Source organism: Paraburkholderia jirisanensis, from assembly GCF_054782355.1.
The window spans coordinates 1-115343 of the sequence record NZ_BAAGSQ010000026.1 but is presented as its reverse complement, the minus strand read 5'-3'; the positions used below and the strand labels follow the sequence as shown (position 1 = coordinate 115343).

The 115343-nt window shown below is 62.3% G+C and carries 100 protein-coding genes and 1 pseudogene (1 of these 101 running past the window's edge); 55 read left to right on the top strand and 46 right to left on the bottom strand.

Going from position 1 to position 115343, the window contains the following annotated elements; genetic code table 11:
• Positions 1–252, bottom strand: the 5' portion of a protein-coding gene (locus ACYVNQ_RS16985) for a zinc-binding alcohol dehydrogenase family protein (protein ID WP_460903713.1). It extends 723 nt beyond the left edge of the window; only the first 252 of its 975 coding nucleotides appear in the window; its start codon is at positions 250–252; the stop codon falls past the left edge of the window.
• A gap of 102 nt (positions 253–354) precedes the next feature.
• A complete protein-coding gene (locus ACYVNQ_RS16980) occupies positions 355–1056 on the bottom strand; it encodes an alpha/beta fold hydrolase (RefSeq protein WP_460903712.1) in 702 nt (233 codons plus the stop codon).
• A 145-nt stretch (positions 1057–1201) separates the two neighbouring features.
• Here ACYVNQ_RS16980 and ACYVNQ_RS16975 point away from each other — a divergent pair, with 145 nt between their 5' ends.
• From ACYVNQ_RS16975 to ACYVNQ_RS16945, 7 genes are all read left to right on the top strand, one after another.
• Positions 1202–1840: a CGNR zinc finger domain-containing protein gene (locus tag ACYVNQ_RS16975; protein ID WP_460903711.1), complete on the top strand. Its 639-nt coding sequence runs from the start codon at positions 1202–1204 to the stop codon at positions 1838–1840.
• 351 nt (positions 1841–2191) lie between these two features.
• Positions 2192–3742 (top strand): EAL domain-containing protein, encoded by a 1551-nt coding sequence (locus tag ACYVNQ_RS16970; protein WP_460903710.1) that lies wholly within the window; start codon positions 2192–2194, stop codon positions 3740–3742.
• A 176-nt stretch (positions 3743–3918) separates the two neighbouring features.
• Positions 3919–4479 carry a DUF1007 family protein gene (locus ACYVNQ_RS16965; protein WP_460903709.1) on the top strand — a complete coding sequence of 187 codons (561 nt, stop codon included), beginning with the start codon at positions 3919–3921 and terminating at the stop codon, positions 4477–4479.
• Positions 4473–5630 (top strand): nickel/cobalt transporter, encoded by a 1158-nt coding sequence (locus ACYVNQ_RS16960; protein WP_460903708.1) that lies wholly within the window; start codon positions 4473–4475, stop codon positions 5628–5630. The genes ACYVNQ_RS16965 and ACYVNQ_RS16960 overlap by 7 nt, the downstream gene beginning before the upstream one ends.
• Positions 5631–5957: 327 nt before the next feature.
• Positions 5958–6554 carry a YfiR family protein gene (locus ACYVNQ_RS16955; protein WP_460903707.1) on the top strand — a complete coding sequence of 199 codons (597 nt, stop codon included), beginning with the start codon at positions 5958–5960 and terminating at the stop codon, positions 6552–6554.
• On the top strand, positions 6551–7879 hold the full coding sequence (locus ACYVNQ_RS16950) for a diguanylate cyclase domain-containing protein (protein WP_460903706.1): 1329 nt from the start codon (positions 6551–6553) through the stop codon (positions 7877–7879). Before ACYVNQ_RS16955 ends, ACYVNQ_RS16950 begins: the two co-directional genes overlap by 4 nt.
• Before the next feature lie 63 nt (positions 7880–7942).
• Positions 7943–8476 carry an OmpA family protein gene (locus tag ACYVNQ_RS16945; protein WP_460903705.1) on the top strand — a complete coding sequence of 178 codons (534 nt, stop codon included), beginning with the start codon at positions 7943–7945 and terminating at the stop codon, positions 8474–8476.
• Between the two features lie 124 nt (positions 8477–8600).
• On the opposite strand, the gene ACYVNQ_RS16940 is transcribed toward ACYVNQ_RS16945, so the two are convergent.
• Positions 8601–10127: an esterase-like activity of phytase family protein gene (locus ACYVNQ_RS16940; RefSeq protein ID WP_460903704.1), complete on the bottom strand. Its 1527-nt coding sequence runs from the start codon at positions 10125–10127 to the stop codon at positions 8601–8603.
• 179 nt (positions 10128–10306) lie between these two features.
• Here ACYVNQ_RS16940 and ACYVNQ_RS16935 point away from each other — a divergent pair, with 179 nt between their 5' ends.
• The gene (locus tag ACYVNQ_RS16935) at positions 10307–10702 is read left to right on the top strand and encodes a VOC family protein (protein ID WP_460903703.1); all 396 of its coding nucleotides are present in this window, start codon (positions 10307–10309) and stop codon (positions 10700–10702) included.
• A 70-nt stretch (positions 10703–10772) separates the two neighbouring features.
• Here ACYVNQ_RS16935 and ACYVNQ_RS16930 read toward each other — a convergent pair whose 3' ends face one another.
• Positions 10773–11381: a histidine phosphatase family protein gene (locus ACYVNQ_RS16930; protein WP_460903702.1), complete on the bottom strand. Its 609-nt coding sequence runs from the start codon at positions 11379–11381 to the stop codon at positions 10773–10775.
• A gap of 156 nt (positions 11382–11537) precedes the next feature.
• Positions 11538–12458, bottom strand: a complete 921-nt coding sequence (locus ACYVNQ_RS16925; RefSeq protein WP_460904942.1) for an AraC family transcriptional regulator — start codon at positions 12456–12458, stop codon at positions 11538–11540.
• Positions 12459–12677: 219 nt separating this feature from the next.
• Between ACYVNQ_RS16925 and ACYVNQ_RS16920 the strand changes: the two genes are divergently transcribed.
• Positions 12678–13523: an oxidoreductase gene (locus ACYVNQ_RS16920; protein WP_460903701.1), complete on the top strand. Its 846-nt coding sequence runs from the start codon at positions 12678–12680 to the stop codon at positions 13521–13523.
• Positions 13524–13594: 71 nt separating this feature from the next.
• Here ACYVNQ_RS16920 and ACYVNQ_RS16915 read toward each other — a convergent pair whose 3' ends face one another.
• The 6 genes from ACYVNQ_RS16915 to ACYVNQ_RS16890 form a co-directional block, all read right to left on the bottom strand.
• A complete protein-coding gene (locus ACYVNQ_RS16915; RefSeq protein ID WP_460903700.1) occupies positions 13595–14653 on the bottom strand; it encodes a GlxA family transcriptional regulator in 1059 nt (352 codons plus the stop codon).
• A gap of 178 nt (positions 14654–14831) precedes the next feature.
• Positions 14832–15041: a CbtB domain-containing protein gene (locus ACYVNQ_RS16910; protein ID WP_460903699.1), complete on the bottom strand. Its 210-nt coding sequence runs from the start codon at positions 15039–15041 to the stop codon at positions 14832–14834.
• Positions 15042–15064: 23 nt separating this feature from the next.
• Positions 15065–15424: a nitrile hydratase accessory protein gene (locus tag ACYVNQ_RS16905; protein WP_460903698.1), complete on the bottom strand. Its 360-nt coding sequence runs from the start codon at positions 15422–15424 to the stop codon at positions 15065–15067.
• 11 nt (positions 15425–15435) lie between these two features.
• On the bottom strand, positions 15436–16059 hold the full coding sequence (gene nthA, locus ACYVNQ_RS16900) for a nitrile hydratase subunit alpha (RefSeq protein WP_460903697.1): 624 nt from the start codon (positions 16057–16059) through the stop codon (positions 15436–15438).
• Positions 16056–16829 (bottom strand): nitrile hydratase subunit beta, encoded by a 774-nt coding sequence (gene nthB, locus ACYVNQ_RS16895; RefSeq protein WP_460903696.1) that lies wholly within the window; start codon positions 16827–16829, stop codon positions 16056–16058. Before nthB ends, nthA begins: the two co-directional genes overlap by 4 nt.
• Before the next feature lie 28 nt (positions 16830–16857).
• A complete protein-coding gene (locus ACYVNQ_RS16890; RefSeq protein ID WP_460903695.1) occupies positions 16858–17826 on the bottom strand; it encodes a CobW family GTP-binding protein in 969 nt (322 codons plus the stop codon).
• A 748-nt stretch (positions 17827–18574) separates the two neighbouring features.
• On the opposite strand from ACYVNQ_RS16890, the gene ACYVNQ_RS16885 reads away from it, so the two are divergent.
• Entirely contained in the window at positions 18575–20797 is a 2223-nt protein-coding gene (locus tag ACYVNQ_RS16885) for a TonB-dependent receptor (protein ID WP_460903694.1), read from the top strand.
• Between the two features lie 34 nt (positions 20798–20831).
• Here ACYVNQ_RS16885 and argE read toward each other — a convergent pair whose 3' ends face one another.
• Genes argE through ACYVNQ_RS16860 form a run of 5 tightly spaced genes read right to left on the bottom strand, consistent with a single transcriptional unit; the run spans position 20832 to position 25296 of the window.
• Entirely contained in the window at positions 20832–22022 is a 1191-nt protein-coding gene (gene argE, locus ACYVNQ_RS16880) for an acetylornithine deacetylase (protein ID WP_460903693.1), read from the bottom strand.
• 44 nt (positions 22023–22066) lie between these two features.
• The gene (locus ACYVNQ_RS16875) at positions 22067–22738 is read right to left on the bottom strand and encodes a DUF1028 domain-containing protein (protein ID WP_460903692.1); all 672 of its coding nucleotides are present in this window, start codon (positions 22736–22738) and stop codon (positions 22067–22069) included.
• Positions 22735–23169, bottom strand: a complete 435-nt coding sequence (locus ACYVNQ_RS16870; RefSeq protein ID WP_460903691.1) for a RidA family protein — start codon at positions 23167–23169, stop codon at positions 22735–22737. Before ACYVNQ_RS16870 ends, ACYVNQ_RS16875 begins: the two co-directional genes overlap by 4 nt.
• Positions 23170–23218: 49 nt before the next feature.
• Positions 23219–24703 carry a 4-hydroxyphenylacetate 3-hydroxylase family protein gene (locus tag ACYVNQ_RS16865; protein ID WP_460903690.1) on the bottom strand — a complete coding sequence of 495 codons (1485 nt, stop codon included), beginning with the start codon at positions 24701–24703 and terminating at the stop codon, positions 23219–23221.
• Positions 24704–24738: 35 nt separating this feature from the next.
• Positions 24739–25296, bottom strand: a complete 558-nt coding sequence (locus ACYVNQ_RS16860) for a flavin reductase family protein (RefSeq protein WP_460903689.1) — start codon at positions 25294–25296, stop codon at positions 24739–24741.
• Between the two features lie 177 nt (positions 25297–25473).
• Between ACYVNQ_RS16860 and ACYVNQ_RS16855 the strand changes: the two genes are divergently transcribed.
• The 6 genes from ACYVNQ_RS16855 to ACYVNQ_RS16830 all read left to right on the top strand — a co-directional run bounded on the left by ACYVNQ_RS16855 (position 25474) and on the right by ACYVNQ_RS16830 (position 32164).
• Complete coding sequence (locus ACYVNQ_RS16855; RefSeq protein ID WP_460903688.1) at positions 25474–26412, top strand: LysR family transcriptional regulator; 939 nt, start codon at positions 25474–25476, stop codon at positions 26410–26412.
• Positions 26413–26527: 115 nt separating this feature from the next.
• Positions 26528–27670 carry an aromatic ring-hydroxylating oxygenase subunit alpha gene (locus ACYVNQ_RS16850; protein WP_460903687.1) on the top strand — a complete coding sequence of 381 codons (1143 nt, stop codon included), beginning with the start codon at positions 26528–26530 and terminating at the stop codon, positions 27668–27670.
• Positions 27671–27748: 78 nt separating this feature from the next.
• Entirely contained in the window at positions 27749–28933 is a 1185-nt protein-coding gene (locus ACYVNQ_RS16845; RefSeq protein ID WP_460903686.1) for an ABC transporter ATP-binding protein, read from the top strand.
• A 2-nt stretch (positions 28934–28935) separates the two neighbouring features.
• Positions 28936–30033, top strand: a complete 1098-nt coding sequence (locus ACYVNQ_RS16840) for an ABC transporter substrate-binding protein (protein WP_460903685.1) — start codon at positions 28936–28938, stop codon at positions 30031–30033.
• A 52-nt stretch (positions 30034–30085) separates the two neighbouring features.
• Positions 30086–31318: an ABC transporter permease gene (locus ACYVNQ_RS16835; protein ID WP_460904941.1), complete on the top strand. Its 1233-nt coding sequence runs from the start codon at positions 30086–30088 to the stop codon at positions 31316–31318.
• 21 nt (positions 31319–31339) lie between these two features.
• A complete protein-coding gene (locus ACYVNQ_RS16830) occupies positions 31340–32164 on the top strand; it encodes an ABC transporter permease (RefSeq protein WP_460903684.1) in 825 nt (274 codons plus the stop codon).
• Positions 32165–32180: 16 nt separating this feature from the next.
• On the opposite strand, the gene ACYVNQ_RS16825 is transcribed toward ACYVNQ_RS16830, so the two are convergent.
• On the bottom strand, positions 32181–32909 hold the full coding sequence (locus ACYVNQ_RS16825; protein ID WP_460903683.1) for a site-2 protease family protein: 729 nt from the start codon (positions 32907–32909) through the stop codon (positions 32181–32183).
• A gap of 12 nt (positions 32910–32921) precedes the next feature.
• Positions 32922–33935 carry a DUF2167 domain-containing protein gene (locus ACYVNQ_RS16820; protein WP_460903682.1) on the bottom strand — a complete coding sequence of 338 codons (1014 nt, stop codon included), beginning with the start codon at positions 33933–33935 and terminating at the stop codon, positions 32922–32924.
• A 191-nt stretch (positions 33936–34126) separates the two neighbouring features.
• On the opposite strand from ACYVNQ_RS16820, the gene ACYVNQ_RS16815 reads away from it, so the two are divergent.
• A complete protein-coding gene (locus ACYVNQ_RS16815) occupies positions 34127–34951 on the top strand; it encodes an isocitrate lyase/PEP mutase family protein (protein WP_460903681.1) in 825 nt (274 codons plus the stop codon).
• A 30-nt stretch (positions 34952–34981) separates the two neighbouring features.
• Here the strand turns inward: ACYVNQ_RS16815 and ACYVNQ_RS16810 are convergent, their stop codons facing one another.
• The 3 genes from ACYVNQ_RS16810 to ACYVNQ_RS16800 form a co-directional block, all read right to left on the bottom strand.
• Positions 34982–36142 (bottom strand): porin, encoded by a 1161-nt coding sequence (locus tag ACYVNQ_RS16810; RefSeq protein WP_460903680.1) that lies wholly within the window; start codon positions 36140–36142, stop codon positions 34982–34984.
• A 126-nt stretch (positions 36143–36268) separates the two neighbouring features.
• Entirely contained in the window at positions 36269–37153 is an 885-nt protein-coding gene (locus tag ACYVNQ_RS16805) for an amidohydrolase family protein (RefSeq protein WP_460903679.1), read from the bottom strand.
• A gap of 26 nt (positions 37154–37179) precedes the next feature.
• Positions 37180–38160 carry a Bug family tripartite tricarboxylate transporter substrate binding protein gene (locus ACYVNQ_RS16800; protein ID WP_460903678.1) on the bottom strand — a complete coding sequence of 327 codons (981 nt, stop codon included), beginning with the start codon at positions 38158–38160 and terminating at the stop codon, positions 37180–37182.
• 272 nt (positions 38161–38432) lie between these two features.
• Here ACYVNQ_RS16800 and ACYVNQ_RS16795 point away from each other — a divergent pair, with 272 nt between their 5' ends.
• Genes ACYVNQ_RS16795 through ACYVNQ_RS16780 form a run of 4 tightly spaced genes read left to right on the top strand, consistent with a single transcriptional unit; the run spans position 38433 to position 42333 of the window.
• Positions 38433–39434: a Bug family tripartite tricarboxylate transporter substrate binding protein gene (locus ACYVNQ_RS16795; protein WP_460903677.1), complete on the top strand. Its 1002-nt coding sequence runs from the start codon at positions 38433–38435 to the stop codon at positions 39432–39434.
• Positions 39435–39477: 43 nt separating this feature from the next.
• Positions 39478–40260, top strand: a complete 783-nt coding sequence (locus tag ACYVNQ_RS16790; protein ID WP_460903676.1) for an amidohydrolase family protein — start codon at positions 39478–39480, stop codon at positions 40258–40260.
• Positions 40261–40299: 39 nt separating this feature from the next.
• A complete protein-coding gene (locus ACYVNQ_RS16785) occupies positions 40300–40776 on the top strand; it encodes a tripartite tricarboxylate transporter TctB family protein (RefSeq protein ID WP_460903675.1) in 477 nt (158 codons plus the stop codon).
• Positions 40777–40779: 3 nt separating this feature from the next.
• Entirely contained in the window at positions 40780–42333 is a 1554-nt protein-coding gene (locus tag ACYVNQ_RS16780; protein WP_460903674.1) for a tripartite tricarboxylate transporter permease, read from the top strand.
• Positions 42334–42399: 66 nt separating this feature from the next.
• On the opposite strand, the gene ACYVNQ_RS16775 is transcribed toward ACYVNQ_RS16780, so the two are convergent.
• The 4 genes from ACYVNQ_RS16775 to ACYVNQ_RS16760 all read right to left on the bottom strand — a co-directional run bounded on the left by ACYVNQ_RS16775 (position 42400) and on the right by ACYVNQ_RS16760 (position 48429).
• On the bottom strand, positions 42400–43326 hold the full coding sequence (locus tag ACYVNQ_RS16775; protein ID WP_460903673.1) for a LysR family transcriptional regulator: 927 nt from the start codon (positions 43324–43326) through the stop codon (positions 42400–42402).
• Between the two features lie 174 nt (positions 43327–43500).
• Complete coding sequence (locus ACYVNQ_RS16770; RefSeq protein WP_460903672.1) at positions 43501–45735, bottom strand: TonB-dependent receptor; 2235 nt, start codon at positions 45733–45735, stop codon at positions 43501–43503.
• Positions 45736–46174: 439 nt separating this feature from the next.
• On the bottom strand, positions 46175–47023 hold the full coding sequence (locus ACYVNQ_RS16765; protein WP_460903671.1) for a hypothetical protein: 849 nt from the start codon (positions 47021–47023) through the stop codon (positions 46175–46177).
• Positions 47024–47232: 209 nt separating this feature from the next.
• The gene (locus ACYVNQ_RS16760) at positions 47233–48429 is read right to left on the bottom strand and encodes an L-dopachrome tautomerase-related protein (RefSeq protein ID WP_460903670.1); all 1197 of its coding nucleotides are present in this window, start codon (positions 48427–48429) and stop codon (positions 47233–47235) included.
• A 268-nt stretch (positions 48430–48697) separates the two neighbouring features.
• Between ACYVNQ_RS16760 and ACYVNQ_RS16755 the strand changes: the two genes are divergently transcribed.
• Positions 48698–49168, top strand: a complete 471-nt coding sequence (locus ACYVNQ_RS16755) for a hypothetical protein (protein WP_460903669.1) — start codon at positions 48698–48700, stop codon at positions 49166–49168.
• A 130-nt stretch (positions 49169–49298) separates the two neighbouring features.
• On the opposite strand, the gene ahpF is transcribed toward ACYVNQ_RS16755, so the two are convergent.
• The 5 genes from ahpF to ACYVNQ_RS16730 all read right to left on the bottom strand — a co-directional run bounded on the left by ahpF (position 49299) and on the right by ACYVNQ_RS16730 (position 54297).
• A complete protein-coding gene (gene ahpF, locus ACYVNQ_RS16750) occupies positions 49299–50903 on the bottom strand; it encodes an alkyl hydroperoxide reductase subunit F (protein WP_460903668.1) in 1605 nt (534 codons plus the stop codon).
• A gap of 161 nt (positions 50904–51064) precedes the next feature.
• Entirely contained in the window at positions 51065–51628 is a 564-nt protein-coding gene (ahpC, locus tag ACYVNQ_RS16745; RefSeq protein WP_460903667.1) for an alkyl hydroperoxide reductase subunit C, read from the bottom strand.
• Between the two features lie 103 nt (positions 51629–51731).
• Positions 51732–53333, bottom strand: a complete 1602-nt coding sequence (locus tag ACYVNQ_RS16740) for a methyl-accepting chemotaxis protein (protein WP_460903666.1) — start codon at positions 53331–53333, stop codon at positions 51732–51734.
• A 331-nt stretch (positions 53334–53664) separates the two neighbouring features.
• Positions 53665–53865 (bottom strand): hypothetical protein, encoded by a 201-nt coding sequence (locus ACYVNQ_RS16735; protein WP_460903665.1) that lies wholly within the window; start codon positions 53863–53865, stop codon positions 53665–53667.
• Positions 53866–53904: 39 nt separating this feature from the next.
• On the bottom strand, positions 53905–54297 hold the full coding sequence (locus tag ACYVNQ_RS16730; RefSeq protein ID WP_460903664.1) for a DUF4148 domain-containing protein: 393 nt from the start codon (positions 54295–54297) through the stop codon (positions 53905–53907).
• A gap of 358 nt (positions 54298–54655) precedes the next feature.
• Here ACYVNQ_RS16730 and ACYVNQ_RS16725 point away from each other — a divergent pair, with 358 nt between their 5' ends.
• The 8 genes and pseudogenes from ACYVNQ_RS16725 to ACYVNQ_RS16690 all read left to right on the top strand — a co-directional run bounded on the left by ACYVNQ_RS16725 (position 54656) and on the right by ACYVNQ_RS16690 (position 65672).
• Positions 54656–55045, top strand: coding sequence for a P-II family nitrogen regulator (locus tag ACYVNQ_RS16725; protein WP_460903663.1), 390 nt, complete (start codon positions 54656–54658; stop codon positions 55043–55045).
• A gap of 101 nt (positions 55046–55146) precedes the next feature.
• A complete protein-coding gene (gene glsA, locus ACYVNQ_RS16720; RefSeq protein ID WP_460903662.1) occupies positions 55147–56745 on the top strand; it encodes a glutaminase A in 1599 nt (532 codons plus the stop codon).
• A gap of 10 nt (positions 56746–56755) precedes the next feature.
• Positions 56756–58174, top strand: a complete 1419-nt coding sequence (gene glnA / locus ACYVNQ_RS16715; protein WP_460903661.1) for a type I glutamate--ammonia ligase — start codon at positions 56756–56758, stop codon at positions 58172–58174.
• Positions 58175–58531: 357 nt separating this feature from the next.
• On the top strand, positions 58532–59470 hold the full coding sequence (locus ACYVNQ_RS16710) for an ABC transporter substrate-binding protein (protein ID WP_460903660.1): 939 nt from the start codon (positions 58532–58534) through the stop codon (positions 59468–59470).
• Positions 59470–61131 (top strand): amino acid ABC transporter permease/ATP-binding protein, encoded by a 1662-nt coding sequence (locus tag ACYVNQ_RS16705; RefSeq protein WP_460903659.1) that lies wholly within the window; start codon positions 59470–59472, stop codon positions 61129–61131. Before ACYVNQ_RS16710 ends, ACYVNQ_RS16705 begins: the two co-directional genes overlap by 1 nt.
• Positions 61132–61246: 115 nt before the next feature.
• Positions 61247–62485 (top strand): annotated as a pseudogene (locus ACYVNQ_RS16700) (acetamidase/formamidase family protein); the annotation flags it as partial.
• 312 nt (positions 62486–62797) lie between these two features.
• Complete coding sequence (locus ACYVNQ_RS16695) at positions 62798–65284, top strand: acetamidase/formamidase family protein (RefSeq protein WP_460903658.1); 2487 nt, start codon at positions 62798–62800, stop codon at positions 65282–65284.
• A gap of 109 nt (positions 65285–65393) precedes the next feature.
• On the top strand, positions 65394–65672 hold the full coding sequence (locus ACYVNQ_RS16690; RefSeq protein ID WP_460903657.1) for a DUF4148 domain-containing protein: 279 nt from the start codon (positions 65394–65396) through the stop codon (positions 65670–65672).
• Here ACYVNQ_RS16690 and ACYVNQ_RS16685 read toward each other — a convergent pair.
• Genes ACYVNQ_RS16685 through ACYVNQ_RS16665 form a run of 5 tightly spaced genes read right to left on the bottom strand, consistent with a single transcriptional unit; the run spans position 65669 to position 73921 of the window.
• Positions 65669–67168, bottom strand: coding sequence for a heavy metal sensor histidine kinase (locus ACYVNQ_RS16685; protein WP_460903656.1), 1500 nt, complete (start codon positions 67166–67168; stop codon positions 65669–65671). The two genes, ACYVNQ_RS16690 and ACYVNQ_RS16685, sit on opposite strands and share 4 nt — an antisense overlap.
• Positions 67165–67848 carry a heavy metal response regulator transcription factor IrlR gene (gene irlR, locus ACYVNQ_RS16680; protein WP_460903655.1) on the bottom strand — a complete coding sequence of 228 codons (684 nt, stop codon included), beginning with the start codon at positions 67846–67848 and terminating at the stop codon, positions 67165–67167. Before irlR ends, ACYVNQ_RS16685 begins: the two co-directional genes overlap by 4 nt.
• Positions 67836–71069: an efflux RND transporter permease subunit gene (locus ACYVNQ_RS16675; protein ID WP_460903654.1), complete on the bottom strand. Its 3234-nt coding sequence runs from the start codon at positions 71067–71069 to the stop codon at positions 67836–67838. The genes irlR and ACYVNQ_RS16675 overlap by 13 nt, the downstream gene beginning before the upstream one ends.
• A gap of 45 nt (positions 71070–71114) precedes the next feature.
• Positions 71115–72608: an efflux RND transporter periplasmic adaptor subunit gene (locus ACYVNQ_RS16670; protein ID WP_460903653.1), complete on the bottom strand. Its 1494-nt coding sequence runs from the start codon at positions 72606–72608 to the stop codon at positions 71115–71117.
• Positions 72605–73921 (bottom strand): TolC family protein, encoded by a 1317-nt coding sequence (locus ACYVNQ_RS16665; protein ID WP_460903652.1) that lies wholly within the window; start codon positions 73919–73921, stop codon positions 72605–72607. Before ACYVNQ_RS16665 ends, ACYVNQ_RS16670 begins: the two co-directional genes overlap by 4 nt.
• 169 nt (positions 73922–74090) lie before the next feature.
• On the opposite strand from ACYVNQ_RS16665, the gene ACYVNQ_RS16660 reads away from it, so the two are divergent.
• Positions 74091–74609 (top strand): hypothetical protein, encoded by a 519-nt coding sequence (locus ACYVNQ_RS16660; RefSeq protein WP_460903651.1) that lies wholly within the window; start codon positions 74091–74093, stop codon positions 74607–74609.
• Between the two features lie 23 nt (positions 74610–74632).
• The gene (locus ACYVNQ_RS16655) at positions 74633–75127 is read left to right on the top strand and encodes an MgtC/SapB family protein (RefSeq protein ID WP_460903650.1); all 495 of its coding nucleotides are present in this window, start codon (positions 74633–74635) and stop codon (positions 75125–75127) included.
• Between the two features lie 57 nt (positions 75128–75184).
• Here the strand turns inward: ACYVNQ_RS16655 and ACYVNQ_RS16650 are convergent, their stop codons facing one another.
• Positions 75185–76960, bottom strand: a complete 1776-nt coding sequence (locus tag ACYVNQ_RS16650; protein ID WP_460903649.1) for a phospholipase D-like domain-containing protein — start codon at positions 76958–76960, stop codon at positions 75185–75187.
• A gap of 267 nt (positions 76961–77227) precedes the next feature.
• Between ACYVNQ_RS16650 and ACYVNQ_RS16645 the strand changes: the two genes are divergently transcribed.
• Complete coding sequence (locus ACYVNQ_RS16645) at positions 77228–78412, top strand: amidohydrolase family protein (RefSeq protein WP_460903648.1); 1185 nt, start codon at positions 77228–77230, stop codon at positions 78410–78412.
• Positions 78413–78441: 29 nt separating this feature from the next.
• Here the strand turns inward: ACYVNQ_RS16645 and ACYVNQ_RS16640 are convergent, their stop codons facing one another.
• A complete protein-coding gene (locus ACYVNQ_RS16640; RefSeq protein ID WP_460903647.1) occupies positions 78442–79215 on the bottom strand; it encodes an alanyl-tRNA editing protein in 774 nt (257 codons plus the stop codon).
• Between the two features lie 149 nt (positions 79216–79364).
• On the opposite strand from ACYVNQ_RS16640, the gene ACYVNQ_RS16635 reads away from it, so the two are divergent.
• Positions 79365–80162, top strand: a complete 798-nt coding sequence (locus ACYVNQ_RS16635) for a helix-turn-helix domain-containing protein (protein ID WP_460903646.1) — start codon at positions 79365–79367, stop codon at positions 80160–80162.
• Positions 80163–80239: 77 nt separating this feature from the next.
• On the opposite strand, the gene ACYVNQ_RS16630 is transcribed toward ACYVNQ_RS16635, so the two are convergent.
• Positions 80240–81214: a GlxA family transcriptional regulator gene (locus tag ACYVNQ_RS16630; RefSeq protein ID WP_460903645.1), complete on the bottom strand. Its 975-nt coding sequence runs from the start codon at positions 81212–81214 to the stop codon at positions 80240–80242.
• A gap of 391 nt (positions 81215–81605) precedes the next feature.
• Here ACYVNQ_RS16630 and ACYVNQ_RS16625 point away from each other — a divergent pair, with 391 nt between their 5' ends.
• From ACYVNQ_RS16625 to ACYVNQ_RS16605, 5 genes are all read left to right on the top strand, one after another.
• Entirely contained in the window at positions 81606–82940 is a 1335-nt protein-coding gene (locus ACYVNQ_RS16625; protein WP_460903644.1) for an epoxide hydrolase family protein, read from the top strand.
• Positions 82941–83368: 428 nt separating this feature from the next.
• A complete protein-coding gene (locus tag ACYVNQ_RS16620) occupies positions 83369–84484 on the top strand; it encodes a SpoIIE family protein phosphatase (RefSeq protein ID WP_460903643.1) in 1116 nt (371 codons plus the stop codon).
• A 12-nt stretch (positions 84485–84496) separates the two neighbouring features.
• A complete protein-coding gene (locus tag ACYVNQ_RS16615; protein ID WP_460903642.1) occupies positions 84497–85060 on the top strand; it encodes a SiaB family protein kinase in 564 nt (187 codons plus the stop codon).
• A gap of 19 nt (positions 85061–85079) precedes the next feature.
• Positions 85080–85472, top strand: a complete 393-nt coding sequence (locus ACYVNQ_RS16610; RefSeq protein ID WP_460903641.1) for a DUF1987 domain-containing protein — start codon at positions 85080–85082, stop codon at positions 85470–85472.
• 34 nt (positions 85473–85506) lie between these two features.
• A complete protein-coding gene (locus tag ACYVNQ_RS16605; RefSeq protein WP_460903640.1) occupies positions 85507–86211 on the top strand; it encodes a GGDEF domain-containing protein in 705 nt (234 codons plus the stop codon).
• 105 nt (positions 86212–86316) lie between these two features.
• Here the strand turns inward: ACYVNQ_RS16605 and ACYVNQ_RS16600 are convergent, their stop codons facing one another.
• Complete coding sequence (locus ACYVNQ_RS16600; protein WP_460903639.1) at positions 86317–87138, bottom strand: DUF3331 domain-containing protein; 822 nt, start codon at positions 87136–87138, stop codon at positions 86317–86319.
• A gap of 2 nt (positions 87139–87140) precedes the next feature.
• Between ACYVNQ_RS16600 and ACYVNQ_RS16595 the strand changes: the two genes are divergently transcribed.
• The 11 genes from ACYVNQ_RS16595 to ACYVNQ_RS16545 all read left to right on the top strand — a co-directional run bounded on the left by ACYVNQ_RS16595 (position 87141) and on the right by ACYVNQ_RS16545 (position 99658).
• Positions 87141–88049, top strand: coding sequence for a LysR family transcriptional regulator (locus ACYVNQ_RS16595; protein WP_460903638.1), 909 nt, complete (start codon positions 87141–87143; stop codon positions 88047–88049).
• A gap of 413 nt (positions 88050–88462) precedes the next feature.
• The gene (locus ACYVNQ_RS16590) at positions 88463–91219 is read left to right on the top strand and encodes a winged helix-turn-helix domain-containing protein (protein ID WP_460903637.1); all 2757 of its coding nucleotides are present in this window, start codon (positions 88463–88465) and stop codon (positions 91217–91219) included.
• Positions 91220–91392: 173 nt separating this feature from the next.
• Positions 91393–92007 (top strand): HD domain-containing protein, encoded by a 615-nt coding sequence (locus tag ACYVNQ_RS16585; protein WP_460903636.1) that lies wholly within the window; start codon positions 91393–91395, stop codon positions 92005–92007.
• Between the two features lie 68 nt (positions 92008–92075).
• Positions 92076–92735 (top strand): response regulator transcription factor, encoded by a 660-nt coding sequence (locus ACYVNQ_RS16580; RefSeq protein ID WP_460903635.1) that lies wholly within the window; start codon positions 92076–92078, stop codon positions 92733–92735.
• 383 nt (positions 92736–93118) lie between these two features.
• Positions 93119–93772: a hydrolase gene (locus ACYVNQ_RS16575; protein WP_460903634.1), complete on the top strand. Its 654-nt coding sequence runs from the start codon at positions 93119–93121 to the stop codon at positions 93770–93772.
• A gap of 75 nt (positions 93773–93847) precedes the next feature.
• Positions 93848–94141 carry a XapX domain-containing protein gene (locus ACYVNQ_RS16570; RefSeq protein ID WP_460903633.1) on the top strand — a complete coding sequence of 98 codons (294 nt, stop codon included), beginning with the start codon at positions 93848–93850 and terminating at the stop codon, positions 94139–94141.
• On the top strand, positions 94138–96030 hold the full coding sequence (locus ACYVNQ_RS16565) for an amidohydrolase (protein ID WP_460903632.1): 1893 nt from the start codon (positions 94138–94140) through the stop codon (positions 96028–96030). The genes ACYVNQ_RS16570 and ACYVNQ_RS16565 overlap by 4 nt, the downstream gene beginning before the upstream one ends.
• 13 nt (positions 96031–96043) lie before the next feature.
• Positions 96044–96469: a DoxX family protein gene (locus ACYVNQ_RS16560; protein ID WP_460903631.1), complete on the top strand. Its 426-nt coding sequence runs from the start codon at positions 96044–96046 to the stop codon at positions 96467–96469.
• Positions 96462–97364, top strand: a complete 903-nt coding sequence (locus tag ACYVNQ_RS16555) for a glyoxalase (protein ID WP_460903630.1) — start codon at positions 96462–96464, stop codon at positions 97362–97364. Before ACYVNQ_RS16560 ends, ACYVNQ_RS16555 begins: the two co-directional genes overlap by 8 nt.
• A gap of 54 nt (positions 97365–97418) precedes the next feature.
• Positions 97419–98123, top strand: coding sequence for a YoaK family protein (locus tag ACYVNQ_RS16550; RefSeq protein WP_460903629.1), 705 nt, complete (start codon positions 97419–97421; stop codon positions 98121–98123).
• A 65-nt stretch (positions 98124–98188) separates the two neighbouring features.
• Complete coding sequence (locus ACYVNQ_RS16545; RefSeq protein ID WP_460903628.1) at positions 98189–99658, top strand: alginate export family protein; 1470 nt, start codon at positions 98189–98191, stop codon at positions 99656–99658.
• Positions 99659–99715: 57 nt separating this feature from the next.
• Here ACYVNQ_RS16545 and ACYVNQ_RS16540 read toward each other — a convergent pair whose 3' ends face one another.
• The 4 genes from ACYVNQ_RS16540 to ACYVNQ_RS16525 form a co-directional block, all read right to left on the bottom strand.
• On the bottom strand, positions 99716–100657 hold the full coding sequence (locus tag ACYVNQ_RS16540; RefSeq protein ID WP_460903627.1) for a substrate-binding domain-containing protein: 942 nt from the start codon (positions 100655–100657) through the stop codon (positions 99716–99718).
• Between the two features lie 86 nt (positions 100658–100743).
• Positions 100744–101769 carry an ABC transporter permease gene (locus tag ACYVNQ_RS16535; protein WP_460903626.1) on the bottom strand — a complete coding sequence of 342 codons (1026 nt, stop codon included), beginning with the start codon at positions 101767–101769 and terminating at the stop codon, positions 100744–100746.
• A gap of 52 nt (positions 101770–101821) precedes the next feature.
• Positions 101822–103333, bottom strand: coding sequence for a sugar ABC transporter ATP-binding protein (locus ACYVNQ_RS16530; RefSeq protein ID WP_460903625.1), 1512 nt, complete (start codon positions 103331–103333; stop codon positions 101822–101824).
• Positions 103334–103388: 55 nt separating this feature from the next.
• The gene (locus tag ACYVNQ_RS16525) at positions 103389–104117 is read right to left on the bottom strand and encodes a GntR family transcriptional regulator (protein WP_460903624.1); all 729 of its coding nucleotides are present in this window, start codon (positions 104115–104117) and stop codon (positions 103389–103391) included.
• A 177-nt stretch (positions 104118–104294) separates the two neighbouring features.
• Here ACYVNQ_RS16525 and ACYVNQ_RS16520 point away from each other — a divergent pair, with 177 nt between their 5' ends.
• Positions 104295–105593, top strand: coding sequence for an L-fuconate dehydratase (locus ACYVNQ_RS16520; protein WP_460903623.1), 1299 nt, complete (start codon positions 104295–104297; stop codon positions 105591–105593).
• Between the two features lie 48 nt (positions 105594–105641).
• Here ACYVNQ_RS16520 and ACYVNQ_RS16515 read toward each other — a convergent pair whose 3' ends face one another.
• Entirely contained in the window at positions 105642–106274 is a 633-nt protein-coding gene (locus ACYVNQ_RS16515) for a helix-turn-helix transcriptional regulator (protein WP_460903621.1), read from the bottom strand.
• 137 nt (positions 106275–106411) lie between these two features.
• On the opposite strand from ACYVNQ_RS16515, the gene ACYVNQ_RS16510 reads away from it, so the two are divergent.
• On the top strand, positions 106412–107386 hold the full coding sequence (locus ACYVNQ_RS16510) for an ornithine cyclodeaminase family protein (protein ID WP_460903620.1): 975 nt from the start codon (positions 106412–106414) through the stop codon (positions 107384–107386).
• A 64-nt stretch (positions 107387–107450) separates the two neighbouring features.
• Here ACYVNQ_RS16510 and ACYVNQ_RS16505 read toward each other — a convergent pair whose 3' ends face one another.
• Positions 107451–108281 carry a class I SAM-dependent methyltransferase gene (locus ACYVNQ_RS16505; RefSeq protein ID WP_460903619.1) on the bottom strand — a complete coding sequence of 277 codons (831 nt, stop codon included), beginning with the start codon at positions 108279–108281 and terminating at the stop codon, positions 107451–107453.
• Positions 108282–108903: 622 nt separating this feature from the next.
• On the opposite strand from ACYVNQ_RS16505, the gene ACYVNQ_RS16500 reads away from it, so the two are divergent.
• Genes ACYVNQ_RS16500 through ACYVNQ_RS16490 form a run of 3 tightly spaced genes read left to right on the top strand, consistent with a single transcriptional unit; the run spans position 108904 to position 114898 of the window.
• On the top strand, positions 108904–110139 hold the full coding sequence (locus tag ACYVNQ_RS16500) for an efflux RND transporter periplasmic adaptor subunit (RefSeq protein ID WP_460903618.1): 1236 nt from the start codon (positions 108904–108906) through the stop codon (positions 110137–110139).
• 14 nt (positions 110140–110153) lie between these two features.
• Positions 110154–113294, top strand: coding sequence for an efflux RND transporter permease subunit (locus ACYVNQ_RS16495; RefSeq protein ID WP_460903617.1), 3141 nt, complete (start codon positions 110154–110156; stop codon positions 113292–113294).
• A gap of 53 nt (positions 113295–113347) precedes the next feature.
• On the top strand, positions 113348–114898 hold the full coding sequence (locus tag ACYVNQ_RS16490; protein ID WP_460904940.1) for an efflux transporter outer membrane subunit: 1551 nt from the start codon (positions 113348–113350) through the stop codon (positions 114896–114898).
• Here ACYVNQ_RS16490 and ACYVNQ_RS16485 read toward each other — a convergent pair.
• On the bottom strand, positions 114854–115343 hold a 490-nt coding region (locus ACYVNQ_RS16485), incomplete at its 5' end, for a TetR/AcrR family transcriptional regulator (protein ID WP_460903616.1). The genes ACYVNQ_RS16490 and ACYVNQ_RS16485 overlap by 45 nt on opposite strands.

Genomic DNA, 115343 nt, shown 5'->3' with positions numbered 1-115343 from the left:
CAACGCCGCGACTTTCGCGCCCACCGGGAATTCACCACCCGGACACGACTTCACGATGCCGACGCATTCGATGCCGCTCACTTCCGCGGCTTCGGCCCAGGTGCCGTGACGCATGTGCATTTCCGCGTGGTTGATGCCGAACCCTTTGATCTCGATCACCACGAAACCCTCTTTCGGCTCAGGCTCCGGCAATTCCTTGTACACAAGGTTTTCCACTTCCGGACCGAACTTGGCGATGACGATGGCTTTCATGTGATGCTCCTGATGATTAGCGATGCTGCGAGATATCTTTCAAAGGGCACGGACGGGGCGTGCATTTTCGACAAGCCGTTACCGCCTTACGGCGGTGGTTCGTCAGCGGTTCGTTACCTGCGTGACCGCTTCGAGAATGATTTGCGCGACCAGCTCGGGCGCTGTGACGAGCGGCGTGTGATCCATCGCATGCGTACGGATCTCCGCATGCATACGCTGCGCCATGAAAACCTGCGTGTCGGCCACGATCATCCGGTCGTCTTGCGCCACCAGATACCAGCTCGGCACGTCTTGCCACAGTTGCCGCCCGACCGGAGCGCCGATACACGGCGCCGCAATCGGCCGTTGCGCGGCGGCCAGCACGGCCAGCTCTTCCGCGCTTGCGTTCTGCGCGAAAGCGGTGGCGAACGCACTATCCGGCAGCCAGATCAGGCCATGCGCATCCGGCGCCAGTTGCGGCGCTTGCGGATGCGGCGTATTGCGATAGAACACGTCCGCAACGGTCTCGCCTTCGGCCGGCGCCAACGCCGCGATATAGGCCAGCGCCCGCACTTTCGGGCTGTGCGTCGAGCCGATCACCGCGCCTGCATACGCATGGCCGGCCAGCACCACCGGGCCGTCGACCCGCTCGAGCGTGCGGTCCAGCGCGGCGACGTCGTCGGCCAGCGACGTGAGCGGCAACGGCGCCGCAACCACGTTCACACCTGCGGCTTTCAGCCGACCGACTACCTTGCTCCAGCTTGATCCATCGGCCCAGGCGCCATGTGCAAGCACTACGCTCGCGTCGACTTTTTGCGAAGACATCTGCGACTCCTTCGAAAACTGTGGGTTGAGTGTGTAACCGTTAAATCGATGTTAGAGAGGTTACATATGGCAGAGGTAACTTGTCAAGCTCGGTGGTGATGGTTACTATTCAAAACAATCAATCAGAAACGCGAGGTCGATTGAAATGAATTACCAACCGATGCCAGCGATCTTCATCGCGGACGCTCCCGGACTGGATTTCCTGAACTCGGTCGCGACGCCGGTGGACGTGCCGATCGACTGGATCAGCGACGGCGAAGGACTGTTGTCATGGCTTGCCCAGGCTGGGCTGGTGCCCGCGGCGGTACTGGATGAAATGCGGACCAGCGCGGCGCCCGCTGAACTGGACGCCGTTGCCGCGCAGGCGCGCGCGTTGCGCGAGTGGTTCCGCGGCTTCGTCAAACAGTATCGTGGGCAGCCATTGAGTGCTTCCGCGCTGCTGGAACTCGCGCCAGTGCAGGAACTGCTCGCGCGCGACGAGAGCTTCAACGAGGTCGTGACGCGCAACGACGGCGTCAGCCCGTTCTTCGAACTGCAGAAAAAGCGCCGCTGGCGCTCGGCGGAATCGCTGCTGCTACCGCTTGCCGAGATCCTTGCGAAGCTGGTGTGCGACGAAGACTTTACGCAAGTGAAAGCATGCGAAGGCCCGGCATGTACGTTGATGTTCGCTGACCATACGCGTGGTCATGCGCGCCGGTGGTGCAGCATGGCGATCTGTGGAAACCGCGCGAAGGTGGCTGCGCACCGTAAGCGTTTGAAAGAAGCGAAGTCGGGCAAAGCATGAACGCAGGCGTTAGCTTGCATTGCATGTCATAAAAGAATGATGGTGTGGTGTAGCGGCTTAGATCACGCTTTAACAGCCGCAAACGGTTGCGAGTCCAACCGGGCAGCAAAAAGGCTTTGAATTCAGGCCTTTTTGCGTTGCGCATCGCATCGACGCGAATGACGAAATCTTTATTGGCCAGTTCTCTACTGTCACGGAGATATATGATGATCGCGAGACTCGGCGCGATTAGAACGGCAAAAAACTTCCCGCACCGACACATAAGCAAAAACGGCAGTTTGGCCAACAGGTTGCGAGGGGAGTTTCATGGGTCGTTTAGCGACGATTTCGACGTCCATAGCGATCGCTTGCATGGCGACTTTGGCGCCGGTGCTCACGAGCGTTTATGTCGCAAATCGCGATGCGGTCCGACGCGAGCAGAACGATCTGAAGGCCTTCGCGGCGAAAGCGCTGATTCGCGCTGAGCTTGTCACGTATCAGGCGATCGGCGCGATCAGCGACATCGACCGTATTCCCGGCGAAGCTTGCACACCCGCCTACCTCGACGAACTGCGCCGCATCAGCTTCGATTACCGTTATATCCAGGATGCCGGCGTCTATGCCCAAGGCAAGTATGTGTGCTCCGCGTTGCTCGGCGACGCCCGCGTGCGACATCTCGCGTTGCCGCCAGCCGACTGGCGAAGCCAGGACGGCTATCAGTTCTGGTTTCACCAAAAGAATCCGCTCGATACGCCGCGCGACGACATCCTGATCGGTCGCGACGGCGAATACGTATCGGTCGATCCGCAGTCTTACGTCGACGTGATCGATCAGGAGGCGCGGCCAATCGCGGCGGTCAATACGGATACCGGCACGCTGCTGGCGATGTCGGCGGGTGCTGACGGCAATGAGCTGCTCGATGCGTGGAAGCACGCGGGCAAGGTCGACAACCGGCACTGGCTGTATTCGGTCGCGCATTCGACGACGCGGCCGCTAGGTGTGGTCGTGAGGGCGCCGCGGCGCAGCTTGCTGGCCGGCTGGAAGAAGCTGCTGGCGGGCTGGCTTTCGGTCGGCGTGCTGGCTGGCGGCGCAGCGGGGTGGTTTGCTTTCCGGCTGCTTTCGCGTCAGCTTTCACTGACTTCTCTGCTCGAGCGCGCGATTCGTCACGAGCAGCTCGAGGTGAACTACCAGCCGATCATCCGTCTTGAGGATGGCGAATGTATCGGCGTCGAGGCGCTGGTCAGGTGGAAGCTGGACGGCAAGAACATGTCGCCCGACGTGTTCGTGCCGATGGCCGAAGAGCAGGGCCTGATCCAGCCGTTGACCGATCTCGTGCTGCAGAAGGCGCTCGACGAACTGGGGCCGCTGTTGCGCGAGCGCCCAGGCTTCCATGTTTCGATCAATCTCGCGGCGGTGGATTTGCAAACGGACCGCTTTTTACAGGTGCTGACCGCACGCCTCGCGGATAGCGGCATTGCGGCGCGGCAGATTCACATCGAGGCAACCGAGCGCAGCTTCCTCGATGCGGATGCGACGCGGCAAACGATTGCGGCATTCAGAAGTGCGGGCCATCCGGTGTATATCGACGATTTCGGAACCGGGTACTCGAGCCTCGCGTATCTGCAGAATTCCAAGGTGGACGTATTGAAGATCGACAAGTCGTTCATCGATACGATCGACCAGCAGGCGGCTTCCAGTATCGTCGCGCCGCATATCATCGCGATGTCGCATGCATTGGGGCTCGAAATCGTCGCGGAGGGCGTCGAGCATGCAGGGCAGGCCGACTATCTGAAGCAGCGAGGCGTGCAATATGGCCAGGGGTGGCTGTTCGCGAAGGCGCTGCCGGCAGGCCCGCTTATCGAATATCTGCGTGGCAACGCAAAGCCGGTCAAGCCGGCCAAAGCGGTGGCAACGACGGTTTAAAGCGGTTTTAAAGGCATCGCAGGCGGTGTGCAATATCGTGCGCGCTGGCCAAATTTTCACCACTTTCATGCGCTGCGTGCAACGAGCCCGTGCGAGAATAGCGCGCCTTGTATTCAGTACGCTTTAACAGGCGCACCATGCAGATCGCCCGTTGGTCCCGCGTCATTCGATTGTCGATGCTGATTGCCGCCGTGCTTGTATCGGGCGCGGCAGCAGCGCATCCGCACGTGTGGATCAAATATTCGGCGCAACTGCACATGCGCGGCACGTCGGTGCTTGCCATCAAGCAAATGTGGCGTTTTACCGAGGGTTTCCCGGTACAGCTGGTAGGCATCGATGCGTTGCCCGATAACGGCACGCTGGATGCCAAACAAACCGCTATCTTTCGCGAGCAGGCGTTTGCATCGCTGGCGGGCGCGCAGTATTTCAGCCATCTGTTTGTCGATGGGCAGCCGCAGCCAGCGCTCGATCCGGACGATTTCCGCGTATCGGTCGAGCAGGGCAAGGTGGTCTACACGTTCACGTTGAAACTGGCGAAACCTGTCAACGTTACCGGCCATCAGGTTGCGCTCGGCATCTGGGACGACTCGTTTTTCGTCGACTACGAACCCGACGCGGCGCATGCGATCACCCTCGACGGCGCTGCCTCCACGTGCACGGCCAAGCCCTTTGCGGATCGTGCGCATCCGATTTTCAACGGCATCGTCGTGCCGCAAGCGACGGCAATCTCATGTTGAAGCGCATCCGTTTTTTCCTGTGTTTGTGCTGTCTGCCGGGGCTGGCAGCGCTGTGGTTCGCGTTTGCGATACCGGCGGCCCATGCGGCTGGGCCGGCGATCGACGTATTTGGGCGGCCGGTGCAGTCGGGTAGCGCCGGTGCATCCGCGGCGCATGCGGCGTCCGCAGTACCTGGCGTGTCCGCGGTGCCTGACATGCCGCAACCGAAGCCGCCTCCTTTTGTGTTGCCCGAGCCTGTACGCGCAGTGCTGGTCGCGGGCATCGTGTGGCAAGGCAAGCTGAATGCCCGCATCGAAGACGCCGCCGCGCAACTGCGCCGCGATTCGACGCCGCGCACGTGGCTTACCTTGCTGCTGATGTCGTTCGCGTACGGCGTGCTGCATGCGGTCGGCCCAGGACACGGCAAGCTCGTGATCAGCACCTACCTTGGCTCGCGCCGTGCACGCGTGAAGCATGCGATGCTGCTGAGCGGCTGGACCGCGCTCGTGCAAGCGTTGAGCGCGATCGTGCTGGTAGTCGGCGTGGCGTCGATTGCCAAAGCGGGCGTCGCGAATGTGCTGTCGCAGGCAGAAGCTCTGGAAGTGGTCAGCTATGCGCTGCTATGTATCGCGGGCGGCTGGACGCTGTGGACCGCGTTTTCGCGAGAGGACTGCTGCTTCGATCCGGCAGCGGTACAGCTCGTGCCGAAGCAGCGCCGCGCGCGGCTGTTGCCTACTGGGTCGACGCAGGACGAAGCCGCCTATCTCGGCGCCAGACTGATGGCACGCCCACGCGGACGCAGCGCCGGCTTCGCGCCTACGTCCGCGCGCATGCCGATGTTTTCGCAGATCTTCAGCACCGGCCTCGCCGCGGGCGTGCGGCCCTGCGTCGGCGCGATCTTCGTGCTGGTTGCCGCAGTGGCGGCGCGTATGCCGCTGGTTGGTGTCGCGGCAACGCTGGCGATGGCCGCGGGCGTTGCGGTAACCGTGACGCTGGTCGGCCTCGGCGCGCTGGGCGCGAACCGGCTCTTGCTGCGCGCGTCGCGTTACCGCTCGCGTGTGCAGACGCTGCAACGTGTGTTTGCGATCTCCGGCGCACTGCTGATCGTGCTGTTTGCCGCCGCGCAGATGGCGCTGCTGTTGAGCGGATACGTGCAGCCAACGCTCGCCTGACGCTGCTGCGTCAGGCGCCGTTGTGTGTTGCGGCAAGCCATTGCGCATATCGCAAATAGATTTTGTAATGCCGTTATTGGCTGCTTTAAAACTCCACTGCCGTGCATGAATAGTCGCGCTTTAATGCTGGATTTCGTGCATTGCGTTGCAATGGCAATGCGCACAGCATAGAGCGTTGCTTCGCTGACACGAGATTGCATTGTGCAAACGTTTGCCGTTCACCAAAGCGATTTAACGCTCCTATAATGGTCCGCCCTTTAGACGGAATACTTATTTTCAGTGCGGCTCGAGCATTCCGGACCGTGTATTTGCAGCAGCGGCTTGCGCATGACCAATCACGAAGCACCGTTAACTGAAGCAGCCTTCGTGCGTACGGGACGGTTTTGCATAACCAGCCTGTGGGCCAGCGGCGTGCTCGCATTCGTGCTGGCGAGCCCGGCGCATGCACAGGCCGCCGCGCCGCTCGAACACGAGGTTGCGGTGCGGCGCATCGTGCTTGGCATCATCAGCTATGCGCATTGGCCGCAACCGCGCGATAGCGTGCGGCTCTGCGTGACCGGCCGCACCCGCTTTACGCTCGTCGCGCCAGGTGAAACGCCAGGCGAAGCGCCACCGTCCGCCGCACCGCCGGTGGTGGCGCGCGACGTGCAGCCCGGCGACCTGAGCATCGGCAGCAGCTGCGACGCGCTGTATCTGGGCGAACTGACGGAGGCCGAACGTGTGCGGCTGAATACGCACATCGCCGGCGACCCGGTGCTGACGATCAGCGAGCACGACAGTAGCTGCACGCTCGGCGCGATGTTTTGCCTGAGCGACGATGCGGGGCGTGTGACGTTCGACATCAATCTGGACAGCGTGGCGCGCAGCGGTGTGCGCGTCAGTCCGAACGTACTCAGGCTCGCACACAAACGGGGAGCGTCATGACCACACGCGCGCCACGGGCACGCGGCGGCACCCAGGCCGCCGCGCCTTTTGCGCTGCGTCCGCACCGTCCTTCACTCGAACGGGCGCTGCGGCGCACGTATCTGCGCCTCGCATTCTCGGCGGTATCGCTGGCAGCGGTATCGTTGATTCTGGTCGCGTGGATCGTGTTGCGCTCGTATGCGGCGGATAACCTGATGCTGCTGGCGCGCTCGATGGCGTACACGGTCGAAGCGGCGGTGGTGTTCAACGACAACGTCGCGGCGCAGGAAGCGATTGCGATGATCGCCGGCAACGAAGACGTTGCGCAGGTGGTGGTGACCGACGCGCGCGGCACGGAGCTGGTGGTCTGGCAGCGCGCCGACGAAGGTCCGTTCGTTCGCATGTTGCATCGCGTGGCCGATCTCGCGCTGCGCAAGACCGTGACGGTGCCGGTGATGCACAACGGCGCGGTCTTCGGGCATCTGCAGGTGCGCGGGCGCGGGCATCAGTTCAGCCTGTTTATGCTCGGCGGTAGCGGCGGCGTGCTGGCGTGCCTCGTGATCATTCTCGGCGCCGGCACGCTGATCGCGCGGCATATGCATCGCGACATCGTGGCACCGCTGCGTGCGCTGGCCGACGTTGCGCGCGCAGTGCGCCGCGACCGCGTGTTCGGCCGCCGCGTCGAGCCTACGCCGATCGCGGAATTGCACGAACTGGGCGAAGATTTCAACGCGCTGCTCGACGAATTCGAAAGCTGGCAACATTCGCTGCATGAACAGAACGCGAGCCTCACCCACCAGGCGAATCACGATGGGCTGACTGGCTTGCCGAACCGTGCTTATTTCGATGCGCGGCTCGAACAGGCGATTGCGGATGCACAGCTGTCGGGCACGTCGGTTGGCGTGCTGTTTATCGACGGCGACCGCTTCAAGGAAATCAACGATACGCTCGGGCACGACGCCGGCGATGCGGTGCTGGTGGCGATTGCCGCGCGGCTGCGTGCGCCGCTGCGCAAGAGCGATCTGGTGGCGCGCCTCGGCGGCGACGAATTCGTCGTGATGCTGCCCGGGATGCGCGAAGTGTCGGACGCGGCGCGCATCGCGCAGACGCTGATCGACGCGATGCATATGCCAATTGCACTGCCGGATGGGCGCGAAGTCAGCACGACGGTGAGTGTCGGCATTGCGTTCTATCCGCAGCATGCGCGGGGCCGCTCGAGCGTGTTGCGCAGCGCCGACGCGGCGATGTATGAGGCCAAGCGCGCGGGACCGGGTGCGTGGCGCGTAGCGCAAGCCGAACGCAGCGCGCGCGCCGCGGAGGATGCGCCGGAACAGAACATGCCGTGACTGCGGCAGCAGAACCAGCGGCGATAACGAACACGCTCTGACGAATACGAATGGGGAACCAAGGTGAAAGGCGTTACGAAGCAAGGATTCGGAGGTTCGACGAGAAACTGGTGTCTGCGTTTTCTGATGCTCGGCTGTCTGTTGGGGCTGGGTTTACTGGCCGGATGCCAGAGCGCGCCGCCGCAGCATGGTTTGAGCGAAAAGCAGATTGCCGTGCTGAAGGATGCCGGCTTCAAGCACACCGACGAAGGCTGGGAATTCGGCCTGAACGACCGCGTGCTGTTCGATACGGACCGCTTCGAGATGAAGCCGGAGGCGCTGCAGGTGGTGGCGCGCGTGGCACACACGCTGACTGGCATCGGCATTTCTAACGTGCGGGTGTACGGCTATACCGATTCGACCGGCTCCGGCGAGTACAACGAACGCCTGTCGCTGCAGCGGGCCAATGCGGTGGCCGATGCGCTGGTTGGCGCGGGCTTGCCGCGTGGCGGCATCCAGACAACCGGCGCGGGCGCGCGCGAGCCTGTTGCGGACAACGCGACCGCGGAAGGGCGTGCGCAGAACCGGCGGGTGGCGATCGTTATTTCGACGCGGTAGGGGTGGGGCGTTTGAAGGCCTTCGTGGGGCTTTAGCGTCCGCACGTGTCGCTGTATCGGGCAACGGCGGATGGTTCCGTTGCCCGATTTTCTCTAGCTCTGCTGGCTACATTTGTGCGTCAACGTCAAAACCCGTGATGCGAGCCGTGATCATCATCGTCATGATCGTGGCCACCATGCCCGTGGTCGTCGTTGTCGTCGTCGCGCACGAAACGGCACTGGCCGCCGTTGTCGTGCGAGTTGTCGCGGTTCAAATGCGCTGCCAGCTTTTGCGGCTCATAGCCCGGCACATCGCTCGGGTCCACCGCGAACACGAAGAACTGGTTCGGATTGGCAATCCCGTTCGGATGATTCGTATCCGTCACGACGCCGATGAAGTCGTTGTCATTCGCGATCAGGAACGTATGCTTGCGCTTGCCGCCGATCTTGATGTCCGGGCCGAAGGTCAGGCTTTCCAGCTTCGCCGGAATGTCTTTCGGGTCGAGGCCGTGTGCGCTCAGTGTCGCGACCACATCGAGAAACAGCGTCTTTTGCAACGCGTACGGCTGAAGGCCCGTGGCGCCGCTTGCCTGGCTCACGTCCTGCGCGCCGTCCAGGTCGATACGAAACACTTTCTTGAACTTGGCCGTCGAATCGTCGCCGAGACCCTTGCCGTCGCGCTCGTCCATCAGCAGCACGTGGTCGTTGACGGCCACCACGTCGCTGATGGTCGTGAAGTTCGGCTTCGCATCCGTGCCGATGTTGGTCAGCTGATACGCGAACTGTTGCGTCTTGCCGGTGCGCAGATCGATGCGCAAAATGCGCGTGAACGCGGCATTGGTGCCGCCGTCCTGAAGCAGCGGGCTTTGCATCGCGCCGAACAAGGTCCTGCCGTCCGGCGAAATCGCAAGGCCTTCCATGCCCTTGTTCGCGACGCGGCCCACCGTGTTGGCGCTGATTTCCGTGGCGCCGACCGGGCTGAGCGTGGTCACCGCAAAGCTGTCCGGCACCTTGATCACGTCGATGCGGCGGCCGGTCTGGCGATCGAACTGATAGATGTACGGGCCGTACTCGTCGGAGATGTACACGCTGTCGCCGTCGTTGCTGATCCGTACGCTCTCCGGGTCGAGGCGCGCATCGAGCGGATTGGTCGAGCGGCGCGTCGGATCGAAGTTATCCGAGCGGCCCGTGAAGTAGCTCGTGTGGTGGGTCTTGTTCAGCTTCGGTGCGCCGTTCGGCACGCCTGCGGCCGCGCCGTTGCCGTACACCAGTTGATCGGACGTGTGCAGCAGCGTGGTGGCGGTCAGCTTCGGCGTGAGCACGTACGGCAGGTCGGCGCCGGATGGTGCGCGCGACAGTTGCAGGTTCAGCGTCTGGAAGCGGTTGATGTACGAAGCGGTGTCGTCGATGGCCGGGTTGAACGGAATCGCATTCGGGCCACGGTCGGGCACCGCGATAAAGTTCGTGCAGCCGGCATAGGTCATCGCCGAGCCGATGCCGCCGAACAGGTTGCCCGGTGCGCCGTTTTCGAGGGGCGCCGCGGTTTCGCGCGATAGATCGCCGGTCGTGCCGGGCAGTTGGCCTTTGGCGATCAGATCGACGGTAGCATGAGCGGACGACACGACAAACAGCGACGCGATCAGCGTCAACGCAAACGAGCTTGATTTAGGCACCGATATCTCCTGGGGGGAAGTAGATTGGCGTGAAGACATCGTGCTGCAAGCGTTCACGCCATGCTGCAAACGAAAGGGCCAACGTAATGCAGGAGAAATACTCGGTAATCTGTGTGTCATCGCGGTGACATTGGGCGAGCACGCGAAGCGAATGCCTCACAACATCACTGGAGGGTTGTATGAGCGAACCGCAGCACAGGCTGACCACGATTCTGCCGTGCAACGATCTCGATGCATCGGAGGCGTTCTACAGGCGGCTCGGGTTTCGACGGCCGGGTGGCGACCCGGCCGTGGTCGCCGAATGGGACGACGTGTACCGGATCCTCGCCGATGAAAAGGGCGCTCATCTGCATCTGACGCGCGCTGTCGATGGATGGCTGGTGGCGGGACGCAACCCGTTTGGTGTTTATCTCTACACCGAAGAAGTCGATCGGCTCGCGCAAGCGTTTGCCGACGAGATCATCGAAAAGAATGGTCCCGAAGACAAGCCTTGGGGCATGTATGAATTTGCGTTGTCGGATCCGGACGGCACGCTGGTGCGCATCGGCTGGCCGACGAGCTTGCGGGGCGACTGACACGGGTTGGCCGCGAGCGCGCGACGGTGGCTTGATTCCGTCGCGCTCGCGGTGTGCGGTGCGTTGCGCGTTACCTTGCCGCTGGCGGCGCGCTATTCCACCGGCGGATCACACGGTCTTCACGATCGAAACCGAGAATGCTGACCGACGCCGTGTCGAGATACAGATGCGCGCCGATCGCTGCCGAGCCGACCCAGCTGCCTGCCAGCACGCGCAGAAAGTGCGCATGCGAAAACAGCGCGACACGGCCTTGCAGTGAAAGCAGCCGTTCGATCAGCGCGCCGGCGCGCGCTTCGATTTGCGCGAGGTTTTCTCCTTCCGGTATCGGCGACGTCCACACCGACCAGTCAGGTTCGCTTTCGCGAATCTCTTTGGTCTTGCGCCCCTCGTAGATGCCGTAGTCCCATTCGCGCAGCCGCGGTTCGACTTCCATGTGTTCGCCAAGGCCAGCCAGCCGGCATGTTTCCATTGCACGCGACAGTGGGCTCGACAATACCGTGTCGAACTGCTGTGCGCCGAGCACCGGAACCAGCGCGCGCGCCTGTTCGCGGCCGTGTTCGGTCAGCGGGATATCGGTGCGGCCGGTGTGCTGGCCACTCAAGCTCCATTCGGTTTCGCCATGGCGAATCAGCCAGATTTCGTGCGGGCCGGCATGGGGTTGTGCGGCGGCAGTGTTCATCGATCGGCTCCATCAACGGCATCGCAGCGGCGAGGCGGTGCAATGCGAACGGGTTGGTCGGGCAATCTGTTGCGGTTCATTTTATGACAGCGGCGGTGCTGTCGCAGCCTGAGGGGTTGATGCGCCTCCAGTCAAGGCCCGGAGATTCGCTGCGGGCTAGTGCGACGCGACATACTCGGCGCCGGGCAGTGGGTCCGGCAGCGCGAAATGGCGGCGCATGCGTTCGACTTCATCCACCGGGCTGAGGCCGAACAGGCGCTTGAACTCGCGGCTGAACTGCGAGGTGCTTTCGTAGCCGACCTGCGCGGACGCAACCGCAGCCGTGACGTGCTGACGCAGCATCAGCAGACGTGCCTGGTGCAGACGCGTCGATTTCAGGTACTGCATCGGCGATGTGTTCGTCACTGCCTTGAAGTGCGCATGAAACGACGGCACGCTCATGCTCGCTTCGGCGGCCAGTTGCGTGACGTCGAGCGGTTCGCTGAAGCATTGGTGGATCTTGCGCAGCGCCCGCGCGATCTTGCCGAACTGGCCTTGTCGGGTCAGCGCGGCGCGCATCGATGGGCCCTGTTCGCCGGTCAGCACTCGGAAATAGATTTCGCGCACGAGTGCCGGGCCGAGTACCCGGGCCGCGACGGGTTCACTGATCGCTTCGAGAAAGCGCAGCACCGACAGGCTCAGGCTTTCGTCGAGCGGCGTCGACAGCATGCCTTTAGGTTCGGCGTCGGCATGCACGCCGAGTTCGTCGAGCTGTAACAGCAGTTCAGCCACTACGCTGAAATCCAGCCGCAGGTAGATGGCGAGCAAGGGCTTGTCTGCGCTTGCGTCGGTTTCCATCGTGAAGGGCACGGGTACGCTGACTGCGAGGTAGTGTTGCTCGTCGTAGAGATAGATTTGTTTGCCGAGCACGCCGCGCTTGCGCCCCTGGCACACGATCACGATGCCGGGGTCGTACAGCACCGGCGTGCGGGTGAGCGGGCGGTTCGAACGCAGCAGCCGCACGTCGGGCAGCGCGGTGAGGTTATAGCCCTCGAGCGGTGCGAGCGCGGCAAGCAGGTCCACCATGCGGCGGCGCATGGGCGTCGGGTGGTCTGGCGGGTGGGTCACAGCGGTTCCGTTGGCAAGGTGTTCCGGCATCAATGTGCCACCGATGCGCGTGAGAATCTACGCGTTCATAGGATCAGGCAATCAAAACATACGAACCCGCATTTGCAGGGCTCAACGCTATCCTTAAGATCTGCTCCATTCACACCGCAGGGTTGCGGCGGAAAATGTCTGACGGAAAGGAGAGATTCGATGCAACAGTCTACGCACAAGACGTTTTTGATCACCGGTGTTAGCTCTGGCTTTGGCAGGGCGTTTGCGCAGGCCGCGCTCGATGCGGGGCATAGGGTGATCGGCACGGTGCGTAAGCCGGACGCTAGTGCCGAATTCGAACGGCTTGCGCCGGGTCGTGCATATGCAGTCGAACTCGACGTGGCGGATTTCGAGCGCGTCGAACCGGTAATCGCACAGGTGCTGCAGCAGTATGGTCCGGTGGACGTGCTGATCAATAACGCGGGCTATGGCCATGAAGGCACGCTCGAAGAATCGCCGCTCGCCGAGATGCGCCGGCAATTCGATGTGAACGTGTTCGGTGCGGTGGCGGTGACCAAGGCGGTGTTGCCGTCGATGCGCATGCGGCGCGAAGGGCACATTATCAATATCACTTCGATGGGCGGCTTTATTACGCTGCCGGGCATTTCGTACTATTGCGGCAGCAAGTTCGCGCTGGAAGGTATTTCGGAGGTGCTCGCGAAGGAAGTCGCGCAATTCAATGTGCATGTGACGGCGGTGGCGCCGGGGTCGTTTCGGACCGACTGGGCAGGACGTTCGATGGTGCGCAGCGCGCGCAGCGTGGCGGACTATGACGCGCTATTCGATCCGGTGCGCGCTGCGCGTGAAGCTAAGAGCGGGCAACAGGCGGGGGACCCGGTTAAGGCCGCTCAGGTGCTGCTGAAGCTGGTGGAGATGGAGCATCCGCCAGTGCACCTGGTGCTTGGATCGGATGCGCTCAAGCTCGTGAGTGAAAAGCTGGTTGCGATGCAGGAGGAAGTTGCGGCGTGGCAGGAGGTGTCGCGGTCGACGGATTTTAGCGCTTGATGGCAGCTGAATCGGCGGGCGTGGGCGCGATACCCTACGCCCCACCGCGATGAAATTCAGCCTTCACCCACTCACAACACCGATATCAACCGCCGCGCCACCTGCAATCCATCATCCACGTCGAGCGCCGCGGCCGGCAGCGGCACGACGTTTTCAAGCGGCAGGCTGTTCGACCTGAAGCGGTCGCGGTAATCCGCCGGATTGATCTGCAAACGCCGGTTGAACGCACGCCGGAAGCCATCGGTATCGTCGAACCCGCAGCGTTGCGCGATCTCGCGCAGCGACAGATCCGTGCCTTCAAGGTAGCGCCGCGCCGCATCGATGCGCGCGTTATTCAGGAACGTCATCGGCGTCGTGCTGCATTCCTTCATGAATGTGCGCGACAGGTTGCGCGCACTCATATGCACGCGCGTCGCGAGCGAAGCGACCGTGTGATCCGCGTGCAGATTGTCCAGCATGTACTGCTGCAGCGTGACCATCTGAGAGCCCGGCGACGCGAGCGCATCCAGCAGCGGGCTGAATTGCGATTGACCGCCGGCCCGACGCAGATACACCACCAGATACTTCGCGACGTCGAGCGCCATGTGTCTACCGAAGTCGTCTTCGATCATCGCCAGCGCGAGGTCGATGCCCGCGGTGACGCCGGCGGTCGTGAAGATGTTGCCGTCGCGCACGAAGATATGATCCGCTTCGATTTTCGCCTTCGGGAAGGTTGCCGACAGACGCGGCACGTCCATCCAGTGCGTGGTGACGATGCGGCCGTCGAGCAGGCCGGCCGCGCCCAGCGCAAACACGCCGTTGCAGATGGCCGACACGCGCCGGCAGCGCTTTTGCTGGTCTTTGAGCCAACCGCTCAACGCCGGGTCGTCGTAGGCATCGAAAATGCCCAGGCCACCCGGCACGATCACCGTGTCGAAGTCAGGGCACACGTCGAAAATAGTGCGGTCCGGCAACGTCGCGAGCCCGCTCGACGACTGCACGCTGCCGCGCGTCGTGCCGATCGTCATGATTTCGTAGTCGGATTCTCCGTTGCTGAGAATCTTGACTTCGGCGAAGGCGTCTCGCGGCCCAGCGATATCGAGCAGCTGAAAACCCGGGAAGACCACCATGCCGATCTTGATGCGTTTCATTGCGAGCCTCCAAATACGTGGCGGGGCATGCTTCTCGGTACGATCACCCCAGCCGAAGACAGTTTATACGGCAACATCGGAAGCTCGCCAATGAGGGGGGCTTGCCATCGTTGCAATGCGGCTGGCATTCGTCACGCGTGATGACACGGCCGCAGCAGCTCGGCCCCAAGGCACCACATCAGTGGCATGGAAAGCCCAGCAGATGCCGGCCGTCATGCACGAATTCATGTACGAACATACCCGGCACCAGCGACGTTGCGCCTTGCTCCGCGCCGACGAAGTACAGCACGAACAGCATCAGCAGGCCGGCAAATAGCACCCATGGCAACAGTTCGCGCAGCGGTATCGGTGCGAGTTCGGGTACAGGGTGGATCACAGTATCGTTCATCGGAACCTCTCTTCGTCAGTGAATCAGTGGGCGGAGGCATCGTCTGCAGCGGGAACGCGAGCCTTGATGATGCGAGTCAGTTCGCTACGCGACAGCACGCCGTGCGCTTCGATCACGTCGAGCAGGGCTTCGAGGAAGCGCTCGTAGTAGTCCCAGCGCGGCTGATCAACGCAATCGGCCGTCTCCCAACGCGCGATCGACGCGATCAGGCTCTGGCGGAAATCCTCCCACTCGAAGCATCCAGCCTTGGCAAGCGACAACGCAAGCCCGAACACGTCGCGCTCCCAGCGATTGGTGAACAGCAATTTGCCATCGACGCGCGGCGGCGAATCCGGCGCGCCGAGCATCGATGCGGCCGCGTATTCCTCGAAACGGGTAAACATCGCGCGCTCCTTCAGACGGCAGGCGCGGCGACCAGCGCGACGCCCATCATCGATTCGGGCGTGACCAGTGCCGCGAGTTCGGCTTCGCTCAGGTGCCCAGTATTCGCGGGTTGTTCGGGAATCACGAACCAGCGGATCTGCGCGCTGCTGTCCCACACTTTCACCTGTTTGGACGGCGGCACCGTCACGCCGAATTCCTGCAGTACCGCACGCGGTTCGCGCACGCCGCGCGCACGGAATACGGGGTCCTTGTACCAATACGGCGGCAAGCCGAGCACCGGCCACGGGTAGCACGAGCACAGCGTGCAGATGATCAGGTTGTGCACGTCGCTGTCGTTGGCGACCGCGGCCATATGCTCGCCTTCGGCGCCGGCCATGCCGAGCGGCAGCGACAGTTCCGCGATCGCCTTCGGCGTGTCTTCGAGTAGACGCTGCTTGTAGGCCGGATCGACCCACGCGTGCGCAACGATTTTCGCGCCGTTGAAGGGGCCGGCCATCGTCTCGAAGTGCTTGAGCACCGCATCGACCGAATCGCTGCCGAGCACACCTTTTTCGATCAGCAGCGCTTCGAGCGCGCGCACTTTGGCTGCGCTCGACGCTTCGCGGTCGTCGGGAAATTCGAACAGGTTGCTCATCGCGCGTTTCTCTCGTGGTCTTGTTGATCGGTGACGGGCTGCACGTACGCTTCGAACAGGTCGGCGTAAATCGTCGTGTTCGGCTCGCTTTTTCCGGGGCCCCAGATGTCGGCGGCATCGAACGCGATGCGGTACACGGGCATCGGGGTACCGATACCGTCGACGCCTGTCGAAACGAAATAGGCAAATCTGCCGCCATATACGCAATCGACCACGCCGCGCCGGTTGCGCAGATAGCCGGGCAGGCGCGTATGGTCGACGGCCTGCGGGTCGGCGACCCACACGGCATCGCCGGTGGCAAAGCGTGGCGCGGCGCCCGCTTCGTGGAATCCAGAGTCGCCGTTTAGCAGGTACGCGTCCACCTGTTTGCTCAACTCGGGGTTCGGTTGCTCGGGCAGTGCCGCATCCGGATGCGCGCGAAAGTGCGCGGTCTTTTGCGCGAGTTCTTCGGCCGTGATGTAGCCCTGATCGACGAAGAACTGCGAGATGCCGCCGAGCCACTTCTCGTAGTAGCGAAACTTGAAGTATTCGAACGGGTTCATGTCTTCTGCGCCGGTGCGCAGCGACGCCCATGTCCAATCGTTCTTGAACGTGGTGGGCAATGTGTCGACCGGGTACGCGTGACGCGCATTCGTTAGATGCGCGCTTTCGGCCATCATCACCGTATGAATGCCGAAGATGCGCTGCTCCCAGGGCTCGGCGAACACACGTGTATCGGTGCTGACCGGGCCGAGGTTTTCGATGCCGCCAAGGTGATGCGCTAGTTTCACGGTTCGCTCCGTAGAAAGAAGGCTGATTTCAGTGCATGCAGCTGAGCAGGCCGGCGCGCATCTGCGCGGCATCGAGGTTGCGGCCGATCATCACGAAGCGGTTTTCGCGCGCCTCGGCGCGGCTCCACGCCTTGCCGAATTTCGTATCGAGCAGCATGTGCACGCTGTGGAAATACAGGCGGCGCGCTTCGTCGTGCAGGTTAAGCACGCCCTTCATGCGCAGCAGCTGCTGTCCATGCGTCTGCACCAGCTGGTTCACCCATTGGTTGAAGCGCTGCGCATCGAGCGCACCGGGCAGCACGAACGCGCACGAGGCGATCGTGTCGTCGTGCTCGTGATCGTGGCCGGCTTCGTCGAGTAGATCGGGTTCGATTGCGAGCAGGTTGTCTAGTGAGAAACTGCGCACGCCAAGCAGCGCATCGACGGCAACCGCCGAATGATCGGTGAAGTCGATCAGCGCGGTGGGGTTCAGCTGGCGGATCCGATCGACCAGCGCATTGACGGTATCCGTGGCCGCGACGTCGGTCTTGTTGATCACGATCCGGTCGGCAAATACCACCTGTTCGCGTGCGATGTCGTCGTCGAGCTGGGCGTTCGCGTGTAGCGCATCGACTACCGCGATTACCGATTCCAGTTCGACACGCGCGCGCACGTCCGGGTCTGCAAGGAAGGTTTGCAGCACCGGTGCGGGATCGGCCAGCCCGGATGTTTCGACGATCAGGCGCTCGAGCCGGTCGCCGAAGCGCTCGAGCAGATCGCGCACGCTCGCGACCAGATCGGTGCGCACGGTACAGCAGACGCAGCCGTTATTGATCTCGATTACGGCTTCTTCTTCGGCGGCGATCAGTTCGCCGTCGATACCCACTTCACCGAACTCGTTGACCACGATACCGATCTGCATCGGCCGTGTCGCGTCGAGGATGTGATTGACGAGGGTCGTCTTGCCGGCGCCGAGAAAGCCGGTGACTACCGTGGTCGGAATCTTCCGTAATTGCATGTTTGCTGCCTCCGCGCAGGTGCTGAAAACGCCCATTTATTGCTCGTTGTATGCCAAGTTTGGACCTTGTTTGAGCGAGTTCCGAGCTGAAATCGGCTTCTGGCCGTACTCCATCACTAGTTGGCGCGAATCGCAGCCGCGGAATGCCGTTTTTGACGGAAACGGATGAAAAGGACGCATGGCGCAGCGGTGTCAAACCCGCCGATCTGGCCCATGCGTGCCGCGTTAGCGTGCAAGCCGCTCGTAAACGGTGCTGTGTTGCACCGCAAGGTGTCGCGGATCTAATAAGGGATGCCTGGAAAACTTTCGAACCGTAATACCTATGGTTCTATATTTTTTAAAAAATCTTTGAATCCGCCGGAATAAATTCAGCAGACGCTGCGTTCACACCCGCGTGCACCGCGATTGCATTTTTCGTCGCCGTGCATGAAGAACCGCAGCCACCGACGTAGTGGCTGCATTCGACTGATATCCCCACAACGAGCTTGCAACAGCTGCTCGCGCACCGCGCGTGTGGCTGCCGCATTCCTTCGCCTGGGCGATGGGTGCCGCGTCAGCATGAGCGCGCACGCCTTCATTACGCACAAGCGAAGAAAACCGTCAGCGAGATTCCATTGCCGTCGCATTTAACCGGCCGTGGCATTCCGGTGCTTTAAGCGGTTCACATTGAAGTACGTTTGAAAGGGGATACGCAATGAACGTAAGGAAAGCACGCAAAACGGCGCCAGCCGTCTTTGCGCAGAGGCGGATGGGTATCGAGGTCCGCGTGGCGGCAATCTGCATGGGCATGGCCATCGCGCAAGCGGCTTGGGCGCAGGCACAAAGCCAGCCCGCGGCCGCGGCGGATGCGCCGTCCGCACCCGCAGGCGCCGACGCCACGTTGCCCGCGATTCACATCGAAAGCAGCGCATCGACCGGTTATGGACCGCTCGTCGAAACGAACCGCGTCAACGATCCGCAACAGCGCACGTCGATCAGCAAGACCGGCACGAAGGTCGAAGATCTACCGGCCAACGTGCAGGTGATTCCGCGCAACCTGATCACCGAGCAGGGCGGCACGATGCTGCGCGATGCGATCTCCAATGCGAGTGGCGTCAACTATGGCGGCCAGGATTCGAAGGGTTACTTCGATCACTTCCTGATTCGCGGGCTCAATGCGCAAATCTACGAAGACGGCTTCTCCGATGGCGAAGAGTTGGGCGGCATTTCGCATTCGCTAAACGGTGTGGAGCGGGTCGAGATTCTCGAAGGCCCGGGCTCGGAGCTGTTCGGCAGCGGGCCGCCGGGAGGCACGATCAACATCGTCCATTACGCGCCTTCGCAGGACTTGCATTACGGCGGCAGCGTTCAGGCAGGCTCGTATGGCACGGTCACCAACACGGATTACATCACCGGTCCGACCGGCATTGCCGGACTGAACTATCGGGTCGACGCGACCTTCTCGCGCTCTGACGGCTTTCGCGATCTGGCGAGCCGCGACTATGAAGTGCGCCCCGAACTGGAATGGGATCTCGGCCGTCACAAGATCCAGTTCTCGCTGGACCTGCGCGACACGCACGAAACGCCGGATTCATACGGCATCATCTATTCGAATGGCTCGCCGCTAGAAGGGGTGTCGCGTGACGCGAAGTACTCGACGCCGTTCGCATTCGCCCATCAAACCTACGTGCGTCCGACGATTTCGGATGAGTGGCGCGTCAACGATTATTTGACGATCAACAACCGCTTCTCGTATCTACATCGTTCGGTCGACGTGCTCGGCAACGGCGACAGTTCCAGCACCAAGATCGTCAATGGGCAGGTGGTATCGCGGCAGCTGCGGCAACAGGACGATAGCGACAATACGTTCGACTATCAGCTCGAACCGGTGTGGAAGTTCTCGACCGGCAGCATCGGGCATACGCTGTTGACGGGCTTCGAGTATCAGCACCAGCTGATCGATACCGAGCGCTCCACCGCCGACTTGCCGAACATCCCCGACGCGTTCAACCCGGTGCCGCCCGAAACGACGGCCGATGCGCTGAACTTCCTGTGTGACGCCAAGCATTCTTGCGATAACGATCACATGGTCGCGGATTACTACAGCGTCTATGCAACCGATCAGATCGACGTGACCGACAAATTCAAGGTGCGCGCCGGCGTTCGCCAGGACTGGTGGGATACGTCGCTCACGCCGAATATCTCGGTGCCGGGCCGTTTCGGCTCGAACGGTCTGCCGCTGCTAGCTGGCGTCAGGGATACCCGCAACGATGCGCCGGTCAGCTGGAACATCGGCGCGCTGTACAAGGTGTTGCCGTGGATGACGCCGTACTTCGGCATTTCGAAGAGCCACTTCGCGAATTTCGATTCGGAGAATACGCAGAACGGTATCGGCGCGCCGGAATCCGCGATGCAGTATGAAGTGGGCGTCAAGTTCTCGCTGCTCAACGATCGCTTTATCATCAACACCGCGTTGTTCGATGTGAAGCGCGATAACGTCGCAGCGGCGGTCACCATCAACGGTATCGAGTCGGTGGTGTTCGACAGCCAGAAAACCAAGGGTGCCGAAGCGTCGATCGATGCGGCTCTGACGCCGCATTGGCACGTGATCGCGAACTTCACCGCGCAGGATGCGAAGATTACCGACAACCCGCAAGGCATCACGTCGGTGGGCAATGCTCCGCAAGGTGCGCCGTCGTACATCGCGAACCTGTGGACCACCTACGAGTTTTCGATCGACGGTATTCCGGGCTTCCATGTCGGCGCGGGCGCGAACTACCTGTCGCGGACGTATAGCGATATCACGAACGTGAACTCGATCCCGGCGTATGTGATTTTCAATGCGGCCGCGGGCTATGAAACGCCGCACTGGGGCGTTGATCTGAACGTGCATAACCTGACCGACCGTCGCTACTTCGTCGCGGCCAACGGGGCGGGCGCGTTCGTTGGGCAATCGCTGAGCGCATTTGTGAATCTACACGCGAACTTCTGATCGGGGCCTGCGACACACGCGTGACGGCTGCTGCTTACACGACGGCAGCCGTCAGCCCCTGTTCGCAGGTTTTCGTCAGCGCATCCATGAATTGCAGGCAGCGCGCCAACTGCGTGAACTCGACGTACTCGTCGGCTTTGTGGCCTTGTTCGATCGAACCGGGCCCGCATACGACAGTCGGAATGCCGATTGCCTGGAACAGGCCGCCTTCGGTGCCGAACGCGAGCGTACGCACCGCGTCGTTGCCGGCCGCGGTACACGCGAGTTGTTTGAGCCACGCTGCAGCAGGCTCATCTGAAAGCGCCGGATATTCGACCAGCTGCTGCCACTCGATATCGCTTTGCGCAGCCGTCTCGCGCATTTCGCGCACGAGTTCATGGTCTGCGTAAGTGCGCACCGAGTTTACGATCGGCGTGGGGCTCTCGCTTGGCAGATTGCGGATCTCGAACTCCACTTCCGCGTGATCGGGAATCACGTTCAGCGCGATACCGCCGTTCAGCTTGCCGGTATGCACAGTCGTGTACGGCGGATCGAATTGCGTATCGATCTTGCCGTAAGTGCGCAGGTCGCGCCCGGTACGGCGCAAAAACGTCACGAGCTCAGCCGCGAAGTCCGCCGCATTGACGCCCAGATGCGTGAGCGCGGAATGGCCAGCCAGGCCTTTTACGCAGCAACGGTAAGCGCGCTTGCCCTTATGCGCGACCGCAACCTGCATGCTGGTCGGCTCGCCGATGATGCACGCAAGCGGCTTGACCGGTGCATCGGCAAGCTTCGACAGCAGCCCGCGCACGCCAACACAGCCGATTTCTTCGTCATAGCTGAAGGCAAGGTGAATCGGCGTTTGCAGCGATGCACCGACGAAGCCCGGGACACTCGCGAGTACGGCTGCGAGATAGCCCTTCATGTCGGCGGTGCCGCGGCCGTATGCGCGATCGGCGGCGAGCGTCAGTTCGAACGCAGGCTTGGTCCACGGCTGGCCCGCGACCGGTACCACGTCCGTGTGACCCGACAGGCAAATGCCTGGACGGTCCGACGCGCCGATGGTGGCGAACAGGTTCGCCTTGGTGCGCGTTTCGTCGTAGACCAGTGTGGTCGCAATGCCGTGGCGATGCAGATAGTCCTGCACGAATTCGATCAGCGGCAGGTTCGATTGCGAACTGCGCGTGTCGAACGCGACCAGCTTCGCGAGCAGCGCGAGTGTCGAGTCGAGCAGCGGATGGCTCATCATGCTTCCCTTGGCGTGGCGGCCGGCTTCATTCGTTTCATCGGTCAAAGGTCGCCGGGTACACCGTACGATGGCGCGGCGGCCGGGTTGCGCGCGCGCGTCGCGTAGTCTTTCATTTGCGGCTGATAGCGGGTCCATAACGCGCGCAAATCGGCGATCGGCGAGTCGGACCAGTCCACGCGCAGCTCGGCGACAGGCCACACATCATGCACGTAAACACAAAAACCTGCTGAATGTACGGGGCCGGCTTCGCCGCCAGCTGCTGCGCCTGCTTCGAGCGCGGCGACGAGACGCTCTGCGAGAAATGCTTCGGGCTGCGCTTCGAACGCGGCCACCATCGCGGCAGGCACGCTTTCGCCTGCGAGCAGGTTGCCTGCCGCGACGCAATCGCGGCTTTTCACGGTCGCGGTGATGCCAAGACCTTTCGCGCCGGTTACCACGTCGCTGCAGCCGTCGCTATCGAGCACCGCAAGCTGACGGTAAGCGGCAAATTCGCGCGCGCCGGTGAGTTGCTGCAACACGTGGGTAGCGCCGAAGCCTTGCGCAAGCAGATTCAGGCCGAGCACGCCGAGCCGTGGATCGGTGATGTTCTGGCTCAGCACCACGCCATGCGCGCTGGCCCACAGGCAACGGCTTGGTACAGCGATGCTCGAACTGCAGACGATGCCGCCGAGCGCACCCGTGCGTGCGCAACGTCCTGCGAGCGAGAAGGTCATGGTGCGACCCCCGCGCCCGAACCGTTCGGAATGACGGCGGTCACATCGATTTCGACCAGCCATTCGGGGCGCGCAAGCGCGGTGACGACGATCCCCGTCGACACCGGGTACACACCCTTCAGCCATCTTCCGACTACGCCATAGACTGCTTCACGGTAACGGATGTCGATCAGGTAGATGGTGATCTTGCAGATATCTTCGAGTTTGCTGCCGGCTTCATCGAGCAGCATCGCGACGTTCGCCATCGCTTTCTCGGCCTGTGCGGCGACGTCGCCGACGCCGACCGATTCGCGCGTGTCGAGATCCTGGCCGATCTGCCCGCGCAGAAACACGATGCCGTTTGCGACCACCGCCTGACATAAGTCGTTGTCGAGCTTTTGCTCGGGATACGTGTCACGCGTGTTGAACTTGCGGATCCGGGTGTGGCTCATGGAGTTCTTTTCCTCGGGTTCTCGGTTCGGGTTGAGTTGGGCGACTGCGTTAGCCGACACGTTTGAGCCGCGGCTCCACGTTGGTTTGCAACACACGGTCAGACAGATTCGCGGCTTTTTGCACATAGCCGAGCGTGCTGTCGAAATCGAAGTTGCGGAACACCGCGGCCAGGTGCGCGAACGGTGGCGACTGCGCAAACAGCTGGAACGTGAGCCGGTGGCCCGCGTAGTCGGAGTTCAGCAGATCGCGTGCGAAAGCCAGCAGTTTGCGGCGGTCGTCGGCTACCCAGTTGTCGTTGATCGTGTAGAACTTGTCGAGCCACGCGCTGATTTCCGGGTTCGCGAACGAGGCCGCATCCGGTGTCACGCAGATCTGGCCGCCGCATAGCTCACGCGCAATGTGCATCATTTCGTGCAGACGCGAGCATGCCTGGACGCGGCCCGTGTACAGCAGCGACTGGTTCGGCATCAGCAGGCCGGCGGGGCTGCGCTCGGCGGTCGTGATCGACGCGGTAAGGTGCGCGTTGATCGTTTCGCGGTACACCGCAAGCGTCGACAGTTTTTCCTGCACGGCCTGCTGCTTTTCGAGGCCGGTTTGCCGCGCGTTGAATAGCGCCGCGCCGATCATCAGGTCGGCAAGGCGCAGGTTGCGCTGCACGAATGCAAAGGCGCTGTAGCGGTGCAGCGTTGCGCGAATGAACGAAGCAGCCTTCGTGTGCTGATAGAACAGCACGTCTTCCCACGGAATCAGCACGTTGTCGAACACCAGCAGCGTGTCCACTTCGTCGCAGCGATTCGACAGCGGATAGTCGTCGGCATTTGCGCGGCCGGCAAAGCCGGTGCGACAGATGAACTTCAAGCCTGGCGCCGACATGTTGACGATAAAACCCACCGCATAGTCGGACAGCTTCGCATCGCCCCAGTTGGCAATGGTCGGCTTGACGAACGCCTGATTCGCGTACGGTGCGGCAGTTTCGTATTTCGCGCCGCGTACCACGATGCCTGCGTCGGTTTCCTTCACGACGTGCAGCAGCATGTCTGGGTCCTGCTCCTGCGGCGGCTTCGAGCGGTCGCCCTTCGGGTCTGTGTTGGCCGACACGTGGAACGGGTCCTCGTGCAGCGCGCGGCGGATGTGACGCTCGATGTTGTCCGCAAAGCGCGGGTCGACTTCGTTTAGCATGTCCTTGCCGTCGAACAGCGACCACATCTCGCCGATCGTTTCGTCGCCGACGCGCGTTGCAATGCCGCCGATATCGTCGAGCACGGCATCGACCGCGGTGCGCTTGTCGTGCCAGTCCTGCTGCGTATACGGCAGCTTCAGGCCGATCGCATTGCGCTCGCCGGTGGCCTCGTCGACATAACTCATGGTTTCCTGAGTCGCCTTGTCGTGCGCCATGTCGTAGATGCGCGCGCGAATGTCGACGATCGGCTTGAACATCGGGTGCGTCGTCACGTCGTTGACGCGCTCGCCGTTGATCCAGATCTGCCGCCCGTCTCGAATCGATGCGCGGTACTGTTCGCCTGTTCTGATCATAAGGTTGCCTCGGGCGGTAAGAAATGTTGATGACGCTACAGCGCCTCGAAGCGCCCGTAGTCGCGTTGACAGTAAAGCAGCGGCTTGTGCGAGCCGAGCCGGATAGCCGCGACTTCGCCGAAGAAAACGGTGTGGGTGCCGACATCGTGCTGGCCGATCACACGGCATTCGAGTGCGGCCACGGCGCCGTCGATCAGCGGTGCGCCGAGCGTGCCATCCGTCGTGGCGCAGCACGAGAAATCGAATGGCTTGTTCTCTTTCGAGCGCCCGGCAAAGGTGTCCGCAATGCAACGCTGCGCGACGTTCAGCAGATTCACCGCGAATACGCCGTTGGTCGCGACCGCAGCATTAGCAGGGCTGCGGCGATTGATGCACACCAGCAATGTAGGCGGGTCCGCACAGACGGACGTGCACGCGCTGATCGTCACGCCGACGTGCCGGGCGCCGTCGCTGGTCGTCACGACGCTGACTGAAGTCGAGTTCGACGCCATCGATTCGAGGAACACGTTGCGCAGCATGCTGCGTTCGACTTCGGTGTCGTGCGCAACGGCCGGCGTGTCCGGCTCATCCGTGCATACAGTGGCTTGGCACATCGGGCGCTCCCTGTCGATGAAGACGTTATGGAAAATCTACGCCGCGGCTGCGCATCCGAAAAACATATTTCAAAAATGCAAATCATCGGATTTGCCTATGCAAACTTTTTCTGACCAAGCACAATCGCCAGCGACAGCCCCTTTCATCGATCCGGGTACCCGCCTCGCGGAGCATTCATGGAAGCCACCCCGCTGCGCTATTCGCTGCGTCAGTTGCGTTATTTCGTCGTGACGGCGGAGGTGTTGTCGTTCACGGCGGCAGCCAAACGTCTGCACATTTCGCAGCCTTCGATTTCAACGGCGCTGGCCGAACTCGAGGCTTCGTTCGGTGTGCAGCTGTTTATCCGCCATCACGCAAGCGGCCTGTCGCTGACTCAAGCTGGCCGCGAAATGCTCGGCCAGGCGCGCAATCTGCTTAAAAACGCCGAGGAATTGCAACTGGCGGCGCGCGAAATGGACGGCGGCATGTCCGGCGCGATTGCGCTCGGCTGCCTCACGTCGCTTGCACCGCCGCTGATGCCGGCACTGATGAGCCGCTTCGGCGCCGCGCATGCGGGCATCAGCTTCCGCACGCTCGAGGCGCATCAGGACGATCTGCTGCGCGGGCTGCACGACGGCACGCTCGATATCGTGCTGACCTATAGCCTCGATCTGACCGACGACATCGCGTTCACGCCGCTCGTCACGTTGCCGCCCTACGTGATCCTGCCCAAGCGCCACCGGCTCGCGCGCGCCCGTGCGGTATCGCTCGACGACCTGCGCGACGAACCCTATGTGATGCTCGATCTGCCGCACAGCCGCGAATATTTCGCCGCGCTGTTCGACGCAATCGGCACGCGGCCGGTACCGGCGTTTCGCTCATCGCAGCCTGAAGTGGTGCGTGGCATGGTGGCCAACGGCCTTGGCTACAGCATCCTGAACTTCCCGCTGCGCTCGACCCATACAGTGGATGGCGCCAACTTCGTGATCAAGCCGTTCAAGGACGACGTCACGGCCACCACGCTCGGCATTGCGCAATCGCGCAACCTCAAGCCACGCCTTGTCGTGCAGCGCTTCGCATCGTTTTGCGAAACCCACATCACGCGCTTGCACGGCGACCTTGCGTCTATGGGATGAACCCTGATTGCATAGGAAAAACCTAGCTTCTATATCTGAAAACAATATTCGGGCTGGTAATTTGACTTGATAGATTGATGTGCAATGCAAGGCCAACGATAAAACGGAGGCGCCGATGGCATCCACTTCGACGAACGCTGGTCTCGAGATCGTCCGCGAGATGCGGACGAATTGCGAGCGGCCGTTCAACGACGCGCATTCGATGCCGCCTCGTGTCTATACGTCTGCCGATTTTCTTGCACTGGAAGAGTGCGAGATTTTTCGCAAGGAATGGCTGTGTGTGGGTCGCGAGAGTGCATTGAAGCAGCCGGGCGATTACGTCACCGCCGATATCGCCGGCCAGCCGGTGGTGGTGCTGCGCGGCGACGATGGTCAGCTGCGGGCTTTTTCAAACGTATGTTTGCACCGCATGTCGATTCTGCTCGAAGGGCGCGGCAACGTGCGTCGTATCGTGTGCCCGTATCACGCGTGGAATTACTCGCTCGACGGCGCCTTGCGCGGCGCGCCGCTGATGGAGCAGCAACAAGGCTTTTGCAAAGAACACTATGCGCTGCCGCAGGTGCGCTGCGATACCTGGCAGGGCTGGGTATACGTGACGCTCGATCCGCACGTGCCACCGGTTGCGGAGCGGCTCGCGGACCTGACCGCGCTGATCGACGTGTACGGCATGTCGTCGTACGTCGAAACGTTCTACGAAGAACATGTGTGGAACACCAACTGGAAGCTGCTCGCCGAGAACTTCATGGAGAGCTACCACTTGCCGATGTTGCATCGCGCGACGGTGGGCCCGCATTCGCGGCTTGAAGAAATGGAATGCCCACCGGGTTTTCCCGCATTCAACTATCACTGGATCACCAAAGAGGCTTCGCTACCGATCGGCAATGCGCACCCGGACAACCGTCGCCTCGAAGGGCACTGGCGCAAGACCACTGCGCTGCTGGCGGTTTATCCGACGCATCTGATCACGCTGACGCCCGGTTACTTCTGGTACCTGGTACTGCAGCCGCAGGGTGTCGGGCAAGTACAGATCCGCTTTGGCGGCGGCCTCGCACCGGAGTTCGTCGCAGACCCGAAGGGCGCTGAATATATGGCGACGCTGAAACATCTGCTCGACGAAGTGAACGCCGAAGACCGCCGCGGCGTGGAGGCGGTGTTCCGCGGCGTGCATGCGCCGCTCGCGAAGCCCGGTCATCTGAGCCACCTGGAGCGGCCGAATTACGACTTTGCGCGCTATATCGCACAGCGGCTTGCGCAATGAGCGGCGCAGAATGACTGAAGGTAGCTCGCAGCGCGGGCCGGACGCAACCGATTGAACGCACGGGATTCACAGGTCACGATGTCAAGCCAACCATTCATTTCGTTTGCGGGCGTGAGCAAGTCGTACGACGGCGTGCATGCCGTCGTCGAAGGGCTCGATCTCGACGTGGCCAAAGGCGAATTCGTTTCGCTGCTGGGGCCGTCCGGCTCCGGCAAGACCACGACCTTGATGATGCTTGCCGGTTTCGAATCTCCAACCCAAGGCGAGATTCGCCTCGGCGGCAAGCGTCTTGACGACAAGCCGCCGCATCAGCGCGACATCGGCATGGTGTTCCAGAACTACGCGCTGTTCCCGCATATGACGATTGCGGAGAACGTGGCCTTTCCGCTGTCGGTGCGCAAGGTGAGCCGCAGCGAGCAGAAGGCGCGCGTGCAGCGCGCGCTGGAAATGGTGGAGTTGCCGCAACTCGCGGCACGGCGGCCCGCGCAATTGTCCGGTGGCCAGCAGCAGCGCGTGGCATTGGCGCGTGCGCTGGTATTCGAGCCGAGCGTGGTGCTGATGGACGAACCGCTTGGCGCGCTCGACAAGCGGCTGCGCGAAAGCATGCAATACGAAATCATGCGGCTGCATCGTGAGCTGTCGCTGACCATCGTTTATGTCACGCATGACCAGAATGAAGCGCTGACGATGTCGAACCGCGTCGCGGTGTTTTCCGATGGACGCATCCAGCAGGCTGCGACGCCAACGGAACTCTATGAGAACGCACAGAACGCGTTTGTGGCGAACTTCGTCGGCGAGAACAACGGCTTGACTGGACGCGTCAGCGCAATCGACGACGCATGGGCAACGCTCGTGCTCGCGAGCGGCGCGACGATTCGCGGCCGCTGCGGCAGCGGCTTGCGTGCCGGCGACACGGCGATGCTGGCGTTGCGGCCCGAGCGAGCGCACCTCGCGCAGGCAACCGATGTGGCCACGGCTGACGACGCCAATGCGCTCGACGCGAGCGTCGAAGAACTCGTGTATTGCGGCGACCATCACCGCGTGCACCTGAAGCTTCGCCACGGCGAAAGCGTGGTGGTCAAGGTACCTAACACGCAGCATCACAATTTGCCGGCGCTCGGCCAGACCACCACGGTCACCTGGCGCTGCGACGACTGCAAGGTGCTCGCGATGCCCGTTACACGCGGCGTCCCCGTGGCACCCGATTCCGCTGTTCCTTCCTCGTTGTCGTCCGCTTCGCCTCTTATCGCAGGAGTCAATTAGTCATGAAATCCAATCGCTCCGTTACGGGTGGCTCCGGCATGCTGCCGGGCCGTGCATTGCGCCGCGCAAGCGGCATCGCAGCCGTGTTCGCGACGCTGTCGCTGGTGTGTGCCGCGACGTATGCGGCCGAAACGCTTTCGGTGGTGACGTTCGGCGGCGCATACGAAAACGCCGCAAAAAAAGCCTATTTCGAGCCGTTCACCGCCAAGACCGGCGTGCAATTCTCGACTGAAGCGTACGACGGCGGACTCGCCAAGCTGCAGGCGATGGAGCAGGCGAAGAACACCACGTGGGATCTGATCGACCTGGAAACCAACGATGCGATCACCGCTTGCGACGAAGGCCTGCTGAAGAAATTCGACCGCAAATCGCTCGGCAACACCGGCGATTTCCTGCCGGGTTCGATCAGCGATTGCGCAGTGGCGGCGATGGTGTGGTCCACCGTGTTCGCATACGACACGTCGAAGCTGAAAGACGCGCCAACCACGATCTCCGATTTCTTCGATCTGAAAAAGTATCCCGGCAAGCGTGGGCTGCGCAAGTCGCCGAAGGTGGCGATGGAGTGGGCGCTGATTGCCGACGGCGTTGCGCCGAAGGACGTGTACAAGGTGCTCGGCACGCCGGCCGGCGTCGACCGCGCGTTCAAGAAGCTCGATACGATCAAGCCGAACATCGTCTGGTGGGAAGCGGGTTCGCAGGCGCCGCAGCTGCTCGCCGACGGCGCGGTGGTGATGACGCAGGCCTATAACGGCCGTATCGACGACGCCGTGCACAAGGACAAGAAGCCGTTCAAGGTGGTGTGGGACGCGCAGGTCTACGACTACGAATGGTGGGGCATTCCGACCGGCGCGAAGAACGCGGATACCGCCGCGAAGTTCATCGTGTCCGCATCGCAGCCGCAGAGCTACGCGGATCTGACGAAGTACATCGCGTATGCGCCGCCGCGCAAGGACTCGATTCCGTTGATCGACAAAGGTCGTCTTGCCGACCTGCCGACGGCGCCGGCCAACTTCAAGCGCCCGGTGCAGATCGACGCGCAGTTCTGGGCCGACAACGCCGATTCGATCAACAAGCGCTTCCAGGCTTGGCTCGCGCAATAAGCAGCGCATCGAACCCACGGGACCTGACACGGTGAGCTTGCACGCACCTTCGATGTCGCCGCCGCCCGCCGCGCCGTTCGGCGGGCGCGCGCAATTCCAGCGTACGCGCCGCAAGGCGGCGCTGCAGGCCTTGCTGCTTGCGCTGCCGTTGCTGGTGTTTCTGCTGGCAACCTTCGTCGCGCCGATTGCGCAATTGCTCGCGCGCAGCGTCGAGAACCCGGAAGTGTCGGGTGCGATGCCGCAGCTAGCGCAAACGCTGCAAGGCTGGAACGGCGCGGGCCTGCCCGACGAGCAAGCCTTTGCCGCGCTGGCAGGCGGGCTCAAGCAAGCGGCGGACAGCGGGCAACTCGGCAACGTGGCGCGACGGCTTAACTTCTATAAGCCTGAATTCCGCAGCCTGATGATGAAAACCTCGCGCGCGGTGCGTTCGCAAACGCCGCCCGCGTGGAAACCTGTTCTGCTCGATCTCGATCCGCGCTGGGGCGACGCGAATACGTGGCGGCTGCTCAAGCGCGCGGCCACGTCGCCGACGCCCGACTATCTGCTCAATGCTGTCGATGCGAAGGTCGCGCAGGATGGCTCGGTTGTGTCGGTTGCGGCCGATAGTGCCGTATTTCGCAGTGCGTTTTCGCGCACCATCTGGATCAGCGCGACCGTCACGCTGCTGTGTCTCGTACTCGGTTACCCGGTCGCGTATCTGCTGGCGAATCTGCCGCCCAAACAGAGCAACCGGCTGATGCTGCTCGTAATCGTGCCGTTCTGGACCTCGCTGCTGGTGCGCACCACTGCGTGGTACGTGTTGCTGCAGCCCGCCGGCGTGGTGAACAGCACGCTGCTGCATTTCGGCTTGATCAGCCATCCGTTGCCGCTGATTTTCAACCGCACCGGTGTGCTGATCGGCATGACGCACATCCTGCTGCCGTACATGATTCTCGCCATCTACTCTGTGATGAAGGGCGTTTCACCAACCTATATGCGTGCGGCGCTGTCGCTCGGCGCGCATCCCGCCACTGCGTTCATGCGCGTGTACGTGCCGCAAACGCTACCGGGTGTCGGTGCGGGCGTATTCCTCGTGTTCGTGCTTGCGCTTGGCTACTACATCACGCCGGCATTGCTCGGCGGCGCAGGCGATGAAATGATCAGCCAGCTGATCGCAATGCAGACCAACGAGCAGTTGAACTGGGGGCTCGCCGGTGCGTTGTCGCTGTATCTGGTGGTGTTCACCGCGGTGTTCTATTTCATCTTCAACCGTCTCGTCGGCATCGACCGGCTGCGGTTCGGCTAACCACGGCGACGGAGACTGTCCATGCAAGGTTCACGCAAACGGATGCTGTCCGAGCGGCTCGCGGCGGCGGGGCTGCGCGTGCACTGCACGGTTATTTTCTTTTTTCTGGTCGCGCCGATTCTGGCGATCGTGCCGCTGTCGTTCAATTCGGGTTCGTATTTCTCGTACCCAATCGATCATTTCTCGCTGCGCTGGTACGCGCAGGCGTTCGGCGGCGCGGACTGGCAGCGCGCGTTCGTCAATAGCATCGGCATCGGTGCGGTTGCCACCTTGATCGCTACCGCGCTCGGTACACTGGCGGCGCTTGGGCTTTCGCGACCCAGCTTTCCGCTGCGCTCGCTCATCATGCCATTGCTGATCTCGCCGATGATCATTCCGATCGTCGTGGTTGCGGCGGGTTTCTATCTGATCTTCGCGCCGCTGGGGCTCGTCAATTCATATGCCGGCGTGGTGCTCGCGCATGCAGCGCTCGGTACGCCGTTCGTCGTGATCACCGTAACTGCGTCGCTGCTATCGTTCGATCAGAGCTTGCTGCGCGCTTCTGCGGGGCTCGGCGCGCCACCGTGGGCCACTTTCCGTCGCGTTACGCTGCCGCTGATTACGCCCGCGGTGGCAACCGGCGCGGTGTTCGCGTTTGCGACGTCGTTCGATGAAGTGATCGTCATTCTGTTTATCGGCGGCCCGGAGCAAAAGACCGTGCCGCGCCAGATGTGGAGCGGCATTCGCGATCAGATCGATCCTTCGATTCTGGCGGTGGCGACTGTGCTGATCGTGTTCGCGATTGCGTTGTTCAGCGCGATGAACTGGCTGCGCGGGCGCAACGCGGCGAAGGTGGCGCATTCGTAGTGCGGTACGGCTTCGCTCAGCTTAGCCCGTTCCGCGCAGGCCCGAGCATATCGTGAACGCCGAAGGTCATCATCGCGAGAAACGCGAGCAGCGCCAGGTAGTAGAACGCGTACGTCATTTTCACTTGCAGCGGCACGCCGTAGTAGCGTGCATTTTCCGGCAGAGCCGGGTTGTAACGCCATGCGCGTTGCAGCTGCGGCAGCGCGAGGATCGCCATCACGATCAGCAACGGGCTCGGATGCCACGCGAATAGCGCAACCAGTACCGGCACGCCGGCAAACCAGATGCGTGGCGACAGCACCGCGGTGATCCGCCCGCCGTCGAACGGCGACAGCGGAATCATGTTGAACAGATTCAGAAAGAAGCCTGAATACGACAGCGCTAGCAGCAAGGAGCTGTCGAAGCGGCGCGCGGCAAAGTAGCACGCGAGTGCGCCCAAGGTACCGGCGAATGGCCCGGCAAGCCCGACATAGGCTTCGGTTTCCGCATCGTGCGGCAGCTGCTTTAGCTGGATCCACGCGCCGACGAACGGCACGAAGGTCGGCGCCCCGACATCGAGGCCGCGTCGTCGCGCGGCCAGATAGTGGCCGCCCTCGTGGACGAACAGCAGCAACACGAACCCTGCCGCAAAGCGCCAGCCGTAGAACAACGCATAGGCAGCCATCGACAACAACATCGTGCCGGTAGTCGTCAGCACCTTGCCGAGCTTCAGGCCGCCCAGCAGCAGAATCAGCAGTTTGGTCATGTGCGAAGAAGCTTAGCGGGGGTGTTCGCTGTGGTCGGTGGACGCAGGAGTCGAGTCGTCTTGTGCTGACGGTGCGGGCAGTGTCGTTGGCTCGGATTCTACTGCTTGCTGATACACCGCCGGCGTGGGCGCCACCGTCGCTTTCGGCTTGCGCTTGAAAAATCGCTTGAATGCAGCGCCAAATCCAATCACCGCGACCAGCCCGATCTTGAAGAATTTCACCGCGAACGCAGCGATGATCGCCAGCAAGCCGAGCTTTTTCACTGCGACGCCCGCTACCAGCGCAGCCAGCCCGTATTCGGCTACATGGTCGGTGGAAGAGTTGAAATCGGCGTAACGCTTGCCGTCTCCGTAGCCGATGTCGGCTAGCAACGCATTCGCAGCCGGCTTGTCGGCCGCCAGCGCCGAGCGTTGCGTCACCATCGTTAGCGAAACGTAACCATTGCGTCCGAGTGCGATGGTCCGATAGTTGACCGCGTCTTCCTGATCTGCGTCGGTGCCTTTCCTGCGGACAATCGCCGACCACACCAGGCGATGCGTGTTCGCATCGTAAGCCGGCGGCTCCGCCCAGCCGGTGACCTCGAGTTCGGGCAGTTGACGCTCCCTGCGTCCTGCGTTGGCTTCCTCGGTGCCTTCACGCAGCGACTTCAGGATGTCGTCGGCATTCCAGTTGCGTGCGTCGTCGTCGCGTACGTAGCCGGCCTTTTCGAAACTCAGGATGGCAAGCCATTGCGCATGCTCGGAATGCGGCACGATCACACCGATCAGCGAGCTCTCGTCGACCCGGTTGCCGAGCGCGCGCATATAACGCGTGGCTGCCGCGGCGGGCACGAACGCGGCATCGGCGGGCAGCGCGAAGCTGGCCTCGTCGAAGATCGCTATTTTTTTAGGGCCGTTGATCAGCGAAGCGTTCGCTTCCTGAACGGCGGCTTGCAGTTCGGTCCTGGCCGCCTCGGTCTGCGCGTGGCTGGAAGTGGTGAAGGCGACGGCGCATAGCGCGAGCAGCAATCGGATTAGCGGTCTCATCGTTTTCTTTGGTTGTGTTTGCAGGGCACTGCCACCCCTGGGCAGTTTGACGAGCTACGAAGGTGTAACGGCATTTCGAGCCGATTTTTTAAATCTATGCCGAATAGGTGCGAAAGCGTTCCTGTGGACGTTCGCGGTGCAAGTCCACTATGCTTTTTGCAGGATTCATCCACTTGACGAGGAGACACGCGATGCCCAGCACCATGAAGGAAAAGCGCGCCGCATTTCGCGCACTGCACGCGACAGGCTGTTTCATGCTGCCCAATCCATGGGATGCTGGCAGCGCACGCTATTTGCAAAGTCTCGGTTTCAAGGCGGTTGCCAGCACCAGCTCGGGTTTCGCATGGTCGACCGCGCGCGCGGATAACGCGGTGACTCGCGAAGCCGTGCTCGAGCATTTGCGGCTGATCGTCGAAACAACCGATCTGCCCGTCAACGCGGATTTCGAAAGCGGCTTTGGCGACGATCCCGAAACGGTTGCGCAAAGCGTTGCGCTTGCGGTTGAAACAGGCGTGGCTGGCCTGTCGATCGAAGATTCAACAGGGAACCCCGCAGCACCGCTGTTTCCGGTCGAAATCGCAGTCGAGCGGCTCAAGGCTGCGCGACGTGCGATCGATCAGAATGGCGGCGACACGCTGTTGGTGGGTCGTGCGGAAAATTTCTTTGCCGGTGTGCCGGATCTCGACGATGCGATCGCGCGCCTGAAGGCTTATGCCGCAGCCGGTGCGGATTGCCTGTATGCACCGGGTATTCGCACGCGCGAACAGATCGAAGCGGTGGTGGCGGCGGTGGCGCCCAAGCCGGTGAACGTGCTGATCGGCTGGAATTCCGAATTTACGCTGCAGGACATGGCCGCGCTCGGTGTGCGGCGCGTCAGCGTGGGCGGCGCGCTGGCGCGGGCGGCGTGGGGTGGCTTTATGCGTGCGGCGCAGGGGCTGGCGGAAGGCCGCTTCGATGGTTTCGCCGACGCGGCACCCGGCGCGCAGCTCAATGAGCTGTTCCGGGGCCGCGATTAGCGAAGCGGGCATCTCACCCATCGGGGCGCGCTAGAACTTCTCGCGCATCCCGATGCGGATCACGGCCTGCTTGTTCGACTTCGACGGCGTGACGGTATTGATCGCCGCAACCGCGGGGGTGCCGAGCGAGCTCGTACCGGCAGCGACCTCGTATGCGCCGCTCAGATAGACGTCGAAGCGCTTCGACAGAAAGTAATCGACGATTCCGCTTAGCTGGCCGTAGTGCTGGTTGCCGTGACCGCCTACCGAAGCGCCGTCGGTGTACTGATACGCGAGCCCAAACATCAGGTCCGGGCGGAACATGTAATGTCCGTTCACTTCGATCGTATTGAATGCAGCGGTACCGTCCTTGAAACGCAGCGGGTTCGGACCGCCATTCGATCCGAGGTCCAGGAAGCGATAGTTGGTGTACACGACATTCATGCCGAACGAGCCGTTGTCGTAGCCGGCGCCCACGCCTGCAATTTTCAGCGACGCTGCCGATGCGTAGCCGGAAAACACCGGTGCCGAGAATAGCAGCACGCCAGTGGTGGTCGCCGTGCCGTCCCACATCGTCGTGTTCGGGCGGTTGTAGCTGCCATATGCCGCACCCGCCTTGAATGGCCCATTCGCATACCCGACTCCGATGCTATACGTGCTGTTGGTGGCTACCGATCCGGGCTGTCCACCGAAGCTGCCCATCACGCTCGCGGAAAAGCCACCGATAATCGGCGTCGTATACGAAGCCGAATTGTTGATCCGATACGAGCCGACCAGATCGTCGACATCGCCCGGGTGACCCGTGAACGAGCCGATCGTCGATTGTGCGCTGCCGAACTGGCCTACATAATTCGTCATCGAGTCGTACATGCGGCCCAGCTTGATCGAACCGTATTGATCGCTGGATAGCCCTACAAAAGCTTGTCGGCCGAATAGCCGGTTGTTCTGCGAAAGTGTGCCGTTAGCCGGATTGAAGCCGTTTTCCAGCGTAAAGATCGCCTTGAGGCCGCCGCCCAGATCCTCGGCACCGCGCAGGCCCCAGCGGCTTAGCGATGGGCCGCCGTCGAGCAACTGGATGTTGTGCGGGCCACCCTGATTCGTCGTATAGCTAAGCGTTGCATCGATGATGCCGTACAGCGTGATCGAACTTTGGGCGTGGCATACCGCGGGCAGCAGGCAAGCCGTCAGGCCGAACAGGGTCAGTTTTTTCATGCGAGTCGTCTCCGTATGTATTTTTGTAGTGAACCGGTATACGCATTCCGATTCTTTGTGATTTGGAATGCAAAGTAATGGATTGAAACGAGCATTCATTCGTGTAAAGAAAACTCGTTGCTAGTGTCAGGCGATCCCTTTGCCGAACTTGCCGTACAGCTGTTGCGGGTTATCGACCAGAATCGTGCGAAGCGTCGCTTCGTCGTCGATCCACTCCGAGATCAGATCGACCAGGTCGCCGTCGTTCGGCATCGCGCGTCCGTTCATGTTGACGTGCGGCCAGTCCGAGCCCCACAGCAGCCGTTCCGGTGCATGCGCGACCAGCGCACGGGCCAGCGGCGTGACCGGCGCGTACGGAAAGTCGCCCGGTGTGCAGCGCATCGGGCCGGATAGCTTCACCCACACACGGCCGGTATCGAGCATTTTCAGCAGACCTTTGAACGCCGGCTGATTGATGCCGCCTTCTGCAGGCACGCAGGCAAAGTGGTCGAGCACGATCGGTGTTGGCAGGTCGAGCAAGGCGGCAGATTTCTCCAGCAGATCTTCCGGGCCCGGATAAAACTGCACGTGCCAGCCGAATTCCGCAATCACCGCGGCGATCCGCGTATTCAGGCGAGGCAACGCGCCGCGGTGGCTTTCACCGACAAAGCGCACGCCTCGCACGCCCAGCGCATCGAGCCGGTCGATGTCAGCGAGCGTCGCGTCGTCAGGCAGCAGCGCTACGCCGCGAAAACGCTCACCGAAGCTGGCCAGCACGTCTTCCAGATGACGCGTGCTCTGGCCATAACCACCACCGCTGATCACCACGGCACCTGCTAGCCCAAGCGTGTCCTGCTGCTGGATCTGCGTTTCCGGTAACGCATCCTCCGAGATGTATTTGCTGCCCGGATGGAACGGGTATTGCGCGGCGGGGCCGAACAGATGAATGTGTGTATCGATCGAGCCGGGCGGCAAAGCAAGTTGGGGCTTCTTCGGATGGCGATCGGGCGGTTGCGTCAGCACGGATGGCATGGAGGTCTCCTTCGTTTCGATCCGGTTTAGTTGGCTTTGATGCCGGCACGCTTGACCACGTCCGCCCACTGCTTTAGTTCGGACGAAATCTGTGCCTGCAGCGCGGCAGGTGTGCTGCCTACCGGCTCGACGCCATACACGGAAAAGCTCTGCAGCAGCTTCGGGTCGTGCACGGATCGCACGACGGCCTGATTTATGGTATCGATAACAGGTTGCGACGTGCCACGTGGTGCGAGGATCGCCATCCACAGCATGCCGTCGTAACCCTTTACGCCCAGTTCGCTGAGCGTGGGCACATCAGGCAGTTGCGCCGAGCGCTTTTCGCCGGCCAATGCGAGCGGACGCAGGCGTCCCGCCTTGATCTGCGGCAGCGATGTGACCACGGTATCCATCTTCATCGCCACCTGGCCGCCAAGCAGATCGTTCATTGCAGGAGCCGCACCTTTGTACGGAATGTGCACCACATGCAAGCCGAGTTTTTGTAGAAGCAGTTCCATCGTCACGTGAGGCAACGTTCCGATGCCGGCCGAGCCGTAGTTGAGCTGCCCAGGATGCGCCTTGGCGTAAGCGACGAAGCCGTTGAAATCGGTGAACGGCTCTTTCGAGTTGGCGATCAGCAGCTCGGGAATCTGCGCCACCATCGATACCGGTGCAAAGTCGTGCTCAGTATCGAACGGCACATTGCGCAGCACGGCCGGGTTGATCGTGTGATTCGGCGTGGTGAACAGCAGCGTCAGACCATCCGGTTTACTGCGCGCCACGCGTTCAGTCGCGATGGTGCCGCCGGCGCCGGGAATGTTCTCGACGATGATCTTGGTGTTCAGCTGCTGACCGAGCTGGACAGCGACGAGGCGTGCCACCGAATCCACCGTGCCGCCCGACGAGAACGGCACGAGCAGCGTAATCGGCCGGTCCGGGTAGGCCGCATTCGAAGCAGACGATGCACAGAACGATGCGGCTACAACGAGCAAACGGGCACTGTGTGCGAGAAGGCGGGTGAGCCGCATTGATTTGTCTCCGGTCGGATCGTCGCGATCCTGTTTTTCAGGTTAGCGAGACGATACGGTTTGACGGAGCACGCGGCAAATGATTGATTTTCACCCTTGTATGAATGTAATGAAGCTTGCTGCGCCGCTTCGGCGAAGGTGAAAAAAACGAATCACGTAAGCAAAACAATTCATTTGATGCGGCACTAATCCCTTATTTAGACTTGCTTCCAGCCGCGCTTGCAGATGGCCTTCCGCAAGAAAAAGAAGCGGTCGTACATGGAGACGAATACATGAAACATTCCCGCATCAAGCCGTATGCACGCGTTGCGCGTCGTTTGGCCACCGTGCTGGCAGTCACTGCGGGCCTGACCGGCGCGATCGTGCCGCACGCCGAAGCCGAGAGCCACTACCCGTCGCAGCCGATTCGCGTGGTGGTGCCGTTTGGCGTTGGCGGACTTGCGGATATCACGATGCGCATCGTCGCCAAAGAGATGAGCACGCGTTTCGGTGACAACATCATTATTGATAACCGGCCCGGCGCGGGCGGTATAGCCGCGGCTAACGCGGTGCTTAGCGCAGCGCACGACGGCTATACGATTGCGCTGTTCGCAAACGGCACTGCGATTGCGAAGTCGCTGTTCAAGCTGCCGTTCGACGCGGAGAAGGACTTCAAACCGATTTCGCGCGTCGCGTATTTCGATTTGCTGATTCTCGCGAAGAACGGCGGCGCGATTCACAACCTGCACGATCTGCTGGATCTTGCGCATAAGCGGCAAGCGACGCTCGGTGCGATCAATCCGGGCAGTACGCAGAATCTGTCGACCCAGCTGTTCAATTCCACCGCCAAGCTGAACGCGGTCGTCGTGCCGTACCGGAACACCGGCGATGTGATTTCAGGCCTCGTACGCGGCGATATCGACGTCGGCTTCGAATCGTATGCAGCGGTGAAGGGCTCGATTGCCGGTGGCCAGATTCGCCCGCTCGCGGCGACCGGCTCGAAACGCTCCGCATGGTTGCCTGATGTGCCGACCGTACAGGAAGCCGGTGTGCCGAACTACGAGGTGACCGGGTGGAATGCGCTCTATGCGCCGGCCGGCACGCCGCAGCAAGCGATCGATACGCTGAACCGGCAGTTGAGGGAAGTGTTGACCTCCCCCGCCGTCATCACCCAATTGCGCGCTCTCGGCACCGAGCCGATGGCGAGCACCCCCGACGAAATGGCCAAGATATTCCATGACGACCAGGTCAAATGGAACGCGGTCATCGTCCGCAGTGGCATCAAGCCCCAATGACATAAGGATCACTGTGCAAGCCAACCTTGCTTCGAATGACATCATGCTGATCGACACACACGTCCACGTATTCAAGCGCGATATGCCGCTGGTCGACAATCCGCGCCATCGTCCGACTTACGATTTCACTGCGGCGCAGTTGCTCGACGTGATGGATCGCAACGGCGTGAGCCGCGCGGTAATCGCCGCCGCGAGCCCATGGGGCGACTACAACGACTACGTGATCCGCTCGGTGCGCAACGAGCCGCGTTTGCGCGGTACCGTGATCATCGATACCGACATCGAGCGCATCGTCCTCGAAGAAATGGACGAGGCAGGTGTGGTGGGTGTGCGGCTGCCGTTCATCAGCATGCAGACGTTGCCGGATCTGACTTCGTGGGGCTATCGCAAGCTGCTGCGCCGCCTGTGCGATCTGGACTGGCACGTGCATCTACATCTGGACGGTCCGCGTTTGCCGCAGGTGCTGCCGTTGCTCGAGGAGTCGGGTGTCAAGCTCGTGATCGATCATATCGGCCGGCCCGATCCGCAGACCGGTATCGAAAGCGAAGGGTTCAAGGCCATGGTGCGTTCGGTCGAGAAGGGCCGTACGTGGGTGAAGATGTCCGGTGCGTATCGGCTTGGCGCGAATGCGCGTGCATGTGCGCAGGAACTGTATCGACGTGTGGGCGCGGAACGGCTGATGTGGGCGAGCGATTGCCCGTTCGTTGGCGGTGAGAACGACATTACGTACGAGAACACGATCGAGTGGCTGCGCGATACGATCGCGGATCCTGTCGACCAGCGCCGCATCTATGGTGAGAATGCGCAGGCGTTTTACTTTTTATAAGCCGTCGCGCAGAGATAGACGTGCAAAACGAGGCAGGTGATGCGAAGACTACTTGAAGGAATCAGCAAGGACACGCTGGCAGGCGGCTTGATGCTGCTGGTGGGGCTGGGTGCCGCGCTGCAAGGCATGAGCTATTCGATGGGCACGCTTGCCGCGCCGGGGCCGGGTCTGTTTCCCGCGGCGCTCGGCGTGCTGCTGATGCCGATCGGCATCGCGATTGCGCTGTTCGGCAAGCGCGCGGGGTCTCAGGCGGGCGCCGCGCAGCAGCGCGTGCGGCCGCGGGCCGAGTGGCGCGGCTGGTTCTGCATCGTCGCGAGCATCGTCGCGTTCATCGTGATCGGCAATCACGGTGGCCTCGTACCTGCCAGCTTCGCGGTCGCGTTTATTGCGGCACTGGGTGACCGCGACAATCGCCTGATCGATGCGCTGGTGCTCGGCGTAGCGATGGCGATCGTCGCGGTGGTGGTTTTCTGGTGGCTGCTGCAGTTGCAGTTTCCGCTGTTTCAATGGGGCTGAACGGTGGAACAATCTATTCTCGATCTGTTGCAAGGGTTCGGCGTTGCATTGCAGCCGCATAACCTGATGTGGTCGTTCGTCGGCGTGCTGATCGGCAATCTGATCGGCGTGCTGCCCGGTATGGGCGCGCTCTCCGCAATTTCGATGCTGTTGCCGCTCACTTATACGATGCATGCGGTACCGGCCATCCTGATGCTCGCGGGCATTTTTTATGGCTCGCAGTATGGCGGCGCGATCGGCGCGATCCTGCTGAATTTGCCGTGCCATCCGCCGCATGCGGTGACCTGTCTCGACGGTTATCCGCTCACGCGCAAAGGCAAGGGCGGTACCGCGCTTGGTGTGACGATGATCGCGTCGTTCTTTGCCGCATCGGTGGGCATTATCGTGATGATCTTCGCGTCGCCGCTACTGGTGAAGATCGCATTCAAGTTCGGGCCGCCGGAGATCTTCGCGATCATGCTGCTGGGTTTGCTGGCCGGCGGCACGATGTCGCGCGGCTCGGCGCTCAAGGGCGTGGCGATGACGATCTTCGGCCTGTTGCTCGGCGGCGTGGGCACCGATGTGAATAGCGGCGTGATGCGCTTTACGTTCGGCTCGCCCGATCTGTCCGACGGTGTCGAACTGGTTGCGCTCGCATTGGGTTTTTACGGTGTCACGGAGTTTCTGCGCAACGTGAATCGTATCGACAAGGTAGGCGACGACACGAAATTGCGTATGCGCGACATGCGGCCGTCGTGGGCCGAGCTCAAGCAGTCGTTCTGGCCGATGGTGCGCGGCACCACGGTCGGTACGCTGTTTGGCGCGATGCCCGGCACGGGCCCGACGATCACGACCTTCATTGCTTACGCACTCGAGCGGCGTATCGCGAAAGATCCGGAGCGTTTCGGGCAGGGCGCACTTGAAGGTGTCGCAAGCCCGGAAGCCGCCTCGCATTCGAAAACCCAGGTGGACTTCATTCCGACCATGAGCCTGGGCATTCCAGGCGACGCGGTGATGGCGCTGATTCTCGGTGCACTGCTGATTCATGGCATTCAGCCGGGGCCGCAGCTGATCACCGAGCATGAAGATCTGTTCTGGGGTTTGATCGCCAGCTTCTGGATCGGCAACGTGCTGCTCGTGCTGCTGAATGTGCCGATGATCGGCGTCTGGGTGAAGCTGTTACGCGTGCCGTACCGCTATCTGTTTCCGGCTGCGCTGTTCTTTATCGCGGTGGGTGTGTACAGCACGAACAACAGCCTGTTTCAGGTTGGCGAAGTAGTCGTGTTCGGTTTGATCGGGGCGCTGTTGGTGGCGCTGGATTTTCCGGTGTCGCCGATTCTGCTCGGCTACGTGCTTGGGCCGATGGTCGAAGAGAACTTCCGGCGCGCGATGCTGTTGTCGCGTGGCAGCCTGTCGATCTTTGTCGATCGGCCGATCGCGCTAGGCTTTCTGATTGTCGGTGCATTGCTGGTGGTGTTGCAGGTGGTGTTTGCGTTGCGCGCGAGTTCGACGCGACGGCGCGTAGCGAAACAGACACGGCTCGCGACACCGGAAATTGCCACAGCTACCGATGATTGATCGTGCCTGGAGAAGAGCACTGCAATGCACGCGCATTCGCGCACATTCCCGCACCTGCCGCTGCGCTCAGACCGCAGCGACAGGTGTCGCCGCGCGAAAAGCCGCGAGGCGTTCCTCGATGTCGCGCTCGATCATCAAGCGCAGCATGTCCGCCGGCGGCTGCAACACCGTTTCGGGCCGCGTAACGGAGGCGAGGCAGCGCGTGATTTCCGGCTCGATCAACGGCAGTGCAACCACGCCCGGGAAGCTGGCCGCAGCAAGATACGGCACGATCGTCAGCCCCAGGCCCGCACGCACGAAATCGATGGCCGCGCCGGTGTGCTGCGTTTCGTAACCCCAGCGAAAGCGCGACACCTGATTGCCGAGCGCTTCGTCGATGGTCGTGCTGTTACCCGCATGCAGGCTGATGCGGACCAGGGTTTCGTCGATCAGGTCGGCCCAGCGCGCGACGCGCTTCTCGATCAGCCGGTGTCCGAGTGGGCACACCAGCGCAAATGGTTCGCGCGCAAACTTGTTGATGGTCAGATTGAGGCGGCTCGGCATATTGACCGAAATGCCGAATGCAGCCGATTCGGCTTCCACCAGCTCGGCAATTTCGCTGATGCCGGTGTCGAACATGCGCACCGACATCTGCGGGTACGACTCGCCGAAGCGCTTAAGAATGGCGGGCACGTGCGACAGCGCAAGCGTCGGCAGGCAGGCAAACGCGAGCCATTGCGGCGCGGTGACGCGATGCTGCCGCAGCGTTTCGTACGAGGCTTCGAGTTCGTGGATCGCCACGCGTACGCGCGGCAATAGCGCGCGGCCCGCATCGGTCAGCGACAATTCGCGGCTGGTGCGCGCGATGAGCCGCACGCCGAGGCTCTCCTCCAGCTTGCGGATGCGATGGCTAATGGCCGTTTGCGACAGGTTCAGGCGCAGTGCGGCCGGCTGGAAGCCGCCGCATTCCACGATGGTCAGGAAGGCCTGCATGCCGAGAAAGTCGATTTGCATGCGGGCGATGGTATCGGCATTGAAACGGCCAGGCAATCGGGCCTTTCCCGCTGTGAAAACGCATCGCACTGCGGCAAGGGTGAGGTTTTCCAGGAGGCAGTGCGCAAGCGCGCGACACGTGCGCGCTTGCCTCGCGCAGCGGCGGTTACAACAAACAGCCGCAGCACAGCCGCATTAGAAGTCCGTCGTCACCGACATCAACAACGTACGCGGTTTGCCTTGCGTCAGATAAGCGCCCGTCGTCGACGACCAGTACGCCTTGTTCGTGACGTTCTCGACCGTCGCACGGAAAGTCGTGGGGTGCTTGTACACGGCGGTCGTATAGCGCAGGCCGAGATCGAAGCGGTCCCACGCCGGAATCGACAGCTTGTTTTGCGTGTCGATGAACTGGTTGCTTGTGTGAATCCACGCCGCGTCGAACGTCAGGCCCGGCACCCATGGCAGATCGTATTCACCGCTGATGTTGAACAGATAGCTTGGCACGCCGATCGGACGGAAGCCATCGGTTGCGCCGCCGTTCGTCTCGAGTTGCTTGGCGTTGAGCAGCGTCGCACCGGCGAGCAGACGCACGCCCTTGATCGGCTCGCCATACACCGACAACTCGACGCCGCGATGGCGCTGCGTGCCGTTGGTGCCGAAGATCAGCGTCGAGCTATCCGTGAAGGCGGTCGGCTGTTCGATCTGGAACAGCGACAGCGTGCCGCCGAAATGATTCGAGTCGTACTTAGCGCCCACTTCGTATTGCCTGGTGCGATTCGGCGCGAGCGTCTGGCCGACGTTCGCTGCGCCGATCGGTGCCGTCTGACCCGCCGCCAATGATTCCGCGCGGTTCGCGAACAGTGAGATCTCGTTGGTTGCCTTGACGACGAGGCCGAAGATCGGTGTGTTGATCGACTGGTCGAAGCTGTTGGTCACACCATCGCTGCCGACCGTGTAGTTGTTTTGATGCAATTGCTGATGGCGCGCGCCGATCGTGAACAGCACACGGTCATGCAGGAAGCCGAGCGTATCGGATACTGCGACGCTGCGCGTCAGGACTTCGTCGGCGAGGCCCGGATCGGCAAAATTGCCTGCGACGAAGCTGTTGAACGGCGGTTGCGGGACGTTGCCGCCACCGTACAGGCTGGTCGGGAATGCGCTGCTGAAAGCGAACGCTTCCCTGTCTTGCAGGCTCGTGATCGCAAATCCGGCGCTCACCAGGTGTGACACAGGTCCGGTCGTGAAGCGGCCGCGTACGCCGGCTTCTGCAGACAATGCGTCGGTGGTGCGCAGGATGTCGCTGCCGGTGGCGGTTGTGCCCGTCACCGAATTGAAGGTCGGCGACGAGTAGGTGCCGTTTTCGTGCGCGTGATGCACGCCGCCGGCCACATAAGCGGTCCACGCCGGCATGAAATCGTACTCGGCGCGCAGCATGCCGACGGTGTCTTCGAGCGTGCTCTGCGTCCACGGTTGCGCCCAGTTGTGCGTGGCCGACGGCGGCTCTGGAATTTCAGTGCCTGTTACCGATATCGTCGAGCGGCCCTGGTCGATGTTGCGACGCTGATAGAGGAAATCTCCATACAGACGCAGCTTGTCGCCGCGATAGTCGAGCGACACCGCGGTAGACGTGTCGTGCCGGAATTCATCGTCGATGCTGGTTTCGCCGCCGCGAATTGCGCCATTCACGCGAATGCCGAATTGCCCTTCGCTACCGAAGCGACGGCCGACATCGACATGCGTGCCGAGCTGGCCCGAGCCGCTGCCTTCGACGGTGACTTGCGTGAGGGGCTTATCTCCCGCGCGCTTCAGTTCGAGATTGATGCCGCCGCCGATGGCCGAGCCGGTAGGCGACGCGCCGTTCAGAAACGCATTGGCGCCTTTGAAAACATCGACACGTTCGAGCACTTCAGGCGCCACCAGCTGACGCGGCGTGACACCGAACAGACCGTTCAGCGAGATGTCGTCGCCATTCAACTGGAAGCCGCGGATCACGAACACTTCGGAGAAGTTGCCGAAGCCGGACGCCGGACGCACGCCCGGGTCATACGCGAGCAGATCGCCAACCGATTGCGCCTGCTTGTCCTGGATCGCCTTCGACGTGTAGCTCGTCATGCTGAAGGGCACGTCGCTCAACTTTTGATTGCCAAGGATACCGAACTGGGCGCCGCGCGCGATTTCGCCGCCGGAATAGGTCGGTGCGAAGTCGCCCGGCAGTGTATCGGCCGTGCCTTGCACCTTCACCGTGGGCAGCGTGCTGTCTGCTGGGGTGACCGGAGCGGCGGGCGCCGCCGGGGCTGCCGGCGTATCGGATTGAGCATGCGCGGCCAGCGGCGCGCCGAGCGCGAGCGGCAACGCCGCGAGAACGAACGCATGGCGGACTGCGACGTGCAAAGGCCGAACGCGGGGCCTGGAAGAACCGGTGCTGAGCATGACTATGGCGAAACCCGTGATGTTGTTGTCGAGCGCGCGTGAACTGCCGCGGCAATGAAGCTGTATGCCGGATGAATGGTTTCAGGCGGGACCCGATTCTACCGAAATAAGAATGATTCGCATATACGAATTTTGCTGACGCGCCGAGCATTTGTGCAAAAAGCGACACTTTTTGCAGTTATCGTTGTTTTGTATGGGGAATATTCGAACGAATGGTTCGGAAAAAGATGACAGCCGGGATCGAGCGAAAGCTTTTGTTAAGCATTGCGCCGCTGGAAGCGGAGCTTTCGGTTTCATGCAGCCGTGAGGTTGGCACGACGCCTGGCGTCGAAAAGGTACCTGCAACCCGACATGCGCTGTCTACGACGATCGCAACGTGCAGTCGGTGTTCGACGTCGACCCGGCCATCGCGACGTCGTGGTGTCGCGGCATGCGTTGCCTATTTCTTGTCGGCTATCGGCGGCAAGGATTGCGCGTCCGCGCTCGCTTCGGCGCGCGCGGCGTGCCATGCCGCGTCGAGTGGATCGTCCGCGGGCTCATAGGGCTTCAGCAAGAATGGAAAGCGGTTGGCCAGCGGTGCGCTGCTTCGCAGCGTCAGCAGGTGTTCGATCATCCAGCGCAGCAGTTCGCCGCCTTCGTGGATCTGGGGAGGGGTCCACGGGGGCATCGTGGCGAACAGGCCGGCAAGCGCGCTCCAGCGCGACGCGCGGCCGTTGAGCGCGGGCCGCAAATAGGTGTTCAGATGGAAGTCGCCGTTTTCGATCACGTCGCCGACGAACAGGCCCTGCGGAGTCGGCACCACCGCCTGCTTCCAGCGCTCGACTTGCGCAAGCGCGCGCAACGCGCGCGCGAACACGAAGGCGATGCGGGTCTCGTTCTCGATGCCGGCCAGCGAAAGTACGCCGTTGCGTTGCATGCAGCGCGCCACCGCATGCGGCTTGATGGTGTTCGACGCGAAGCTGGTCAGCACGAGGTCGGGCACCGTTACCTGCAGCTGGAATTCGCGCAGCCCGTGTTCGGCGCTCATTGTCGCGAAGTTGACGAACAGGCCTTCAGCATGGCCCAAAGCGCCGACGTACGGCTCGAGGCCAAGCCGTTCGAGCTTCGGTGCGACATCGCGCGCAAGCATGCGCAGCAGCGGGCGGCGGGTGCGCTCGCCGGTGAAATCGTCGAGGCCCTTCACGATGGTTTCGATCAGCTTGCCGCGCCGCTCGTCGGCAAACAGGCGCGGCGAACGGTTGAGTTCGAATTTCGCGCGGCCATGGGCCACGCGCGGATCGACGAACATGCTGGCTCCAGTCGGGGCAGGCAAAGCGCAATGTGCAATGCGTGACGCATGTGGAGCGTAAAGCGGCGCAATTGCGTCATGCGGTCAGGGACGATGCCGAGGTGCGGAAAATGATACGTCAATCAGACTTGCCTCCGCACCATGCAGCAAACGCGCAGGAAGACCATGAAAAAGCAGCCTGCCCCGTAAGCCGCGCGCAAGCGTGGGGCTCAACGCACGAGCGCCAACGGGCTGCCGTCGATCCTGACGCGAAACAGCGTATAAGGCTTCTTGCGCAAATCGTGGCCGCGGTTATAGCGCGCTTGCCGGTTCAGCTGGTTCGCGGTGAAGTACAGATACCCATCCGCGCCAACCGATAACGAATCGGGCCACAGAATGCGCGGGTCGTGCGCGATGGTGATCCATGTGCCGTCGGGCAGCATCTTGCGGATGCTGTTGTTCTCATAGTCGCCGGCGTAGACTGCGCCGCTGGCATCCGACGCAATTCCATCCGACGCGCCTTTTTCGCCGAGGTCTCGCACCGACGCTTCGACTTCATCGTCGCCGGCATCGCGGTTGCGCAGGAAGCGCGTGGCGACCGAATATAGATGCCGGCTCGACTGCGGCGAGAAATAAAGCAGATTGCCATCGGCGGATAGCGCGAGACCATCCGATGCGACGTGCAGCGGCTCCGGATTGCCGTCGGGGCCGTCCACGCGCATCGCCATGCCTTCCACCACGCCGACGAACGATGGATCGCCCTGCGCAGCAGGATGCGCGCTCAACGTGCGCCATGCATCGCCACTTGCCAGATCGACGACGATGATGCCGCCCGGACCACGTTCCGACGCATCGGTCAGATACGCGAAGCCTTCCTGGCCGTAGCGAAAATCGAAGCGCACGTCGCCGATGTACGACTGCGATAGCAGCACCTTGGGGCCGAACACGATGGTCTTCACCACCTTGTTGGTCGACAGATCGACGGCGACGAGTTTTGCGCCACCCTGCAGCGGCGGCGCGAATTTCGGTGCGGCCGTATCGAGAATCCACAGCCGGTTGCGGCAATCGGCCACTACACTCTGCACGCTGATGAAGCCGGCAGCCGGACGGGCCGGATCGGCCCGATTGATCTGTGCGTCCGGATACGGCACGACGCGACCGCCGACGATTTCGCCGACCGTGAACGGCACATCATCGCCCCAGCGCGGGTAATTGACGAACAGGCGGCCGTTGGGCGCTTTGGCTACACCAGCTGGCATCGCGTCGTAGAACTCGAAAACGGCTTCGATATGGCCGATCGAGCGCTCGGCGGGTAGCGGAGCCGCGCTGTCTTCGCGTGAGGGCTCGGCATAAGCACAGACGTTCGCAGCGGCAAGGACCATTGCTGTTGCCGCTGCCGCAAGCATGGTGCGCCGGTTGGATCGCATGGTGAACTCCCTGGCGCAGATAAATCGCACGCAAGCAGCCGCGCGTCGTGGCGCATGCGTTGCCCAGGCCGCACGTTCGCGGCCTGCAGGGTTCCATTGAAACAGGTCGGCGCGCGCCGATGTATCGCAGATGCACGATGTCTGGTGCGTGTGCCCGAAGGTGCTGAACTGAACAGAAGCGCAGCGCCGCGCACGCTAGCATCGCGTGTTAGTCGTGTGCGCCACGTCCCAACAGCTCGCTGCAAAGTGTTGTGTTCCGCAAGACGATTTGCCGCTGCCCGTTTGTCTGCAGAATCCGTCGCCCGGCCCGCTCAGGGCCGCCGCGCAAGGCCATGCGGGAATAGATCTGCGCCTCGCCCGGTTCTTGCAATTAGAGGCCAACAGGCAAATCGCCTGTAGCTCAATGGCGACGGAGTGGATCATGTTGATCGATAGTTCGAGCCCGGTTTTCCGGCAGAAATGCAAACTGTGCGTGCAGCGATCGATTGCGTATTGCGCGGCAGGTATCGTAATGATGACGCTGGTGACGATTGGGGCGCTGTTGCATGACGAACATGCGGCGTTCGTGGATGTGGCCGCTGTGACGACGTCGGCGCGCGAGCAAACTACCGGAGTCATCGGGCCCGCGCAGCCATCGGGCCGCATCTACGCGGTGGTGAGCGCGTTCAGCGGCAGCGAGGAAGCCATTGTGGGTGTGATCCGTGAACGCAGCGACGATACGCGGAAATTGCCGGGGTAAGGGCAAGCGTGCTGAGCGGAGAAGCTTGCATGCTGGAGGGCCGCGCGCAGCACACAGATACCAAACCCGGTGAGCCGGCTGTCTGGGTGTGCGAGTACCGTTAGTGTCGGCACTCGCACCGCGCTACCTGTCAAACCGATTCCGCAACCAGCTCCTGCACGGCGCCAACAGCTTCATCCTCCGGCGCCGATTGCCGGATCAGATAATCGAACGCGCCGAGCGAAGCCTTCGCTCCTTCACCCACCGCAATCACAATCTGCTTGTAAGGCACCGTCGTCACATCGCCGGCAGCGAACACGCCCGGCACCGAAGTTTGCCCCTTCGCATCGACGACAATCTCGCCGTGCGCGGACAATTCGACCACGCCCTTCAGCCATTCGGTATTCGGCACCAGCCCGATCTGCACGAACACGCCTTCCAGATCGAGCTGCCGCGTTACATCGGCAATCATGTCCTTGTAGACAATACCGCTGACCTTGCTGCCATCGCCGCTAATTTCCAGCGTCTGCGCCTGCGTCAGCACGGTCACGTTGGCGAGGCTGCGCAGCTTGCGTTGCAGCACTTCGTCGGCGCGCAGCTGCTTGCCGAATTCGATCAGCGTCACGTGCTTCACGATGCCAGCCAGATCGATCGCCGCCTCGACGCCCGAATTGCCGCCGCCGATCACCGCCACGCGCTTGCCCTTGAACAGCGGGCCATCGCAATGCGGGCAGTACGCGACGCCGCGATTGCGATACTCGCGTTCGCCAGGCACGTTGATTTCACGCCAGCGTGCGCCGGTCGCAAGAATCACCGTCTTCGCGCGCAGTACCGCGCCGTTTTCCAGATGAATCTCGTGCACGCGGCCCGGAATCAGCGCAGCGGCTTGTTGCCCATCCATGATGTCGACGTCGTACGCCGTGACGTGCTGCTCGAGCGCTTTCGCGAAGTGCGGGCCGTCGGTTTCCTTCACCGAAACGAAGTTCTCGATCGCCATTGTGTCCAGCACCTGGCCGCCGAAGCGTTCCGCCACGACGCCGGTCACGATGCCCTTGCGCGCCGAATAGATCGCCGCCGCTGCACCGGCAGGGCCGCCGCCTACCATCAGCGCATCGAATACCGGTTTATTCTTCAATGCCTGTGCGGCGCGCGCACCCGCATTGCTGTCGAGCTTCGCGAGAATGTCTTTAACGCCACTACGGCCCTGGCCGAATACCGCGCCGTTCAGGAACATCGTCGGCACCGCCATGATCTGGCGTTCTTCCACTTCCTTCTGAAACAGCGCGCCGTCGATTGCCGTATGGCGAATGCGCGGGTTGATCAGCGCCATCACGTTCAGCGCCTGCACCACTTCCGGGCAATTCTGGCAGCTCAGCGAGAAGTACGTCTCGAACTGGTAGTCGCCGTCCAGTGCGCGAATCTGTTCGATCGTCGCTTCGTCGAGCTTGATCGGATGGCCGCCGGTTTGCAGCAGCGCCAGCACCAGCGACGTGAATTCATGTCCCATCGGAATGCCCGCGAAGCGGATCTTCGCCGCTTCGCCGGGCCGGCCGATTGCGAACGACGGCGTGCGCTCGGCGCCGCTGCCGTTTTGCTCCACCACCGTAATGTGGTCCGACAAGCCGGCGATCTCGCGCAACAGCTGCTGCAGTTCTTTCGACTTGTCGCTATCGTCGGTGGCCGCGACGATTTCGATCGGGTGCTTCACATTCTGCAAGTACGTCTTGAGCTGGTTCTTCAGATTATCGTCGAGCATGGCGGTAGGATCGAAGCGGCACGACAGAAAGGGCGTGTGCCGGAAAGCGGAAGAGGCGGGTTCGATGCAACGGCAGCATGGCCGCTGCATCGAACCGCGTGAAAGAGAGCGGGCGACGGCCCAGGGGAGAAGTCGCCGCCCGCGTACTGCAACTGCTGCGCCTAGATCTTGCCGATCAGATCCAGCGACGGCGTCAGCGACTCGGCGCCCGGCGTCCATTTGGCAGGGCACACTTCGCCCGGATGCGACGCGACATATTGCGCGGCTTGCACCTTGCGCAGCAGTTCGCTGGCGTCGCGGCCGATGCCGTTGTCGTGCACTTCGCACAGCTTGATCTCGCCTTCCGGGTTGATCACGAAGGTGCCGCGCAGTGCCATGCCTTCTTCTTCGATCAATACGTCGAAGTTGCGCGAGATCACTTGCGTCGGGTCGCCGATCATCGGGTAGCGGATCTTGCTGATCGTGTCCGACGTGTCGTGCCACGCCTTATGCGTGAAATGCGTGTCGGTCGAAACACCGTAGATTTCTACGCCCAGTTTCTGGAACTCCGCATAACGGTCAGCCAGGTCGCCGAGTTCCGTCGGGCAGACAAACGTGAAGTCGGCCGGATAGAACACTACGACAGACCACTTGCCCTTGAACGTCTCTTCGCTCACTTGCACGAAGTCGCCGTTGTGATAAGCGGTGGCCTTGAAGGGTTTGACTTGGCTGTTGATGATCGGCATTTCGATGGGTTCCTTGCGTTCTTTGTTCAGGGGAGACGCAAGTATCGGGGACCGTTCGTGTTTTTGGGAAATTGCAAGTTCCAATCGCGGGAATCGCGAATTCCTATGATTGCTTCATGCCGCTTGCGAGCCCAGTTTCCGCGAGCTTGAACACGCCCACCGTGGTGAGCAGGTTTTCCGCCTGTTCGAGCAGTGCGTCGGCTGCTGCGCCCGATTGCTCGACCAGCGCGACGTTCTGCCGCGTGCTGTTTTCGAGGTGATCGATCATCGCGCGCACTTCGCCGAGCTGCTGGGTCTGCTGGCGGCACGCGTCGTTGATCTCGCCCATGATCGTCGTCACGCTGCCCGACGACGACACCATATCGGCGATGGTCGAGCCCGCCGCATCGACGAGGCGCGTGCCCTGGTTCACGCGCGAGCTGCTGTCTTCGACCAGCGTCTTGATTTCGCGCGCGGCCTCCGCGCTGCGCTGGGCGAGAATGCGCACTTCGCCCGCCACCACCGCGAAGCCGCGGCCCTGGGTGCCGGCACGCGCCGCTTCGACGGCCGCGTTCAGCGCGAGGATGTTGGTCTGGAACGCAATCGAATCGATCACGGAAATGATTTCGCCGATGCGGCTCGACGATGCATTGATGCCGCGCATCGTATCGACGACGCGCCCCACTGCGCTGCCGCCTTCGCTAGCCGTGGTGGATGCGCGCTTGGCCAGTTCGTCGGCGTGGCCCGCGTTGTCCGCATTCGATTGCACGCTGACGTCGAACTTGCCGAGCGCATGCGTGGCCTGTTCGAGCGCGCTCGCCTGGCTGCTGGTGCGCGTGCCGAGGTCGCCGTTGCCTTGAGCGATTTCACGGCTGGCTTCGGCCACGCCGTGCGCGGCCTGCCGCACCTGGCGCACGATATCGGCGAGATTGTTGCGCATCCGTGCGACGGTCGCCATCACGCTCGATGCGTCGCCGTCGCGTACCGGCGCCGTGCGCGACAGGTCGCCGGCTTCGATCGATTCGGCAAATGCGATCATTTGGTGCGGATCGGCGCCGAGCGTGCGCGTGATATTGCGCACCACGACGAACGCTACACCGATGCCGAACAGGCAGGCCAACGCCGTCAGCGAGGCCATCAGCACGCGGAATTCGGCACTGATCTCGCGTGCCCGCGCGCCTTCCTGTTCGCTGCGCGCTTCCTGATAATCGATCATCTGGTTGATCGACGCGAGCCATTCGACGAATGCGGGCCGTGCATCGGACAGCAGCAGCTTGCGCGCGCCATCGGTGTCGGCATCGGTTTGCAGCTTGATGATGCGGCTGACCAGCGGCAGTGTGCGTTCGCGCGCCGCATTGATGCGCGCGTAAATGCGCTGTTCATCGGGCGTAATGTCGACACCCTTCGCGAAGATGGCGTCCATCGGCTGCGCCGAGCGCGCGTAGTCGGCTTCGAGGCTGTTGATGTGATCGATCACCGCCGGCAGCTCGTCGGGCGTCACCAGCGTGACGTCGCGCAGCGCGATCGAGCGGTCGTGCACGCTGCCGCGAAAGTTGATCGCATAGCGTTCCTTGACGCCGTTGACATCGATGATGTCGTCCAGTTGCATCCGCACGTTGCGAACCTGGTAAATCGCAATCGCCGCCAGCGCGATCATTGCAACAAGCACCGTGCCGAAACCGGCGATCAGGCGCCGGCGCACGGTCCACCCCGTGTTGGTCTTCATTTGTTGTACTACCCCGTGTGTTCTTTGTCGTTTTGCCACGGCCTGACAAAGGCTGGCGGCGGTAGTATGCAAAGTTTTCGGGAATGCTGCTGGCAACACGGCAAACGTGTGCGTTTGCACGCCTCGCGTGCGCGTTTCATCCGGTGCGGCCGCTTTTCACGTGTCGCACTGGCAAAGGTGAGGAGATTCGGGAGTCAAGCGCAACGCTTCGCCGCGTCGATGTGCGCATGCGCCGCGTCGAACCATAAATGCGCGGTGACGCGCTCGCGGTGCGTTGCTGCGAACCTCGCCGGCAACACACCGCGCAGGCACAAGGTGAATCCAAACCGCTTCACCCGAAAATGGGCATCGTGCCCAGCAGCGCGAAACCAAGCACAGCACCTGCCACGGCTCCCACCACACGCGCCTGATAGTTTTGCACATGCAGCGCGCTGCGCACCACGGCGCCAATTCCGAACATACCCGTCACTGCGAACACTGCGAAGATGGCAAACAGGCTTACCCAGTAAGCGATCGCGAAAGTTTGTGCCATGATGAACCTCCATTGTCGAAGACGTTGTGCTGCCAATGTTTAGTGGTGGCGATACAGGTTGCCGAGATTCGGCTGCGCATCGGCGCCAGTCGAGATCCGCACGACCCGTGAGCCTGAGTCAGCAATGCCGTTGACTGCCGGTCCATACGACGTATCGACATTGCCGACCGTGCTGCCGTTGCGGTCCCCGCCATTTGCCGCCGTTTGCGCCACATCGCGTGCTTCCGCGTTGCGCGCCGCGTAGCTCACGGCGGCATCGGGCGCCGCATCCGGATAGTGCGTATGGCTTTGCGGGTACTGGCCGGTGCGCGCTGCGGCGAACAGTTCTGCGCGTACCTGTGCACGGGTAACGGGCTTCGTATCCGCCGCATGGCTGGCGAGCGGCAGAACGATGAGCGATGCGATAACAAGAGCTTGGTTCAGGCGCTTCATGATGATCAACCTTCTGAGTGGTTACCGTTCGTGACGGCATGGGTTGAACTTTAGAGTCCGCCACTCGCCGCGTGAATTGCCGCGCGGATCATCAAAATGCTCGTTCGACTCAGCGCAAAAGCCGTTTGCGTTTGTTGCGCGAGCAACCACACAGCATGAAGCCGTACCTGCCCGCGACGGGTCAGGCACCAGCGTGGGGCAAATAAATCGCAATCCGTATCGTGCGCGCACTGGAATAGACGGTGTGCGTGGGTGTTTTGTAGGTATCCGATACGCATCGCGATCGATCCTTCCATATCGACATGAGACGCTACTTCTATCTATCCACGCGGCGTTGCCCGCATTTCCTCTGGTTCTAATGGACGCCGCGGCTGAGAGCCGTGCGGTTCGATTTGACGCTATGCACAGGAACATGAGCCTCGTTACTGCGACCATTCCCGCGTTCGTGCTGAACGCACTGCGCGACGAGCTTGTCGCGCTCGGCATCAAAGGGATGACGGTCAGTCAAGCTGCCACCGCCGACGAAGAAGACATCGATGTTTCGCGCACCGCTACGCGCTCGAGCCGATTTAAAAGTCCGCCCCAGATCGTGATCGAAACCGTCGTCAGCCAGGCGCTCGCCCCAGCGGTAATAGAAGCGATCGGCGCTGCCTGCAACGGTACACAGGCAGGCCGCGTTGCGATTCATGTTTCAGACGTTCTGTTCGGCGTTCGCGTGCGAAACGGAGACGTCGTTCACGAAGGTTAAAGAGGAGCAGTCGATCCATCTCGTCAAGCAATCGTCGTTATCAGCAATCCTGATGGCAACGCGACATGGTGAGCAGATCGTTTAAAGGAGTGGAAACCCATATGAACAAACCCGTGATCAAAGCTGTTCAGCCGGTGTCGCGGCCCAATGCCGGGCAGGCCATCGACACGACGCGGCCAGCACATGCCGTCGCGCAGGAAGACGCGCTGTACAAGCTGTTCCTTGAGCCCGGTCAGACGGAGCTCACTTGCAGGCAGATTGCGGCGCGCTTTCGGGCCGCAGGCATTCTCGCCGACGACCCGCGCGCGAAAGAAGTATTCGTCCGGCTCAACGACGGGCGATACGCGCGCGAGGCAGTGTCGGTCGAAGAATTCAGCGCACTGTTTGCGATCAATCCCAGCCTGTTTCGCCACATCGCGGAAGATTCGCTGGTCGTGCCCGACTGGGACGAATTCTCGCGCTCGATCGGCGACATCTTCGCGCAGGCGGGCAAGGCGAGCGGCGGCAAGGTCGCAGCGTACATCCCCGAACTCGCGCGTGTGCCCGCACATAAATTCGGCCTGAGCGTATGCAGCGTCGACGGTCAGCGCGCGCACTTCGGCGATGCCGGAGAGCCGTTCAGCATTCAGTCGATCTCAAAGACAGTCAGCTATTGTCTCGCCTCCGAAGAGGTCGGCACGCAGGCGATTCATGAACGCATCGGCCGTGAGCCGAGCGGCCATTCGTTCAACGCGATTACGCTCGACGCGCAGCGGCGCCCGCACAATCCGATGATCAACGCGGGCGCGATTGCCAGCTGCTCGCTGATCAAGAGCGACGAGTCGGCGTCGGCGCGCTTTGCCCATGTATTTGATGCGTGGAAGCGCTTGACGGCTGGCGGTCATGTGTCATTCAACAATACCGTGTTCCTGTCCGAACGCGATTCGGCCGATCGCAACTTCGCGCTTGCTTACTTTCTGCGGGAAAACGCGGCACTGTCGAAAGACACCAGCATTCCGGCCACGCTGGATTTTTACTTCCAGTGCTGCTCGGTGGAACTGACCTGCGATTCGATGGCGATTGCCGCCGCGACGCTGGCTAACGGCGGCGTCAATCCATTGACCAACGAACGCGTGCTGTCGATCGATACGGTCAAGAACTGCCTTTCGTTGATGCACTCGTGCGGCATGTACGACTTCTCGGGCGAATTCGCATTTCTGATCGGCTTGCCGGCGAAATCGGGCGTCGGCGGCGGGATCATGGTGGTGGTGCCGGAGGTGGGGGGATTTTGCGTGTGGTCGCCGCCGCTGGACGAACACGGCAACAGCGTGCGAGGCATCGAGTTCTGCAAGCTGCTGACCTCGACCTACTCGTTCCACAACTTCGACATCGTCACCGGCTCCGCCGGCGAGAAGACCGATCCGACGCGCCGCAAGGTTGCCACCGCCAATGCGCGCGTGGTGGATCTGTGCTGGGCCGCGGCGAAAGGGGATATCAAGGAGATACAAAGACTCGTCGCATCGGGGGCCGAGCTGAACGCCGCCGATTACGACGGGCGCACCGCATTGCACGTCGCGGCTTCGGAGGGCCAGACGGTCACGGTGCAGTACCTGTTGCAGAACGGTGGAAACCGCAACGCAAAAGACCGGTGGGGCAATACACCAGTCGAAGACGCGCGGCGCCACGGCAACGTTGCGGTCGCGCAGTTGTTTGAACATTGAAAGGACACATATGAACAAGAGCAAGATAGCCGCAGTCAAGCAGCGGATCGTCGACGAAAAAGTGAAGATGGTCGACTTCCGTTTCACGGATACGCGCGGCAAGGAGCAACACGTTTCGGTTCCGGTGTCGGCATTCGACGACGACAAGTTCGAAAGCGGCCATGCGTTTGACGGTTCTTCGATCGCTGGCTGGAAGGGCATCGAGGCGTCGGACATGCTGCTGATGCCCGATCCGGATACCGCTTTCATCGACCCGTTCTACGAACAGTCGACGCTGGTGTTGACCTGCGACGTGGTCGAGCCGTCGGATGGCAACGGTTACGAGCGCGACCCGCGCTCGCTGGCCAAGCGCGCCGAAGCGTATCTGAAGAGCACCGGTCTGGGCGACACGGCGTTCTTCGGTCCGGAGCCGGAGTTCTTTATTTTCGACTCGGTGCAGTGGAACACGGACATGTCGGGCTGCTTCGTCAAGATCGGCTCGGAAGAGGCACCGTGGTCGTCGGGCAAAGAGTTCGAAGGCGGCAACAGCGGCCATCGTCCGGGCCCGAAAGGCGGCTACTTCCCGGTCGCACCGGTCGACACGTTCCAGGACATGCGCTCGGAAATGTGTCTGCTGCTCGAGCAGATCGGCATCCCGGTCGAAGTGCACCACCACGAAGTGGCGGGTCAAGGCCAGAATGAAATCGGCACGAAGTTCTCGACGCTGGTGCAACGCGCGGACTGGACGCAGAAACTCAAATACATCGTGCACAACGTCGCCCATAGTCACGGCAAGACGGCGACCTTCATGCCGAAGCCGGTGGTCGGCGATAACGGCTCGGGCATGCACGTGCACCAGTCGATCTGGAAGGATGGCGAGAACCTGTTCGCGGGCGACGGCTATGCCGGCCTGTCGGAGTTCGCGCTGTACTACATTGGTGGCGTGATCAGGCATGCGCGCGCGCTGAACGCGATCTCGAACCCGACCACCAACTCGTACAAGCGTCTGGTGCCGCACTTCGAAGCACCGGTGAAGCTGGCTTACTCGGCACGCAACCGTTCGGCATCGATCCGTATTCCGCACGTGAGCAACCCGAAGGGCCGCCGCATCGAAACGCGCTTCCCGGATCCGATGGCGAACCCGTACCTGCTGTTCTCGGCGCTGATGATGGCGGGTCTCGACGGCGTGCAGAACAAGATTCACCCGGGCGAAGCGGCCGACAAGAACCTGTACGACCTGCCGCCGGAAGAGGATGCAAAGATCCCGACCGTGTGTGCCGGCCTCGACCAGGCACTGGAAGCGCTGAATAAAGACCGCGAATTCCTGACGCGCGGCGGCGTGTTCACCGATGGGATGCTCGACGCCTACCTCGCGCTGAAAGAGCAGGAACTGCAGCGCGTGCGTATGACCACGCATCCGGTGGAATTCGAACTGTACTACTCGCTGTAATTTCGGCGAAAAAGCCGGGACCGGTCAGCGCGCCGGTTTCCGCAAGCGGCGCCGCGCCCCGCAAGGTGAGAACTTTCGGGAGCGCGCACCGCATCCCCATCGCGCAGCGTTTTCCGCCTGATCGGGCGCGTTGCGGCAACGATTGCTGCCGCGCTCATGCTCCCGTTTTCCCTCACCTTTGCATGCCGCCCACCACGGGCCGGCCGCCGGTTCGCGCGCCGTGCTTCACCTCAGTGCAAGCATTTGTTCGCGCCGAGACAAGTCCCCTCAATTTCCTCCACCTACGCTTGCGCATCGTGCGATGCAAGAGGCGTACATGGGGTGTGCCATTGACATCTGCCGCTACGGAGTCTTCCGATGCATACCGGACTGATCGATCATCGAAACGGCTGGCGTCGCGCCGGCATGTTTCCCATGGCCCTGCGCTGGCGCGAACTGATCGCGTGCATGGTGGGCCTACTGGTGCTGCTGCTGGGTTCGGGCCATGCAATGGCGGCGGGCGCCGCGACGCCTGCCGAATGCAAGGCGCTGCAAGCGAAATATCCGCAATGGAAGGGCAAGACGCTGACCAATGCAATCAACCCGCACACGCCGGGTTATGAAGCGCTCGATCCGAACGATCCGAGCAAGTACATCGGCTTCGACATCGATCTCGGCGAAGCGATCGGCGATTGCCTCGGCTTCAAGATGGCCTACAAGCCGGTCACGTTCGCCGCGCTGCTGACCACGCTGCAAAGCGGCCAGGCGGACATCGTGATCTCCGACATCTACGCGACCGAAGAGCGCGCGAAGGCTGCGGATTTCATCACGTATTCGAAGGTGTTTGACGGCGTGCTGGTGGCCAAGGGCAATCCGAAGAAGATCACCGGCATCAATACGACGATGTGCGGCGCGACCGCCGCGGAAAACACCGGTTACGTCGAGATTCCGCTGATCAACGCGCTGGCGCCTGCATGCAAGTCGGCCGGCAAGACGGAAGCCGCGATCCAGCTGTACGACAACAACGCGAATTGCATCCAGGCGATTCTCGCGGGCCGTGCGGACACGTACGTGAACGACGTGAACACCGTCGAGCAGGCCGTCAAGGCCTATCCGGACAAGCTCGAGAAGGCGACCGCGGTGACGCTGCCGTACTCGGTGGGGATTGGCGTACCGAAGGACAAGCCGGAATTCCGTGCGGCGGTGATGGCTGCGCTGCTGGCGATCCAGAAGTCCGGGCAGCAGAACGACATGCTGAAGAAGTGGTCGCTGCCGTCGGAAAACCTTGAAACACCCAAGCTGATCGTGTCGAACTGATGGATCTGTTTCTGCACTATCTGAGCCTGCCGTATCTGCTGAAAGGCATTGGCTTCACGATCGCGGTGACCGCGCTGGGCCTCGCCGGCGGCCTGGTGGTGGGCCTTGTGCTCGCCAGCATGCAGCTGAGCAAGGTCGGGCCGCTCGCGGTGTTTGCGCGCGGCTATACAGTGATTTTTCGCGGCACACCGCTGATCCTGCAACTGGTGTTTGCGTACGACGCGCTGCCGCACATCGGCCTGAAACTCAGCGCGATCGGCGCGGCGGGTCTTGCGCTGGCGCTGAACGAAGGGCCGTTTATCGCGGAGATCCTGCGTGCGGGCGTGCTTGGCGTCGACCGCGGGCAGTTGCTCGCAGGGCAGGCGCTCGGTATGACGCCGGCGGTGATGATGCGTCGCGTGATCGCGCCGCAGGCGATTCGCACCATGGTGCCCGCGCTCGGCAACGAGTCGGTCAGCGCGTTGAAGAACTCGTCGCTGGCTTCGGTGATCGCGGTCGACGAACTGACGTTGCGCAGCACGCAGCTGGCTTCGTCGACTTTCGATTTCTTCTCGATCTTCTTTGCGTCCGGTTTGATCTATCTGGTGCTGACCGGTGCGATCGCATTGATCCAGCTGGTTGCGGAAGCCGGGCTCGATCTGGACCGTCCGGCGGGCGAACGCTTCGCGCGGCTGCTGCCGTGGCGTCGTGCAAAGTTGGTCGACGACGTAGCGCCCGTGCAGCCGGTGCCAGCCGATGGGGTTGCGGACGCAACTGCAAAGACGGCAGCGCTTGCTTCTTCGAGCGCCGACCCGCTCGCTGCGCGCGCACCGTTGCGTCTGGTCGGCACGTCGCGTGTGGACCGTGCGAAGCGCTACGAGGAACTGGCGAAGCGCCCGGCCGCGGTGCGCGTCACGGGCCTGCATAAGCGCTACGGCAAGCAGACCGTGCTCGACCGCTTCGACCTGACCGTGCAAACCGGTGAGGTGATCGCGCTGCTCGGCCCGAGCGGTTCGGGCAAGAGCACGCTGCTGCGCTGTATCAACCATCTCGAGCAGTGGGATGCGGGGCAGATTCACGTCGGCGGCCGGCGCCTCGGCTATCGCGAAGACGGACGGCCGATGAACCAGCGCGACGTTGCCAACGAACGCGCTAGCGTCGGCGTCGGCATGGTGTTCCAGCAGTTCAATCTGTTTAGCCACCTTACCGCGCGCGAAAACATCGCGGGCCCGCTGCGCTGGGTGCACGGCGTCAACGCGATCGAAGCAGACCGCCGCGCGTTCGAGCTGCTCGAGCGCGTTGGCCTGAGCCATCGCGCCGACGCGCTGCCGCGTCATCTGTCCGGCGGCCAGCAGCAGCGCGTTGCGATCGCGCGGGCGCTGGCGCCGAATCCGCGCGTGCTGTTGCTCGACGAGCCGACTTCCGCGCTCGACCCGGAACTGGTCGGCGAAGTGCTCGAAGTGATCCAGCGGCTCGCCGTAGAAGACGGTCTGACGATGATCATTTCGACGCACCAGTTGCGCTTTGCCGATCAGGTGGCTGACCGCGTGGTGTTTATGAGCGGCGGCAACGTCGTCGAAGAAGGACCGGCACACGAGCTCCTGACGCATCCGCAGCATCCGTTGACGACGCGCTTCCTGAATGTAATGGGCGCCGATCACCGGCTGGAGGCGGCGCCGTAAGAGGCGCCGCAAGCAGCGCCATAAGTGACGCCATAAGCGGCATGCGCCATTTGATTTCGATCCCGTCACACCCCGGCGCCGCGCCGGACTCCTCGCGAGGCACGAACGAAACATGAAGCATCACATTCTTCCCGTATCGCCGCAGACGGTTCATTGGGGCTATTTCAGCAAGGCCGTCGCGCCTACGCTGACCGTGCGTTCCGGCGACCGCGTGACGATCGAGACGCTGACTCACCACGCGAACGACGACCATGAGCGGATGGTGGCGGGCGACCCCGGCGCCGAAAGCGTGTTCCACTGGACCCGCGAGCACAAGGCGATGCCGCGGCGCGGCGCGGGCCCGACCGAAGGGCCGTTCAAGCTCGGTTCCGGCGAAGGCGTCGGCGTGCATCTGCTGACCGGGCCGGTGGCGATCGAAGGCGCCGAAGCGGGCGACGTGCTCGAAGTGCGGATTCTCGACGTGCGGCCGCGGCCTAGCTGCAACGCGTGCTACGCGGGGCGCTGTTTCGGTTCGAACGTCGCGGCTTCGTGGGGCTTTCAGTATCGCGATCTGATCGAAGAGCCGAAGCCGCGCGAAGTGGTGACGATTTTCGAACTCGATGCATCGGGCGAGCCGTACGCGCGCGCGGTGTACAACTATGTGTGGACGCCGCAGACCGATCCGGACGGCGTGGTGCACTCGATGATCGACTACCCGGGTGTGCGCGTCGACCATTCGCTGGTGAAGAAGCGCGAAAACATTCTGCCGAACGTAAAAGTGCCGGCGCGCCTGCATTTCGGCACGATGGGGCTCGCGCCCGCCGAAGCCGATTATGTGAGCTCGATTCCGCCTGGCTACACCGGCGGCAATATGGACGACTGGCGTATCGGCAAGGGCGCGAAGATGTACTACCCGGTTGCGGTGGATGGCGCGTTTTTCTCGGTTGGCGACCCACATGCGGCGCAAGGCGACAGCGAACTGGGCGGCACCGCGATCGAATGCTCGCTGACCGGCGACTTCGAATTCGTGTTGCACAAAAAGAACGACCTGTACGGCACGACGCTCGAAGGGCTCACGCATCCGCTGCTGGAAACGGATGAGATCTGGTCGGTGTATGGCTTTACGTTTGCGAATTACCTCGCTGAGCTCGGGCCGGATGCGCAAACCGATGTGGCCAATCACGCGAGCCTCGACAAGGCGATGCGCGACGCGTTCCGCAAGCTGCGCCGTTTCTTGATGACGGTGCACAAGATGAGCGAGGACGAAGCGATTGCCTTGATGTCGGTAGCCGCGGACTTCGGCGTGACGCAGGTGGTCGACGGCAACTGGGGCGTGCACGGGTCGATTCGCAGGAACATGTTCGAATCGAAGTGAGCGTGGCTGCGGCTGGCGCCAGTTCGCGCTAACCGTAGTCATGCGCCACTGCGGTGCATATGCGCGACAGTGGCGCAGGCGTATGCACGCCTCTATTCATCACATCGGTTGCGCTGCATGCGCAGCCTACCTGTCTTTTACTTTTCCATCCGTGCTGAAGGCGGTAAACACAGCGTTGCACCTCCAGGTGGCGCAAAGGTTGCTTTGCATTGCCCCATTGCATAGATGCGTCCGGCATGGCGGGCCGCACTGACCCGATCCCGGGCGGTGCGCGACGCGCGTGCGTCGCTCGCCACGACCCGGAGTATGACGTTGGATTCGCCGCTACGCTTCACCACCGAGTCCTATCCGCAAGCTGAACGGCTACGCGCGTGGCGCGACGCGCTCGATCGGCTCGGCCTGCGTTGCGGCGCGCTGCCGCCCACACGCGTCCTGCACGGCATGATCCAGGCGCAGACGTCGATCGGCGGCTTCGCGCTAAGCGTGCTGACATCGGTTGCGCAAACCCTCGAATTGCAGACTTCGGCTGCCGACAGCCTGCTGCTTGCGCTCGTCATCGAGGGCACGGCGACGCTGATTTCGGACGGTCAACGCCAGTCCGTCGCACTGCACGACATCGTCTACCTGCCGCCGCGCGGGCAGGCTTCGCTCGCGTTCGATTCCGCGTTTCGCGTGTTCGTGGTGCGGGTGCCGCGTGCGGCGATGAGCGCACGGCTATTCGCGCAGTCGTCGTTGCGTGCCGGCCGGATTGCCGCGGATGTGGGGATCGGCCACGTGTTTTCGGGCTTTCTTGCGACCATTGCGGAAAGTGTCGATACCTTGTCGGTCAGCGAATTGCGTCCGCTTGAACTCGCACTGGCTGAGTTTCTCGTGGCAAGTCTGGCCGGTCATCAGCATGAGGCGAGCATCAGCGGGCTGACCGCTTCGCAGGCTGCGATTTTTGCGCGCGTGTGCCGCACCATCGATGCGGGGCTCAACGATTCGAACATCAGCCTCGCGGCGATTGCGCAGCAGGAGCGTGTGTCGTCGCGCTATCTGCAGAAGCTGTTCGAGACCGTCGGGCAAAGCTTTTCGACCTATCTGCGGTTGCGCAGGCTGGAGCGCTGCCGCGCCGAACTGGTCGATCCGCTGTATGAAAAGATGTCGATTTCGGATATCTGCTTTCGCTGGGGCTTCAACGATCCCGCGCATTTCAGCCGCGTGTTTCGCGAGCAATATCAGATGTCGCCGCGCGCGTTCCGTCATGAAGCGAGCCTCGAACTGGCGCGGCATCTGGTGCGGCGTATGTCGCGCGGCGTGCCGCTCAACGCGGAAGCGCTGCTCGCACACGTGCCGCCGGCGGCGCGCGCGCCGGTGGGCGATGCATCGGATGATGCGCTGCTGGGCGACGAGGTAGACACGCTTGTCGAAAATCCGCCGCGCAAAGAACGTGCGGGCCATGGCGATGGCAGCGCGATCATCGACGCAAGCCATGACACGACCGTCGGCAAACGAGCCAGCACCAAAGGCAGCAAGCCGGTTTCACGCTCTCCCAGCCGTCCGCGTCATCATCTGCTGCGGGCCACCGCCAATACGGTTCATTGGGGCTATTTCTCGCACGACCTGAAAGCGGTGCTCGAAGTGGACAGCGGCGACACCGTGACGATCGAGACGCTCACGCAGCATGCGTCCGACGACTGGGCGCGCATGGTGGCCGGCGACCCCGGCGCCGAGAGCGTGTTCCACTGGACCGCCGAGCGCAAGAACGTCAACCGGCGCGGCGCCGGCCCGATCGATGCGTCGATCTACGGGCGCGGCGCCGGCGAAGGGTTTGGCGTGCATATCTGCACCGGGCCCGTCGCGGTTCGCGGCGCTGAGCCGGGCGACGTGCTCGAAGTGAAGATTCTCGACGTGCACCCGCGCCGCTGCGCGAACCCGAACTTCGCGGGCCGCGCGTTCGGCAGCAACGCGGCCGCATGGTGGGGCTTTCACTACCGCGAACTGTTGACCGAACCGAAGCCGCGCGAAGTGGTGACGATTTACGAGCTCGATGCCGAATTACCCGAGGATGGCGCCGCTTATGCGCGCGCGGTCTACAACTACCGCTGGACGCCGCAACGCGATCCGTTCGGCGTGATGCACCCGACCATCGACTATCCGGGCGTGCCGGTCGACCATTCGACGGTGGTCGAAAACCACAACGTGCTGAAGAACGTGCGGATTCCGGTGCGCCCGCATTTCGGCCTGATTGCGGTCGCGCCGCAGCATAACGGCCTGATCGATTCGATTCCGCCTTCGGCGTTTGGCGGCAACCTCGACAACTGGCGCGTCGCGCGCGGCGCGAGTGTGTATTTGCCGGTGGGCGTGCCGGGCGCGCTGCTGTCGATCGGCGACCCGCACGCATCGCAGGGCGATTCGGAACTGTGCGGCACCGCGATCGAATGCTCGCTGACCGGCGATTTCCAGCTGATCCTGCACAAGAAGGCGACGCTGGCCGGTCAGGCGTATGCCGACCTCACGTATCCGCTGGTCGAAACCGCCGACGAGTGGGTGCTGCATGGCTTCAGTCATCCGAACTATCTGGCGGAGTTTGGCGCGAACGCGCAAAGCAAGGTCTATGAAAAATCGACGCTCGACCTCGCGATGCGCGACGCGTTCATCAAAACGCGCCGCTTCCTGATGACCACCAAAGGGCTCACCGAAGACGAAGCGATTTCGCTGATCTCCGTCGCGGTGGATTTTGGTGTGACGCAGGTGGTGGACGGCAACTGGGGCGTGCATGCGATCATCCGTAAGTCGATGTTCACCGACACGGCCTGATACACGCTGTTCGACAGATTTGTCATCGACGCATCATCGTTGCGCACCGTCTGTTGCGCAAACTGAAGACTATCCGCTGACCGGCGGAGTTTCTTCAAGGAGATGAACGATGACTGCCGCAAAACTTTCGCTGACCGTGGCTGTTGCTGCCGCCACGCTGCTTGCCGGGTTCGCCACACCACACGCGCTCGCGCAGGGCAAGTCGCGCGCCGAAGTGCAGCAGGAACTGGCGCAGGCGCGCCACGATGGCGTCATTCCGGTGAGCAAGACCAACTATCCGCCCACCGACGAGCAGATGGCGCGCAACAAGCAGTTGCATGCGATCGCGAAGCATCCGGGCGAAGCGAGCCCGAACTTCGACCAGCACGACAGTGTGGCGAAGCGTTAATGCGGCTCTTGCCGGGCTGCCGCCGGGACCGGTGCAGGCCCGGCGGTGTCCGCCGGGTTCGTCGCGGCCGGGTGCAATGGAAAGCGCAGCCAGAACGTCGTGCGCACCTGCGGTTCGCTGCGCACGCCGCAGGTGCCGCCGTGCAGCTGCATGATCGACTGGACGATCGCAAGGCCAAGCCCGCTGCCACCCGTGCCTGACGCCGACAGCGTATGCCGCGCCGGATCCACGCGATAGAAGCGATCGAAAATGTGCTGCTGATGCTCGGCACCGATGCCCGGCCCGGTGTCGGAGACGGCAAGCAGTACGCCGCTATCCGTCGCGCTGCAGTCGATCGAAACGGTCGAGCCACGCGGTGCATGCGCGAGCGCGTTCGCCAGCAGATTGCTCAGCGCGCGCTGGAACAGCAGTTGATTGGCGCGCAGCGGCGCAAGCCCGTTGCCGCGCACTACCACGTCGACGTGCGCGTCTTCGGCCATCGGCTCATAGAAGCCGGCGACCCGTGCCGCTTCTGCGCCGGCATCGAAGCTGCGTAACGTCAGCTCGCGTTGCGCGCTGTCGGCACGCGCGAGGAACAACATATCGTCGATCATGCGCGACAAACGCTGGTATTCGTCGACGCTCGTTTCGATCACGTCGCGATATTCGTCGACACTGCGCGGCCGCGATAACGCAACCTGCGCATGCGTGAGCAGATTGGTAAGCGGCGTACGGAGATCGTGCGCCAGGTTCGACGAAAACTGGCTGAGCCGCGTGAACGAATCGTTGAGACGTGCGAGCATGCCGTTGAACGCGAGCCCGAGGTCTTTCAGTTCGCCGGCCGCCTGCAGCTCCGGCAGCGGCTGTGCGAGGCCGCTGGTCGACATGTGCTCGGCGCGCGCCACGAGATTGCGCAGGGGGCTCAGGCCGAGATGCGCGATGCCGTATGCGAGTGCTGCGGCGATCAACACGCCGAGCACATGGATCAGCGCAATCGACCACGCGTATTCGCGCAACAGCGCGAGGTCGGCGCGGGTGTCGTATTGCACGACCACGCGTACGGCGGTGTTCGCGCGCTTATCGGCCGCAAGCGACACGGTCTCGATGCGCGAGCGCAGCCACGCAGGGTGCGTGCCAGGCGTCGTGGGCTTCGCTGCGCCAGCTGCAGGCGACGAGCTCAGCGCGTCGCTGCACGCGTCGTGTATAAAACCCGGCGTGCTCAGGATGCGCGTACCGTTCGCGTCGTCGATCGCGAGGCTCAGGTTCGCGTGGCCGTGCAGCAAATCGCCCCACATGTCTGCCAGATAGCGAACGTCTTCGACCGTGCGTACCTGTTGCAGATGCGCATCGAGTGCCGACAGCGTCGCGTTGATTTCGGCCGCGGCGCTCGCCTCGATGCGGCTGCGCAGCGCTTCGTACACCATGAACCCGCTCAACGCGAGCACCGCGGTGCTCGAGGCGACGATCAGCGCGGCGAGGCGTGCACGCAACGTGCGCGGCCACAGCTCGCGCATCATCGGCTGCTGCCTTCGCGAACTTCGAGCACGTAGCCCATGCCGCGCACCGTGTGGACCAGTTTCGGCTCGAACTCGTCGTCGATTTTCGCGCGCAGACGCCGGATCGCGGCGTCCACCACGTTGGTATCGCTGTTGAAGTTCATGTCCCATACCTGCGAGGCGATCGTCGCGCGCGGCAGGATCTCGCCGGTGCGGCGCATCAGCAGCCACAACAGCGCAAATTCCTTGGCGGTCAGCAGGATCGTCGCGCCCTGGCGTAGCGCTTTTCTGCGCGTCAGATCGAGTTCGAGGTCGGCGATTTTCAGCAGCGTCGCTTCGCGCGGCTGGCCGCGGCGCAGGATCGAGCGCACGCGGGCCAGCAGTTCGACGAAGTCGAATGGTTTGGCCAGATAGTCGTCCGCGCCGAGTTCGAGGCCTTTCACGCGGTCTGCGACGTCGTCGCGCGCGCTCAGGAACAGCACGGGGGTTGCCTGGGTGCGCCGCAGTTGATGCAGCACGGTCCAGCCGTCCTGGCCCGGCAGCATCACGTCGAGCACGAGCAGGTCGTAGTGTTCCGATTCGGCCTGATGCAACCCCGAGATGCCGTCGCCGACCCAGTCGACCACGAAACCCGCTTCGGTCAGGCCTTTTTGCAGGTAGCGGCCGGTTTTCGGCTCGTCTTCGACGATCAGGATTCGCATGGCAGATCTCCGCGCCCGGCGCGTGGGACAGAAGTGCTGGCGCTCTGCGCGTACACGATGCGGTACAGCACCGGCAGGACCAGCAGCGTCAGTGCGGTCGACGAAAGAATGCCGCCGATCACGACGGTTGCGAGCGGCCGCTGCACTTCGGCGCCGGTGCCGGTGGCGAGCGCCATCGGCACGAAACCGAGCGCCGCGACCAGCGCGGTCATCAGCACCGGGCGCAAACGGGTGAGCGCGCCTTCATGCACGGCGGCGTCGAGTTCGGCGCCGTCTTCGCGCAGCTTGCGGATAAACGACAGCATCACGAGCCCGTTGAGCACTGCGACCCCCGACAGCGCGATAAAGCCGACGGCCGCCGTGATCGACAGCGGCAGGCCGCGCAGCCACAACGCAGCGATGCCGCCACTCAACGCAAATGGAATGCCGGTGAAGACAAGCAGACCATCTTTGACGTTGTTGAACATCATGAACAGCAGCACGAACACCATCAGCAGCGCTGCGGGCACGACGATGCGCAGACGCGCGGCTGCGCTTTGCATCTGCTCGAACTGGCCGCCCCATGCGAGCCAGTAGCCGGGCGGCACCGGCACGGCGCGCCCGATTTGCGCTTTGGCTGCGGCGACGAACGAGCCGACGTCGCGCCCGCGCACGTTCGCGGTGACGACGATGCGCCGCTTGCCGTTTTCGCGGCTGATCTGGTTTGGGCCCGGTGCCACTTCGAGTGTGGCGAGTTCGGAGAGCGGCACATAAGCAGGACGCGTGAGCCCAGCCGCCGCAGATGTGCCGGCCACGGTGCTGGTCGCAGTGAATGCCGCAGCCGACGCTGCGCCCGGCGGCAGCGCGATCGGCAGGCGTGCGATCGCATCGGGATCGGCGCGCAATGCTTCGGGCAATCGCACCACGACATCGAAGCGCCGGTCGCCCTGAAACAGCATGCCCGCCTTGCGCCCGCCGATCGCGGCGGCCAGCGTGTCCTGCGCGTCGCCGAGGCTCACGCCATAGCGCGCCAGTTTGTCGCGGTCGAACGCGACGGTCAGCACCGGCAGGCCGGACGTCTGTTCGAGCTTCACTTCGGTGGCGCCTGGCACCGCGCCGAGTGCGGCCGCGAGCCGGCTGCCGGTTTCGTTGAGTACCGCCATGTCGTCGCCGAACAGCTTCAGCGCGATGTCACTGCGTACGCCCGAGATCAGTTCATTGAAGCGCAACTGAATGGGTTGAGAAAATTCGTAGGCGTTTCCTGGTAATTCCGAAAGGGTGGCTTCGATTTCCGAACGCAACTGTTCGCGTGTTTTGCGTGGGTCGGGCCATGCGTCGGCTGGCTTCAGCATGATGTAGCCATCCGACAGATTGGGCGGCATCGGGTCGGCTGCGATCTCGGCGGTGCCGGTGCGCGCGAACACGCGATCGATTTCGGCAAAGCGTTGCTTCAGCGTGGTTTCGATGGTCTGTTGCATGGTGACGGATTGTGAAAGACTGGTGCCCGGCACGCGTAGCGCGGCGACCGCGAGATCGCCTTCGTTCAGGTTCGGAACAAACTCGCTGCCAAGGCGCGTGGCCAGCAGCAGTGCTGCGCCGACGGTCGCCGCGGCACCCGCCAGCACGCGCCTGGGATGCCTGATGAAAAAGCTTAACAGCGGTTCGTAGCGGCGTCGTGCCCAGCTCATCAGGCGGTTTTCCCGTTCTTCGATGCGCGAACCGACAAACAGCGCGAGCGCAGCGGGAATAAACGTGACGGTCAGCGCCATTGCGGCGGCCAGCGCGATCACGACCGTCAACGCCATCGGGTGAAACATCTTGCCTTCGACGCCTGTCAGCGCAAAGATCGGCACGTACACGACCATGATGATCAACTGCCCGAACACCAGCGGGCGGCGCGCTTCCTGCGCCGCGGCGAACACCTCCGCAAAACGTTCGCTGCGCGTGAGCGGCCTGCCGGCGAGCGCCTGTGCATGCGCGAGCCGGCGGATGCAGTTCTCGACGATCACCACCGCGCCGTCGACGATGATGCCGAAGTCCAGCGCGCCGAGGCTCATCAGGTTCGCGCTGATTTTCGCGCTGGCCATGCCCGTGAAGGTGATCAGCATCGACAGTGGAATCACCAACGCGGTGATCAGCGCGGCACGCGCGTTACCGAGGAACAGAAACAAGACAGCGATCACCAGCGCAGCGCCTTCGATAAGATTTTTCTTAACGGTTCTCACGGCTTTGTCGACCAGCACCGTGCGGTCGTAGACCGGCACGGCGCGCACGCCCGGCGGCAGCGTACGGTTCACGTCCGCCATCTTCGCCGCCACCGCGCGCGCGACGGTGCGACTGTTTTCGCCGATCAGCATGAACACGGTGCCGAGCACCACTTCGTTGCCGTTGGCGGTCGCGGCACCGGTGCGCAGTTCGCGGCCCACATCGACCTGCGCGACGTCTTTCACCCGCACGGGGATGCCGCGCGCACTGCTCAGCACGATGTCGGCGAGATCGGCAGCCGAGCGTGCCTGGCCGGGCGCGCGCACCAGATACTGCTCGCCGCGCTTTTCGATGTAACCCGCGCCGAGATTCTGATTGTCGCGTTCGAGCGCGCGCACCACGTCGGCGATCGTCAGGCCGTGCGCCATCAGCCGCGCCGGGTCTGCCGCGACGATGAACTCTTTGGCGTGGCCGCCGATCGTGTTCACTTCGGCGACGCCCGCCACGTTGCGCAGTTGCGGTTTGATGACCCAGTCCTGCAGTTCGCGCAGATCGGTCGCGGTGTAGCGCGTGCCGTCCGCTTTGCGGGCACCGGTGTCGGCTTCGACGGTCCATAGATAGATTTCGCCGAGACCGGTCGAGGCGGGGCCCAGTTCCGGTGTGATGCCCGATGGCAGGCGTTCGCGGGTCTGCTGGATGCGCTCGTTGACCAGTTGGCGCGCGAAGTAGATGTCGGTGCCATCCTTGAAAATCACCGTGACTTGCGACAACCCGTAGCGCGAAATCGAACGGGTTTCCTGCAGATGCGGCAAGCCGGCCATCGCGGTCTCGAGTGCAAACGTGATGCGCTGTTCTGCCTCCAGCGGCGAGTAACCGGGCGCCTCGCTGTTGATCTGCACCTGCACGTTGGTGATGTCGGGTACCGCGTCGATCGGCAGCTTGCCGTAGCTGTAGAGGCCAACAGCGGCAAGCGCGGCAGTGGCTAGCAGTACCAGCCAGCGCCGCTCGATCGCAACGCGGATCAGACGCTCGAACATGGCAGAGATCCCGTGAAAAAGAAGAGAGGAGCGTGCGGCTGCGCGTCAGTGTTCATCGGCGCTGCCTTTCTGGAGTTCGGCCTTCAGCACGTAGGCGTTTTGCGCCGCGTAGCGCTGGCCCGCCCGTAAGCCGGCGACGATTTCGACGGACTGCGCGTCGCGTCTGCCGGTTTGTACCGGCTGTGCGACGAAGCCCTGTTGCGCCAGCACGAATACCGCGGACGCGCCGTCGATGTCGTAAAGCGCCTCGGTACTCACAGCCACGGGCACATCCCGTGCGCCGGCTACGACGCTTACTTCGACGAACAGGCCCGGCCGCCATGTGCCGCCGGGATTGGGCAGCACGACGCGGGCCGGGGCGGTGCGTGTCTGCTCGCCCAGCAGCGCGCCGACGAAGGAGATGGCGCCGTGTGCGGTCGATTCGAAAGCGCTGGTCGAAACCGTCGCGTTGCGTCCGACGCGTACATCGTTCAGGTGTTGCGCCGGCACGGCCATTTCGGCCCAGACCGTCGAGAGGTCCGACAGCGTGAAGAGATTCGCATCGGCGGCGACCGACTCGCCGGGTGCGACATGTTTTGCGACGATGGTGCCCGCGAACGGCGCGCGCAGCTCGTAGCGGTTCAGTGCGCCTGAAGCGGCGGGTGCATTCAGCGCGGCGAGTTTTTGTCCGGCGTTTTGCGCGGCGATTTCAGCCTCGCGCAGCTGGGTTTGCGCTTGCAGATAGTCCTGCTCCGCTGAGATGCGCTCTTGCCATAAGGACTTTTCGCGTCGATAGGCGGTGCGCGCGGCCTCTAACCGTCGCTGCGCCGCGAGCCATTCGCTACGTCGATCGGCGAGCTCCGGGCTGGCGACGATCGCCAGCCGCTGCCCCTGCGCGACGTTTTGCCCGATCGATACATCGACGCGCTCGATCACGCCTGCCACTCGCGGCACCACATGCGCAGTGCGGTCCTCATTGAGTCTGATTTCGCCCGGCAGGCGCACTGTCTTGACGATTTGTGTCGGCCCGGCGCGCGCGACTTCGATGCCCGAGGCCTGCATCTGCGCGACGCTCAGCGGGATCGCGCCGTCCGCGCGCGAAAACTTGAACGATGCGGAACGGCCTTCGACCGCGACGTCGATTACTGCATCGAACACGTGGGGTTGGGCGATCGGCTGCGCGCTTGTGAAACCCGGTGCCGACGCGATGAAGCGCAACGCTTCGCGCGTGCCGTCATGGCGCTGCAGCGAACCCGTGATGCTGACGTTTTGCGTCGCAAGTTTGCCTTCGAGGAATGGGTAAACGACGAGGCGCGCGTTGCCGGCTTTCCCGGACAGCAGGATCTCGGCTGCGAACGGCCCGCTGGTCAGTACGACGCCGCCGTTTTGACCCGCTGCGGTATCGATTGTGCGTGCAACGGGCCTGACGCTGCGTGTCGTCTCGCGTGTTTGCATGCCGTCGACGCGCATCCATGCAAACACGGCAGCGGCGAGCAAGACGATGACGAGCAGCGCGGCGCCGGCCATGTATCTACCGCGGCGTGTGACTGGAAGTTTCATGGCGCAAGCGCTGAAGAAGTGATGTCCGACGGCGTACGGGCAGGCGCCGAGCCTGTGATCCGGTTGAGCTCCGCGTACGCGCGATGCGCGTTGGCGAGTGCAGCAACGTATTGCGAGCGGCTCTGAAACAGCGTGCGCTGTGCGTCGAGCACGTCGAGTAAAGCGAACCTGCCGAGTTCGTAGCCGCGCGAGGTCGTCTCCAACGCGTCGCGCGCTGCAGGCAGCACGTCTGTTCTCAAGCGCCTGGCTTCGTCCGCGGCATTCTCGTAGTTCGCGTAGGTCTGCGCGAGATCGAGCCGCACGCGTGCGCGTTCGCTGTCCTCGTCGGCGCTAGCCTTTGCCGCCTGATGTGTCGCTTCGAGCAGCGCGCCGCGATTGGTATCGAACAACGGCAATGGAATCGATATGCCGATCACCGCCTGATTCAGCGGTGAGCCTGCGGTTGCAATTCGTTTCATGCCGGCACTGACGGTGAGGTCCGGAATGCGCTTGGCCCGTTCGACTGCGATCAACGCTTGTGCGCGCGATGTTTGCGCATGCGCGGCGCGCAATGCCGGCCCGCTGTCTGCGCGCTGCAGCAGTTGCGGCAGCGGCCCGACCGGTGGCACGCGATCCAGATCGCCGCCGGCGATGCGCTCGCGCGGCACGGCGCCGCCCATCGCATTGGCGAGGGTTTCCTGTGCAATCGAGACCTGTCTGCGTGCGCTGGCCTCTTCGATCTGCGCGGCGCTGACGGCCACCTGCGCTTTGGTCGCTTCGACCGGTGGCACCTTGCCGGCCTGCACACGTTTGTGCGCGATGCGCGCGGAGCGCTCGGCAAGGCCGGTGGCTTCTTCGGCGAATTGCCGTTGACGTTGCGCGGCAAGCAGGCCGTAGAACGCGGCTATCACGTCCGCTTGCAAGCCGGCGGCGCGCGCGTCGAGCGCGGCAATCGATGCCGCGCGGCGATACGATGCGGCATCGACGCGCGCCGCGCGCTTGCCGCCCAGTTCGATGGTCTGATTGAGCAACGCGGTCGACGTGCGCTCGGCGCCGCTCAAGCCTTCCTGCAGCAGCGACAGCTGCGGGTTCGGACGCGCGCCTGCCTGTACCAGCGCGCCGCTCGAGGCGTCCGTGTCGGCGCGGGCGCTGCGCAGTAGCGGATTGTTGAGTTCGGCGAGTGCGAGGGCTTCGTCGAGCGTGAGCGGCGGTGCGTTCGACTGCGCCACAGTTGCGATGGCGTTCGGATCCTCGCGCTGCGCGATGGCCTGCTGCGCGTACGCGGAGGTTGCGGCCGCAACCAGATAGAAGGTCGCGATAAATGGCTTGGTCATGAGACGAACGCTTCGCTGACGGAATGCGCTCGATGCTACGTACGCGCTACAGTGCGAAGATGAGACGAACATGACATTTCCGTCATCAATACCGTGCTGTACGGTGTTTCGCGGAACGCTGCGTCAGTCGGTCTAGAATGGTGGACCAGACAGACGGACGGAATATGTGATGAAAGATGCATTTGAACGCCGGGCACTGTTGTTGCACCTCGGTACGGTTCTCGACACGATGAACACGCTGCTGACGCTTTCCGCCAGCGATTCCAGCCATACCGTACGCGAGCTCGCAGCCGCGCATCGTGCGCTCGCGAAGCACCCGTTGCTGCAACAGATGCCCGCCGCGCTGACGCCGCAGGCATTTGCGCAGCGCGCGAGCGCGGCATTTGCCACGTGGCCGCAAGTGCTGCTCGAAGCAGAGCTGGATCGCGAGCGGCTCGCACTCGTCGTACGCGACGCGCTTTTTACTGCAAACGAAGCGGGCTGGCACGCGTACGTCGACAGCCTGAAAGCGGAGGTATCGTGGTTCGGCGAAGGCTTGCCGCCGATGCCAACCGAACCGGCCGCAGTCGAGCCCGCGCGGCCCCGCAAAGCCGCGGCCGCCGCCTCGGCCGATCACCCGCAGCCGGCGGCACCCGATGAAGCGCTGGCCGGCGCCGGCGTATACCCATCGTGGCCGTGGAAGCCGTAACCGCAAGCGGCGCGCGCTGACGCATGCTGCCCGATCCGGTCTTTCACGAAGCCTTGCTACGCATGGTGATTGCGATGCTGCTGGGCTGCGTCATTGGCGTCGATCGCAATATGCGCGGCAAACCGACCGGCGTAAAAACGCTCGGTCTGGTCGCGCTGGGCGCGTGTCTCGTCACCATGGCCGGCGGCGGCTTCATGATGCACGGCGTAATGGGCAGCGCGGAAGCGTCGCGCGCGATTCAGGGCATCGTCACCGGCATCGGTTTTCTAGGCGCGGGCGTGATCGTGCAGAACGCGGCGACCGACAAGATTCGCGGCCTGACCACCGCCGCATCGATCTGGGTGACGGCGGCGCTTGGTATTGTGTGCGGCGCCGGTGCGTGGTCGGTGGCGCTGGTCGCAACGCTGATGTTCATGGTGCTGCTGATCGGCGGGCGTATCGTCGAGCGCATGCTGCATCGGCATTGGCTGTCGAAGCCGCAAGAGCATCGCGACGCGCTGCTCGAAGAGGAGGAGTAGCGCAAGCGCGAGGCGGCCGCCCGGTATTGCGCGGCCACCTCGCGGTCAGTTCCGCGCTCAGTTCACGTCGCTTGCAAGCGCGACACGGGCCTTCGATTCCGGCGTGCCGTCGATGAAGTACTTCGCAGCCCAGCTGCTGTCCGGTTTCAGCACGAGCCGCTGATGCTGGCCGCCGCGCTGCTGTTCGGCAATCGCAATGGCCCGCGCGCGGTAATGCTCGTAAAGCCGCAGAAACTCGGCGAGATACGTACCGGCCACATGTTTATCGCGAATCTCCAGCAGGTTCTCGTCGTTGAAGTGCTCCGAGTTGTTGCTCATGTTCGCCGATCCGGTATAGACGATCGGATTGTCGCCTTCCGCATCGATCACGAGAAACTTGTGATGGATGATGACCGGCGCGTAAGACGGCGCGTGCTCGCCCGGAAACAGCTGCATCTCCGGCAAAAACCCTTCGGGTACGGTAGCCGGCGAGAAGTACGCGGCATCGATCACATCCTTCTGCGTGCTGCTGCGGTGGTACAGCTCCATGTTCGCCAGCGCCGTGGTACTGACCACCTTGCCGGCCTGCTGCGCCTCGTCGGCTTCCTGCGCCGATTTCTCGCTGATGTGATTGACGAGGCCGAACATCATCAGCCCCTTGTCGCCGGCAGCGAAGCACGCATCGCGCAGCGGCGCGTCGGTCGGCATGAACAGGCAGAACACCACCGAATGCTGCGCCGCGTTGATCGCCGCGACGATCGTGTCGATCTGCGTGCGCTTGTCCTTCGGCTCCGGCGAAAAGCACACGCGGACCTTCGCGTCGCCGATCGTCACCGGTTCGGACCAGCCGTTCGACAGCTTGGCCGTTTCGCCGATGGTCGGGTTTTGCGCGAGGCTCGCGGCGCGATTGTTGTACAACTGCGCAAGTTCCGCCGATTCGAACAGATGCAGCACGTTGGCCTGTTCGGTCAGCCCTTCGGTGGTGAAGTTGGCCGAGCCGGTCAGCACCTGGTCCGCGCGGATCTGGCCTTCGCCATCGTCGCTGACGATGAACTTGTTATGCATGATGTGCGTCTTGTCGCGTGGCGCGAGCGCGGCGAGCCCTTCCAGCGCGTCGACTGCCTGCTGGTTCGGCGACGGCTGCGGCGGCTTGCCTTTGCTGGTCACCTGATGCGAGTCGTACACCAGCGCGAGCGCGCCCTTGCCGTGCTGCTTGCCGAACGCCTTGAAGGCCGGAATCGCCCACAGCGGGTCGGTCAGGTGGTACACCGCCGAGGCCGCGTGGCGCGCGCCGGAGAACACGGTCGCGAAGGTCTGCTCGAGATCGTTGGCGAGCCACGTGCGCAGACGCAGTGCGTCGTCGGGTGACGGGGTCTCGTTCGGCTTGAGCTTGAGCGTCGCCACCATCCGCGAAAAAGCCTGCGAGCTGACCACCGCGCGGTTGAACCAGCTGCCGATGCCGCGCTCCATATGGTCCGGCAGCGTGAAGCTACAGGTACCTTTTTCGTTGTCGAGCAGTTGCGGCGCGGTTGGCTTGCCGACTACCGGGTACACGTCGTATTCGAAATGCTTGTTGCGGTCCGGCGGATCGATGCGCGCATCCCACCACATGAACTTCTGGATCGGCGCGACGTTGGTGGGTGCATCGCGTTGCGCGTCGGGCACCGGCCCGTTGAAGGTTACGCGGTTCGGCAGCCAGCTGCTCGCCTCGCGTTCGCGGCCGGACGGATCGAGAAATCCGGGGGTGCGCTTGATCGCGAAGCCGAGAAAATCGGCGCGGTCCTTGCCCTGCGGCCAGTCGAGCGCCAGCAGAACCAGTGTGGGGGACAGATAAGCGCGCACGGCAACCGTCATGGATGTCTCCTCGACCGATGGGTATCGAGGCAGTCTGGCGCACCTGTGTATTGAATCTGTGAAATTTGGATGTAGTTTTTGAGTCAGTGTGAAGTCGCGCGGAATGGCCGATGCAGGAAGCATGCGTGGCTTGTCCGGTGCAGGCGTGCGACGGTGACGGGCCGAACGAGCGACGCGCTGAGCATGCGTCGATACAGTGCAGCGGTCGCGAGCCGGCCGGTTACCGGATACATTGCATGCTGTGAGCCACATCGTGCCCCTATCGACATGACCTCCTTGCTGATTCGCGACGTACGTACGAGCACGGGCGACGCGCTCGATATTCTCATCGACCGCGGGCGTATTGCCGACGCTGCGCCGGCTATTGCCGGGCAAGCGGACTGCGTCGTCGAAGAAGGCGCGGGCGCGCTGGTGCTGCCCGGTCTCGTCGAAGGTCACACGCATCTCGACAAGACCCACTGGGGCATGCGCTGGTATCGCAACGAAGTTGCGCCGAGCCTTGTCGAGCGGATCGAAAACGAACGCCGCTGGCGCGCGACAAGCGGGCATGACGCGGGTGCGCAGTCGTTTGCATTGGCGCGCGCGTTTCTCGCCGCGGGCACGACGCGTTTGCGCACGCACGTGGACGTCGATACCGACGCCGGTTTGCGGCATCTGCACGGCGTCCTTGAGACACGTGAGGCGCTACGCGGGCAAATCGAAATCCAGATTGTCGCGTTTCCGCAATCGGGCATTTTGAAGCGCGCGGGCACTGATGCGCTGCTCGCCGATGCGCTGCGTGCCGGCGCCGATCTGCTCGGCGGCCTCGATCCATGCGCGATCGAAGGCGATGCGGTGGTCGCGCTCGACCTGCTGTTCGGGCTTGCAGACCGGCACGGATGTGGGCTGGACCTTCATCTGCACGAGCGCTCGACGATGGGCGCCGATTCGCTCGATCTGATCCTGCAGCGCACCGCTGCGCTCGGCATGCAAGGCAAGGTGGTGATCAGCCATGGCTTTTGTCTCGGCGATCTTGCGCCGCGCGAGCGCGACGCGTTGCTCGAGCGCATGGCGCGGCTCGGCGTCGCCATCGTAACGACGGCGCCAGCGTCGGTTGCGGTACCTCCGGTGATGGCTTGTCGCACGGCGGGCGTAACCGTGATCGGCGGCAACGACGGGATCCGCGATACGTGGACGCCATACGGCTCGCCCGACATGCTCGAGCGCGCGATGCTGATCGGCATGCGTAACGACTTCCGGCGCGACGACGAGCTGGAGGTCGCGCTCGATTGCGTGACGCACGGCGCGGCGCGCGGCTGCGGCTTTGCGGATTACGGGCTGCTGCCCGGCATGCGCGCGGATCTCGTGCTGGTCGACGCGCGAACGCCGGCCGAAGCGGTGGTGGCGCGGCCGGTGCGCAAGCTGGTGGTGTCGGCGGGGAAGATCGTCGCGCGTGACGGCGTGCTGGTCTAAAAGACTGGCCGCTGCGCAATGGTAAAAACTCAGTGGTAGAGATCGACCAGCAGATCGGCACGCGACAAGGGAAAGCTGCAGGACACGCGTTCTTTCCCTTTGCCAACGCTCTTTCTGCGTACCTCGACGTGCTGGACCGGTCCGGTCGACGCGATATGCGTGCCGCCACATGGAATCACCTGACCTTCGCAACGCCAATAGCGCGCATCCGCGTGTGCTTCATGCGCGTAAGTCTCCACGGCGCTGTTGCGGCCGATATACGCGTTGGCGAGTCTTGCAATCTCCCCGATTTCTTCGGGCGTGAAACGATCCGATATCCAGAAGTCGAAGCGTGCCGATTCGATCGCAATGTGGCAGCCGATGGTTTCCGCAATCGCGTCGGGGCGCACTGCGCCGATGCCCAGATAGAGCAGGTGCGACGCGGTGTGGCTCAACGACAGCTGAGCCCTGCGCAAGCGGTCGATGCGCACTAACACGTCCATGCCCGGCTGCAAGATGTGCAGGTGGGGCAAGTCGTCGGCGCATATGACGTGCTCGATCACGCCGTCTACCGAAATATCCGGGAAGCCGGGTAGCGGTGCGCGGTTGCCGTACATCTTGCGCACGTGGACGAACCGGATGACCCGACCGTCGGGCAGGACGAACTCTCCATGGTCCGGATCCTGGCCGCCGCCTTCGGGATACGCGACGGTTTGATCCAGTTCGACGAAATCGTGGCCGAGTTTTACGACCTTCGCCGTGTGCTGGAAAGCCAGTGGGTCTTCATAGAAGAGCTTGCGGGTTTTTCTGTCTAACGAAAACATAGCTGTACCACGGGTGTGAGGACCTGATGCGGCGCCAAAGGTATGATTGCCGAATCGCTGCGCGGCTGGCTATCAGAAAACTGACGTAATGATGTGACACGTACCGCGCGTCGCATCGTGTCAGCTGCGCAATGTCAGAGGATGCTTCCATGGAGAGTCTCATCGCCGGCGACTGGCAGGTCGAACTTCTGCCGGCCGAGAGGTACGAAGCCGCTTATGCGCCCGCGCGCGCGGTGCTCGGCGTTGCGTTCGATGCGCAAAGCGGCACGCATGCGTTCGGCAGCGATCGCATCAAGCCGTTTCGGGCCAAACCGAATGGCCTCGGCTTCGTGCCGCCGGGTTGCGACGTGTATTCGGCATCGCCGGCGGGCGGCGAATACCTGCGCATCGTCGAAGCGACGCCCGGCCGTCTCGCACACTTGCCTGCACGACAATTCAGCGATGTGATCGACGCGGCTGCAATTGAAGCGGCACACGCGATTCGCCGGCATCTTCTGGCCGATGGGTACACAGCTGCTGAATTGATCGAGGTGCAAGCCGAGATTCTGGTCGAGCGTGTGCGGGCGATTCTTTCCGTGGGTCAAACTTTTCCCAGCAATGGCGCATGGATCACACCCAATCGCCTGAAGCGAATCGATGAATATATCGACTGCCACATGGAGCAGAAAATCCGTGTCGGCGAAATCGCGGGAGCGTTGGGCTTATCAGAAGGTTTTTTCATTCGCGCGTTCAAGGCGGCCGTTGGCGTGAATCCGCACAGCTATCTGATCGACAGGCGTATCGCCAAAGCGCGGCATATGCTGGGCACGTCGCGTCAACCGCTTGCCGATATCGCGTTGGCGGTGGGCTTTTCATCGCATGCGCATATGAGCGCGTGCTTTCGCGAACGTCTGGGTGTTACGCCGAGCAAGCTGAGGAGCACACGGTCGCCGCAGCGCGAGGCTTGAGGCTTCAGCGCCGCGGCGCTATGCCGAGGCGATCGCGGCGTTTCGCATGTTCGGGATGCGCCAGCGTATGCGGCGCGTTACGAAATCGCAAAACGCTCGCGATAGACCTGCGGCGCGACGCGCAGCAGACGAATAAAACTGCAGCGCATCGTTTCTTCACTGCCGAACCCGCAACGGGTGGCGATCCGCTTGATCGACCACGAGGTTTCGCCCAGTAGCCGCTGCGCGGCCTCCACCCGCAGTTGCTCGACGGCGCGCGCGGGTGTGCGCCCCGTTTCCGCCTTGTAGTGCCGCATAAAGCTGCGCTCGCTCATATTCGCCCGCCGCGCCAGCATCGGCACCGACAGATCGGAGGTGAGGTGTGCCGTCATCCATGCATGCAATTCGTCGAAGCGGTCGTCGGCTTTTTGCATCGACAACATCGTGCTGAACTGCGACTGGCCGCCAGGCCGCTTCAGAAACACCACCAGTTCGCGTGCAACGTCGAGTGCCATCGCGCGGCCGTGGTCCTCTTCGACGAGCGCAAGCGCGAGATCGATTCCCGCCGTGACGCCGGCCGAGGTCCAGATCGCGCCGTCGCGGATGAAGATCGGGTCGGCTTCGACGCGCAATTGCGGATAACGCTGCGCGAGTTCGTTGCAGCGGGCCCAGTGTGTCGCGACGCGCCGCCCGTCCAGCAGGCCCGCCTCGGCCAGCACGAACGCGCCCGAGCAGACCGACGCGACGCGCACCGAGCGGGGCGCCTGGCGCTGCGCCCACAGGATCAGACGCGAGTCTTGCGCCGCGGCGATTACGCCGCTGCCGCCCGGAACGATGAAGGTGTCGACCGGGCCCTTCACCGAGCGCAGCGAATCGGCCTGCAGCGCAAGGCCGGACGACGAGGTGACGAGCCCCGCCTCGGCGGCAATGACGCGCGGCGCGTAGGGCTGCGGCTGCCCGCGTTTTGCTGCGAGTTCATTGGCGGACGCGAATACCTGCAACGGCCCGCATACGTCGAGCAATTGAACATTCGGGAAGGCTAGCAGCAGGATGGAGCGAGGATGTACGGGCATTTTCGGCGCTGGCGAAAAACAAGGGGCAAGCGAATATTCTGCCAGAAGCAGCGCGCATCGACGCGTTCGAAAGATGTCTTTGCGACGCCGCAAGTACGCTGCGACAGAGTCTCGGCGCCGTCACGCCGAATCTTCACAACAATCGGTCAACGCCTGAAGTCAAAACCGCCTCCCATGTATCAGGCGGCGTGCTTTCTTTCCAGGCATTCACAAGTGTTGTACTCGTGTCGGCATTTACGCTGCCTGCGGGTCTTTACATAATGGCTTCAACAACCGCGATTCATTGTTTGCGGTCGAAGCAGGGCCGACAATCCACACACTCAGGATTGCATATATCTGTGAGATGCATTGCGCTCTGTCCAAACGAAGGCATTGACGAATAGGAGCTTGTATGTCGAACGATATTCTTCCTGAGGCGCCGTCGCGCCGCCGCTTTATCGGCGCAGCCGCGGCAGCCGTGATGGCGGGTTCATTGAGCGGATTTGCGCTGGCCGATACCGGCAAGCAGCCGATCACCCAGGTCGCGCCGCCCAAGGGCGGCGACAAGGCCACGATTCGTCCGCTGCGCGTGCACGTGCCGGACGCGCAACTGGCCGATTTGCGTCGACGTATCAAGGCAACGAAATGGCCGGACCGCGAAACCGTGCCGGACGCGTCGCAAGGCGTGCAGCTCGCGACGATGCAAAAACTCGCCGCCTATTGGTCGACGGATTACAACTGGCGCAAGGTCGAAGCGCGACTGAACGCGTTGCCGCAGTTCGTCACCGAGATCGACGGCGTCGATATCCACTTCATTCATGTGCGTTCGAAACATGAAAACGCACTGCCGGTTATCGTTACGCACGGTTGGCCGGGGTCGATCATCGAGCAGCTGAAGATCATCGATCCGCTGACCAATCCGACTGCGCATGGCGGCAGCGCAGCCGATGCCTTCGACGTGGTGATTCCGTCGCTGCCCGGCTACGGGTTTTCAGGCAAGCCGACCACGACGGGCTGGGACCCGCAGCGTATCGCGCGCGCATGGGTGGTGCTGATGCAGCGGCTCGGCTATACACGTTACGTCGCGCAAGGCGGGGACTGGGGCAATGCCGTGACCGAACAGATGGCGTTGCTGACGCCGCCCGGGTTGCTCGGCATTCACACCAACATGCCGGCCACGGTACCCGACGACATCGCCAATGCGCTGAAGTATGGCCAGCCGGCGCCGGCGGGTCTTTCCCCCGACGAGCAGCACGCGTTCGACCAGCTCGACTTCTTCTACAAGCATGGCCTTGGCTACGCACAGGAGATGGCGGGCCGTCCGCAGACGCTGTATGGCATCGAAGATTCGCCGATCGGACTCGCCGCCTGGATGATCGATCACGATGCTGCCAGTGAAGCGCTGATCACCCGTGTGTTCGATGGGCAGCAGGAAGGGCTGTCGCGCGACGACATCCTCGACAATGCCACGCTCTACTGGGTGACCAACACCGGCATCTCGTCGGCACGGCTGTACTGGGAAAACAAGCTCAACTTCTTTGCGCCGAAGCACATCACGCTTCCGGTTGCGGTCAGCGTCTTTCCGGATGAGATCTACGCCGCGCCGCGCAGCTGGACCGAGAAGGCGTACCCGAAGCTGATTCATTACAACCGACTTCCTAAAGGCGGCCATTTTGCGGCATGGGAGCAGCCGCAATCGTTTTCCGACGAGCTGCGCGTGAGTTTCAGGCCGTTACGCCAGGCGTAACGCGATCGATGGTCTGCGTGAACGACGCCCGTGAATGGTGTCGTTCACGTTGTGATCGATAACGGTGTTCAAATGCACGGCTGTATTTAAAGCGGCTTCATTGATCTGCACGGCAAACGTTTGCTGCAGCCAATATGGCCGGATAGCAAAACACGCGCATTGCAGGCCAGTAATTTTTATATGTTTCGGCTTGGATTCGGCTAGCAAACAGCGTTACCATGCGAGGGTTTACCGAACACGCTTGCTGTCACGCACAGTACACGGAAAAATATTAGCGTGCTGGGTTTTATCCACGATTGGCCAGTGCCACCATGCATCCAGCGTTTTCGCGGTTTCGCCGTTCCAGCGCACAACGGGACCCACGCTCTGCCGGGGAATTATGCCAGGAGGCGCCGACCGTTAAATCGGACGACCCCAACTCGCTCGTGATGGAAATTTTTTCCTCACGTAGCGACATGGCAAGCCTCGCCGTGACCGAAAAGAATCGTCCGATCGGGCTCATCAATCGCGATATCTTTCTGTCGCAGATGAGCAAGCCTTTCCATCGCGAGTTGTACGGCAAGAAGAGCTGTATCGCGTTCATGGACAAGGAGCCGTTGATCGTCGATGCCGACATGAGCATCGAAGCGTTGACCTTCAAGACCGTCGAGGTGGGCGAAAAGGCCTTGATCGACGGCTTCATCGTCACGCGCGGTGGGCATTTCGCCGGCTTGGGCAGCGGTCTGCAACTGCTGGGCGCAGTGGCAGAAGCGCAGGCGGAAAAAAATCGCCAGATCATGCAGAGCATCGAGTACGCCAGTGTGATCCAGCGCGCGATGCTGCGTACGTCGCGCGAAACGCTCGAAGCGCGCCTGCAGGATGCCGCTCTGGTGTGGGAGCCGCGCGACGTGGTGGGCGGCGACTTCTATCATTTCGCGGCCTACCCGGAAGGCTGGTTCGGCGCGGTAGCCGATTGCACCGGGCACGGTGTGCCCGGCGCTTTCATGACGCTGCTCGCTTCGGCCTCGCTTTCACAGGCGCTGGAGCAGATCGGTCCGCGCGAGCCGGCGGCGTTGCTGGCGGCGGTCAACCGCAACGTCAAGGCGCTGCTGGGGCAGGTGAACAGCACGGCCGAAGTGGCGCAATCGAACGACGGTCTCGATGCGGCGTTTTTCTGGTTCGACGCCGCGCAAAGCCAGCTGCATTTTGCCGGGGCGAGAATCGCGCTGCATATCCTGTTGCCCGACGGCGAGCAGTTCGAGACGATTGCCGGCGACCGCATGGGCGTCGGCTACGTCGACAGCCTTGCTGATTATGCGTGGAAGTTGCGAACCATCCCGGTTCCGTCCGGCAGCCTGGTATTCGTTTGCACGGACGGTCTGACCGATCAGATCGGTGGATCGCGCAAGATTTCTTTCGGGCGGCGCCGTGCGCTCGGCCTGATCCTTGAGCAACGTGCCGAGACACCCTCGGCAATCTGCGAGAATGTGCGGCGGGCGCTGGCCGACTGGCAAGGCGTGCAACCCCGTCGCGACGACGTCACCTTATTTTGTGCCCGCGTTTAGCCATTAACAAGAATGTCTTTATTACTCGAACCGGACAACGCCTTTTTTGACCTCGCCCAAAGGCGCAACGTGCTCTTTTATCATAAGGGCTATTTTTCTCACAACATCGTCGCGGCCATGGGCGAGGTGGTGAGGTTGCAACTGGAAGTGGCGGGGATTAGCGGCCCGACGCGCCGTAAGCTGTTTTCGGCGTTCGTCGAACTGTCGCAGAACATCGTTCATTATTCAGCGGATGCGCTGCAGCCGGACGGTCAGGGCGGCGGTGCGATTCGCGAAGGTGCGGTATGCATCAGCAGGGAAGACGAGCGGCATCTGATGCTGTGCGTCAACCCGATAGCGACCGCCGACGTGGAGCACCTGCGCAACAAGCTGGAGCCGCTGCGCAACATGTCGCTTGAAGAGATCAAGCAGGCCTATAAGGTCTCGCTGCGAGCCGAGACCCCGGAGGAAAGCAAGGGCGCGGGATTGGGGTTCTTGACGATGGCGCGCGATGCCAGCGCGCCGCTTGAATTCGCTTTCTATCCGCGTACCGACGACCCTGAAACCACGCTGTTTTGCCTCAAGGCCATCATCTGAGTAAGGAGGCGCACGAGCCATGGATAATTTGCACATTGCCGCATCGGCAACGTCCCCGGAAGTCGATTTCAAATTCGATCAGCATACGTTGCTGCTGAGGGGCGAGTCTTACCCGGAAAACGCAGCGGCGTTCTATGCGCCGATCATCGAACAATTGCGGAAGTACCTCGCCGAGGCGGCGGGCGCCGTGATCACCATCGACGTGGTGCTGACCTACTTCAACAGCTCCAGCACGAAGATGCTGTTCAGCATGTTCGACGCGCTGGATCAGGCCGCGCAGTCCGGCAGCCGGGTGTTGATGAACTGGTTCCGCGACGAAGAAGACGAAACGATTTTCGAATTCGGTGAGGAGCTGAAGGCCGACTTCCACGCTATCGAATTCACCGATCGTCCGGTCTCACACCAAGGATAACAAGGTGCCGAGGATTTCTCCTGCGGATACATCGATGAGCGACGTGCCCGACCTGTTTCAGAACGAGACCGGGGCACTGGAGAAGGCGCGCGCGATCCATGCGAATGTCGATGCAGATGCAGCGGAGTACCACCAGTCGCTGGGGGAGCTGATCGGACACTTCGAGCGCCTGATGCGCGAGACGCGGCGGCTGATTGGCCGCAGCGACCGCGCGGAACGCGAGATGCAGGCGCTCGCCCAGCAACTGGCGCATCGCGCCACGCATGATGCGCTGACCGGTGTGCTGAACCGCAGCGCGGTGATCGAGCGAACCTCGAAAGTGCTGCGCACCAGCCAGGCGGTGATGATCGTGCTGGATATCGACGAGTTCAAACGCGTCAACGACGATTTTGGCCATCCGACCGGCGATTCGGTGATCCTGGGCGTGGTGGATTGCCTGCGGCGCATGGTTGGCGACAAGGGCTTTATCGGGCGCGTCGGCGGCGAGGAGTTCACCGTGATTCTGCCCGGCTGCGACGCGGCCAATGCGCGCTTGCTGGCAGATAGCTTACGCAATGCGATCGGCAGCTATGTGTTTGCGGCGCCGGTCGACCGGAGCATTACGGCCAGCTTTGGTGTCAGCACCAATCCGCGTGGAACCGATTTCGGCACCGCGTATGGGTTGGCGGATGCGGCGCTGTACCGCGCCAAGCGTAGCGGACGCAACCGCGTGGAATTCGCCGATCAGTGCGGCGGGTGACGGCGTCGAACCGCTGTTCATCTCGACGCAATGACGAACTGCCGGGCGGGGCCTCGTGCCATTCGAAGGCGCTGCCCGCCCGGGTCTCGCGAAACGAGATCGGCTTCAATCGATGCCGCCTGGCATCTCCCCACCTTTCCTTTGGTCCGACGCCAGCCTGTGGCGATCGGCAGGCTCTGCGAGGGCCGTATCGGGCTCTAACTGAATCGCGTCGAGCAGCGACGCGAGGATCATCGCGCCGGCATTCGCTGACGGTGGCCGCGCCGGCCATGGGCTGAACACGCTCTCGCCGCGCAAGATAAAGGCACCGCTGATTGCACATACGCCGTGGCTGCGCGCCCGAATGCGGCGCCATAACTGATCGCCATACGAACCGCGTGTCGCATCGCGCCACGCGATGGTGACGGTATTCGAACTCGGGCGGTCGATGATGTTCACGGTACTGCCGTGATTTTCGCAAGGCGCGGCCGGGCCCAGGCCGCTGCGGCGTTGGCATCCATCGCTTTCCGTCGGAACGCGCAGGGTGTCCGCTGACGGCGCGGAGCCTACCTGCAACAGGCTGACCATGCGGAGCCACGGGTCGTTGGTGTCGGTCGGTGAGCGCAATTCTTTAATCTCCTGGCGGCTAAGTCGCGAGGCGGAAACGTTATTGCGGCTCGAATCCTTCCTTCTTTTATAAAAATTAAGCAAGCCTTCAATCGCATTCCAGTTTGCTTCGTCTGGTGGATTGTTCGCGATGCTACGTTTCCCGTGTACGCATGCACCCGATGCAATCGATGCGCGACGCAACGGCATATGCGATGCTGGGGTGCCGAAGCATCTGCTTTGAACTGAACAATCGATGAACCCGGCCTTGACATGGATGGCCGCAGGAAAGGATGTGTGGGGTTCACGCCCGGCTTGCAGCAGGGCCCAAAGGAGATTCACGCATGAAGTTGTCATTCGACGTACTCGAAGCACTCGATGCCATCGACAGGACAGGTACCTTCACCGAAGCAGCGGAGCTGCTGCATCGGGTCCCATCCGCGCTGACCTATCTGGTGCAGAAGCTCGAAAGCGATCTCGCTGTGCAGCTGTTCGACCGCACCGGGCGCCGCGTCAAGCTCACGCACGCGGGCCGGGTCGTCGTGGAAGACGGGCGCCGGCTGCTGTTCGCAGCGGAGCAGCTCGAGCGCAAGGCGCGGCGCGTGCAGGACGGCTGGGAGTCCGAATTGCGTATCTGCGTGGACGAAATCCTGCCTTTAGACTCGATCTGGCCATACGTGCATCGCTTTTACGACGAAGGCATCGATACGCACCTGCGGCTGTCGCGCGAAGTGCTCGGCGGTACATGGGATGCGCTGATCTATCGGCGCGCAGACCTGGTGGTCGGCGCCGCCGGCGAATTGCCTGAGATCGCGCATCTGGTCACGCGTCCGATCGGCATCTTGCAGCACGTGTTTGCCGTTGCCCCGCATCACCCGATTGCCGGGCTGGGGGAACCGATTCCGCTTAAGGTGATTGCCGAACATCGCGGCGCGGTGATCAGCGATACGTCGCGTGAACTGGACCCGCGCACCGTCGCCAGCGAACCCGGGCAATCGAATATTGCGGTGCCGACGCTGCAAGCGAAACTGGAGGCGCAGTGCGAGGGCCTGGCGGTCGGCACGCTGCCCGCCTGCGTCGCGGCCGGTCCGATCGCCGAGGGCCGGCTGATCGCCAAACGCGTGACCGGTATGCGCGAAGAAACGCAGTGCTACCTCGCATGGCGCGATGACGAAATGGGCCGTGCGCTGCAATGGTGGGTCGATCAGCTCGATCATCCGGACATGATCGACCGGTTGCTCGGCGTGATGTGAGGGCAAAGCGAGTCGAGCGGGTTCAAAGTGTGTAATTCAATTGCTGCCGCCGGGTTCTGCCAATCGATTGCCTTATTCGAACACCCGGCAAGCCGCCATTCAGAATAACGAGCCATAAAAAGTATTCACGATTGTCGCGCGGTATTTATTAATTTTTCTGAAAAATTATCGACCGTCATTGCATTGTGCAAACGGAAAATGCAAAGTCGCGGCATGTCTATCTGGAACCCTGAAGCTTGCCGGACATGCGAACGCGCGACGCATGGGCGCGCGACGTTTCAACTTTTTTGTACTGTTCGTTCAAAAACTTCCAATGCTTGCCGGTTTGTCGTGGCGTACCATTCGCCGTCTGAACAAACGCTTCGCTGCAACACGGGTGGTCCATCAACCGAATCAGCCTGGATACCCACGCAATGGTACAGATTGGAAATATCCAGGTGAGGTTGGACACCCGGGAAATCGAAGTTGACGGTGAATTGATTTCCATCGGCAGCCGCGCATTCAGTATTCTCGAATTGCTGATTCGCGCAGAGGGTACGCTCGTATCGAAGGACGACATCATTCGCGAGGTGTGGCCCGACACGATCGTTCAGGAAAACAACCTGCAGGTGCACATCGCTACCCTGAGGCGTGTGTTCGGCAAGCATCGTGATCTGATTCGCACCGTGTCGGGACGCGGCTACGTGCTGGTGCGGCCGGCGCTAGAGGTGTCTGCGCCGCGGGCTGCGCCGGCGACGCTGCCGGCATCTGTGGCGGCGGGACAGACACCGTTGTTCGGCCGGCAGGCGCTGGTTGCCGAAATCGGCGCATTGCTCGAACGCCATCGCACCGTTACGCTCGTTGGCCCCGGCGGCATCGGCAAAACCAGCGTGGCACTCGCGGTCGCCGCACAAGCTGCGAGCCGTTTCGAGGGCGGTGTGCATTTCATTGCGCTCGCGGACGTGTCGGAGCAATGGTTCGTGCCCGATGCGGTTGCCTCGGCCCTGGGTATCAACGCACCCACGAAGGCACCGACGAGGGGACCCACGAAGGCACCCGCGGGACAACTGGCCATCGAGCAGATGGTCAATGGCTTTGCCGGCAGGCGTACGCTGATCGTGCTCGACAACTGCGAGCACGTCATCGAGGCTGCTGCCGAACTGGCCGAGCGGTTTGCGTCCAGCGGCGCGGATACGGTGGTGCTCGCAACCAGCCGCGAAGCATTGCGCGCGCGAGGCGAGACATTGTTCAGCATCGCTCCGCTCGACACGCCGCAAGAGGGGGACCCCGCATCCGCGATACTCGAAGCGAGCGCGGTGCAGCTTTTTCTCGCGCGGATTCACGCGGCCAATCAGCACTTTCCGACCGATGCGCGCACGCTCGATCATATCGCTCAGGTTTGCCGGCGGCTGGACGGCATTCCGCTTGCCATCGAACTCGCGGCGGCGCGTGCCGCCACGCTCGGCATCGAACCGCTTGCCGAGCATCTCGACGACCGCTTTCGCATTCTCGCCGGCGGTCCACGAACCGCATTGCCGCGCCACCAGACGCTTAAGGCGGCGTTCGACTGGAGCTACAGGCTGCTGAACGATGTCGAGCGCACGCTGTTCCGCCGCCTTGGTGTGTTCGTCAGCGGATTCACGTTCGATGCGGCAGCGCATGTGATGGCGCCGCAGAGGTCGCACGCGGAAACGCTGCATGCGTTGAGCGGGCTGGTGTCGAAGTCGCTGGTGGTACTTGAGAACAGCGATGTGCCACGCTACCGGATGCTCGAGTCGACCCGCGCCTACGCGCTGCAGCAGTTGCAGGACAACGGCGAGGCGCGTTCTGCGGCACAGACGCATGCGCTCTATTTCATGCAGCTATTTCAGCAACGACCGGCAGGTCACGGCGCGCCGCCGGCGCCACACGATTGCGCGCTCGCTCGCCACGAACTCGGCAATTTGCGGGCTGCGCTGGATTGGGCATTCGGCGCTGCGGGCGACCCATGCGTCGGCAGTGAACTGGCCGCCGCCGCGGTTCCGCTGCTATTCGACATGGCGCTGATCGACGAATGCGCGAAGCGTGCCGCTCAGGCACTGCAGGTGATCGAACAACTCGAACAATGTGAACAACTCAAACAGCTCGAGCAACCCGGGCGGCTGGTTGAATTCAGGTCTGCCGTGCTGCGTTTAAATGCGGCGTATGCAGCGGCGCTAGCCTATTCGGAGGGACCGGCAGACGCGGTTTTGCAGCAGTGGACCCAGGTATTGGCCGACGCGTTGGCGCTCAGCGACCTCGAAATCGAGGCACGCGCAATCTGGGGCCTATGGGAAATGCGGCAATGTCGCGGCGATGCGCGCGGCGCGCTGGTCCACGCATACCGGTTCGCCGCCTGTGCACGGCGGTCGGGGCGCGAATCCCATCAGATCATGGCGCGCCGCGTACTCGGCATCGCGCTGCACTACATCGGCAACCAGCACTCGGCGCGCGAGCACCTCGAATCGGTGATCGACGCGTCCAGCCATGCCGTGCACCGCTGGCACACGGCCGGCGCGCGGATCGACCACGGCATCTGCGCGCGCGCCACACTGGCGCGCGTGCGCTGGGCGCAAGGCGACCATGCCGATGCGCTGACGCACGCGAGGACGGCACTTGGCGCAGCGATCGATCACGCTGACGAAATGACGACCTGCTATGTGCTCTGCGAGGCAAGCGTGCCATTGGCGCTGCTGATGCAGGATGCCACGCTTGCCCGCGACGCCAACGAAGCGTTGCGCACACGTGCGCAGCGCGCCGGCTTTTCGGGCTGGCTGCTTTGCAGCGAAGCCTACGATGCGTGCGTTGCCTGCATGACCGATCGTGAAGAGCCGCAGATGCTGCGCTTCAGCGAGGCGATCGACCAGTTGCAGGCCGCCGGCTGCCTCGCGCCTGTGCCATTTTTGCTCGGGCAACTTGCCACCGCGTGGCTATCACGCGATAACCATGCTGAAGCGCTGCTTGCGCTCGACGATGCCCTGCGGCTGTCGAAGGAAACCGGAAACAAGTGGTACTACGCCGCGCTGTGCCGGATTCGCGCAGATATCGCGCTAGCGATGCAGAGCGAACACGAAGCGCAGACGTGGCTCCTTGCCGCGCTGGAACATGCGGCGCGGCAAGGCGCATTTGGCTTCGGCCTGACGGCGGTGGAACTTGCAGGCGACGCCGGCTGACTATCTGCTTACGAATCTGAATTCAGGACATTTAAGGCGCGCAACAGAACTTTAAAGGACCTTAAAGGACTTCAAGGCTCGGCAGACCTACACTGCTCGTGCATCTCGTTGGCGAACGACGGGCGGTGACCGGGCAGGGAGAGGCGATGGAGGCGCATGTCGCAGGAATTACGATGCCGGACAGTGAAATGGCGCAGCAGGCGATCGCCATTGCGCAGCAGGACATGCCCGAGGTGCTGATCCGTCACGCGTTCCGGGTGTTCCTGTTCGCGTCGCTGATCGGCCGGCAGCGAATGCTCGCGTTTTCCGGGCCACTGCTGTTCGTTGCCGCGGTCTTTCATCATCATGGGCTCGCATCGCGCTACCGGGACTCGCGCCGCAGGTTCGAGCTGGACGGCGCGGATGCGGCGCTCGCACTGCTGGCAAGACATGGCGTGCCGGAGCCCGACGCGCGCAAGGTGTGGAATGCGATTGCACTGCACACCACGTTCGGGTTGGCCGGCTTCGAGGCGCCGCTTGTCGAGCTGCTGCATGCCGGCATCGAAACCGACCTGATGGCCCTGCATTTCGATGAAATTCCTTATGACGACCGTGCCGAAGTGGTTCGGGCCTATCCGCGCGGCCGCGCATTCAAGTCGCTGATTCTCGACGCGTTGGCCGACGGCATGGCATGGCGGCCCGCGACGACATTCGGCACCGTCAATGCCGATGTGCTCGATCGATGCAAGCCTGACTTCTGCCGCATCAATTATTGTGGGCTGATTCTCGGTTCCGAATGGGACGACTGAGAGGCGGCCCGGTTTCTATCGTACTGGTATCGAAGGCGATCACGTCGCTGCAACCCGGATCATCGTAAATGGTAATGTCGGTAGGAGAGGACAATGCGGCACCCGTCGTTTATGTGGTGGACGACGATGCGGCAATCTGCTTGTCTCTTGACTTGCTGCTTCGATCGGTCGGCTGGCAAGTGAAAACCTTTGCCAGCACCGCGGAGTTTCGAGCCAATCATTTCGATCAGCGGCCCGGCTGCCTTGTGCTCGACGTGCGCCTGCGTGGCGAAAGCGGACTCGTGTTTCAGCAGCAGAGCTACGACCGGCCCACCGTACCGATCATCTTCATGACGGGTTTTGCGGACGTCGAAATCTGCAAGCGGGCCATGAAAGGCGGTGCGATCGATTTTCTGGTGAAGCCGTTTGCAGACCAGGAATTGATCGATGCGGTCAGCGCCGCACTGTTGATCGACGAGAAGCGACGTGCCGCGGATAAGGTACGTCGCGAATTGCGCAGCGCGTATGAATTGCTGACACCGCGCGAGCGCCAGGTGTTGTCGCATGTGATCAGCGGCGCGCAGAACAAGCACATTGCATTGCATCTCGGCTTGAGCCTGATCACGGTGAAGCTGCATCGTGCCGCGGTGATGCGCAAGATGAATGTTTCGTCGCTGGCGGAGCTGGTTCGTAAGGCGACGACACTCGAGCTGTCCGCGGCGCCGTCACTCAGGGTGGTGAACGGCTAAGGACAGCTCGTTTCTATTCGCGCGCGGCGAGCGCGCGTTCTCCAGAGCCTAAAGAAAGAGCGCAAAGCGTTGCGGCTTCGCGCGTCTAGTCACGTCTGTCATGTTCAGCTGCGTCATGCAAATTTGCGTGGCAAAAAAGAAGCTACCGCTTAGTCAATCTAGACCGAGGTATAGCAAGTTGTGGCCAACGGCATGATAGAGCGGATGGCCAAGCTGCCCTAGACTGGTCTGCATTCCTCAAGCGTCTCGACGATCATCCCGTTCACATTCCTTTAGCACGCAATCGCCGCGCGCATGGCTAGACGTTGCCTTGTGCATCGCGCATTGCAAACCCGCGCAATTCACAAGACTTTGCGTGTCTTCAATCGACTGGAGTAATCGAAATGGCCCAAGCCCAAGCGAAACCTGGAAAAGCCCTGTTGTCGCCCAACGACCACACGCTGATCATGATCGACCATCAATCGCAGATGGCTTTTGCGACGAAGTCGATCGACGCCGTCTTGCTGCGCAACAACGTCGCACTGGTCGCGAAGGCCGCTCGCGAGTTCGGGGTATCGACGATCCTCACGACAGTTGCGGAAAAGACCTTCTCCGGTCCGATCTTCGAAGAAATCAGCTCGACCTTCCCGGGTCAGCAAACCATCGACCGCACGTCGATGAACACGTGGGAAGACGCGCGTATCACGGCGCGCGTCAACGAGATCGGCAAGTCGCGTCTCGTGCTGGCGGGCTTGTGGACCAGCGTGTGCATCGTCGGGCCGGCGCTGTCGGCGATCGAGCAGGGCTTCGAGGTCTACGTGATTGCCGATGCATGCGGCGACGTCTCCGACGAGGCTCACGAGCGCGCGCTAGATCGCATGGTTCAGATGGGCGCACGGCCGATGACGTCGCTGCAGTACCTGCTCGAACTGCAGCGCGACTGGGCACGCACCGATACCTACGACGAAACGGTCAAGACTTCGATTGCGCATGGTGGCGGTTACGGCCTCGGTCTGATCTACGCAAAGACGATGTTCGGCGGTTCGGAAGGGCACTGATTTTTCACGCCGGCTCGTTGTGCCGCCGGCTGGATCCGGTGGCGACGACCGGACCTATTCGACATCAGGGTACTCATGAAACTCTATCTGTTGTCGCTCGGAGCCGGCGTGCTGGTCGGCATCATCTACAGCCTGATCAATGTGCGCTCGCCAGCGCCGCCGCTCATCGCGCTGCTCGGGTTGCTCGGAATGCTCGGTGGCGAGCAGGTGATCCCGGTCGCGAAGAATCTGCTCGCCGGCACCACCTTCGCCGCTGCCTGGCGAAATAGTCAATGTTCGAGCCATATGTTTGGTCTGCTGCCCGGCCGTCACGGCAATGCGCGAACCGAAACCCGCATGGCCGACAACACGGATAAGACTCAGCTATGAATGCCTCTGTCAACGCACCGGATCTGGTGCTGCACAACGGCCGGTTCACCACGCTCGATCGTGCCAATCCCACGGCAACTGCGGTTGCGATCAAGGATGGCAAGTTCGTCGCAGTCGGCGGCGATGCCGAGGTAATGCGCGTCGCCGGTTCCGCCACGCGCGTGATCGACCTGAAGGGCCGCCCGGCATTGCCGGGTTTGATCGATAACCACACGCACATCATTCGCGGCGGGCTGAACTTCAACATGGAATTGCGCTGGGATGGCGTGCGCTCGCTTGCTGTCGCGATGGACATGCTGCGCGCGCAGGTTGCGATTACGCCAGCGCCGCAGTGGGTACGCGTGGTAGGCGGCTTCACCGAACATCAATTCGACGAGAAGCGTCTGCCGACCATCGACGAACTGAATGCAGTCGCACCCGATACGCCAGTGTTCATCCTGCATCTGTACGACCGGGCGCTGCTGAATGCGGCGGCATTGCGCGTGGTCGGCTATACGAAGGACACGCCGGCGCCGCCGGGCGGCCAGATCGTGCGCGACGGTGCTGGCAATCCGACCGGCCTGCTGCTGGCCAAACCGAATGCAGCGATCCTCTACGCGACGCTCGCAAAAGGCCCGAAGCTGCCGCTCGACTATCAGATCAATTCGACGCGCCACTTCATGCGCGAACTGAATCGATTGGGCGTGACCGGTGCGATCGATGCGGGCGGTGGCTTCCAGAACTATCCGGAAGACTATCAGGTGATCCAGAAGCTGTCGGACGCCGGGCAAATGACTATCCGTCTTGCGTACAACCTCTTTACGCAAAAGCCGAAGGCAGAGAAAGAAGACTTCATCAACTGGACGAAGTCGTCGACCTACAAGCAGGGCAACGATTATTTTCGCCATAACGGTGCCGGCGAAATGCTGGTGTTCTCGGCCGCGGACTTCGAGGATTTTCGCGTCGAGCGCCCGGACATGCCCGAGCAGATGGAAGACGATCTCGAGGGTGTAGTGCGTGTGCTTGCCGAGAATCGCTGGCCGTGGCGGATGCACGCGACTTACGACGAAACCATCTCTCGCGCGCTGGATGTGTTCGAGAAGGTGAACAGGGATGTGCCGCTCGCAGGCTTGCACTGGTTCTTCGATCATGCGGAGACGATCAGCGAGAAGTCGATGGACCGGATCGCGGCGCTAGGCGGCGGGGTTGCCGTGCAACACCGGATGGCCTATCAGGGCGAGTACTTCGTCGAGCGCTATGGCACGAAGGCCGCTGAAGCGACGCCGCCGGTGGCACGCATGCTTGAAAAAGGCGTGCGCACCTCCGCCGGGACCGACGCGACCCGAGTTGCATCGTACAACCCGTGGGTTGCGCTCGCGTGGCTCGTTACCGGCAAGACGGTCGGCGGTTTGCGGATGTATCCGCAGCGCAACTGCCTGAATCGCGAGACGGCGTTGCGCATGTGGACCGAGAAGGTCACGTGGTTTTCGAATGAGGAAGGCAGGAAAGGCCAGATTCAGGTTGGCCAGTTCGCCGATCTGATCGTGCCGGATCGCGATTTCTTTGCATGCGCGGAAGACGATATTGCCGATACGACGTCGCTGCTCACGGTCGTCGGCGGCAAGGTCGTGTACGGCGTGGATCAGTTCGCCTCGTTCGACGACTGTGCGGTGCCGCCGGCCATGCCGGACTGGTCGCCGGTGCGCCGCTTTGGCGGCTTTGGTGGATGGAAGAACGCCATCGGTGGAGAAGCTGCGCCGTTGCAGAAAGTTGCGGCGGCGGGATGCGGTTGTGCGTCCGGGTGTGGCGTGCATGGTCACGATCACCTGCGCGCGTGGTCGGGCAATGCGCCTACGTCGGACCTCAAAGGCTTCTGGGGTGCACTCGGTTGCGCCTGCTGGGCCGTTTGACGTGAAGGCTGGCATGCAAGACAACCCGTCGTGGGTTGCCGCGCTGCTCGGTCAGCGGTGGGTGTTGCCGCTGCTCCGGTTTGCGCTCGTATCGGCTTATCTGCTGGGCGGTGTGAACAAGCTGATGGATTTTCACGGCGCGCTGCTGGAGCAGCAGCATTTCGGTTTACGTCCGGCCGCGATATGGGCAGCCGCTGCGATCGCAGTGGAGATCGGCGGCTCGCTATGCGTGATTTTCAACCGGTTCGTGTGGCTCGGCGCGGGCGGCCTCGGCGCGCTGACGGCAGTGGCCATGCTGGTGGCGAACGACTTCTGGAATCGCACCGGCGTCGAGCGTTTCATCGCGCTGAACGGTTTTTTCGAGCATCTCGGGCTGTTGGGCGCGTTCGTGATGGTTGTGTGGATCGCAAATCTGAAGGAATTTTTTCACCATGCGTAATTTACGTTCTCTGGTTGCGGCGGTCATCGTCGCGAGTTCCATGGCTGCTGCGTTGCCGCTTGCGCACGCAAAGGCCGCGACGGCAGCCTCGCTTGCCGTCGGTCCGCAATACGACACGACGCACGTGTACGTCGAGCCGCAAGACTTCGATAAATTCACCGACAGCCTGGTGGCGACGTTCGGCGGCCACAAGTCCCGGCAAGGCGTGTTTCAGGTAACGCCGACACCTAGCCAGACGATGTCGCAGCTGGTGTTCACACCGGTCGGCACGCTATCGGTATTCGGCTTCAAGACGCCGGTGCCGTATCCGTTCGGCGGCGAACGTACCGGCTATCTGGTGACCGATATGGATGCCGCCGTGAAAGCGGCCAGGGCGCACGGCGCCGATGTGATCGTCGATACCTTCCCGGATCCGATCGGCCGCGATGCGATCGTGTCTTGGCCGGGCGGTGTGCATATGCAGCTTTACTGGCACACGCAGGCACCTCACTACGACGCGTTGCAGACGGTGCCGGAGAACCGCGTGTACGTCTCGCCCGAACGTGCCGATGCGCTAGTGCGCGATTTCACGATCTTTGCGCACGGCAAGGTGGTGTCGGACGTTCGCAATGCGCCGGGAGTCGAGATCGGCCGGTCTGGCGATACGTATCGACGTATTCGCGTGGAATCGGGCTTCGGCAAGATGACCGTGCTGGTCACCGACGGACACTTGCCTTACCCGTTCGGCCACGAAATGACCGGCTACGAGGTGAGCGACCTTGCGAGCACATTGCAGAAAGCACAAGCAGCGGGCGCGACCGTGCTGGTGCAGCCGTTTGCGTCGGATAAGCGCGACGCCGCGCTCGTGCAATTTCCTGGCGGCTATATCGCCGAGATTCACGCAGCAGCGAAGTAAGCCGGAAGCCGGCATGGCGCACAGCGAATGCAATCAATGCAGTGGAGCAGTGGGATGAAGTCGGAAGACAGTGTGCTTGCCGCGCTTGCCGGATATGTCGATACGCTGGGTTTTGTCGCGCTGTTCGGTCTTTTTACTGCGCACGTGACCGGCAACTTCGTGTTGATCGGAGCTGACATCGCAGGGTTCGGGCAGGGCGTGTTCCTCAAGCTGATGGCGTTTCCCGCATTTATCGGCGGCGTTGTTGTTTCCAGTCTGCTGGCGCGCCGGCAGCAGCTTGCGGGTCCGTTGCATGTGGCCTCGTTGCTGTATTCGCTGCAGGCGGTGTTGCTGCTCGCGTTTTGCATCGCCGGCATCGAAATTGGCCGCGCAGCGGATGCGAGTAGCTGGCCTACCGTCCTGTGCGGCATGGCGGGCGCAGCGGCAATGGGTGTGCAGAATGCGCACGGCCGGCTGGTTTCGCGCGCGTCCGTGCCGAACACCGTCATGACCGGCAATGTCACGCAGGTCATTCTCGACGCGGTCGATTTGCTGTCGCCGCATATCCAGGCCGACCTGAAAGCAGCAGCCCGTGCACGCCTCCAGAAGATGGTGCCTGCCGTCATCGCATTCGGTGTGGGCGCGGCGGGCGGCGCACTGGGCTATCGCGTCGCCGCGTTCTGGGCTTTGCTGCTGCCATTCGCTGTGCTGGCCGGACTGGCTGTGCTTGCGCGCCACGCGCATCGCGCCGCATTTGCGTCGCCCAGCGCTCACCGTTGATCGGGCCGGTCGCCGCTTCGTCCGCTACGCGCTCCGGCGCACCCGGTATTCCTGCAGGAGAGTAGATGTCTGAGCCCACACGGCCGCGTTCGTTTCCCGCTGTGGACGTGGCCGCTTATCTGATGATCGTGTTCGCGGGACTGCTGGCGCTGATCAGTTGCAAGGCGCGCGCGGACACCGAAGCTTATGCTGCACCGGGGACCGCCACAGCGTCCAGTTGCAACGCGAAACGGCCCGTCGTGATGTTCAACCGCTGGCAGGAAGACTGGTCGGTGCTGGCGAATTCCTGCGTACCGCGCGAACCGCTCGACGAATTGAAATACATTCCGCTTGGCGGCGACCCGGATTCGTATCTGTCGCTTGGAGCAAACCTGCGCGAACGGCTCGAAGTCAACGATGCGCCACTGTTCGGTCTCGGTGCGGCGCGCCCGGATACGTACGTGATCCAGCGCGCCGAGGTGAGTGCGGATGCACGCATCGGCAAGCACCTGCAATTCTTTGTGCAGCTGGAAGACGCGCGCGCATTCGACAAAGATCTGGTGTCGCCGGTCGATAAGAATCCGCTCGATCTCGAGCAAGGCTTCGTTGCGTGGTCCAGCGCGCTCGGACCGGGAACCGTCAAATTACGAATCGGCCGCCAGGAAATGGCGTTCGACTTGCAACGCTTCATTGCAGTGCGGGACGGCACGAACGTCAGACAGACCTTCGATGCAATCTGGGCCGACTATGAATTCAGCAAGTGGCGCGTGATCGGCTATGCAACGCAACCGGTGCAAAACCGGCCGGTCTCGGCATTCGACGACGTGTCGAACCGGCATCTGACCTTCAGCGGCGTGCGTTTCGAGCGCCAGGACGCGGGACCTGGGGATGTATCCGGCTACTACTCGCGCTACAACCGCAGCGGTGCGCATTTTCTCGACGCAACCGGCGACGAGCATCGCGATGTATTCGATTTGCGTTATACCGGCAAGGCCGGCCCCACGGACTGGGACATCGAGACGATGTATCAGTCCGGGCATGTCGGCAACAAGACGATTGCTGCGTGGGCACTTGGTTCGATTGCAGGCTATACGTTCGATACCGCGTGGGCGCCGCGCGTTGGCTTGCAGGTCGACGCGGCTTCGGGTGATCGTCATCCGGGTGATGGCCGCGTCGAGACCTTCAATCCGCTGTTTCCGAACGGCTACTACTTTGCGCTGGCAGGCTACACCGGGTACGCCAATTTGATTCACGTCAAACCGAGCCTGACCTTGAAGCCTTCCAGCAAGCTCACATTGCTTGCCGGCGTCGGCTTCCAGTGGCGGGTCACGACGGCTGATGCGGTGTATCAGCAAGGTAGCGCCGTGGTGCCGGGTACGGCCGGACGCGGTGCGTTATGGACCGGTGTGTACACGCAACTGCGTGCCGACTGGGAGGTCAAGGCGAATCTGATTGCTTCGGTAGAAGCCGTGCATTTTGCGGTAGGCGATTCGCTGCGCCGGCTCGGCGCAAGCAATGCGGACTATGTCGGCGTCGAGATGAAATATGGCTGGTAGACGGTAGAAGAGGAAGAGCGCCGCTCTTCCTCCATCATCACCGATTGCCAACGCCGTTCAATCGTAAAGCACGGCCGCGATCTTCGGATCGTTCATATTGCTCTTGTCGTACCAGTAAAAGCCGGTGTCGACTTTCTTCGGCAGTTTCTCGCCCTTCAAGGCCTTCACCGCGGATTCGACCACGCACTTGCCGATACCAACCGGATTCTGCGTGATGGCGCCGGCCATCAGGCCGGAGTTGATATCCTCTTTCTGTTCCTTGCCCGAGTCGTAGCCGATCAGCACGAGCTTCTTGCCCGACTCCTTCACGCCGATTGCCGCGCCTTCCGCCGAACCCTCGTTAGCGCCGAAGATTCCTTTGATATTCGGGTTCGCCTGGATCATCGCCTTGGCGATTTCAGCGGATTTCAGATGGTCGCCGCCGCCGTATTGCACGGAGACGATCTTGATGTTCGGGTGCTTCGCTTTCATCTCGTTCAGAAAGCCGTCGCGGCGGTCGATACCGGTGCGGCTGGTCTGATCGTGGACGATCACGCCGACGTCGCCGGCGTTGCCGATCAGCTCGGCCATCTTGTCGGCCGCGAGCGCGGCAGCGGCGAGATTGTCCGTCGCGCAGGTGGTGAGCGGAATGTCGCTGTCTACGCCGGAGTCGAATGCGATGACCGGAATCTTGCTGTTCTGCGCCCGCTTGAGCAGCGGAATTTCGGCCTTGCTATCGAGCGCCGCGATGCCGAGCGCCTGCGGTTTTTTCGCCAGCGCAGCCGACAGCATGTCGACCTGCTTGTCGACCATGGCCTCCGTTTCCGGGCCTTCGAATGTGATCCTGACTTTGTTTTCCTTCGCGGACTGTTCCGCGCCCGCTTTGACCGCCTGCCAGAACTGATGCTGGAAGCCCTTCGAGATCAGCGGGATGTACGGCTCATCCGCCTGCGCTACACCGATCGCGCCGAACAGGGCAGCGACGCCGACCGCAATTCCGATAAGTCTTGTTTTCGACATTCTGGTTCTCCTCCAAAGGTGGCTATTGATTCGCAGCTGTTGATGAAACCTCCAGGTAGTGCCGTTGCCATGGTTGCTGTGCTGCGTCAGCTTTTCTTGCGGCGCAGGATATCCGCATAGACCGCGAGAATGATGATCAGACCGGTCACCACGATCTGCCATTCCTGCGCCACCGACATGATGCGCAGGCCGTTGGTCAGCACGCTCATGATGAACGCGCCGATGATGGTGCCGAGAATGGTGCCCGAGCCGCCGCTAAGCGACGTGCCGCCGATCACGACCGCGGCGATCGCTTCAAGCTCGTAGCCTTGCCCAAGTGCCGGCTGCGCCGAATTCAGACGCGATGCCATCAGCAAGCCGGCGATGCCGCAAATCGCACCGCCTACGCCGTAAATGCAGATCTTCCATCGATCCACGTTCACGCCGGAAAGGCGTACTGCTTCTTCATTGCTGCCGAGCGCGAATGTATAGCGGCCCAGTGCGGTGCGGTTCAGCGTGATGGAACTCACGATAGCGAGAACGAACAGGATCAACACCGCGTTCGGGATCGGCACGCTCGGCAGAAAATAGCCGATCAGCGAATCCTGCGAGATCATGTAGAAGTTTTCCGTGTCGGTGAAGTAGATCGGCTTGTCGACCGAAACTACCAGCGAGAGCCCCTTGAGCAGCAACATCATGCCGAGCGTCGCGATGAACGGCGGGATCTTCATTTTCGCGGTCAAGGTGCCGGAGATCGTCCCGCACAGTGCGCCGGTGGCGATCGCCGCGACGATGCCGACCCACATCGGCAAATGCCAGTAGGTGAGAAATACCCCGCAAATCACGGCGGTAAACGTCATCAGCGTGCCGACCGACAGGTCGATGCCGCCGGTGATGATCACGAACGTGCTGGCGATTGCCAGCACGCCGTTCACTGCGGTCGCCTGCAGGATGCCGAGGATGTTGTCCATCTGCATGAAGGCGGGCGAAGCGAAGCTGAAAAAGATCAGCAGCAGGATCAGACTTGTGAACGCAAGCATCTTTTGCAGCGCCGTGGGCGCGAAGATGCGGGCCCTGAGGCTCGTCGTGCGCCGTTCGTCAGCCGGTGCCGCCATATCCGATTGCAGTGTCATGTAAGGGACCTTTGGGTGCTGATACGGTACTGATGCGCTGCTGCTGGAATACTCACGCCGCTTGCAGGCTTTCGCGCAGGGTCGCGAGGTGCATGATGCGTTCCTGCGTTGCGTCGCCGGCGGACAGTTCGCCGGTAATACGGCCCTCGCACATCACGACGATGCGGTCGCTCATGCGCAAAATCTCCGGTAGCTCCGACGAGATCATCACAATGGCTTTGCCTTGCGCCGCGAGCGCGCGCAGCAGCTTGTAGATTTCGCTTTTCGCGCCGACGTCGATGCCGCGTGTGGGCTCGTCGAAGAACAGCACGTCGCAGTCGCGCTCGAGCCACTTGGCAATGACGATCTTTTGCTGGTTGCCGCCCGATAGCAGCCGCACCGGCTGTGTCGCCGACGGCGTGCGGATCGCCAGCAGGTTGATGAAGTGCAACGCGCGCTTGCGCATTTGCGTGCGGCGCAGGAACGTATTGAACGACAGGAATTCGCGGAGATTCGACATGACGATGTTCGCTTCGACGTCCATGCCGGTGGCGAGCCCGAAGCGCTTGCGGTCTTCGGACAGGTAGCCGATGCCGCGCTTCACCGCGTCGCACGGCTTTTTGATCGACGCGCTGGCGCCGTTCACCAGAATTTCGCCGGATTCGATCGGGTCTGCACCGAACACCGCGCGCGCCACTTCTGTGCGGCCCGCGCCCATCAGGCCAGCGAAGCCGAGAATTTCGCCTTTGCGCAGCACGAAGCTGACGTCCCTGACCAATGGGCCGGCGTTCAGATGCCGCACTTCGAGCGCGACGTCGCCTGCCTGCGCAGTGTTTTCGACACGGGCGGCGTCGTTTAGCGTGCGACCGACCATCATGCCGATGATCGTCTCTACGCTGGTTTCGTGCGCGGAAACCGTCGCGACATATTCGCCGTCGCGCAGCACGGTGACGCGATCGGCGATCTGCTTGAGCTCGTCCATCTTGTGCGAGATGTAGACGATGCCGACGCCGCGTTCCTTCAATTGCCGGATGATGCGGAACAGCTCGGCGATCTCGGTGTCGTTGAGCGCCGAAGTGGGCTCGTCCATGATCAGCACGCGCGAATCGAACGACAAGGCCTTGGCGATCTCGACCATCTGCTGGCTGGCAACCGTCAACGTGCCGACCACCGTGCGCGGATTCAGATTCACATGCATGCGGCCGAGAATCTCGCGTGCCTGTGCGTTGAGCTTGTTCTCATCGAGGAACAGGCCGAGACCCATGCGCGGTTCGCGGCCGATGAAAATGTTCTGCGCGACGCTCAGATGATTCATCAGATGCAGTTCCTGATGAATGATGCCGACGCCGACCGCTTGCGCATCGCGCGGGCTCGAGAAATCGACGGGCCGGCCGTCGTAGACGATCTCGCCCGAATCTCGCGTATAGACGCCCGCGAGAATTTTCATCAGCGTCGATTTGCCCGCGCCGTTCTCGCCCATCAACGCATGCACTTCGCCGGGCATCAGTTCGAAGCGGACTTCGTGCAGTGCCCTCACGCCGGGAAAGCTTTTACTGAGCCTGCTGACCGAGATTAAAGGGTTCATGGTGCCGATCGCGCTGCACACTATGTGGGTTGGAGTTGACGTATTGCCTGCATGTTTAAGGCTCGAAAAGGCCCGGCCGCGCTTTTGCGGACCGGCGCAATTCAGCGACGACCTGATCGAGATGGTCATGCATGGCCTTGCCTGCCGCATCTGCGTCGCCGTCACGAATCGCCGCAAAGATGCGTTCATGCTCATCGAATGTATGCGCAAGCCGTTTGGGGCTTGCCAGCAGTTGCCTCGCGCGATCCAGCGCATTGCGCGATACCGCGACGATTTCTTTCACTCGCGGCAGCTTCACCGCATCCAGCAGGATTTCGTGAAACGCCAGATCGAGACCATGAAACGTAAGACGCTGACCCTTGCCGGCCAGATCGCGTTGCTGCTCGAGATTGGCGGCCAGCGCGTCGAGTGTGGCCTGATCGCGCAGCAGCGCAACGGCGCGCACGGTCTCCACTTCGAGCGCACTACGAATGAACAGGTGCTGACGGATGTCGTCGAGCGCGATCGGTTTGACGCGCGTGCCGCGCTGCGGCAATACCTCGACAAGACCGGCGTGCGCAAGCCTTGCCAGTGCCGCCGAGACCGGAAAGCGCGACACGCCCATCCGCTCGCAGACGGCTATCTTGTCGATCATCATTCCGGGTTCCAGCGCCAGCGTCACGATCGCATCTCTTAGCGCCTGTTCTACCGCGTCGGTCAAGCTGACGCGCTCACCGCCCTTGATCTTCTGCAGTGCAACGTACGGATCACTAACGGCACTCGCTGCATCGGATGAAGAGCTCACGGCGCGCTTGATTTCCTAAGGACATGCTAGCATGCTAGGAAGTGGATCCCGTGTTGTCAACGCGTGCAAATCCCTGGCGCGTCCTTAAGCTTGCATGCGCAACGATATGCATGCGAAGCGCTTCGTTTGTCTTCGCTGCATACGCAAGCCGACTCATTGCTCCCGGAGGATGCCCAGATGACCACGATCACGAAACTGTCTGTGCGCGACATCCGCTTTCCCACTTCGCGCTCGCTCGACGGTTCCGATGCAATGAATGCCGCGCCGGACTACTCGGCCACTTATGTGACGCTCGAGACCGATGCGCCGCAGCCGCTCACCGGCCATGGCCTGACGTTTACCATCGGCCGCGGCAATGAAATCTGCGTGACAGCGGTCAATGCGCTGTCGCCGCTCATCGTCGGCAAGAAGCTCGAAGATATTGCGGCGAATATGGGCGCGTTCTGGCGGGCCTTCACATCCGATAGTCAATTGCGCTGGATTGGCCCCGACAAGGGCGCAATTCATCTCGCAACGGCGGCGGTGGTCAATGCGGTGTGGGATTTATGGGCGAAGTCGGTCGGCAAGCCTGTGTGGAAGCTGCTGGTCGATATGAGCCCGGAAGAGTTGGTGCGCTGCCTCGACTTTCGCTACGTGACCGACGCCATCACGCCATATGAAGCACTTGCGATGCTGCATCGTCATGCAAGAACCAAAGGCGAGCGTGAGAAGGCGATGCTTGCTCAGGGTTATCCCGCGTATACGACGTCGGCCGGCTGGCTCGGCTACGACGACGACAAGATTCGCCGTCTTGCGCGCGAAGGTGTGGCGCAAGGCTGGACGCATTTCAAGCAGAAAGTAGGCGGCAATCTCGACGAAGACGTGCGGCGTGCCCGCATTCTGCGCGAAGAGATCGGTGCGGACCTGAAGCTGATGATGGACGCAAACCAGGTGTGGGATGTGGACGAAGCGGTCTCGAACATGCGGCGTCTTGCGGAGTTCGACCCGTGGTGGATCGAGGAGCCGACGAGCCCCGACGATATTCTGGGCCATGCGGCGATACGCGAGCGGCTTGGTACGATCGGCGTCGCAACCGGCGAGCATTGCCATAACCGCGTGATGTTCAAACAGTTGCTGCAGGCCAACGCGATCGACTTTTGCCAGATCGACAGTTGCCGTCTAGGCGGATTGAACGAAGTGATCGTCGTGCTGCTGATGGCGGCAAAATTCGGCGTGCCGGTGTGTCCGCATGCGGGCGGCGTCGGATTGTGCGAATACGTGCAGCATATTTCGCTGTTCGACTATATCTGCGTGTCGGGCTCGCTGGAAAACCGCGTGCTTGAGTACGTCGATCATTTGCACGAGCATTTCGTCGATCCGGTTGTGATTCGCAATGGCCGTTACATGCCGCCGCAACGGCCGGGTTATAGCATCGAAATGCACGCGGCGTCACTCGACAAGTACCACTTTCCCGCCGGCGAAGCCTGGCAGGGGTGACGCTTTTTGTGCAACCGGTGCGAAGAAGCCGGTTCAGCCGGCCACGCGTTATTTCGCGTCGTTATAAACCGTCGCGCGCGATACACCGAGATGCTGGGCAACGATCTCCATCGCGCGACGCACCTCCAGATAGCCCTCGTCTTTCAATTCCTGCATCAGTTCCTTGCGCTGCTCGGTCTTGAGCATGTGCGGCGTGGTGGCCAGCTTCGTCGCAAATACATCGATGCGTTCGCGGATCGCGTCCGCGTTGGCAGGATCCAGCGATTCTTTGACAGGCGTGCCTTCCGTGTTGCAAAACTGCCCGAGGATCGCCTGCATTCCGCGGAACAGCGTGACGTCGACGTTCAGACAAAGCGCCGCAATGTAGTTGCCGGTCGAGTCTTTGATGCCGATCGACGTGCTCTTCGCGGTGCGGCCATCCGAAAAGCGGTTTGCGTAATTCGCGAGTACCGGCGGATACGCGGCGTCTGCGATCCGCGCCAAACCGAGCTCGGTTGCCGGGTCGCCGACGGATCTTCCGGAAAGGTTGTTGTGGATGGCCAGAATGGCATGTTTCGGTGTGCGCAGATCGTGCACGACGACCTCGGTGAACGGCGCGAACATCTCGCCTAGCCCCTGTGCGATGCCTTGGACCTGCTCCAGCAGAGACTCTTGCTCTGATTTGACTTTGCGTTTTGCCATGTTCGACAGTTTATCCAGTGTTACGAAGAATGTGTAGGCGAGCGTCGTGCTCCACGACGGGTATCCGGTTATCTTGACTATTTGTCTAGTTATGGACAAAATATCCGTATCGAGTTCGCCATTTAACGGTCTCCGTCATGCCCACTGACGCAACACTCCTGCTTATCGACAAGGACACGGTAGAAGAAGCGCTGCGCACCGCGGACGTGCTGTCGGCGGTGCGGGAAGCCTTCGTGCTGCACAGCCGGCGCGTAGGCCGGGTGTTCCCGGTGGTCAGGGAGAAGCTCCATACCGGCGGCATCTTCGGCATCAAATCAGGCGATGTGGCGGATCAGAATCTGCTCGGTTTCAAGGCCGCGGGATTCTGGCCGAATAACCGGCAGCTTGGTGGCGAACCGCATCAGGCAACCATCATGTTGTGCGATCCTGCTACCGGCCGGCCGCTTTGTATGCTGGATGGCAATGCTATAACCACGGCTCGCACGGGTGCGGCCGGCGGCCTGGGTTTACAGCGGCTGGCGCGCGCGGATAGCACGCATCTGTCGATCTTCGGAACCGGTGTTCAGGCGCGTGTCCAGCTGACCTACGCGTTGCGGATTCTGCCTGGCCTGCGCGACGTGCGGTATGTCAGTGTGTCCGGCGAACCGGATGAAGGTTTCGAGTCCCTGTTTCGCAGCCGATGCGCGATTCAACTGGCCACCGATCGCGACGAGGCCGTCGCAAACAGCGACGTGGTGATCACCGCTACGCCGGGCGGCAGCGTTCTGTTCGACGCCGAGGAGGCGGTACAGCCCGGCACGCATCTGACCTGTGTAGGCGCCGATACGGCCGGCAAGCGCGAGTTACCGCAAGGGGTGCTTGAGCGCGCTCGCATCGTCGTCGACGATATCGAGCAGGCGCGATCGATTGGAGAGTGCCAGTGGGCACCGGCGCTTCCGTGCATCGAGATCGGCGCGTTGCTGACGGACGAAGCCGGTTTCGCGCGCGCCGCCGGCGATATCACCGTATTCGACATGACCGGGCTTGCGTTGCAGGATCTCACGGTCGCCCGGCTGCTTTACCAGAGCACACTGGCCGGTGCGAAAGGCATGCGCATCGCGTGGCCGTGGTGACAAGCGTATGGCGACAAACGTATGGTGACAAGCGGCACGATGGCAGGCGCACGATTGAACGTGCCTAGGGCTTCGTAACGATCGCCTGTATGAGCCCGGCCCGCCCTTCGCGCAGGTTGCGCGCGAGATTCTTCGTCATTTCAGCGAAGCCCGGCCCCATCACAACGTGCAGGCCGAGCGCATGCCTGGCCGGCTGGCTTGCGAAGGCTTTCTCCCGTTGCGTGAACCAGTCGATGCCCGCCTGCGTGCTATCCGACCACGCGGCAACGCGGAATTTCTGCTCGAGCAACAGATTGCGCATCTGTTCCGCGGTGACCAGGAAGCTGGTCTGCGCAGTGAGTGCCCACGGCACCGGATAGTGCAAAGGCGCGTCGGAAGCCGCCACGACGTCGTATATCGCAAGCTGGCCGCCCGGCCGCAATACGCGAAATGCCTCTTTATACAAGGTGGCGCGATCCGCGATGTTCATCGCGACATGCTGTGTCCACGCGAGATCGAACGAGTCCGCATCGAACGGAAGCGATAGCGCATTTGCGCAGTGGTAGCTGACCTGGTCCGCAAGCCCGGTTCGTTCCGCGAGGAATTTCGCCGCATCGACGTAGGGCTGATTGAGGTCGATGCCCGTTACCGTGCAGCCATAGTTCGCCGCCAGATAGCGGGAAGGTCCACCTAAACCCGAGCCAATATCGAGCACGCGGGCTTGCCGGTCGACTTGCAGCGCTTGCGCGAGTTCTACTGTGGCTTCGAGGCCGCGCGAATGAAATTGATCCAGTGGTGCGAGGTCTTGCACGCTCAACGCTTTTTCGCCGAGGCCGTCTGCGTTCAGTGCCTGTTGCAAGCGCTCGATCAAGCTGGCTTGCCCGTAATGCTGTTCGATCTTGTCCGTATCGTTCACGCTCTTCTCCTGTTCCGGTCTGACAGAGACAAGCGCTCATCGCGATGCTTGAGCCACGACGAGAGCTACAACGGAGCGCAGTCTATCCCGCACGACAAGCAGCGGGTATCGCCGTTCGCGACAACCTTGAGGGCATTTCCGCCAATGCGCCATGCTCGCCTTCGTGTGCGTCTTCACACACCACGCTCGTGCAGACCATCTATCGTACTCGCCAAAAAAAAGCGCACGGTGCTGGCCGTGCGCCGCGACAGAAGAAGGACAGGGTAGGAGGGAGCACTTCAACATGCCGCAAAAGAATGGACGCGTGTTACACGCTTGCGCCGGCATTCTGTCGATGTCATGTCTGGAAGATCATCGGCAGCGGCAGATTAGCGCAAGCCGTTATACGTATATATCGGTTGCCTGTGAACACAGATACCGGCAGGCACGAACAATCCGTCAAAGCCATGCAGGCAAAGGATTTGCCGAGGGAAGACCAGTATTGCTGCGCGGGTAGAAATATGAAAGCGCTTGACCAGATAGATTTCACATGTAATCTAACCCGTCTTGGAGTGTTATCAACATCTAATTGTTCGAAGGTCTTCGCCCAGGCGATGTCTTCAGTTCTCGAGGGTGATTGCAGGTGGATACTAAAACTCGACCGGACGACGTGCTCGTGCGCCGCGGCCAATCCGACAACGCGAAAGGCCGCGTCAGGGTAGCAGCGATCGTGGCGGCTATTGCGATCGCCGGCGGCGGTACCTGGTTCTATCACAGGCACGGGGCCAGTGACGACGCTGCACCAGCAAAAGCGGCGCCATTGCATGAAGTGACGGTTAGTCATCCGTTGGTCCGCGAACTCGATACGCGTCTGGGCTTTCTCGGCCAGTTCTCGGCGGTGGATCAAGTGGAAATGCGCGCGCAGGTGGGCGGCACGCTAACGGGCATTCACTTCAAGGATGGCGACATCGTGCACAAGGGCGATCTGCTGTTCACGATCGACCCGGTGCCGTACGAGATCCGGCTTGCACAGGCGCAGGCGCAGCAGCAGACCTCAGCTGCGCGTCTGGTGCTGGCGAAACAGGAACTGGCGCGGGCCGAGGAGCTTGAACGCAACGACGCAGGCACCAGGGAAACCGTCGAGCAGCGCACCTCCGAACTGCACACCGCGCAAGCGGCGCTCGACGACGCGCAGGCGCAGATTCGCGACGCCCGTTTCGACCTCGATCATTGCCGCATCAGTGCGCCGTTTACCGGTCGCATCGGCCGGCATCTTGTGTCGATCGGCAATCTGGTGGCAGGTAGCCGCGCGGCCACGAGCCCGACCACACTGCTGGCCACGCTCGTCTCGCTCGATCCGATCTATCTGGATTTCGACATGAGCGAAGCGGACTATCAAACGTTCCAGCACTTCCGCGGCGATGCGCGCAGCGCACTCGCGAATCGCGTCGAACTCGCGTCGGGCAACACCACCGACTACACCCGCAACGGCACGCTCGATTTCATCGACAACGCGATCGACCGTTCGAGCGGCACGATCCACGCTCGCGCGACGGTGCGCAATGCCGACCTGCTGTTGACGCCCGGCGAATTCTCACGCGTGCGGCTGGCCGTTGCGCGTCCCGCCGCAACCTTGCTGGTACCCGACGCAGCGGTGTTGCCCGACCAGTCCGAGCACCTCGTGTTGACGGTCGCGGCCGACGGCACGGTGGTGCCCAAGCGTGTCGAGACCGGCGACCTGCGCGGCGGCCTGCGCGTGATCAGTTCCGGCCTGTCCGGCAGCGACCGCGTGATCGTCGACGGCTTGCCGTATGCCGCACCGGGCGCGAAGGTGGCGACGCGCGATGGTGCGATTCGCTACCAGGCGGAACAGAACTAGCGGATACCCAAGCCATGCGGATTGCCCATTTCTTTATCGACCGGCCGCGGTTCGCGACGGTCGTCAGTGCGTTTTTGACCTTGATCGGCCTCGGTGCGATGTTCGTGCTGCCGGTCGCGCAGTATCCCGAGATCGTGCCGCCGACGGTGCAGATCACCACGTCCTATCCTGGTGCATCGGCGGAGACGATTGCACGCACCGTGGCGACGCCGCTCGAGCAGCAGATCAACGGCGTCGAGAATATGTTGTACATGAGCAGCCAGTCGACCGGCGACGGACGTCTTACTGTGACTGTGACGTTTCGCATCGGCACCGATCTGAACGTCGCGCAGATGCTCACGCAAAATCGCGTGCAGGATGCGTTGCCGCGGCTGCCTGAAGACGTGCAGCGCTTAGGTGTGCAAGTGCGCAAGTCGACGCCGAGCATCTTGCTGGCGGTGCACTTGTACTCGCCGGACAACACGCGCGACACGCTCTATCTGTCGAACTATGCAACGCTGCACGTGAAAGACACGCTGGCGCGCTTGCAGGGCGTTGGCGACGTGCAGTTCCAAGGCGCGCGCGAGTACGCGATGCGTATCTGGATCGATCCGGACAAGGTGGCCGCGAACAATCTGACCGCGAGCGAAGTGCTGAACGCATTGCGTGCGCAGAATCTGCAGGTATCGGCGGGTGTGTTGAATCAGCCGCCTGTCGCAACCAATGCCGCGTATCAGATCAACGTCGAGGCGCTTGGCCGGCTCAGCACGCCTGATCAGTTCGCCGACATCGTCGTGAAGTCGGATGGGCAAGGGCGCGTGACGCGCGTGCGCGACGTCGGCCGCGTCGAAGTCGGGGCCGCCGATTACGGCTCGACGGCATTCAAGGATCTCAAGGACGCCTCTTGTCTGCTGATCTATGCGGAGCCGGGTGCCAACTCGCTGGCCGTCGAGAAGGAAGTGCACGAATCCATGCGGGCGCTGCAGAAGGATTTCCCCGCTGGCCTCGACTACGAGATCATCTACGATCCGACCATCTTTATCGGCAAGTCGGTCCATGAGGTGGTGCTGACGATTTTCATCGCGATCCTGCTGGTGGTCGGCGTGGTGTTCGTGTTCCTGCAGAACTGGCGCGCGACGATTATTCCGGTGGTCGCGATTCCGGTGTCGCTGCTGGGCTCGTTTATCGTGCTCGCGATGTTCGGCATATCGCTGAACAATCTTTCGCTATTCGGGCTGGTGCTGGCGGTGGGGATTGTCGTCGACGATGCGATCGTCGTGGTCGAAAACGTCGAACGCAATATGCGCGCGGGTATGTCGCCGGTCGAAGCCGCGCACTACACGATGGACGAAGTGGGCGGCGCGCTGTTGTCGATCGCGCTGACGTTGTGCGCGGTGTTCGTGCCGTCGGCGTTCCTGAGCGGTATTTCAGGGCTGTTTTTCAGGCAGTTCGCGGTGACCATCGCTGCGTCGACCGTGATCTCGTGTTTCGTTTCGCTGACGCTGAGCCCGGCGCTGTGCGCGGTGCTGTTCAAGCCGCATGAAGCGCATGACGAGACTCATCGAGGCTGGGCGTCGCGCATGCTTCACGCGAGCTTCGACAGCTTCAACCGCGGTTTCGAAAAGCTGTCGTTCGGCTACGGCAATCTCACCCGCCGGCTGGTGGGTGGGTTGACCATCATGCTGGTTATCTACGTCGCGCTGATCGGTCTGACGGGGTTCCAGTTTTCGCGCACGCCGACGGGCTTTATTCCGGAACAGGATCAGGGCTATCTGATTACCGTGATCCAGCTGCCGCCGGGCGCGTCGCTAGAACGCACGGAAAAAGTGGTGCGTCAGGCCGCCGACATCGTTCTGCACACCAAGGGTATCGAACACGTTGCGCCGTTTGTCGGGCTCGACGCGACCACGCTGACGGTCGCGTCCAATGCGGGTACGGTGTTTTCGGGCTTGCCGTCGCTGTATAACCACGAGCTGCCCGGCGTGACGGCCAATACGGTGCTGGCCGATCTGCGCAAGCGCCTGTCGGTGATCAAGGACGCGTACGTGCTGACGATCCCGCCGCCGCCGGTGCAGGGCATCGGCAGTGCGGGCGGCTTCAAGATGATGCTGGAGGACCGCGGCGGCCTGGGTTCCGAAGCGCTGGTCAATGCAGCCAAAGCGCTGGTCGCGGCGGCCAACAAAGATCCGCATTTCGCGGGTGCATTTACGCTGTTCAATGCAGGCTCGCCTTCGGTGTTCGCCGATATCGACCGCGTGAAGGCGCAGAAAGTGGGCCTCACGCCCACCGACGTGTTCGCGACGCTACAGGTGTATCTGGGCTCGCAGTATGTGAACGACTTCAACTATCTGGGCCGTACCTATGAAGTGATCGTGCAGGCCGACGGCAGCTTCCGCCGCACGGCTAATGACATCACGCGGCTGAAGGCGCGCAATCAGGCTGGCGAGATGGTGCCGATCGGCACGGTCGCACAACTGCGGGACCGCACGATTCCGTACCGCGTGCCGCGCTACAACCTGTACCCGGCGGCCGAAGTGCAAGGTGTTGCGGCGCCTGGCGTGGCGACGGGTACCGCGTTGCACCAGATGGAGGTGCTCGCGCATCAGGTGCTGCCGCAAGGCATCAGCTTCGAATGGACCGAGCTCGCGTATCAGCAGCAGCAACGCGGCACGCCGACACTGGTGGTGTTTGGCGCAGCGGCATTGTTCGTGTTCCTCGTGCTGGTCGCGCAATACGAAAGCTGGAAGCTGCCGCTCGCGATCGTGCTGATCGTGCCGATGTGTATTCTCGCGTCGGTCACCGGCCTCTCGCTGCGCGGCATGCCGATCGATATCCTCGCGCAGATCGGCTTTGTGGTGCTGGTGGGGCTGGCGGCGAAGAACGCCATTCTGATCGTCGAATTCGCGCGGCAGAAGGAGAACGAGGGGTCGTCGGCCGTGTCTGCAGCCGTGCATGCGGCACGTACGCGTCTGCGGCCGATTCTGATGACGTCGTTCGCGTTCATTCTGGGTGTTGCCCCGCTCGCAGTCGCGACCGGCGCGGGCGCGGAAATGCGGCAGTCGCTTGGCACCGCGGTGCTGTTCGGCATGTTGGGTGTGACCGGCTTCGGCCTGTTGTTTACGCCGGCGTTTTATGTGTTTATTCGCCGGTTCGGCCGCAAGGAGCGTGCTGAATGATCAAGCTCATGGAGACGCGCGCGTTGCCGCGCGCAAACAGGCTCGCGCAGTGGATGGGATTGTCGCTCGCGTCGCTGGTGTCGCTGTTGGCCGGCTGCGCAGTCGGACCCGACTACGTGCCGCCCGCCACGCAACTTCAGCCGTTCCAGCACACGCCCAGCGCAGCAAGCGATGGTGCGCAGCGCACGGCGCCGCCGCTCGATACATGGTGGACGGGCTTCGACGATCCGATGTTGGTCACGATTGTCAATCGTGCGCTGGCGCAAAACCTCGATCTGGCCGCTGCGTTTGCACGCGTGCAGCAGGCGCGCGCAGTGGCGCAGTCGGCCGGTGCGCAGCTGTTACCGACGCTCGATCTCGATGCGTCGGCCACCGCCGAGCATCAAAGCTTGACGAGTCCGGTGGGTTCGCTTGCGCGGACTTTCCCCGGTTATAGCCGCGACCAGCGCGAATACACGGTAGGTGCTGCGGCGAGCTGGGAAATCGATCTGGCGGGCGGCTTGCGGCGCAATGCGGCCGCGGCGGCGGGCGAGTTGCAGGCCGCGCAGGCCGATCAACTGGGCACGCGGGTGACGGTGGCCGCGGATGCAGCCGATGCGTATCTACAGGTGCGCGGCTTCCAGGCGCGTCTTGCGGTCGCGCAGGATCAGATCGAAACCGACGCGAAGCTGCTCGAACTCGTGCGTGCGCGTCGCCATGCGGGCGCGGCCGATGAACGGGAGATCGCGCAGGCCGAGGCGTTGCTGAGGCAAGCGAGGACCGTGGTGCCGACGCTGCGTGCCAATCTGTCCGCGCAGTTGAACCGGCTCGACGTGCTGATGGGGGCGCAGCCAGGCACTTACGCAAGCGAGCTCACGCCAGCAAACGGACAGGCAAACGGGCAAGCGGGCGCCATTCCGGCGATACCGCCGATCACCGCGCAAGCGAGCCCGACCGACGTGTTACGCCGGCGCCCTGACGTGATCGCCGCCGAACGCCGTCTCGCGGCGTCGAACGAGCGGATCGGCGCGGCGCTGTCCGACTACTATCCGAAGCTGTCGCTATCGGGGTTGCTGGGCTTCGACAGTTTGAACACCAACGATCTGTTCACTGCACGTGCGTTCCAGCCGGCGATTACCGGCGGATTGCGCTGGCGTCTGTTCGACTTCGGCAAGGTGGACGCCGAAGTGCAGTCCGCGCGTGGCGCAAATGCGGAAGCGCTGGCCGTGTATCGGCAAACCGTGCTGAAGGCAGCCGAAGACGTCGAAAACGCGTTCGTGTCGCTGACCGAAACGCAGGCGCGCCGCGTGGAACTGGATGGCGAAGTGGCATCGTTGCAGCGCGCTCGCGACCTGTCCGAGCGGGCCTACCGGGCTGGCTCGATCACGCTCACAGACGTGCTGGATGCGGACCGGCAACTGCTGGTTGCACGCGACGATCTCGATGCCACGCGCGCAGATGCGGCGCGCGCTGCGGTCGCGGCATTCCGTGCGTTGGGCGGTGGCTGGTCGACGGGTATCGCGCAACAGGCACCGGCGCAACAAGCACCGGCAGTGTCCGCGGCGCCCGCGCAAGGCGGCCTATTGCAGCAGCGCCTTTCGAGCCTCGCGCAGGATCGAGGCTGACAACTTCTCGTCGTTGACCATGCGCGCCACGGTCAACGCGCCAATCATCGTCGACACGATGACGAGCGCTTTCTTTTTGGCCGCGGCAGGCGGCAGTTCGGTGAGGTGGCTGGCGATCAGGTCGATAAGACTGACCATGCCGGCCGTCGCCTTGTCGCGCATCTGATCGCTGCCGCGCGCCAGTTCACTTGCCAGTGCAACAAAAAAGCAGCCGCCGCTCTGGTCGTCGCGGTGTTCGGGCGACAGGTAGTCGGCAAACGCCGCAGTGAAGCTTTGATTGCCCGGCGCGTGCTCCATTTTCTTTGCCAGCGATTCGCGCATGTCGTCTAGCGCCAGTTGCAACGCCTCGATCGCCACCTGTTCCTTCGACTCGAAGTGCTTGTAGAACCCGCCATGCGTGAGGCCAGCCTCCGCCATCAGATCGGCGAGCGCGGTGTTGTCGATG

What these genes read in the sequence shown, in the direction of transcription:
- ACYVNQ_RS16665 (WP_460903652.1), bottom strand. Translation starts at nt 73,921, where the DNA reads ATGACCAAGCCATTTATCGCGACCTTCTATCTGGTTGCGGCCGCAACC.
- glsA (WP_460903662.1), top strand. Translation starts at nt 55,147, where the DNA reads ATGAACAAACCCGTGATCAAAGCTGTTCAGCCGGTGTCGCGGCCCAAT.
- ACYVNQ_RS16800 (WP_460903678.1), bottom strand. Translation starts at nt 38,160, where the DNA reads ATGCGGCTCACCCGCCTTCTCGCACACAGTGCCCGTTTGCTCGTTGTA.
- ACYVNQ_RS16595 (WP_460903638.1), top strand. Translation starts at nt 87,141, where the DNA reads ATGAAGTTGTCATTCGACGTACTCGAAGCACTCGATGCCATCGACAGG.
- ACYVNQ_RS16950 (WP_460903706.1), top strand. Translation starts at nt 6,551, where the DNA reads ATGACCACACGCGCGCCACGGGCACGCGGCGGCACCCAGGCCGCCGCG.
- ACYVNQ_RS16860 (WP_460903689.1), bottom strand. Translation starts at nt 25,296, where the DNA reads ATGTGCCAAGCCACTGTATGCACGGATGAGCCGGACACGCCGGCCGTT.
- ACYVNQ_RS16885 (WP_460903694.1), top strand. Translation starts at nt 18,575, where the DNA reads ATGGGTATCGAGGTCCGCGTGGCGGCAATCTGCATGGGCATGGCCATC.
- ACYVNQ_RS16955 (WP_460903707.1), top strand. Translation starts at nt 5,958, where the DNA reads ATGACCAATCACGAAGCACCGTTAACTGAAGCAGCCTTCGTGCGTACG.
- ACYVNQ_RS16495 (WP_460903617.1), top strand. Translation starts at nt 110,154, where the DNA reads ATGCGGATTGCCCATTTCTTTATCGACCGGCCGCGGTTCGCGACGGTC.
- ACYVNQ_RS16905 (WP_460903698.1), bottom strand. Translation starts at nt 15,424, where the DNA reads ATGTTTACCCGTTTCGAGGAATACGCGGCCGCATCGATGCTCGGCGCG.
- ACYVNQ_RS16840 (WP_460903685.1), top strand. Translation starts at nt 28,936, where the DNA reads ATGAAATCCAATCGCTCCGTTACGGGTGGCTCCGGCATGCTGCCGGGC.
- ACYVNQ_RS16710 (WP_460903660.1), top strand. Translation starts at nt 58,532, where the DNA reads ATGCATACCGGACTGATCGATCATCGAAACGGCTGGCGTCGCGCCGGC.
- ACYVNQ_RS16635 (WP_460903646.1), top strand. Translation starts at nt 79,365, where the DNA reads ATGGAGAGTCTCATCGCCGGCGACTGGCAGGTCGAACTTCTGCCGGCC.
- ACYVNQ_RS16970 (WP_460903710.1), top strand. Translation starts at nt 2,192, where the DNA reads ATGGCGACTTTGGCGCCGGTGCTCACGAGCGTTTATGTCGCAAATCGC.
- ACYVNQ_RS16760 (WP_460903670.1), bottom strand. Translation starts at nt 48,429, where the DNA reads ATGCGATCCAACCGGCGCACCATGCTTGCGGCAGCGGCAACAGCAATG.
- ACYVNQ_RS16550 (WP_460903629.1), top strand. Translation starts at nt 97,419, where the DNA reads ATGAAGTCGGAAGACAGTGTGCTTGCCGCGCTTGCCGGATATGTCGAT.
- ACYVNQ_RS16510 (WP_460903620.1), top strand. Translation starts at nt 106,412, where the DNA reads ATGCCCACTGACGCAACACTCCTGCTTATCGACAAGGACACGGTAGAA.
- ACYVNQ_RS16615 (WP_460903642.1), top strand. Translation starts at nt 84,497, where the DNA reads ATGTCTTTATTACTCGAACCGGACAACGCCTTTTTTGACCTCGCCCAA.
- ACYVNQ_RS16845 (WP_460903686.1), top strand. Translation starts at nt 27,749, where the DNA reads ATGTCAAGCCAACCATTCATTTCGTTTGCGGGCGTGAGCAAGTCGTAC.
- ACYVNQ_RS16770 (WP_460903672.1), bottom strand. Translation starts at nt 45,735, where the DNA reads ATGCTCAGCACCGGTTCTTCCAGGCCCCGCGTTCGGCCTTTGCACGTC.
- ACYVNQ_RS16850 (WP_460903687.1), top strand. Translation starts at nt 26,528, where the DNA reads ATGGCATCCACTTCGACGAACGCTGGTCTCGAGATCGTCCGCGAGATG.
- ACYVNQ_RS16920 (WP_460903701.1), top strand. Translation starts at nt 12,678, where the DNA reads ATGCAACAGTCTACGCACAAGACGTTTTTGATCACCGGTGTTAGCTCT.
- ACYVNQ_RS16650 (WP_460903649.1), bottom strand. Translation starts at nt 76,960, where the DNA reads ATGACGGTTGCCGTGCGCGCTTATCTGTCCCCCACACTGGTTCTGCTG.
- ACYVNQ_RS16910 (WP_460903699.1), bottom strand. Translation starts at nt 15,041, where the DNA reads ATGAACGATACTGTGATCCACCCTGTACCCGAACTCGCACCGATACCG.
- ACYVNQ_RS16735 (WP_460903665.1), bottom strand. Translation starts at nt 53,865, where the DNA reads ATGGCACAAACTTTCGCGATCGCTTACTGGGTAAGCCTGTTTGCCATC.
- ACYVNQ_RS16530 (WP_460903625.1), bottom strand. Translation starts at nt 103,333, where the DNA reads ATGAACCCTTTAATCTCGGTCAGCAGGCTCAGTAAAAGCTTTCCCGGC.
- ACYVNQ_RS16625 (WP_460903644.1), top strand. Translation starts at nt 81,606, where the DNA reads ATGTCGAACGATATTCTTCCTGAGGCGCCGTCGCGCCGCCGCTTTATC.
- ACYVNQ_RS16890 (WP_460903695.1), bottom strand. Translation starts at nt 17,826, where the DNA reads ATGCAATTACGGAAGATTCCGACCACGGTAGTCACCGGCTTTCTCGGC.
- ACYVNQ_RS16545 (WP_460903628.1), top strand. Translation starts at nt 98,189, where the DNA reads ATGTCTGAGCCCACACGGCCGCGTTCGTTTCCCGCTGTGGACGTGGCC.
- ACYVNQ_RS16725 (WP_460903663.1), top strand. Translation starts at nt 54,656, where the DNA reads ATGGACGCCGCGGCTGAGAGCCGTGCGGTTCGATTTGACGCTATGCAC.
- ACYVNQ_RS16915 (WP_460903700.1), bottom strand. Translation starts at nt 14,653, where the DNA reads ATGAAACGCATCAAGATCGGCATGGTGGTCTTCCCGGGTTTTCAGCTG.
- ACYVNQ_RS16515 (WP_460903621.1), bottom strand. Translation starts at nt 106,274, where the DNA reads ATGGCAAAACGCAAAGTCAAATCAGAGCAAGAGTCTCTGCTGGAGCAG.
- ACYVNQ_RS16585 (WP_460903636.1), top strand. Translation starts at nt 91,393, where the DNA reads ATGCCGGACAGTGAAATGGCGCAGCAGGCGATCGCCATTGCGCAGCAG.
- ACYVNQ_RS16490 (WP_460904940.1), top strand. Translation starts at nt 113,348, where the DNA reads ATGGGATTGTCGCTCGCGTCGCTGGTGTCGCTGTTGGCCGGCTGCGCA.
- ACYVNQ_RS16620 (WP_460903643.1), top strand. Translation starts at nt 83,369, where the DNA reads ATGGAAATTTTTTCCTCACGTAGCGACATGGCAAGCCTCGCCGTGACC.
- ACYVNQ_RS16865 (WP_460903690.1), bottom strand. Translation starts at nt 24,703, where the DNA reads ATGATCAGAACAGGCGAACAGTACCGCGCATCGATTCGAGACGGGCGG.
- ACYVNQ_RS16815 (WP_460903681.1), top strand. Translation starts at nt 34,127, where the DNA reads ATGCCCAGCACCATGAAGGAAAAGCGCGCCGCATTTCGCGCACTGCAC.
- ACYVNQ_RS16730 (WP_460903664.1), bottom strand. Translation starts at nt 54,297, where the DNA reads ATGAAGCGCCTGAACCAAGCTCTTGTTATCGCATCGCTCATCGTTCTG.
- ACYVNQ_RS16705 (WP_460903659.1), top strand. Translation starts at nt 59,470, where the DNA reads ATGGATCTGTTTCTGCACTATCTGAGCCTGCCGTATCTGCTGAAAGGC.
- ACYVNQ_RS16965 (WP_460903709.1), top strand. Translation starts at nt 3,919, where the DNA reads ATGCTGATTGCCGCCGTGCTTGTATCGGGCGCGGCAGCAGCGCATCCG.
- ahpF (WP_460903668.1), bottom strand. Translation starts at nt 50,903, where the DNA reads ATGCTCGACGATAATCTGAAGAACCAGCTCAAGACGTACTTGCAGAAT.
- nthA (WP_460903697.1), bottom strand. Translation starts at nt 16,059, where the DNA reads ATGAGCAACCTGTTCGAATTTCCCGACGACCGCGAAGCGTCGAGCGCA.
- ACYVNQ_RS16935 (WP_460903703.1), top strand. Translation starts at nt 10,307, where the DNA reads ATGAGCGAACCGCAGCACAGGCTGACCACGATTCTGCCGTGCAACGAT.
- ACYVNQ_RS16930 (WP_460903702.1), bottom strand. Translation starts at nt 11,381, where the DNA reads ATGAACACTGCCGCCGCACAACCCCATGCCGGCCCGCACGAAATCTGG.
- ACYVNQ_RS16590 (WP_460903637.1), top strand. Translation starts at nt 88,463, where the DNA reads ATGGTACAGATTGGAAATATCCAGGTGAGGTTGGACACCCGGGAAATC.
- ACYVNQ_RS16570 (WP_460903633.1), top strand. Translation starts at nt 93,848, where the DNA reads ATGAAACTCTATCTGTTGTCGCTCGGAGCCGGCGTGCTGGTCGGCATC.
- ACYVNQ_RS16565 (WP_460903632.1), top strand. Translation starts at nt 94,138, where the DNA reads ATGAATGCCTCTGTCAACGCACCGGATCTGGTGCTGCACAACGGCCGG.
- ACYVNQ_RS16805 (WP_460903679.1), bottom strand. Translation starts at nt 37,153, where the DNA reads ATGCCATCCGTGCTGACGCAACCGCCCGATCGCCATCCGAAGAAGCCC.
- ACYVNQ_RS16655 (WP_460903650.1), top strand. Translation starts at nt 74,633, where the DNA reads ATGCTGCCCGATCCGGTCTTTCACGAAGCCTTGCTACGCATGGTGATT.
- ACYVNQ_RS16535 (WP_460903626.1), bottom strand. Translation starts at nt 101,769, where the DNA reads ATGACACTGCAATCGGATATGGCGGCACCGGCTGACGAACGGCGCACG.
- ACYVNQ_RS16740 (WP_460903666.1), bottom strand. Translation starts at nt 53,333, where the DNA reads ATGAAGACCAACACGGGGTGGACCGTGCGCCGGCGCCTGATCGCCGGT.
- ACYVNQ_RS16685 (WP_460903656.1), bottom strand. Translation starts at nt 67,168, where the DNA reads ATGATGCGCGAGCTGTGGCCGCGCACGTTGCGTGCACGCCTCGCCGCG.
- ACYVNQ_RS16830 (WP_460903684.1), top strand. Translation starts at nt 31,340, where the DNA reads ATGCAAGGTTCACGCAAACGGATGCTGTCCGAGCGGCTCGCGGCGGCG.
- ACYVNQ_RS16820 (WP_460903682.1), bottom strand. Translation starts at nt 33,935, where the DNA reads ATGAGACCGCTAATCCGATTGCTGCTCGCGCTATGCGCCGTCGCCTTC.
- ACYVNQ_RS16540 (WP_460903627.1), bottom strand. Translation starts at nt 100,657, where the DNA reads ATGTCGAAAACAAGACTTATCGGAATTGCGGTCGGCGTCGCTGCCCTG.
- irlR (WP_460903655.1), bottom strand. Translation starts at nt 67,848, where the DNA reads ATGCGAATCCTGATCGTCGAAGACGAGCCGAAAACCGGCCGCTACCTG.
- ACYVNQ_RS16855 (WP_460903688.1), top strand. Translation starts at nt 25,474, where the DNA reads ATGGAAGCCACCCCGCTGCGCTATTCGCTGCGTCAGTTGCGTTATTTC.
- ACYVNQ_RS16560 (WP_460903631.1), top strand. Translation starts at nt 96,044, where the DNA reads ATGCAAGACAACCCGTCGTGGGTTGCCGCGCTGCTCGGTCAGCGGTGG.
- ACYVNQ_RS16610 (WP_460903641.1), top strand. Translation starts at nt 85,080, where the DNA reads ATGGATAATTTGCACATTGCCGCATCGGCAACGTCCCCGGAAGTCGAT.
- ACYVNQ_RS16795 (WP_460903677.1), top strand. Translation starts at nt 38,433, where the DNA reads ATGAAACATTCCCGCATCAAGCCGTATGCACGCGTTGCGCGTCGTTTG.
- ACYVNQ_RS16870 (WP_460903691.1), bottom strand. Translation starts at nt 23,169, where the DNA reads ATGAGCCACACCCGGATCCGCAAGTTCAACACGCGTGACACGTATCCC.
- ACYVNQ_RS16660 (WP_460903651.1), top strand. Translation starts at nt 74,091, where the DNA reads ATGAAAGATGCATTTGAACGCCGGGCACTGTTGTTGCACCTCGGTACG.
- ACYVNQ_RS16835 (WP_460904941.1), top strand. Translation starts at nt 30,086, where the DNA reads ATGTCGCCGCCGCCCGCCGCGCCGTTCGGCGGGCGCGCGCAATTCCAG.
- ACYVNQ_RS16825 (WP_460903683.1), bottom strand. Translation starts at nt 32,909, where the DNA reads ATGACCAAACTGCTGATTCTGCTGCTGGGCGGCCTGAAGCTCGGCAAG.
- argE (WP_460903693.1), bottom strand. Translation starts at nt 22,022, where the DNA reads ATGAGCCATCCGCTGCTCGACTCGACACTCGCGCTGCTCGCGAAGCTG.
- ACYVNQ_RS16790 (WP_460903676.1), top strand. Translation starts at nt 39,478, where the DNA reads ATGCTGATCGACACACACGTCCACGTATTCAAGCGCGATATGCCGCTG.
- ACYVNQ_RS16960 (WP_460903708.1), top strand. Translation starts at nt 4,473, where the DNA reads ATGTTGAAGCGCATCCGTTTTTTCCTGTGTTTGTGCTGTCTGCCGGGG.
- ACYVNQ_RS16690 (WP_460903657.1), top strand. Translation starts at nt 65,394, where the DNA reads ATGACTGCCGCAAAACTTTCGCTGACCGTGGCTGTTGCTGCCGCCACG.
- glnA (WP_460903661.1), top strand. Translation starts at nt 56,756, where the DNA reads ATGAACAAGAGCAAGATAGCCGCAGTCAAGCAGCGGATCGTCGACGAA.
- ACYVNQ_RS16645 (WP_460903648.1), top strand. Translation starts at nt 77,228, where the DNA reads ATGACCTCCTTGCTGATTCGCGACGTACGTACGAGCACGGGCGACGCG.
- ACYVNQ_RS16975 (WP_460903711.1), top strand. Translation starts at nt 1,202, where the DNA reads ATGAATTACCAACCGATGCCAGCGATCTTCATCGCGGACGCTCCCGGA.
- ACYVNQ_RS16675 (WP_460903654.1), bottom strand. Translation starts at nt 71,069, where the DNA reads ATGTTCGAGCGTCTGATCCGCGTTGCGATCGAGCGGCGCTGGCTGGTA.
- ACYVNQ_RS16980 (WP_460903712.1), bottom strand. Translation starts at nt 1,056, where the DNA reads ATGTCTTCGCAAAAAGTCGACGCGAGCGTAGTGCTTGCACATGGCGCC.
- ACYVNQ_RS16580 (WP_460903635.1), top strand. Translation starts at nt 92,076, where the DNA reads ATGGTAATGTCGGTAGGAGAGGACAATGCGGCACCCGTCGTTTATGTG.
- ACYVNQ_RS16670 (WP_460903653.1), bottom strand. Translation starts at nt 72,608, where the DNA reads ATGAAACTTCCAGTCACACGCCGCGGTAGATACATGGCCGGCGCCGCG.
- ahpC (WP_460903667.1), bottom strand. Translation starts at nt 51,628, where the DNA reads ATGCCGATCATCAACAGCCAAGTCAAACCCTTCAAGGCCACCGCTTAT.
- ACYVNQ_RS16810 (WP_460903680.1), bottom strand. Translation starts at nt 36,142, where the DNA reads ATGAAAAAACTGACCCTGTTCGGCCTGACGGCTTGCCTGCTGCCCGCG.
- ACYVNQ_RS16520 (WP_460903623.1), top strand. Translation starts at nt 104,295, where the DNA reads ATGACCACGATCACGAAACTGTCTGTGCGCGACATCCGCTTTCCCACT.
- ACYVNQ_RS16925 (WP_460904942.1), bottom strand. Translation starts at nt 12,458, where the DNA reads ATGCGCCGCCGCATGGTGGACCTGCTTGCCGCGCTCGCACCGCTCGAG.
- ACYVNQ_RS16785 (WP_460903675.1), top strand. Translation starts at nt 40,300, where the DNA reads ATGCGAAGACTACTTGAAGGAATCAGCAAGGACACGCTGGCAGGCGGC.
- ACYVNQ_RS16775 (WP_460903673.1), bottom strand. Translation starts at nt 43,326, where the DNA reads ATGCAAATCGACTTTCTCGGCATGCAGGCCTTCCTGACCATCGTGGAA.
- ACYVNQ_RS16765 (WP_460903671.1), bottom strand. Translation starts at nt 47,023, where the DNA reads ATGTTCGTCGATCCGCGCGTGGCCCATGGCCGCGCGAAATTCGAACTC.
- ACYVNQ_RS16605 (WP_460903640.1), top strand. Translation starts at nt 85,507, where the DNA reads ATGAGCGACGTGCCCGACCTGTTTCAGAACGAGACCGGGGCACTGGAG.
- ACYVNQ_RS16630 (WP_460903645.1), bottom strand. Translation starts at nt 81,214, where the DNA reads ATGCCCGTACATCCTCGCTCCATCCTGCTGCTAGCCTTCCCGAATGTT.
- ACYVNQ_RS16555 (WP_460903630.1), top strand. Translation starts at nt 96,462, where the DNA reads ATGCGTAATTTACGTTCTCTGGTTGCGGCGGTCATCGTCGCGAGTTCC.
- ACYVNQ_RS16575 (WP_460903634.1), top strand. Translation starts at nt 93,119, where the DNA reads ATGGCCCAAGCCCAAGCGAAACCTGGAAAAGCCCTGTTGTCGCCCAAC.
- ACYVNQ_RS16640 (WP_460903647.1), bottom strand. Translation starts at nt 79,215, where the DNA reads ATGTTTTCGTTAGACAGAAAAACCCGCAAGCTCTTCTATGAAGACCCA.
- ACYVNQ_RS16875 (WP_460903692.1), bottom strand. Translation starts at nt 22,738, where the DNA reads ATGACCTTCTCGCTCGCAGGACGTTGCGCACGCACGGGTGCGCTCGGC.